General features: G+C 72.1%; 104 protein-coding genes, 1 pseudogene and 1 riboswitch (1 of these 106 cut by a window edge). Of the genes and pseudogenes, 50 read left to right on the forward strand and 55 right to left on the reverse strand.

The window, feature by feature from the left end:
- Positions 1-141: 141 nt before the first annotated feature.
- Positions 142-1,029 (reverse strand): annotated as a pseudogene (dapA, locus tag ACGFR9_RS32690) (4-hydroxy-tetrahydrodipicolinate synthase); the annotation flags it as partial.
- 133 nt (positions 1,030-1,162) lie between these two features.
- On the opposite strand from dapA, the gene ACGFR9_RS32695 reads away from it, so the two are divergent.
- Both ACGFR9_RS32695 and ACGFR9_RS32700 read left to right on the forward strand, forming a co-directional pair.
- Positions 1,163-1,579, forward strand: a complete 417-nt coding sequence (locus ACGFR9_RS32695; RefSeq protein ID WP_393215923.1) for a phage holin family protein — start codon at positions 1,163-1,165, stop codon at positions 1,577-1,579.
- Positions 1,576-1,923, forward strand: a complete 348-nt coding sequence (locus ACGFR9_RS32700) for a DUF3618 domain-containing protein (RefSeq protein ID WP_393215926.1) — start codon at positions 1,576-1,578, stop codon at positions 1,921-1,923. Before ACGFR9_RS32695 ends, ACGFR9_RS32700 begins: the two co-directional genes overlap by 4 nt.
- Before the next feature lie 126 nt (positions 1,924-2,049).
- Here the strand turns inward: ACGFR9_RS32700 and ACGFR9_RS32705 are convergent, their stop codons facing one another.
- A complete protein-coding gene (locus tag ACGFR9_RS32705) occupies positions 2,050-3,867 on the reverse strand; it encodes an endonuclease/exonuclease/phosphatase family protein (protein ID WP_393215929.1) in 1,818 nt (605 codons plus the stop codon).
- A 184-nt stretch (positions 3,868-4,051) separates the two neighbouring features.
- Here ACGFR9_RS32705 and ACGFR9_RS32710 point away from each other — a divergent pair, with 184 nt between their 5' ends.
- The 4 genes from ACGFR9_RS32710 (at position 4,052) to ACGFR9_RS32725 (ending at position 9,783) form a co-directional block, all read left to right on the forward strand.
- The gene (locus ACGFR9_RS32710; protein WP_393215932.1) at positions 4,052-5,488 is read left to right on the forward strand and encodes a hypothetical protein; all 1,437 of its coding nucleotides are present in this window, start codon (positions 4,052-4,054) and stop codon (positions 5,486-5,488) included.
- Positions 5,489-5,616: 128 nt separating this feature from the next.
- Positions 5,617-7,062, forward strand: a complete 1,446-nt coding sequence (locus ACGFR9_RS32715) for an alkaline phosphatase PhoX (protein ID WP_393215935.1) — start codon at positions 5,617-5,619, stop codon at positions 7,060-7,062.
- A gap of 481 nt (positions 7,063-7,543) precedes the next feature.
- On the forward strand, positions 7,544-9,127 hold the full coding sequence (locus ACGFR9_RS32720; RefSeq protein ID WP_393215938.1) for a TROVE domain-containing protein: 1,584 nt from the start codon (positions 7,544-7,546) through the stop codon (positions 9,125-9,127).
- 80 nt (positions 9,128-9,207) lie between these two features.
- Positions 9,208-9,783 carry a TetR/AcrR family transcriptional regulator gene (locus ACGFR9_RS32725; RefSeq protein ID WP_393215941.1) on the forward strand — a complete coding sequence of 192 codons (576 nt, stop codon included), beginning with the start codon at positions 9,208-9,210 and terminating at the stop codon, positions 9,781-9,783.
- A 36-nt stretch (positions 9,784-9,819) separates the two neighbouring features.
- On the opposite strand, the gene ACGFR9_RS32730 is transcribed toward ACGFR9_RS32725, so the two are convergent.
- The 7 genes from ACGFR9_RS32730 to ACGFR9_RS32760 form a co-directional block, all read right to left on the reverse strand.
- Positions 9,820-10,980, reverse strand: coding sequence for a TerD family protein (locus tag ACGFR9_RS32730; RefSeq protein WP_393216239.1), 1,161 nt, complete (start codon positions 10,978-10,980; stop codon positions 9,820-9,822).
- A 178-nt stretch (positions 10,981-11,158) separates the two neighbouring features.
- Positions 11,159-12,148 (reverse strand): zinc-dependent alcohol dehydrogenase family protein, encoded by a 990-nt coding sequence (locus tag ACGFR9_RS32735; protein WP_393215943.1) that lies wholly within the window; start codon positions 12,146-12,148, stop codon positions 11,159-11,161.
- Positions 12,145-13,020 carry a carbohydrate ABC transporter permease gene (locus ACGFR9_RS32740; protein WP_030224514.1) on the reverse strand — a complete coding sequence of 292 codons (876 nt, stop codon included), beginning with the start codon at positions 13,018-13,020 and terminating at the stop codon, positions 12,145-12,147. Before ACGFR9_RS32740 ends, ACGFR9_RS32735 begins: the two co-directional genes overlap by 4 nt.
- Entirely contained in the window at positions 13,020-13,964 is a 945-nt protein-coding gene (locus ACGFR9_RS32745; protein WP_393215946.1) for a carbohydrate ABC transporter permease, read from the reverse strand. Before ACGFR9_RS32745 ends, ACGFR9_RS32740 begins: the two co-directional genes overlap by 1 nt.
- Positions 13,961-15,328: an ABC transporter substrate-binding protein gene (locus ACGFR9_RS32750; RefSeq protein ID WP_393215949.1), complete on the reverse strand. Its 1,368-nt coding sequence runs from the start codon at positions 15,326-15,328 to the stop codon at positions 13,961-13,963. The genes ACGFR9_RS32745 and ACGFR9_RS32750 overlap by 4 nt, the downstream gene beginning before the upstream one ends.
- A gap of 115 nt (positions 15,329-15,443) precedes the next feature.
- Positions 15,444-16,226: a DeoR/GlpR family DNA-binding transcription regulator gene (locus tag ACGFR9_RS32755; RefSeq protein ID WP_030224508.1), complete on the reverse strand. Its 783-nt coding sequence runs from the start codon at positions 16,224-16,226 to the stop codon at positions 15,444-15,446.
- Between the two features lie 314 nt (positions 16,227-16,540).
- A complete protein-coding gene (locus tag ACGFR9_RS32760; protein ID WP_393215952.1) occupies positions 16,541-17,350 on the reverse strand; it encodes an NAD-dependent epimerase/dehydratase family protein in 810 nt (269 codons plus the stop codon).
- Between the two features lie 223 nt (positions 17,351-17,573).
- On the opposite strand from ACGFR9_RS32760, the gene ACGFR9_RS32765 reads away from it, so the two are divergent.
- The gene (locus ACGFR9_RS32765) at positions 17,574-18,533 is read left to right on the forward strand and encodes a 5-dehydro-4-deoxyglucarate dehydratase (RefSeq protein ID WP_393215955.1); all 960 of its coding nucleotides are present in this window, start codon (positions 17,574-17,576) and stop codon (positions 18,531-18,533) included.
- Complete coding sequence (locus ACGFR9_RS32770) at positions 18,530-19,693, forward strand: hypothetical protein (RefSeq protein ID WP_393215958.1); 1,164 nt, start codon at positions 18,530-18,532, stop codon at positions 19,691-19,693. The genes ACGFR9_RS32765 and ACGFR9_RS32770 overlap by 4 nt, the downstream gene beginning before the upstream one ends.
- A 135-nt stretch (positions 19,694-19,828) precedes the next feature.
- On the opposite strand, the gene ACGFR9_RS32775 is transcribed toward ACGFR9_RS32770, so the two are convergent.
- Positions 19,829-21,016 carry an MFS transporter gene (locus ACGFR9_RS32775; RefSeq protein ID WP_393215961.1) on the reverse strand — a complete coding sequence of 396 codons (1,188 nt, stop codon included), beginning with the start codon at positions 21,014-21,016 and terminating at the stop codon, positions 19,829-19,831.
- A gap of 123 nt (positions 21,017-21,139) precedes the next feature.
- On the opposite strand from ACGFR9_RS32775, the gene ACGFR9_RS32780 reads away from it, so the two are divergent.
- From ACGFR9_RS32780 to ACGFR9_RS32845, 14 genes are all read left to right on the forward strand, one after another.
- A complete protein-coding gene (locus ACGFR9_RS32780; protein ID WP_393215964.1) occupies positions 21,140-21,733 on the forward strand; it encodes a TIGR03086 family metal-binding protein in 594 nt (197 codons plus the stop codon).
- Between the two features lie 406 nt (positions 21,734-22,139).
- Positions 22,140-22,829 carry a GntR family transcriptional regulator gene (locus tag ACGFR9_RS32785; RefSeq protein ID WP_311646576.1) on the forward strand — a complete coding sequence of 230 codons (690 nt, stop codon included), beginning with the start codon at positions 22,140-22,142 and terminating at the stop codon, positions 22,827-22,829.
- On the forward strand, positions 22,826-23,734 hold the full coding sequence (locus ACGFR9_RS32790) for a dihydrodipicolinate synthase family protein (protein WP_393215967.1): 909 nt from the start codon (positions 22,826-22,828) through the stop codon (positions 23,732-23,734). Before ACGFR9_RS32785 ends, ACGFR9_RS32790 begins: the two co-directional genes overlap by 4 nt.
- A complete protein-coding gene (gene araD, locus ACGFR9_RS32795; protein WP_393215970.1) occupies positions 23,731-25,461 on the forward strand; it encodes an L-arabinonate dehydratase in 1,731 nt (576 codons plus the stop codon). The genes ACGFR9_RS32790 and araD overlap by 4 nt, the downstream gene beginning before the upstream one ends.
- Before the next feature lie 95 nt (positions 25,462-25,556).
- Positions 25,557-26,489, forward strand: a complete 933-nt coding sequence (locus ACGFR9_RS32800) for a carbohydrate ABC transporter permease (protein ID WP_393215973.1) — start codon at positions 25,557-25,559, stop codon at positions 26,487-26,489.
- Complete coding sequence (locus tag ACGFR9_RS32805) at positions 26,486-27,382, forward strand: carbohydrate ABC transporter permease (RefSeq protein ID WP_393215976.1); 897 nt, start codon at positions 26,486-26,488, stop codon at positions 27,380-27,382. Before ACGFR9_RS32800 ends, ACGFR9_RS32805 begins: the two co-directional genes overlap by 4 nt.
- Positions 27,379-28,545: a Gfo/Idh/MocA family protein gene (locus ACGFR9_RS32810; protein WP_393215979.1), complete on the forward strand. Its 1,167-nt coding sequence runs from the start codon at positions 27,379-27,381 to the stop codon at positions 28,543-28,545. Before ACGFR9_RS32805 ends, ACGFR9_RS32810 begins: the two co-directional genes overlap by 4 nt.
- A complete protein-coding gene (locus tag ACGFR9_RS32815) occupies positions 28,542-29,387 on the forward strand; it encodes a PmoA family protein (protein ID WP_393215982.1) in 846 nt (281 codons plus the stop codon). The genes ACGFR9_RS32810 and ACGFR9_RS32815 overlap by 4 nt, the downstream gene beginning before the upstream one ends.
- Entirely contained in the window at positions 29,384-30,946 is a 1,563-nt protein-coding gene (locus tag ACGFR9_RS32820) for a family 43 glycosylhydrolase (protein ID WP_393215985.1), read from the forward strand. Before ACGFR9_RS32815 ends, ACGFR9_RS32820 begins: the two co-directional genes overlap by 4 nt.
- Positions 30,947-31,015: 69 nt before the next feature.
- Positions 31,016-32,374 carry an ABC transporter substrate-binding protein gene (locus ACGFR9_RS32825; protein WP_393215988.1) on the forward strand — a complete coding sequence of 453 codons (1,359 nt, stop codon included), beginning with the start codon at positions 31,016-31,018 and terminating at the stop codon, positions 32,372-32,374.
- Between the two features lie 124 nt (positions 32,375-32,498).
- Positions 32,499-33,290 (forward strand): rhamnogalacturonan acetylesterase, encoded by a 792-nt coding sequence (locus tag ACGFR9_RS32830; protein ID WP_393215991.1) that lies wholly within the window; start codon positions 32,499-32,501, stop codon positions 33,288-33,290.
- Between the two features lie 33 nt (positions 33,291-33,323).
- The gene (locus ACGFR9_RS32835; RefSeq protein WP_393215994.1) at positions 33,324-34,658 is read left to right on the forward strand and encodes a polysaccharide lyase family 1 protein; all 1,335 of its coding nucleotides are present in this window, start codon (positions 33,324-33,326) and stop codon (positions 34,656-34,658) included.
- Positions 34,659-34,740: 82 nt separating this feature from the next.
- Positions 34,741-35,865, forward strand: a complete 1,125-nt coding sequence (locus tag ACGFR9_RS32840) for a pectinesterase family protein (RefSeq protein WP_393215997.1) — start codon at positions 34,741-34,743, stop codon at positions 35,863-35,865.
- On the forward strand, positions 35,849-36,928 hold the full coding sequence (locus ACGFR9_RS32845; protein WP_393216000.1) for a dienelactone hydrolase family protein: 1,080 nt from the start codon (positions 35,849-35,851) through the stop codon (positions 36,926-36,928). The genes ACGFR9_RS32840 and ACGFR9_RS32845 overlap by 17 nt, the downstream gene beginning before the upstream one ends.
- Here ACGFR9_RS32845 and ACGFR9_RS32850 read toward each other — a convergent pair.
- From ACGFR9_RS32850 to ACGFR9_RS32860, 3 genes are all read right to left on the reverse strand, one after another.
- Entirely contained in the window at positions 36,906-37,238 is a 333-nt protein-coding gene (locus ACGFR9_RS32850; RefSeq protein WP_393216003.1) for a pectate lyase, read from the reverse strand. The genes ACGFR9_RS32845 and ACGFR9_RS32850 overlap by 23 nt on opposite strands.
- An 87-nt stretch (positions 37,239-37,325) precedes the next feature.
- Complete coding sequence (locus ACGFR9_RS32855) at positions 37,326-38,174, reverse strand: hypothetical protein (RefSeq protein ID WP_393216006.1); 849 nt, start codon at positions 38,172-38,174, stop codon at positions 37,326-37,328.
- Complete coding sequence (locus ACGFR9_RS32860) at positions 38,171-38,776, reverse strand: SigE family RNA polymerase sigma factor (RefSeq protein ID WP_393216008.1); 606 nt, start codon at positions 38,774-38,776, stop codon at positions 38,171-38,173. The genes ACGFR9_RS32855 and ACGFR9_RS32860 overlap by 4 nt, the downstream gene beginning before the upstream one ends.
- Before the next feature lie 271 nt (positions 38,777-39,047).
- On the opposite strand from ACGFR9_RS32860, the gene ACGFR9_RS32865 reads away from it, so the two are divergent.
- Positions 39,048-40,499, forward strand: a complete 1,452-nt coding sequence (locus tag ACGFR9_RS32865) for an NCS2 family permease (protein ID WP_393216010.1) — start codon at positions 39,048-39,050, stop codon at positions 40,497-40,499.
- A 104-nt stretch (positions 40,500-40,603) separates the two neighbouring features.
- Here the strand turns inward: ACGFR9_RS32865 and ACGFR9_RS32870 are convergent, their stop codons facing one another.
- Positions 40,604-41,077: a GNAT family N-acetyltransferase gene (locus ACGFR9_RS32870; RefSeq protein WP_393216013.1), complete on the reverse strand. Its 474-nt coding sequence runs from the start codon at positions 41,075-41,077 to the stop codon at positions 40,604-40,606.
- A 3-nt stretch (positions 41,078-41,080) separates the two neighbouring features.
- Complete coding sequence (locus tag ACGFR9_RS32875) at positions 41,081-41,854, reverse strand: IclR family transcriptional regulator (protein WP_393216016.1); 774 nt, start codon at positions 41,852-41,854, stop codon at positions 41,081-41,083.
- Positions 41,855-41,996: 142 nt separating this feature from the next.
- On the opposite strand from ACGFR9_RS32875, the gene ACGFR9_RS32880 reads away from it, so the two are divergent.
- On the forward strand, positions 41,997-43,526 hold the full coding sequence (locus ACGFR9_RS32880; RefSeq protein WP_393216019.1) for an aldehyde dehydrogenase (NADP(+)): 1,530 nt from the start codon (positions 41,997-41,999) through the stop codon (positions 43,524-43,526).
- A 3-nt stretch (positions 43,527-43,529) separates the two neighbouring features.
- On the opposite strand, the gene ACGFR9_RS32885 is transcribed toward ACGFR9_RS32880, so the two are convergent.
- Both ACGFR9_RS32885 and ACGFR9_RS32890 read right to left on the reverse strand, forming a co-directional pair.
- Positions 43,530-44,192 carry a response regulator gene (locus tag ACGFR9_RS32885; RefSeq protein ID WP_393216022.1) on the reverse strand — a complete coding sequence of 221 codons (663 nt, stop codon included), beginning with the start codon at positions 44,190-44,192 and terminating at the stop codon, positions 43,530-43,532.
- A gap of 90 nt (positions 44,193-44,282) precedes the next feature.
- A complete protein-coding gene (locus ACGFR9_RS32890; protein ID WP_393216025.1) occupies positions 44,283-46,007 on the reverse strand; it encodes a sensor histidine kinase in 1,725 nt (574 codons plus the stop codon).
- A 220-nt stretch (positions 46,008-46,227) separates the two neighbouring features.
- Here ACGFR9_RS32890 and ACGFR9_RS32895 point away from each other — a divergent pair, with 220 nt between their 5' ends.
- The 4 genes from ACGFR9_RS32895 to ACGFR9_RS32910 all read left to right on the forward strand — a co-directional run bounded on the left by ACGFR9_RS32895 (position 46,228) and on the right by ACGFR9_RS32910 (position 49,422).
- Positions 46,228-46,824 (forward strand): hypothetical protein, encoded by a 597-nt coding sequence (locus ACGFR9_RS32895; protein ID WP_393216028.1) that lies wholly within the window; start codon positions 46,228-46,230, stop codon positions 46,822-46,824.
- A 47-nt stretch (positions 46,825-46,871) separates the two neighbouring features.
- A complete protein-coding gene (locus ACGFR9_RS32900) occupies positions 46,872-47,480 on the forward strand; it encodes a DUF1349 domain-containing protein (RefSeq protein ID WP_393216031.1) in 609 nt (202 codons plus the stop codon).
- An 82-nt stretch (positions 47,481-47,562) separates the two neighbouring features.
- Positions 47,563-48,273 carry a DsbA family oxidoreductase gene (locus tag ACGFR9_RS32905; RefSeq protein ID WP_393216034.1) on the forward strand — a complete coding sequence of 237 codons (711 nt, stop codon included), beginning with the start codon at positions 47,563-47,565 and terminating at the stop codon, positions 48,271-48,273.
- Positions 48,274-48,369: 96 nt separating this feature from the next.
- Positions 48,370-49,422: an aminotransferase class V-fold PLP-dependent enzyme gene (locus ACGFR9_RS32910; protein ID WP_393216037.1), complete on the forward strand. Its 1,053-nt coding sequence runs from the start codon at positions 48,370-48,372 to the stop codon at positions 49,420-49,422.
- Positions 49,423-49,497: 75 nt separating this feature from the next.
- Here ACGFR9_RS32910 and thpD read toward each other — a convergent pair whose 3' ends face one another.
- From thpD to ACGFR9_RS32935, 5 genes are all read right to left on the reverse strand, one after another.
- Positions 49,498-50,397 carry an ectoine hydroxylase gene (gene thpD, locus ACGFR9_RS32915; protein WP_393216242.1) on the reverse strand — a complete coding sequence of 300 codons (900 nt, stop codon included), beginning with the start codon at positions 50,395-50,397 and terminating at the stop codon, positions 49,498-49,500.
- A 3-nt stretch (positions 50,398-50,400) separates the two neighbouring features.
- Positions 50,401-50,799, reverse strand: coding sequence for an ectoine synthase (locus ACGFR9_RS32920; RefSeq protein WP_030224423.1), 399 nt, complete (start codon positions 50,797-50,799; stop codon positions 50,401-50,403).
- A gap of 35 nt (positions 50,800-50,834) precedes the next feature.
- Positions 50,835-52,106 carry a diaminobutyrate--2-oxoglutarate transaminase gene (gene ectB / locus ACGFR9_RS32925; RefSeq protein ID WP_311646600.1) on the reverse strand — a complete coding sequence of 424 codons (1,272 nt, stop codon included), beginning with the start codon at positions 52,104-52,106 and terminating at the stop codon, positions 50,835-50,837.
- 77 nt (positions 52,107-52,183) lie between these two features.
- Complete coding sequence (ectA, locus tag ACGFR9_RS32930) at positions 52,184-52,690, reverse strand: diaminobutyrate acetyltransferase (protein ID WP_393216041.1); 507 nt, start codon at positions 52,688-52,690, stop codon at positions 52,184-52,186.
- A gap of 378 nt (positions 52,691-53,068) precedes the next feature.
- The gene (locus tag ACGFR9_RS32935) at positions 53,069-54,169 is read right to left on the reverse strand and encodes a pyridoxal-phosphate-dependent aminotransferase family protein (RefSeq protein WP_393216044.1); all 1,101 of its coding nucleotides are present in this window, start codon (positions 54,167-54,169) and stop codon (positions 53,069-53,071) included.
- Between the two features lie 186 nt (positions 54,170-54,355).
- Here ACGFR9_RS32935 and ACGFR9_RS32940 point away from each other — a divergent pair, with 186 nt between their 5' ends.
- The 5 genes from ACGFR9_RS32940 (at position 54,356) to ACGFR9_RS32960 (ending at position 58,971) form a co-directional block, all read left to right on the forward strand.
- A complete protein-coding gene (locus tag ACGFR9_RS32940; RefSeq protein ID WP_393216047.1) occupies positions 54,356-55,207 on the forward strand; it encodes a transporter substrate-binding domain-containing protein in 852 nt (283 codons plus the stop codon).
- A 4-nt stretch (positions 55,208-55,211) separates the two neighbouring features.
- Positions 55,212-56,048 (forward strand): amino acid ABC transporter permease, encoded by an 837-nt coding sequence (locus tag ACGFR9_RS32945; protein ID WP_393216050.1) that lies wholly within the window; start codon positions 55,212-55,214, stop codon positions 56,046-56,048.
- The gene (locus ACGFR9_RS32950; protein ID WP_393216053.1) at positions 56,045-56,842 is read left to right on the forward strand and encodes an amino acid ABC transporter ATP-binding protein; all 798 of its coding nucleotides are present in this window, start codon (positions 56,045-56,047) and stop codon (positions 56,840-56,842) included. Before ACGFR9_RS32945 ends, ACGFR9_RS32950 begins: the two co-directional genes overlap by 4 nt.
- Before the next feature lie 21 nt (positions 56,843-56,863).
- Positions 56,864-57,955, forward strand: a complete 1,092-nt coding sequence (locus ACGFR9_RS32955; RefSeq protein ID WP_393216056.1) for an amidohydrolase family protein — start codon at positions 56,864-56,866, stop codon at positions 57,953-57,955.
- A 146-nt stretch (positions 57,956-58,101) separates the two neighbouring features.
- Complete coding sequence (locus ACGFR9_RS32960) at positions 58,102-58,971, forward strand: SCO1860 family LAETG-anchored protein (RefSeq protein WP_393216059.1); 870 nt, start codon at positions 58,102-58,104, stop codon at positions 58,969-58,971.
- Positions 58,972-58,993: 22 nt separating this feature from the next.
- Here ACGFR9_RS32960 and cobC read toward each other — a convergent pair whose 3' ends face one another.
- From cobC to cobM, 6 genes are all read right to left on the reverse strand, one after another.
- Positions 58,994-60,061, reverse strand: coding sequence for an Rv2231c family pyridoxal phosphate-dependent protein CobC (cobC, locus tag ACGFR9_RS32965; protein ID WP_393216062.1), 1,068 nt, complete (start codon positions 60,059-60,061; stop codon positions 58,994-58,996).
- The gene (locus ACGFR9_RS32970) at positions 60,051-60,956 is read right to left on the reverse strand and encodes a sirohydrochlorin chelatase (RefSeq protein WP_393216065.1); all 906 of its coding nucleotides are present in this window, start codon (positions 60,954-60,956) and stop codon (positions 60,051-60,053) included. Before ACGFR9_RS32970 ends, cobC begins: the two co-directional genes overlap by 11 nt.
- Complete coding sequence (locus tag ACGFR9_RS32975; RefSeq protein ID WP_393216068.1) at positions 60,953-61,540, reverse strand: precorrin-8X methylmutase; 588 nt, start codon at positions 61,538-61,540, stop codon at positions 60,953-60,955. The genes ACGFR9_RS32970 and ACGFR9_RS32975 overlap by 4 nt, the downstream gene beginning before the upstream one ends.
- Positions 61,537-63,219: a precorrin-3B C(17)-methyltransferase gene (gene cobJ / locus ACGFR9_RS32980; RefSeq protein ID WP_393216071.1), complete on the reverse strand. Its 1,683-nt coding sequence runs from the start codon at positions 63,217-63,219 to the stop codon at positions 61,537-61,539. The genes ACGFR9_RS32975 and cobJ overlap by 4 nt, the downstream gene beginning before the upstream one ends.
- Positions 63,220-63,331: 112 nt before the next feature.
- On the reverse strand, positions 63,332-64,564 hold the full coding sequence (cbiE, locus tag ACGFR9_RS32985; RefSeq protein WP_393216074.1) for a precorrin-6y C5,15-methyltransferase (decarboxylating) subunit CbiE: 1,233 nt from the start codon (positions 64,562-64,564) through the stop codon (positions 63,332-63,334).
- On the reverse strand, positions 64,561-65,379 hold the full coding sequence (gene cobM / locus ACGFR9_RS32990; protein ID WP_393216077.1) for a precorrin-4 C(11)-methyltransferase: 819 nt from the start codon (positions 65,377-65,379) through the stop codon (positions 64,561-64,563). The genes cbiE and cobM overlap by 4 nt, the downstream gene beginning before the upstream one ends.
- 97 nt (positions 65,380-65,476) lie before the next feature.
- On the opposite strand from cobM, the gene ACGFR9_RS32995 reads away from it, so the two are divergent.
- Positions 65,477-66,208 (forward strand): ZIP family metal transporter, encoded by a 732-nt coding sequence (locus ACGFR9_RS32995; RefSeq protein WP_393216080.1) that lies wholly within the window; start codon positions 65,477-65,479, stop codon positions 66,206-66,208.
- A gap of 17 nt (positions 66,209-66,225) precedes the next feature.
- Here ACGFR9_RS32995 and cobI read toward each other — a convergent pair whose 3' ends face one another.
- From cobI to ACGFR9_RS33040, 9 genes are all read right to left on the reverse strand, one after another.
- Positions 66,226-66,957, reverse strand: a complete 732-nt coding sequence (gene cobI / locus ACGFR9_RS33000; protein ID WP_393216083.1) for a precorrin-2 C(20)-methyltransferase — start codon at positions 66,955-66,957, stop codon at positions 66,226-66,228.
- The gene (locus ACGFR9_RS33005) at positions 66,954-68,414 is read right to left on the reverse strand and encodes a cobyrinate a,c-diamide synthase (RefSeq protein ID WP_393216086.1); all 1,461 of its coding nucleotides are present in this window, start codon (positions 68,412-68,414) and stop codon (positions 66,954-66,956) included. Before ACGFR9_RS33005 ends, cobI begins: the two co-directional genes overlap by 4 nt.
- The gene (gene cobO / locus ACGFR9_RS33010) at positions 68,408-69,007 is read right to left on the reverse strand and encodes a cob(I)yrinic acid a,c-diamide adenosyltransferase (RefSeq protein ID WP_393216089.1); all 600 of its coding nucleotides are present in this window, start codon (positions 69,005-69,007) and stop codon (positions 68,408-68,410) included. The genes ACGFR9_RS33005 and cobO overlap by 7 nt, the downstream gene beginning before the upstream one ends.
- Positions 69,007-70,998, reverse strand: a complete 1,992-nt coding sequence (locus ACGFR9_RS33015; RefSeq protein WP_393216092.1) for a putative cobaltochelatase — start codon at positions 70,996-70,998, stop codon at positions 69,007-69,009. Before ACGFR9_RS33015 ends, cobO begins: the two co-directional genes overlap by 1 nt.
- A 169-nt stretch (positions 70,999-71,167) precedes the next feature.
- Entirely contained in the window at positions 71,168-74,821 is a 3,654-nt protein-coding gene (cobN, locus tag ACGFR9_RS33020) for a cobaltochelatase subunit CobN (RefSeq protein ID WP_393216095.1), read from the reverse strand.
- Entirely contained in the window at positions 74,818-76,353 is a 1,536-nt protein-coding gene (locus ACGFR9_RS33025; RefSeq protein WP_393216098.1) for a cobyric acid synthase, read from the reverse strand. Before ACGFR9_RS33025 ends, cobN begins: the two co-directional genes overlap by 4 nt.
- A complete protein-coding gene (locus tag ACGFR9_RS33030; RefSeq protein WP_393216101.1) occupies positions 76,350-77,291 on the reverse strand; it encodes a cobalamin biosynthesis protein in 942 nt (313 codons plus the stop codon). Before ACGFR9_RS33030 ends, ACGFR9_RS33025 begins: the two co-directional genes overlap by 4 nt.
- 120 nt (positions 77,292-77,411) lie before the next feature.
- Positions 77,412-77,552: riboswitch (cobalamin riboswitch) on the reverse strand.
- 197 nt (positions 77,553-77,749) lie between these two features.
- Positions 77,750-77,971: a hypothetical protein gene (locus tag ACGFR9_RS33035; RefSeq protein WP_030224368.1), complete on the reverse strand. Its 222-nt coding sequence runs from the start codon at positions 77,969-77,971 to the stop codon at positions 77,750-77,752.
- 40 nt (positions 77,972-78,011) lie between these two features.
- A complete protein-coding gene (locus ACGFR9_RS33040) occupies positions 78,012-79,265 on the reverse strand; it encodes an inorganic phosphate transporter (RefSeq protein ID WP_030224366.1) in 1,254 nt (417 codons plus the stop codon).
- Between the two features lie 147 nt (positions 79,266-79,412).
- Between ACGFR9_RS33040 and ACGFR9_RS33045 the strand changes: the two genes are divergently transcribed.
- The 3 genes from ACGFR9_RS33045 (at position 79,413) to ACGFR9_RS33055 (ending at position 83,129) form a co-directional block, all read left to right on the forward strand.
- Entirely contained in the window at positions 79,413-80,117 is a 705-nt protein-coding gene (locus ACGFR9_RS33045; RefSeq protein WP_393216104.1) for a class II aldolase/adducin family protein, read from the forward strand.
- A gap of 143 nt (positions 80,118-80,260) precedes the next feature.
- Positions 80,261-81,388 (forward strand): alpha/beta hydrolase, encoded by a 1,128-nt coding sequence (locus ACGFR9_RS33050; RefSeq protein ID WP_393216107.1) that lies wholly within the window; start codon positions 80,261-80,263, stop codon positions 81,386-81,388.
- 319 nt (positions 81,389-81,707) lie between these two features.
- Positions 81,708-83,129: a hypothetical protein gene (locus ACGFR9_RS33055; protein ID WP_393216110.1), complete on the forward strand. Its 1,422-nt coding sequence runs from the start codon at positions 81,708-81,710 to the stop codon at positions 83,127-83,129.
- A 19-nt stretch (positions 83,130-83,148) separates the two neighbouring features.
- Here the strand turns inward: ACGFR9_RS33055 and ACGFR9_RS33060 are convergent, their stop codons facing one another.
- Positions 83,149-83,568 carry a VOC family protein gene (locus tag ACGFR9_RS33060; protein WP_030224358.1) on the reverse strand — a complete coding sequence of 140 codons (420 nt, stop codon included), beginning with the start codon at positions 83,566-83,568 and terminating at the stop codon, positions 83,149-83,151.
- Between the two features lie 226 nt (positions 83,569-83,794).
- On the opposite strand from ACGFR9_RS33060, the gene ACGFR9_RS33065 reads away from it, so the two are divergent.
- From ACGFR9_RS33065 to ACGFR9_RS33075, 3 genes are all read left to right on the forward strand, one after another.
- Positions 83,795-85,393, forward strand: coding sequence for an ABC-F family ATP-binding cassette domain-containing protein (locus tag ACGFR9_RS33065; protein WP_393216113.1), 1,599 nt, complete (start codon positions 83,795-83,797; stop codon positions 85,391-85,393).
- 355 nt (positions 85,394-85,748) lie between these two features.
- Positions 85,749-85,970 carry a helix-turn-helix domain-containing protein gene (locus ACGFR9_RS33070; protein WP_393216116.1) on the forward strand — a complete coding sequence of 74 codons (222 nt, stop codon included), beginning with the start codon at positions 85,749-85,751 and terminating at the stop codon, positions 85,968-85,970.
- Between the two features lie 106 nt (positions 85,971-86,076).
- The gene (locus tag ACGFR9_RS33075) at positions 86,077-86,880 is read left to right on the forward strand and encodes an enoyl-CoA hydratase/isomerase family protein (protein ID WP_393216119.1); all 804 of its coding nucleotides are present in this window, start codon (positions 86,077-86,079) and stop codon (positions 86,878-86,880) included.
- Between the two features lie 404 nt (positions 86,881-87,284).
- On the opposite strand, the gene ACGFR9_RS33080 is transcribed toward ACGFR9_RS33075, so the two are convergent.
- Entirely contained in the window at positions 87,285-88,010 is a 726-nt protein-coding gene (locus ACGFR9_RS33080; protein WP_393216122.1) for a nucleopolyhedrovirus P10 family protein, read from the reverse strand.
- Between the two features lie 95 nt (positions 88,011-88,105).
- Here ACGFR9_RS33080 and ACGFR9_RS33085 point away from each other — a divergent pair, with 95 nt between their 5' ends.
- From ACGFR9_RS33085 to amaP, 5 genes are read left to right on the forward strand one after another with little or no spacing between them, the layout of a single operon-like run.
- Entirely contained in the window at positions 88,106-88,591 is a 486-nt protein-coding gene (locus ACGFR9_RS33085) for an Asp23/Gls24 family envelope stress response protein (protein ID WP_393216245.1), read from the forward strand.
- Positions 88,592-88,616: 25 nt separating this feature from the next.
- Positions 88,617-88,802 carry a hypothetical protein gene (locus tag ACGFR9_RS33090; protein WP_030224344.1) on the forward strand — a complete coding sequence of 62 codons (186 nt, stop codon included), beginning with the start codon at positions 88,617-88,619 and terminating at the stop codon, positions 88,800-88,802.
- Complete coding sequence (locus ACGFR9_RS33095; RefSeq protein ID WP_393216125.1) at positions 88,799-89,164, forward strand: hypothetical protein; 366 nt, start codon at positions 88,799-88,801, stop codon at positions 89,162-89,164. The genes ACGFR9_RS33090 and ACGFR9_RS33095 overlap by 4 nt, the downstream gene beginning before the upstream one ends.
- Entirely contained in the window at positions 89,161-89,715 is a 555-nt protein-coding gene (locus tag ACGFR9_RS33100; protein ID WP_393216128.1) for a DUF6286 domain-containing protein, read from the forward strand. The genes ACGFR9_RS33095 and ACGFR9_RS33100 overlap by 4 nt, the downstream gene beginning before the upstream one ends.
- Before the next feature lie 2 nt (positions 89,716-89,717).
- The gene (gene amaP / locus ACGFR9_RS33105; RefSeq protein WP_393216131.1) at positions 89,718-90,296 is read left to right on the forward strand and encodes an alkaline shock response membrane anchor protein AmaP; all 579 of its coding nucleotides are present in this window, start codon (positions 89,718-89,720) and stop codon (positions 90,294-90,296) included.
- A gap of 254 nt (positions 90,297-90,550) precedes the next feature.
- Here amaP and ACGFR9_RS33110 read toward each other — a convergent pair whose 3' ends face one another.
- The 6 genes from ACGFR9_RS33110 to ACGFR9_RS33135 all read right to left on the reverse strand — a co-directional run bounded on the left by ACGFR9_RS33110 (position 90,551) and on the right by ACGFR9_RS33135 (position 96,603).
- Positions 90,551-91,306 (reverse strand): SDR family oxidoreductase, encoded by a 756-nt coding sequence (locus ACGFR9_RS33110; RefSeq protein WP_393216134.1) that lies wholly within the window; start codon positions 91,304-91,306, stop codon positions 90,551-90,553.
- Between the two features lie 4 nt (positions 91,307-91,310).
- Entirely contained in the window at positions 91,311-93,092 is a 1,782-nt protein-coding gene (locus ACGFR9_RS33115) for a glycoside hydrolase family 15 protein (RefSeq protein WP_393216137.1), read from the reverse strand.
- Positions 93,093-93,125: 33 nt separating this feature from the next.
- Positions 93,126-93,488, reverse strand: a complete 363-nt coding sequence (locus ACGFR9_RS33120; protein ID WP_393216140.1) for a hypothetical protein — start codon at positions 93,486-93,488, stop codon at positions 93,126-93,128.
- Positions 93,485-94,063, reverse strand: a complete 579-nt coding sequence (locus ACGFR9_RS33125) for a sigma-70 family RNA polymerase sigma factor (protein ID WP_393216143.1) — start codon at positions 94,061-94,063, stop codon at positions 93,485-93,487. Before ACGFR9_RS33125 ends, ACGFR9_RS33120 begins: the two co-directional genes overlap by 4 nt.
- The gene (locus ACGFR9_RS33130; protein ID WP_393216146.1) at positions 94,060-95,622 is read right to left on the reverse strand and encodes a sodium:solute symporter; all 1,563 of its coding nucleotides are present in this window, start codon (positions 95,620-95,622) and stop codon (positions 94,060-94,062) included. The genes ACGFR9_RS33125 and ACGFR9_RS33130 overlap by 4 nt, the downstream gene beginning before the upstream one ends.
- 147 nt (positions 95,623-95,769) lie before the next feature.
- The gene (locus ACGFR9_RS33135) at positions 95,770-96,603 is read right to left on the reverse strand and encodes an SURF1 family protein (RefSeq protein ID WP_393216149.1); all 834 of its coding nucleotides are present in this window, start codon (positions 96,601-96,603) and stop codon (positions 95,770-95,772) included.
- A 292-nt stretch (positions 96,604-96,895) separates the two neighbouring features.
- Between ACGFR9_RS33135 and ACGFR9_RS33140 the strand changes: the two genes are divergently transcribed.
- Entirely contained in the window at positions 96,896-97,144 is a 249-nt protein-coding gene (locus ACGFR9_RS33140; RefSeq protein ID WP_311648475.1) for a hypothetical protein, read from the forward strand.
- Between the two features lie 70 nt (positions 97,145-97,214).
- Here the strand turns inward: ACGFR9_RS33140 and ACGFR9_RS33145 are convergent, their stop codons facing one another.
- The 5 genes from ACGFR9_RS33145 to ACGFR9_RS33165 all read right to left on the reverse strand — a co-directional run bounded on the left by ACGFR9_RS33145 (position 97,215) and on the right by ACGFR9_RS33165 (position 104,038).
- Positions 97,215-98,189: a DEDDh family exonuclease gene (locus tag ACGFR9_RS33145; RefSeq protein ID WP_393216152.1), complete on the reverse strand. Its 975-nt coding sequence runs from the start codon at positions 98,187-98,189 to the stop codon at positions 97,215-97,217.
- 106 nt (positions 98,190-98,295) lie between these two features.
- A complete protein-coding gene (locus ACGFR9_RS33150; protein WP_393216155.1) occupies positions 98,296-99,267 on the reverse strand; it encodes a CopD family protein in 972 nt (323 codons plus the stop codon).
- 191 nt (positions 99,268-99,458) lie between these two features.
- Entirely contained in the window at positions 99,459-100,838 is a 1,380-nt protein-coding gene (locus tag ACGFR9_RS33155) for a CoA transferase (RefSeq protein ID WP_393216158.1), read from the reverse strand.
- 76 nt (positions 100,839-100,914) lie between these two features.
- Positions 100,915-102,447, reverse strand: coding sequence for a S8 family serine peptidase (locus ACGFR9_RS33160; protein WP_393216161.1), 1,533 nt, complete (start codon positions 102,445-102,447; stop codon positions 100,915-100,917).
- 61 nt (positions 102,448-102,508) lie between these two features.
- Positions 102,509-104,038, reverse strand: a complete 1,530-nt coding sequence (locus ACGFR9_RS33165) for a S8 family serine peptidase (protein WP_393216164.1) — start codon at positions 104,036-104,038, stop codon at positions 102,509-102,511.
- Positions 104,039-104,307: 269 nt separating this feature from the next.
- Between ACGFR9_RS33165 and ACGFR9_RS33170 the strand changes: the two genes are divergently transcribed.
- The 3 genes from ACGFR9_RS33170 to moaA all read left to right on the forward strand — a co-directional run bounded on the left by ACGFR9_RS33170 (position 104,308) and on the right by moaA (position 107,572).
- Entirely contained in the window at positions 104,308-104,664 is a 357-nt protein-coding gene (locus ACGFR9_RS33170; protein ID WP_393216166.1) for a DUF485 domain-containing protein, read from the forward strand.
- Positions 104,661-106,289 carry a cation acetate symporter gene (locus ACGFR9_RS33175; protein WP_393216169.1) on the forward strand — a complete coding sequence of 543 codons (1,629 nt, stop codon included), beginning with the start codon at positions 104,661-104,663 and terminating at the stop codon, positions 106,287-106,289. The genes ACGFR9_RS33170 and ACGFR9_RS33175 overlap by 4 nt, the downstream gene beginning before the upstream one ends.
- A 293-nt stretch (positions 106,290-106,582) precedes the next feature.
- Complete coding sequence (moaA, locus tag ACGFR9_RS33180) at positions 106,583-107,572, forward strand: GTP 3',8-cyclase MoaA (RefSeq protein ID WP_311648462.1); 990 nt, start codon at positions 106,583-106,585, stop codon at positions 107,570-107,572.
- A gap of 98 nt (positions 107,573-107,670) precedes the next feature.
- Here the strand turns inward: moaA and ACGFR9_RS33185 are convergent, their stop codons facing one another.
- Positions 107,671-107,895, reverse strand: a complete 225-nt coding sequence (locus ACGFR9_RS33185) for a hypothetical protein (protein WP_393216172.1) — start codon at positions 107,893-107,895, stop codon at positions 107,671-107,673.
- Between the two features lie 222 nt (positions 107,896-108,117).
- Positions 108,118-108,516 carry a DUF3099 domain-containing protein gene (locus ACGFR9_RS33190; RefSeq protein WP_393216248.1) on the reverse strand — a complete coding sequence of 133 codons (399 nt, stop codon included), beginning with the start codon at positions 108,514-108,516 and terminating at the stop codon, positions 108,118-108,120.
- 244 nt (positions 108,517-108,760) lie between these two features.
- Between ACGFR9_RS33190 and ACGFR9_RS33195 the strand changes: the two genes are divergently transcribed.
- A complete protein-coding gene (locus ACGFR9_RS33195) occupies positions 108,761-109,045 on the forward strand; it encodes a GlsB/YeaQ/YmgE family stress response membrane protein (RefSeq protein ID WP_030224275.1) in 285 nt (94 codons plus the stop codon).
- A gap of 78 nt (positions 109,046-109,123) precedes the next feature.
- On the opposite strand, the gene tyrS is transcribed toward ACGFR9_RS33195, so the two are convergent.
- The 3 genes from tyrS to ACGFR9_RS33210 form a co-directional block, all read right to left on the reverse strand.
- A complete protein-coding gene (gene tyrS / locus ACGFR9_RS33200) occupies positions 109,124-110,392 on the reverse strand; it encodes a tyrosine--tRNA ligase (RefSeq protein WP_393216175.1) in 1,269 nt (422 codons plus the stop codon).
- Positions 110,393-110,458: 66 nt separating this feature from the next.
- Positions 110,459-111,853 (reverse strand): metallopeptidase TldD-related protein, encoded by a 1,395-nt coding sequence (locus tag ACGFR9_RS33205; protein WP_393216178.1) that lies wholly within the window; start codon positions 111,851-111,853, stop codon positions 110,459-110,461.
- A gap of 82 nt (positions 111,854-111,935) precedes the next feature.
- Positions 111,936-113,458: the 3' portion of a TldD/PmbA family protein gene (locus ACGFR9_RS33210; RefSeq protein ID WP_393216181.1), read on the reverse strand. Its footprint extends 1 nt past the window's final position; the window shows 1,523 of its 1,524 coding nt (coding positions 2-1,524); its start codon straddles the right edge of the window (only 2 of its three bases are visible, at positions 113,457-113,458); its stop codon occupies positions 111,936-111,938.

Here is a 113,458-nt window from a genome sequence, read left to right on the forward strand (position 1 = left end):
CGCCCCCCCCGCCCCGCGTCTTTTGTAAACCCCCGGGGGGTGGGGGGGGGCGGGCGGGGGGGGGGGGGTGGGGGGGCGCGGGGGGGGGGGCGGCCCCCCCCCCCCCCGGGCCCGCCCCCCTTCCGTCTCCGGCCGAGCGGCTGTCAGGTTCCCGTACGCCGCCTCGAGTCCGGCGGTCGTCGCGCGGTCGGCCGGCTTCAGTGGCGGGCGCACCGGGCCCGCCGGGAGACCCAGCGTGGGGAGGAGCGCCTTCGCTGTGACCGTGCCGGGCAGGCCCTTCGCCATCATCGCCTCGATGAGGGGGGTCAGGCGGTGCTGGAGGCGGGTCGCCCTTCTCGTGTCACCCGCGTCGTAGGCGTCCAGGACCGCGCGGATGTGGGCCGGGGCCACGTTGGCGACCGTGCTGACGCAGCCGGCGGCGCCCACCGAGTAGAGGGCCAGGTTGTGTTCGTCGCAGCCCGCGTAGTACGCGAGGTCCGTCCGGGACATCAGTGTCTGCGCGGCCAGGAAGTCGTACGAGCAGTCCTTGACCGCCTTGACGCGGGGGTGGTCCGCGAGGCGGAGGATCGTCGCCGGTTCGATGCGGACTCCTGTACGGGACGGGATGTCGTACAGGACGAGGGGGAGGTCCGTCGCGTCGGCGACGGTGAGGAAGTGCGCCTCGATCGCGTCCTGCGGGGGGCGGCTGTAGTACGGGGCCACCGCGAGCAGGGCGTCCGCGCCCGACTTCTCCGCCTCCCGGGCGAGGTGCGTGGTGTGCGCGGTGTCGGGGGTGCCGATGCCGGCGACGATCGTGGCGCGCGTGCCGATCGCCTCGCGGACCGCCCGGATCAGGGACGACTTCTCCGCGTCGGTGGTGGTGGGGGACTCGCCCGTGGTTCCCGAGAGGACCAGGCCGTCGCAGCCTTCGGTGACCAGATGGTCGGCGAGACGCTGGGCGCCGTCGAGGTCGAGTGCGCCGGTGGGGGTGAACGGGGTGATCATCGCGCACAGGGTGCGGCCCAAGGGGGCGGAGGGCGGTGGGGTCATGCGGGTAGTGTCGGGCGGATGGTCGGCGTAGGTCTACTTAAATGTTCTGGCCTTTACCAGTAAGCGTTCCTGTATGGATAGCGCCCCTGAGGGAGGGGTACTCGGGGGGCCCGATCCCGAGAGGAGGCGCATCGTGACCGGAACCATCGAGCGACGGCCGGTACGTGACGAGCACAGTGTGGGTGAACTCGTCGGACAGGCCACCGAACAGATCTCGCGGCTGGCACGGCAGGAAGTGACGCTCGCCAAGGAGGAACTGGCGGAGAAGGGGCGCCGCGCGGGGCTCGGCGGCGGGATGCTGGGCGCGGCGGGGGCCTTCGGCTACGCCGGACTGCTCGCGATGGCCGCCACCGGTGTCGTTGCGCTGGATCTCGTACTGCCGCTGTGGGCGGCGGCGCTGATCGTCACCGGGGCGCTGTTCCTCATCGCCGGTGTGCTGGCGCTGGCGGGCCGGGGGCAGTTGCGCCGGGCCACGCCGCCCAAGCCCGAGCGGACCATGGGCAGCGTGAAGGCCGATGTCGAGGAGATCAAGGGAAGGGCGCACCGATGACGCACGACGTGAGGCGCGCGGGGTCCGGGGCCCATCTGGACGCCGCCGCGGAGGCCGAGGCCGCCGGGCGCGGAGCCAAGGGGCCGGACGAGCTGCGCCGGGAGATCGAGCGGACACGTCACGAACTCGGCGACACCGTGGAGGAGTTGGCCGGGAAGATGGACGTGAAGGCGCGTGCTCGGGCGCGGGCCGACGACCTCCGTGACCGGGCCGGGGCGATGACCGTGCAGATGCGGAGCAGTGCGGGGGCGGCGGGGGCGCGGTACCGGAAGCCGGTGCTCATCGGCTCCGCGGTGGTGGGGGTGGTGGTCGCCGGCGTGATGGTGCGGCGCCATCGGTGCTGATGCCCGCGGCGCGACTTCCGGTGCGGTGAGGGTGCGCGCGGCGCCCTCGGCTTCGGGGTGGGGCGGGGCCGGGGTGGGTACCCCGGCCCCGCCCCGGCCCCCACGTCACGGGCGGGTTGAGCTTCCCTACGGGCGGAAGCGGAGCACCTGCGGGTCGTGGTCGCTGACCTGGTCGTGGAACTCCGCGTTGATGTGCACGCTGTCGTAGCTGAAGCGGTGGCCCCGCCTGATCGACGGGCTGATCAGGATCTGGTCCAGGGCCTGGCTGTTGCCCTGGTACACGTACGAGTAACGCTCCGAGCGGGGGAGGGACTTGATCGCCGACCAGAGGGTGTTCCCGCCTTCGAGGAGTTCCGTGGTCCTGGAGAACTCGAAATCGTTGATGTCGCCCAGGGCCACCACGGCGGCGTTCTTCTGTGCCTCGAGGATCTTCGCCGTGAAGTCGTGTACCGCCTTCGCCTGGAGGTGACGCTGGGTCTCCGAGCTGCGGGACGGGGGCTGGTACTGCGATGTCAGGCCCTGGTCGCCGCCCTTGGAGGCGAAGTGGTTGGCGATGACGACCACCGTGCGGCCCCGGAAGGTGAACTCGCCGGCCAGGGGCTTGCGGCTGTCGGTGAAGGCCTCGGAGCCCGGGTCGATACGGCCGGGGGAGAGGGTCAGGGCCGCCCTGCCCCGGATCTTCGTGATGTCGGTGGGCGTGGTGGCGTCGCCGCCCGCGCGGTCGGTGAAGGAGACCCTCGCGGGGTTGAAGAGGAAGGCCTGGCGGATGTTGCCGCCCGGTTCGCCGCCGTCCTGCTTGTCGGCGGGGTCGATGGAGCGCCAGTCGTAGCGGGGTCCGCCCGCCGCCTCGATGGCGTCGATCAGCCCGGCCATCGTCCGATCGGCCGCGACCGTGCCGTCGTCCGTGGCGCCGTTGTTGTCCTGGATCTCCTCCAGGGACACGATGTCGGGGGACTTGAGGTTGTTCACGATCGCGGCGGCGTGGGCGGCGAAGGTGCCGTCGGAGGGGTCCAGGTTCTCGACGTTGTACGTCGCGATGGCCAGTTCGGCGGTGTGCTGGGTTCGCGTCGACTCACGGTGCAGGTTCCCGGGCCTCAGGGTGCCCAGTTCGCCGGCCACCAGGGTGTAGCCGCCGAACTGGTTGTAGTCCAGGGGGCCCGTGGTCCTTCCGGCGAGGGTGTCGCCGACGTTCGCGTCGGGGAAGTCGGCCGCCTGGCCCAGCGACTGGATCTGGAGGCGGCCGGTGTTCTGGGCGTCGTAGGAGCCGTAGACCGTGCCGCCGCGCTGGTTGCGGTGCTCGTGCGGCTTCACCGTGACCCAGAGTTCGGTGTACGGGTCGGTGGCGCCCACGACGCGGGTGTCCGCCACCTGTACGGTCATGCCCTCCAGGGACTCGTAGAGGTCCAGGGCGTACCTGTCGGGGCGCAGGGGGAGCGCGTTGACCGAGCCGTTCGGTTCGGCGGTGTAGGCGGCCGGGACCGAGCGTGCGTCGAGCCGGGTGGGGGCGGGGAGGGGGTTGCCGCTGGAGACGACCGTGAAGGTGGGGCGGGTGATCTCCGTCAGGGACTGGTTCCCGGAGGACGTGCCGCCGGGGACGTACTCCGAGACCGTGCCGGAGACCGTCACGGCGTCGCCCACCGCGACACCCTTCGGCGTGGAGCTCGTGAAGACGAAGACACCCTCGCTGGTGGCCGGGTCGGCGTCGGGGGCGGGATCCTGGATCCAGAAGCCGCGGGACGAGCCGTAGGCGCGGACACCGGTGACGATCCCGGTCACGTCGGTGACCTGCCGGCCCGCCAGCGGCGAGGTGCGGGTGCCGCCCTGGATGTCATGGACGCGCACCGTGTCGGCGTGCGCGGGAGTCGTGAGGACGACGGCGGACGCCGCGCAGCACACGGCGGCGACGGTGAGCGCGGCGAGGCGCGCGGACGACTTGCTCGGCAACGGAATTCCTCCGGGAATCGTGTGACCCGCCATTTCTACGCGCGTCAATCTCCAGCCGGGCCAGGCCACTTGTCAAGGTTTCGGCCATGTACGCACTCCGAGGAGGAGAGGAAGCGGGCGGCATGGGTGGAAATCCGTCTAGGCTGAGTTGTTGAGACGTGAGAGGTCCTAGGAGAAACAGCCGATGTCAGACAGCTCCATCCTGCCGCCCGCGCGGCTGCGTCCCGAGGCGGAGCTGGCGCGCGACGCCCTGTCCACCCCGCTGCTGTCCCGGGCCGCCCGGCTCGCCCGCTGGGCCGGGGCGGACACCCGGGTCGACGCCGGGGGCGGCCTCGTCGACGAGCAACTGCCCGCGGCCGCCGCCGAACTGGGGCTCACCGGGGACGACGCCGCGGCGGACGCCAGCGAGGCCTGGCGTGTCGCCGTGGACGCCGGGCTCGTCGAGGTGATCGACGAGGAGGAGGGGACGGTCACGGCGGGAGGCGCCCTCGCCGCGCTCACCGGGGGTGCGCCGCAGGACGTGCTCGAGGTGTGGCTCGCGGCTCTGGAGACCGTGCTCGCGGACGCGAGCGTGCCCGATCTGGGCGGGCTGGTCGACGCCCTCGCCGACGGCGAGGGCTCGGGGGAGGTCGACCTCGGCGCCCTGGACTGGGATCCCGACGCCGAGGCCGACTTCCTGGACGGGGTGCTCGGAAACCTGTACCTGCTGACCGTGGGGGACGAGACCGGGACCGCGGCGCCGGTGCCGCTGCCCGCGCTGGCCGCGTCCGTGATCGTGCCCGATGACATGGCCGAACCCACCAACGACGTCCTGGAGCAGGTCTCCGACGCCATGATGCGGCTGGACGACCAGTTCCGCATGCTGGAGCCGGCCGGGCTCGTCGCCTACACGCCCGTGGACGAGGCGCTGATGGCCGACGCCGGCGAGGAACCCGCCGCGCCGGTGGACGAGACCGACGTCTCCCGTTACGGCATGGTGCGGCTGACCCCCCTCGGGTTGTACGGGCTGCGCGCCCGGCTGCTGGAGGCCGGGTTCGGGGCACCGGCGGTGGGCGACCTGGTGGACAAGGGCGCGGACGCCCTCCTCGACGGCACCGCGGTCTTCCCGCCCGCCGCCGCCCACGCGGAGACCGTGCAGTGGCTGGAGCGGCGTGATCCGCTCGCCGCCGCCCGCGAGCTGCTGGCCGCGGCACGGGGCGTGGACGAGGGGGCGCCGCTGCGGCGGCTGCGCTGCCAGCAGGCGCTGTCGCTGGTCGGCGCCTCGGCGCAGCCCGCGCTGCGGGAGGTGCTCGACGACCCCGAGCTCGGCGGGCTGGCCCGGGTGTGGCTGGCCGAACACGGGGCCGCCGATGTGCCGGCGCCGTCCCAGAGCCTGATCTTCTGGCTGACCATCGACACGGTCGCCGCCCAGCTCGCCGCCGAGGGCAACTCCGAGGAACTGCGCTCCCTGGTGGAAGGGCTGGCACGGCAGCACAGCGGCTTCTTCGACACGGCCTGGCGCGTGGAGCACCCGGCCACCGCCGACGTACTGGAGGCCATGGGACGGCTGCACCCCGACAAGCGGATCGCCAAGGAGGCGCGGAAGGCCGCGTTCAAGGCCCGGTCGCAGCACGGGGGCTGAGCCCGCGCGGTTCACGGAAGCGAGAAGTCCCGTGACCGCCGGTGTTCAACCGGCGTTCAGGCAGGGGCGGGAGCGTGACGGGCGCACGGGTTCGTCACGCCCGCACGGCCCACGTCACAGGAGACAGCATGTCGCTCACCCGCAGGGACTTCACCAGGACGTCCGCGGTCGCCGGTGCCGGTGTCGCGCTGGCGGGCAGTGTGGCCGCCCTCGCCTCCGCACCCCACGCCCTCGCCACCACCGGCACCGCCGGCGCGGACGAGGAGACCGGGCGGCACGGCGGGGTCGGGTACGGGCCGCTCCTCGCCGATCCCGCCGGACTGCTGGCCCTGCCCGCCGGGTTCTCGTACCGTGTGCTCACCCGGAGCGGCAGAACCCGCCTGGAGTCGGGGGAGTTCACCCCGGCCGACCACGACGGCACCGCCGCCTTCCCCGGACCGCGGGGCAGCACCCTCCTGGTCAACAACCACGAGATCGACGGCCCCCGCGACGAGGTCGAGTTCCCGGTCCCGCTCGCCGAGGGCCTGGTGTACGACCCGGCCGCGCCCGGCGGCTGCACCGTCGTCGAGGTCCGCCCCGACGGCGGTGTCGCCGAATGGGTCGGCATCGCCGGCACCGCCCAGAACTGCGCCGGCGGCACCACCCCGTGGGGCACCTGGCTCACCTGCGAGGAGAACTCCGACCGGGCCGGCGAGAACGGCATGACCAAGGACCACGGCTATGTCTTCGAGGTCGACCCCGCCGACCGGCGCGCCAACCGCGACCCCAAGCCGCTGAAGTTCTTCGGCCGTTACGAGCACGAGGCCGTCGTCATCGACGCCGGGCGCGGCCACGCCTACCTCACCGAGGACGCCGACGAACCCAACGGCCTGTTCTACCGCTGGACCCCGCCCGAGGGCTTCCGCCACGGCCCCCGCGCCCTGCGCACCCTCGCCGGCGACGCCGGCCTCCTCCAGGCGCCCAAGTGCTACGACTCCGGCGGCCGTTACGTCGACGACCTCTCCCGCGCCACGAGAACGGGCACCGTGTACGGCGTCGACTGGGTGGACGTACCCGACCGCGACGCCCGGACCACCGACGTGCGCGAGCAGTTCGAGGACGGCGAGGTCACCCGCGCCCGCAAACTGGAGGGCATGTGGTGGGGCGACGGCGGGGCGTACATCGTCTCCTCCTACGCCCGTGAGGAGAGCCCCGTGCGGCACGACGGGCAGGTCTGGTTCTACGACCCCCGGCACCGCACCCTCACCCTCAAGGTGCTGCTCGGCGTCAACCGGGACCCGGCGAAGGACGGCGCCCTCGACGGCCCCGACAACATCACCGTCTCGCCGTACGGCGGCCTGATCATCGCCGAGGACGGGGAAGGCGTGCAGCATCTGTTCGGGGCCACCGACAGCGGACGCACCTATCCCCTCGCCCGGAACGAACTGAACATCGGCACCGAGGAGGAACCCGAGTTCAGCGAATTCACCGGCGTCACCTTCTCGCCCGACGGGAAGACCCTGTTTGCCAACATCCAGGAACCGGGCATCATGCTCGCCATCACCGGTCCCTGGAAGCGGCAGAAGCGCCGCTGATTAATTCGCTCGCCCGGTCGAGGGCCGCCCTCCTAGAGTGATGCACGTCCAGGTGCGAAGGCAGGACCTACTTCCACTCATTATGGGGCGGTCACGGGTTCGAGTCCCGTCGCCGGCACAACTTGCCGGTGTAGCTCAGGGGCTAGAGCACCACTGTCGGTTCCGCCGGCCTCGATCTCTGGACACCTACAACTTCATGCACCTCCCGGTGCGCGGGCGACGGCTCCTTCGTTGCGATCGAATCCAGGCCGCCGCCGAATTGATCTCGGGACGTGCGGCATTCGGTGGGTGCCCGGTGCGCAGGCAGCGGATACTTCTCGGATCGGGTTCACTGCGGGTTCGAATCCCGTCATCGGCTTCGGGCCGGTGTGGCGGAATGGGAAGACGCGCCTGACTTGTCTCCGCCGCCGACTCGTTTCTCGGGCACCCTCCTTTGTCGCGCCTCCCTCCACAACGGACAGGAATTCGGGGGAATTTCACCATGGCGCGATTCAACACCCGGGCCGCCAAGGCGCAGCCGGCGTCGCGAGTGACGTCGACCGGCCGTGTGCTGCGCACCTACGAGGGCGGCCGGGGCCGCGAGCGGGAGCCGCGCGGCGAACTCTTCCTGCTCGCCCTCTCCAATTTCGTGACGCAGCAGACCTATTACGAGACCGGCGACGACCGTGACGACCGGTTCGCGGCACTCGTGCGCGAACTCGCCGTGAGCGACCCGTCCTGGACGGCCGGGCTGCTGGGCTGGCTGCGTGGCGAGGGCAACCTGCGCACCGCGTCGATCGTGGGCGCCGCCGAGTACGTCAAGGCCCGTCTCGACGCCGGCGCGACCGACGGCCCGTCGAACCGTCAGGTCGTCGACTCCGTACTGCGCAGGCCCGACGAGCCCGGTGAACTCCTCGCCTACTGGACGGCCCGGTACGGGCGGAGCATCCCGAAGCCGGTCAAGCGCGGTGTCGCCGACGCCGTACGACGGCTGTACGGGGGCCGGTCCCTGCTGAAGTACGACACCGCGTCCAAGGGCTACCGCTTCGGCGACATCCTCAACCTGGTGCACGCGGCGCCCGACCCGGACAAGCCGTGGCAGGGCGAGCTGTTCCGGTACGCCCTCGACCGCCGGCACAACCCGGACACCGCGGTGCCGCCCGCCTCGAACCATGTCCTCACCGCGCACCGCGAGCTGATGGCGCTGCCCGTCGAGGAGCGGCGCGCGGTCGTCACCGCACCCGACGGGGCCGAGCGGCTCGCCGCCGCGGGCCTCACCTGGGAGGCGCTGGCGGGCTGGCTCCAGGGGCCGATGGACAAGGCGGCCTGGGAATCGGTGATCCCGTCCATGGGAACCATGGCTCTCGTCCGTAACCTGCGCAACTTCGACGAGGCCGGGGTCTCGGACGAGGCGGCGGCGCGGGTCGCCGCCCGGATCGCCGACCCCGCGGAGGTCGCGCGGTCGCGGCAGTTCCCCTTCCGGTTCCTCGCCGCGTACCGGCACGCGCCGTCGCTGCGCTGGTCGTACCCGCTGGAGCGGGCGCTCGGTCACTCGCTGGCCAACGTGCCCGCGCTGCCGGGCCGCACCCTGGTCCTCGTCGACCGGTCGGGCTCGATGTTCTACTCGCGGATGTCGGACCGCTCCGAACTCACCCGCGCGGACGCCGCGGCGGTCTTCGGTACGGCGCTGGCGCTGCGGGCCGACAAGGCGGACCTGGTCGAGTTCGGCTCGACCAGCAAGCCGGTGCCGTTCCGCCGGGGCGAGTCGGTGCTGAAGATCCTCGGCCGGTTCGGGGACCTCGGCGGCACCGACACCACCGAGGCGGTGCGCCGGCACTACGCACGGCACGACCGGGTGCTGATCGTCACCGACGAGCAGTACGCCTACAGCCGGCACGGCGACCCGACCGAGCAGGTCCCGGCCGATGTGCCGGTCTACACCTGGAACCTGGCCGGGTACCGGGCGGGTCAGGGCCCGTCGGGCACGGCGAACCGGCACACCTTCGGGGGGCTGTCGGACGCGGCCTTCCGGATGGTGCCGCTGCTGGAGGCCGGCCGGGACGCGGACTGGCCGTGGGCCGCGTGAGGGCCCGACCCGGTCTTGGGCCCTCCCCGTACCCCGCTCGGTAGGGTACGGGGAGGGGTCCCGGGTCCGAGGAGTGGCTGATGACGCAGGTCAGGTCCATGCGTGCGGACGCCCGCCGCAACCGTGAACTGCTGCTGCGGGCCGCGGTGGAGGCGTTCGCCGCGCACGGCGAGGGTGCCTCGCTCGACGACATCGCCAAGCGGGCGGGCGTCGGCTCCGGCACCCTCTACCGGCACTTCCCGACCCGCCAGGCGCTGCTGGAGGCCGCCTACGTCGACCGCATCGACTCGATCGCGGCGCGGGCCGGTGAACTGGCCGGCCGGCTGCCGCCGGGCGAGGCGCTGGTGGAGTGGCTGAACGAACTCGGCGCCGGGATGCTCCGGATCCGGGGACTGTGCGCGCTGCTGGGCTCCGCCGTCGGGGGCGGTGACACGGAGTGCTGCGACCCGCTGAAGAGCGCCATGTCCCGGCTGGTGGGGTCGGCGCGCGAGGCGGGGGTGCTGCGCCGGGACGTCGAGCCGGACGATGTACTGCGGCTGGCCCACGGCGTGGCGACGGCCGCCGGGCCGGCGGGCGGGGAGGCCGAGCAGATCCGGCGGATCCGCCGGTATCTGGAACTGCTGATGACCGGGCTGCGGGCCCCGGGCGCCCCCTGAGCGGGGACGCCCCGCGGCTCGCGGCAGCGGTCGCCGTCACAGCGCCTGGGCGGCCGGCTTCACCATCCCGCGTACCGTGCGCGACTTCACGAAGTCGCCCATCGCGGTCATCTCCCACTCGCCGGAGAACTGGCGGATCAGCTTCGCCATGATGACGCCCGTCTGGGCCTCGGCGCCGGTGAGGTCGAAGCGGACCAGCTCCTCGCCCGTCGTGGCGTCCAGCAGACGGCAGTACGCCTTGGCGACCTCGGTGAACTTCTGGCCGGAGAACGAGTTGACCGTGAACACCAGGCCGGTGACGTCCGTCGGGAGCCGGCCCAGGTCGACGGTGATCACCTCGTCGTCCCCGCCGCCCTCACCGGTGAGGTTGTCGCCGGAGTGACGGATCGCGCCGTTCACGATCTGCAGCTTGCCGAAGTAGCAGCTGTCGATGTGGTTGCGCTGCGGGCCGTAGGCGATGACCGAGGCGTCCAGGTCGATGTCCTTGCCGCGGTAGGCCGGCTCCCAGCCGAGGCCCATCTTGACCTGGGACAGCAGGGGCTGGCCGCCCTTGATCAGGGAGACGGTCTGGTTCTTCTGGAGGCTGACGCGGCCCTTGTCGAGGTTGATCTTCCCCGTGCCGGGGGCGGGGGCGGGGGCCGCGGGGGGTGTGGCCGGCATCGGGGGTGCCTGCGGGGCGGCCGCCGGCTGGGCGGGAGCCGCCGGCTGGGCGGGGGCCGCCGGTTCCTCGACCGTGACGCCGAAGTCGGTGGCGATGCCGGCCAGGCCGTTGGCGTATCCCTGGCCGACGGCCCGGGCCTTCCAGGCGCCGTTGCGCAGATAGACCTCGACGATCACCAGCGCCGTCTCGGTGCCGAGGCGCGGGGGAGTGAAGGTGGCCAGGACCGAGTTGTCGTCCGTGTTGCGGATGGTGGCGGTGGGTTCGATGCCCTGGAAGGACTGGCCGGCGGCGTCGGGGCTGGCGGTGACGACGATCTTCTCGATGCCGGGGGGTACGGCCGTGGTGTCGACCGTGATGCCGTCGGGACGGTAGGTCACGCCGGGGCCGCTCGGCTGGTTGTAGAAGATGAAGTCGGCGTCGGAGCGGACCTTGCCGTCGGCGGTGAGGAGGAGGCCCGAAACGTCGAGGCGCACGGGGGCGGCGACGTCCACCGCGATGTGGGCGGTGGGGAGAGGGATGTTCGAGCCGGGGGTCATAGCGGTCATGCCGGGTGAACGAGCGAGGTTGTTTTACCGTTCCCTTACCTGTGCCCCGATCGGGTCAGAGGTTTCGTGCTCGCCCCCGCCGCCCCTTCCCGTCCCGAACCTGGGGCTCCGCCCCAGACCCCGCTCCTCAAACGCCGGAGGGGCTGAGTCAGCCCCTCCGGCGTTACCCCTACGGCACCACCACGATCTTCCGGCCCACGCCCGACGCGAACTGGTCCAGGGCCGCGGGGTACTGGTCCAGCGGGACCCGGTCGCTGATGAAGACGTCCGGGTCCAGCACACCCCCGGCGAACAGCTCCGCCGCCCGCTCATAGCTGTGCAGCACGGCCATGGACCCCGTGATCGTGATCTCCTGGTTGTAGATCCGGTACGGATCGATCTGCACACGTGTCGCATAGTCGGCGACACCGAACTGCAGGAACGTTCCCGCCTTGGCCACCCGCTCCAGCCCGTCCTGGATCGCCGCCGCGTTCCCCGTCGCGTCGATGACGAGGTCCCAGCCCTGCGGACGGTCGAGCTCGTCCGGGGTCGCCGCCGACCCGGAGACCCCCAGCGACCGCGCCGTCTCCAGCCGCGCCGGGTTCAGGTCCACCATGTCGACGCTCGCCGCGCCCGTCCGCTTGGCCAGCTCCAGCATCATCAGGCCCATGGTCCCGGACCCGTAGATCAGGACGTGGGCGCCGAGGCGCGACTGGAGCACGTCGTAGCCGCGCACCGCGCAGGAGAGGGGCTCGATCAGCGCCGCGTCCTGGGTGCGGACATGCTCGGGGAGCTTCACGCAGTTCGCCACGGGCGCCACCGCGTACTGGGCGGCGCCGCCCGCCGTGGTGACGCCGATCGCGGCCCAGCGCTCGCACATGTTGTTGTGGCCGACGCGGCAGTAGCGGCACTCGTGGCAGTACAGGGAGGGGTCCACCGCCACCTGATCGCCGAGCGACACCTCGGTGACCTGGGAGCCGATCCCGACGACCTCGCCGGCGAACTCGTGCCCGGGCACGATCGGCAGCTTGGGCGCGAACTCGCCCTGGAGGATGTGCAGATCCGTGCCGCACAGCCCGCACGCGGCGACCTCGACGACGACGTCGCGCGGCCCTGGCGTCGGGTCCGGGACCTCGGTGACGACGGCCTTGCCCACGGACTCGATGACGGCGGCCTTCATTTCACGGCTCCCAACGACAGGCCCTGGACGAGTTTGTCCTGGGCGGCGAACCCCGCGGCGAGCACCGGCAGGGAGATGACGAGCGACGCGGCGCACACCTTGGCCAGGAAGAGGCCCTGGCTGGTGATGAAGCCGGTCAGGAAGACGGGGGCGGTCTCGGCCACCACACCCGTCAGGACCCGGGCGAACAGCAGTTCGTTCCAGCTGAAGATGAAGCAGATCAGGGCGGTCGCCGCGATGCCGGGCAGGGCGATGGGGGCGACGACGCGGCCGAGGACGGTGGGCAGTTTCGCCCCGTCGATCTGGGCCGCCTCGATGATCGCGACCGGCACCTCCGCGAGGAAGGACTGCATCATCCAGACCGCGATCGGCAGATTCATCGCCGTATAGAGGATGACGAGCGCCCAGATGTTGTCGAGCAGGCCCGTGTTCTTGGCGAACAGGTAGATGGGGAGCAGGCCGGCCACCAGCGGCAGCATCTTGGTGGACAGGAAGAAGAAGAGGACGTCGGTCCACTTCTTCACCGGCCGGATGGACAGGGCGTACGCGGCGGGCACGGCCAGGAGCAGGGTCAGCAGCGTGGAGACCACCGAGGCGGTCATGGAGTTGATCATCGCGGGCCAGGGGCTGGCGCCGCCGGTCAGGCCGAAGAACTCCCGGTAGCTGTCCAGTGTCAGCGGGGCGGTCACCGAGGGCGGGTTGGTCGCCGCGTCGGCCTCGGAGTGGAAGGACGTGAGGACCATCCACAACAGGGGTGCCACGAAGGCGAGTCCGGCCAGCCAGGCCAGGATGCCCAGGGCGCTCGCCCGGAGCCTGCCCGGCCGTCCCGGCCGGGTGGACACGGTCTTTGTGGCGGTGGCGACGGTGGTCATCAGCGGGACACCTCCTCGCGGAACAGCGACGACACGACGCGCAGCGCGAAGGTCGCCAGGATGATCGACCCGATGACGACGATGACGCCCGCCGCGGAGGCGAGACCGTTCTCGTGCGCCTGGTAGAAGGTCTGGTAGATCGTGTAGGGCAGGTTGGCGGTGCCCAGGCCTCCGGAGGTGATGGTGAACACCGCGTCGAAGTTCTGCACGATGTAGATCGAGCCGAGCAGGACGCCCAGTTCGAGGTAGCGGCGCAGATGCGGCAGCGTGATGTGGACGAACACCTGCCAGTCGCTCGCGCCGTCCATCCGGGCGGCCTCGATCAGCTGGGAGTCCCGGCTCTGCAGTCCGGCGAGCAGGATCAGCATCATGAACGGCGTCCACTGCCAGACCAGCGAGGCCTCCACCGCCATCAGCGGCATCTCGGAGATCCAGTCCGGCTGTGCGGCACCTTCGCCGCCGATCGCGTTCAGGATGCCGTTGAACAGGCCGTACTCCGGGTTGAAGAGCACGTGCTTCCACAGCAGCGCGGCGGCCACCGGGACCAGCAGGAACGGCGCGATGAGCATGGTGCGCACCGCCGCCCGGCCGCGGAAGCGGCGGTCGAGGAGCAGCGCGAGCAGCAGCCCGAGGAGCAGGCTCACCAGCACCACGGTGACCGTGAGAAGGATGGTCGTCCAGATCGACTTCCGCAGGGCGGGGTCGCTCAGCACATCGCCGTAGTTGGAGAATCCGGCGAACTGGCGGTCGTCCGGGTAGAGCGCGTTCCAGTCGAAGAACGAGATCACCAGGGTGGCCACGAAGGGCAGCTGCGTCACGACGATCATGAAGATCAGCGCGGGCAGCAGGGGCGCCCGGGTGGCCCAGGCGCGGATACGGTTCGGCGGCGGGGCCGCCGCTCCCCCAGGAGCGGCGGCGACCCGGTCGGTCTTCGTCAGCGTCATGACGCCTCGTACTTCTCGGCGACGGCCTCGGCGAGCTTCTGGGCCTTGGCCAGCGCGTCCTCCACCGACTGGCGGCCGGCGATGGCGGAGCTGATCTCCTGGGAGAACTTGGTACCGAGGTCGGTGAACTCGGGGATGCCGACGAACTGGATGCCGGGCGCGGGCCGGGGCTGCACGCCCGGGTCCTCCGGCTTGGCGCTCGCGATGGCGTCACGGGTGACGTCGGCGAAGGCGCCGGCCTGCTCGCGGTACTCCGGGATGTCGTAGGTCGAGGCGCGCTTGCCGGCCGGCACGTTCGACCAGCCGATCTTCTCGCCGACGAGCTTCTCGTACTCCTTGCCGGACGCCCACGAGATGAACTTCCAGGCGTCCTCGGCGTTGTCGGACGACTTCTGGATGCCCCACGCCCAGGTGTAGAGCCAGCCGGAGCTGTCGGTCTTCTCGACCGGCGCGGGCACGTAGCCGATCTTGCCCTTGACCGGGGAGCCCTCGGCCTCCAGCGAGCCGGCGCCGGCCGTGGCGTCGTACCACATGGCGGTCTTGCCCTGGGTCATGTTGTTGAGGCACTCGGCGTAGCCGGACTGGGCGGCGCCGGCCTCGCCGTGCTCACGGACCAGGTCGACGTAGAACTTCGTGGCCTCCTTGAACTCCTTGGAGTCCAGGCGGGCGGTCCAGTCCTCGTCGAACCAGGTGCCGCCGAAGGTGTTGACGACCGTGGTGAGCGGGGCCGTCACCTCGCCCCAGCCGGGCAGGCCGCGCAGGCAGATGCCCTTCATTCCGGCGCCTGAGCCGTCCACCTTCGCGGCCAGGTCGGCGACCTGGGTCCAGGTGGGCTTCTCGGGCATCTTCAGCCCCTCCTTCTCCAGGACGTCCTTGCGGAACATCAGGAAGGAGGACTCGCCGTAGAAGGGCTCGCCGTAGAGCTTGCCGTCCTCGGCGGTGAGCGCCTCGGTCATCGGGGGCAGGATGTCGTCCTGGTCGAAGGCCTTGTCGCCCTTGACGTAGGAGTCCAGGGAGTGGAGCCAGCCGTTCTTGGCGTAGATCGGGATCTCGTAGTTGCTGAGGGTCGCGATGTCGTACTGACCCGCCTGGTTCGCGAAGTCCTGGCTGATCTTGTCTCTGACGTCGTTCTCCGGCAGCACCGTGAAGTTCACCTTGATGCCGGTGTCCTTGGTGAAGTTGTCCGCGGTGAGCTTCTGCAGCTCGACCATCTGCGGGTTGTTCACCATGAGGACGTTGATCGAGCGGCCGTCCGACGATCCGGACCCGCCGGCGCCGGAGCACGCGGCGAGCGGGGTGATCAGCGCCGCCGAGGCGGCCACGGCGTAGAGGCTGCGGGATATGCGTCGACTCTCGGTTCGCATGCGGTACTCCTGGTCGTATCTGAACAAAACGGGAGCTGTGGGGTCGTACGGGCTCACCCGGGGAGGTGTGCCCGGTGGTTCGGGGACGTGCTGGTGCGGCGGGGCGGCTCGGCCGTCAGACGCGGATGACCTGCGGGCCGAGCAGGGAGTGGCGGTGTGCCTCGGCGGCGGGGAGGAGGTTGCTGGTGACGATCGCCTCGAGCGCGCCGACCTCGGCGAAGCGGCAGAAGCTGACCGCGCCGAACTTGGTGTGCACCCCGGCGAAGATCGAGCGCCGGGCCGAGCGGATGGCCTGTGCCTTGACCTCGCTGACGGCGGGGTCGGGGGTGGTCAGGCCGTGTTCACGGGAGATGCCGTTGGCGCCGATGTACGCCAGGTCGACGACGAATCCGGCGAGCATCCTGGTGGTCCAGTGGTCGACGGTGGCCAGGGTGCCGGAGCGGACCCGGCCGCCGAGGAGCAGGACGGAGACGTTCTCGGTCTCGGCGAGGGCGCCGGCGGTGGGCAGGGACGCGGTGACCACGGTCAGCGGCCGGTCCCGGGGCAGGGCCTCGGCGATGAGCTGCGGGGTGAAGCCCTCGTCGACGAAGACCGTCTCGGCGTCGCCGAGGAGTTCGGCGGCGGCCGCCGCGATCCTGCGCTTCTCGGGTACGTGGCTGGTGGCGCGGAAGGCGAGGGTCGTCTCGAATCCGGCGCTCTCCACCGGGCAGGCGCCGCCGTGGGTGCGGCGGAGCAGGCCGTGGTCCTCCAGTACCCGAAGGTCCCGCCGTACGGTCTCCCGGGCGACGCCCAGATCGGTGGCGAGGGCGGTGACCTCGACGGAGCCGGTGGCCCGTGCCAGGCGAACGATCTCGCGCTGGCGTTCCTCGGCGCTCTGCGCCGCTCTGGTCGTCGTCATCGGCGACACCCGCTTCCGTACGTTCTTCCGCGCCTCGATCGCCTCCGTCCGGTGCTACGGACGTGCCCGTTCGGGCTCGGTGGCGTCCATGGGGCAAGTTGTACAGCGGTCCCCGCAGCCTGAACAGGCCTGTTACTGATCCGATGCTGCCCGGTTGTGCCCGTTTGATTCGCCGCGTGCCCGTCTTCGACCTGCATGCCCGTGCGCGGCCACGTGGGTTCGGGCATTGCCGATGCCCGAATGCGGGAGCGGACGGGCCCGTTCGGTGCCCGTCCGCTCCTGTGAGGGTCGTGTTTCCGCCGTGGTGGCCGGTCTCAGTACGGCCAGATCGGCGGGTCGGTGAGGAAGGGGCCGCCCAGGCTGGAGTGGGCCGGATTGTCCGGATCCAGCTCGCCCTGCTCGGCGATCAGCTTCTCGGCGTACTGCTCGGAGTCGTCCTGCGGCTCGTAGCCGAGCGCCCGCGCGGAGGTGAGGTCCAGCCACTGGCGGGTGTTCCGGGAGGAGCCGTTGACGACGGTGTGCCCGACGTTCTCGGCGGTGAGGGCCGCGTGGAAGAGGCGGGCGCCGTCCGCCGGGCTCATCCAGATCGACAGCATGCGCACGCTGGTCGGCTCGGGGAAGCAGGAGCCGATGCGCACGGAGACGGTCTCGATCCCGTGTTTCTCCCAGTAGAGCTGGGCGAGGTCCTCGCCGAAGCACTTGGACAGGCCGTAGTAGGTGTCCGGGCGGCGCGGCGTCCCGGCCGGGATGAGCGGGTCGCCGTCCCGCGGGCGGGGGGTGTAGCCGACGGCGTGGTTGGAGGAGGCGAAGACGATACGGCGGACCCCCTCCTCGCGGGCGGCCTCGTACAGGTTGTACGTGCCCTCGATATTGGCCCTGAGGATCTTCTCGAACGAGGACTCCAGGGAGATGCCCGCGAGATGGACGATCGCGTCGACGCCGCGGACCGCCTCGCGCAGGGCGTCCCTGTCGGCGAGATCGGCGACGACCGTGTCCGGTTCGCCGTCGATCGGGCGCATGTCGAGCAGGCGCAGCTCATGGCCGTGTGCCGGGAGCAGTCCCCGCATCAGGGTGCCGAGGCCGCCGGCGGCGCCGGTGAGCAGAACGGTGCGGGGAGCGGGCATCCTCGGGTCTCCTTGCATCGCCGGCCGCGACACCGTACATATGTGCGCACGGCATTCATATTCTTGGACACGCTAAGGAGGCGGGGCGCGGCGCGTCAAGTATTCCGCGACTTCCTGGGGAAGGGAAGAATCCGCTGGTGTGTGACGGAGAGGGGTGCTTGACCGGGGTCCTCGGGGCGTCTTAGCGTGAACATGTTCAGGAATATGGACGTGAATCAGGAATATGGACCCGGGAGAGCTTGTGACGCCAGCCCCTCTCACCACCCGACTCGGTGTCCCCAGCGGGCCGCTGTTCTTCCCGGTCACCGCCTACGGACCCGACGGCACCCTCGACCTCGACACCTACCGGCTCCATGTACGGCGCGGGGTGGAGACCGGGGCCGCCGCCGTGTTCGCCTGCTGCGGCACCGGTGAGTTCCACGCGCTGACGCCCGAGGAGTTCGAGCTGTGCGTGGGCGCCGCGGTCGAGGCCGCCGGCGGTCGTGTCCCGGTCGTCGCGGGCGCCGGCTACGGCACCGCGCTCGCGGTCCGCTACGCCCGCCTCGCCGAGCGTGCGGGCGCCGACGGGCTGCTCGCGATGCCGCCGTATCTGGTGCGGGCCGCGCAGGAGGGGCTGTTGCGGCACTACCGGCAGCTGGCCGCCGCGACGTCCCTGCCGGTCGTCGTCTACCAGCGCGACAACGCCGTCTTCACCCCGGCGACCGTCGTCGAACTGGCCCGCACGGAGGGGATCATCGGCCTCAAGGACGGCCTCGGTGACCTCGACCTGATGCAGCGGATCGTCAGCACCGTACGCGCCGAAGGGCCCGCGGACTTCCTGTACTTCAACGGGCTGCCCACCGCCGAACTGACCCAGCCCGCGTACGGCGCCCTCGGTATCACCCTCTACTCGTCGGCGGCGTTCTGCTTCGCGCCCGAGATCGCGCTCGCTTGTCACAAGGCGTTCCGTACCGGCGACACGGTCACCGTGAACCGGCTGGTCGACGGCTTCTACCGGCCGTTCGTCGAACTGCGCGCCAAGGGGAGCGGTTACGCCGTCTCCCTGGTCAAGGCGGGGGTGCGCCTGCGCGGCCTCGACGTGGGAGAGGTGCGGCCGCCACTGCACGAACCGGCCGGGGATCATGTGAAGCAGCTCGCTCAGCTGATCGAGCGGGGACACGCGCTGCTCGAGGAGGGCAAGTGAAGGCGTCGGCGTTCGTCTATCCCTGGGATGTCAACGGGGATCCGGAGGCGGCCGGGCGGATCGCCGGGCTGGGGGTGGGGCAGGTGACGCTGGCGTCGGCGTATCACTCGACGCGGGCGCTGACTCCTCGGCATCCCCGGCATCGGGTGGTGACCGCGGAGCACGCGGCGGTGCTGTACCCGCCGGGGGAGCGGTGGGCGGGGCGCGTCCCGCGGCCCTACGCGGCCGGCGACTGGGCGCCCGGCGACGCCTTCGGTGCGGCCGCCGCCGCGCTCGCGGACGCGGGTCTCGAGGTGCACACGTGGGTGGTGCTCGCGCACAACTCCCGGCTGGGGGCGGAGCATCCGGACACCTCGGTGGTCAACGCCTACGGTGACCGTTATCCGTGGGCGCCGTGTATCGCGCAGGCCGGTACGCGTGCGTATCTGGTCGATCTCGCCGCCGAGGCGGCGGTGCGGCCCGGCGCGCGCGGTACCGAACTGGAGTCCCTCGGCTGGTACGGACTGGCCCATCTGCACGCCCACGACAAGACCGCGGGGGTGGGGCTGGGGGATGCCGGCCAGTACCTGATGTCCCTGTGCTTCTGTCCCGCCTGCCGTGACGGCTACGGGGCCCGGGGACTGGACGGTGATGAGCTCGCCGCCTCCGTACGCACCGCACTGGAACCGGTGTGGCGGGGGGCGCCCTCCGACGGGGGGTGGGCGGGGGTTTCGACACTCCTCGGTGAGGCCACGGCGAACGCCACGCGTGCGTGGCGGGACGATACGGCCCGGACGTTGCAGGAGGCGGCGGTCGGGGCTGTACGCCGGGCCGCTCCCGAAGGCTTTCAGGTGCTGCTGCACGCGGATCCGGTGTCCTATCACTGCGGGGCCAACGCGGGTGTGGATCCCGCGCACATCCTGGGTGTCGCCGATGGCGTGGTCGTACCGTGCACGGGGGGTGCCGGTCTGCTGAGTCCGTTCGCCCGGGAGGCCCGCGGGGGCGCTGTCCTCGCCGCCAACTTCACCGTGGTCTCCGGCATGGGTGGCAGCCCTGCGGGCTTGGCGGCGGACGTGGTGGAGGCGCGGCGCCTCGGGGCGACGGAACTGCGGCTGTATCACGCGGGGTTGGCCGCGGATGCGGATCTGGAGGCGGTGCGGGGGGTGTTGGCGGGGCTCTGAGCCGCCGGTGCGGGCCGGGGCCGGGGCGTGTTTGCGCAGCCCGGTGCTCGCGGGGTGCCGTCGCGCCCACCCGTGCCGCCCCAGCGGCACGATTGCCCGCGGGAACGGGGGGTGGGTGTTCGCGGTTGGGGTGTGTCAGGCCGGGGTGGGGTTTCGGGGGGTGAGGAGGGGTGTGGCCGTCGCTGCGAGGGCGCAGGCGACGGCGGCCAGGAGCAGGCGGTGGTCGGTGTGGTCGGCCAGGGCCGCCGCTGTGGCCAGGCCCAGGACGTTTGGGGTGTAGATCAGGGTGTTGGCGGTGGCCGTGGCTCTGCCCAGGAGGGTGGGCGGGGTTTCGCGTTGGAGTGCCGTCAGGGCGGCGATCAGTACCGCCGGCAGGGCCGCGCCCACGGCCGCGCTGCAGACCCATGCCAGGGGTTCGTTGGGGATCGCGCGCAGTCCCACCGCCGCGGCCAGCAGGGCGATGCCGTACGCCGCGAAGCGCCGTTCGCCCAGGCGCCGCAGGGCCGGGCCGGAGAGCAGGCCGACGAGTACCGAACCCGCGCCCTGGACGGCGTACAGCACGCCGGCGTACGCCGGGGAGTGGCCGAGGGCCTCGACCACGGCGTAGATCAGCGCCCCGTTCAGGCCCGCGCACAGCATCGTGGCGCCGGCCGCCAGTACCAGCGGGCGCAGGACCGGATGCGCCCACAGATGGCGGGCGCCCTCGGCCGTACCCCCGCCGGGCGCGCGTACCGGCCGGTCCTCCCGTACCCGCAGCGACGCGTACACGACCGTGGCGAGCAGGAAGGTGACCGAGTCCAGTACGGCGACGCCCGCCCCGCCGTACGCCGCGTACAGGCCCGCGCCCGCCAGCGGGGCCAGCAGTTTCATGCCCTCGTTGGCGGTCATCCGCAGTCCGTTGAAGTCGCCGAGCAGGGAGCGGTCCACGGCGGTGGCGATCAGCGCCGACTCGGCCGCGTCATGGACGACGCCCGTCGCGCCGTACACGAACAGCACCGCGTACAGCAGCCACAGCCCCCGCGGGGAATCGACGACGCACAGGGCGGGCAGGAGCGCCGCCATCAGCAGGCTCGCGGCGATCAGCAGCGGCCGGCGGCGGAACCGGTCGGCCAGGGTGCCGAGGAGCGGGCCGGCCAGGGTGGGCGCCCACATCGCCAGCATGCACAGGGCCGCGAGACCGTCCGAGCCGGTGAGGTCCTTGACCCACACCCCCGAGGCCAGCCACAGCGCGGAGGTGCCGAAGCCGGAGATCACCACGCCGGTGAGGTAGAGGCGGGCGTTGCGGTCGCGCAGTACGCGGGCCGGCGTCCATGTCGTCGTCATGACGGGTCATCGTGGATCTAAGGCACCCGCCGGGGGATCGGGCAGGTGCCTCAGACCGGCGATGAGTTTCGCCGCCGGGCCCGGTCCACCTCTCAGGAACACCGTGCGATGAGGAGCACTCCGATGACCGACACCACGCTCGACCTAGGACCGCAGACCCGGATCGTGGCCCGTCTCGCCGAGGGCGTCACCGACGGGCAGCTGGCGGACGGGACACCCTGTCCGCAGTACGCGGTACGCAACATGCTGGGCCACCTTCTCGGGCTGGCCGTCGCCTTCCGGGACGCCGGCCGCAAGAGCCTGGGGGCCACCACCGACACCAGCCCGGAGGCCGCCCTGCCGGACATCGGGCCGGGCTGGCGGGAGCAACTGCCCAAGGTGCTCGACGAGCTCGCGGAGGTCTGGCGGGACCCGGAGGCATGGACCGGCATGACCCGCGCGGGCGGTCTGGATCTGCCGGGCGGGGTCGCCGGTGCCGTCACCGCCGACGAGCTGGTGATCCACGGCTGGGACCTGGCCCGCGCGACAGGGCAGCCGTACGAGCCGGACCCGGCCGCGCTCCAGGCGGCGCACGACTTCCTGCTGGCCGCAGCCGCGGAGTCCGACGGAGGCGGCGGCATCTTCGGCCCCGTCGTTCCCGTACCGCCCACCGCCTCCCTCCTCGACCGGACGATCGGCCTCAGCGGCCGCGACCCGGACTGGACGGGTCACGCCTGACCGCGGAGGTTCAGGACGTTCGCCGAGTTGCGATGGCGCACGGCCCGGCCCGGCCGGTCCCCCGTCCCGGTCCCCGCCCGTCCAGGAGGCGGCGGACCGTGTGCACACCCCGACGGGCCGTGCGCGTCACCACCCCCGCCCGGCCGCGCGCCCGGCCGTTCCCCACCACACGCACGGCGCGGGACATCGCGAAAGCGAACCCGGGCCACCCCGCCCGGCGCTCGTCTCCCGGCCTCCGGCCGCCCGCCGCGGCCGCGCACGCTCCCCGTCGGGCAACTCCAAGTTCCTTTGTCAGAAGCATTGACGAACACTCTCGGTCACTCCTACGGTCATCCGCGTCGTACTTCGTACGTCATATATGAGACGCAATACGCGAGATCAGATACGCGAGATCCGAGAGGCGCGCATGACCTCTGTGCCCACGCCGATCCCCTCCCGCACGCAGTACGTGCTGGAGGAGATCAAACGCCGCATCCTCACCGGCCGGTTCACACCGGGCCAGGCCCTGGTCGAGACCGACCTCGCCGCACAGTTCGGGGTGTCCAAGACCCCGGTGCGCGAGGCGCTCAAGACCCTGGCCGGGACCGGACTGGTCGTGATGAGCCAGTACAAGGGCGTCACGGTGCGCATGGTCGACGCGGACATGGCGCGCGAGGTCTACGACGTGCGGCTGCTCCTCGAACCCGAGGCGCTGAAGCGCGCCGTGCGGCGCGGTGCCTCCCTGGACGCCGCGCGAGACGCGCTGACGCGGGCCGACCAGGCCGGCGACACCGCCGAACGCTCGCTCGCCAACCGGGAGTTCCACCGCGCCCTCTACGTGCCCTGCGGCAACCCGCTGCTCGGCCGGATGCTCGACGAGGTCCGCGACCAGGCGGCGCTCGTCTCGGCCGTCGCCTGGGCCACCGACCCCTCCTGGGACCGGGAGGCCAGCGAGCACCGCGAGATCCTGCGGCTCGCCCTCGACGGCGACGCCGACGGCGCGGCGCGCGCCCTGCACTCGCACATCGCGTCGTTCGTACGACGGGCCTTCCCCGAAGCGGAGTTCGACGGGGAATTCGTGGCCCCGGAAGCCCAGAAAGAGGACGGTCAGGCATGACAACGACGTTCGAGACCCAGCGGGCGGCCCTGGCCGACGTGGTGGCGATCCCGGTGACCCCGTTCGCCGAGGACGGCTCCCTCGATTCAGGCACCTACCGGGCTTTGCTGCGTCGTCTCCTCGACGGTGGCATCACGACCCTCACCCCCAACGGCAACACCGGCGAGTTCTACGCCCTGACCCCCGACGAGCGCCGGCTGGTCACCGAGCTGACCGTGGAGGAGGCCGGGGACCGCGCGGTGATCCTGGTCGGGGTGGGCCACGACGTGCCCACCGCCGTCGCCTCCGCGCGGCACGCCCGTGAACTCGGCGCGCAGATGGTGATGGTGCACCAGCCCGTCCACCCCTACGTCGCCCAGAGCGGCTGGGTCGACTACCACCGCGCCATCGCCGAGGCCGTGCCCGAACTGGGCGTCGTCCCCTACCTCCGCAACCCCCAGCTGACCGGCGCCCGGCTCGCCGAACTCGCCGACGCCTGCCCCAACGTCATCGGCGTGAAGTACGCCGTGCCGGACGCGTCGAAGTTCGCCGCCTTCGCCCGCGACGCGGGACTCGAACGGTTCGTATGGGTGGCGGGGCTCGCGGAGCCGTACGCGCCCTCCTACTTCTCGGCCGGCGCCACCGGCTTCACCTCCGGCCTGGTCAACGTCGCCCCGTCCGTCTCGCTGAACATGATCGAGGCGCTGCGCTCCGGCGACTACCCGGCCGCGATGAAGGTGTGGGAGCAGATCCGCCGCTTCGAGGAACTGCGCGCCGCAGGCGGCTCCGCCGACAACGTCACCGTCGTCAAGGAGGCCCTCGCCTCCCTCGGCCTGTGCCGCCGCGAGGTCCGCCCGCCGAGCAGACTGCTGCCGGAGAGCGAGCGCGCCGAGGTCGCCGCCATCGCCGCGGGGTGGTCGATATGAACGCCAGGAAGCCCCCGGAGCAGCTGCGCAGCCACCAGTGGTACGGCACCGACGGCCTGCGCTCCTTCAGTCACCGCGCCCGCACCCGCCAGCTCGGCTACCTCCCCGAGGAGCACCTGGGCAAGCCGGTCATCGCGATCCTCAACACCTGGTCCGACATCAACCCCTGCCACGTCCATCTGCGCGACCGCGCGCAGGCCGTCAAACGGGGCGTGTGGCAGGCGGGTGGCTTCCCGCTCGAGTTCCCGGTCTCCACCCTCAGCGAGACCTTCCAGAAGCCGACCCCCATGCTCTACCGCAACCTCCTCGCCCTGGAGACGGAGGAGCTGCTGCGGTCGTACCCGGTCGACGGCGCCGTGCTGATGGGCGGCTGCGACAAGTCCACGCCCGCCCTGCTGATGGGCGCCGCCAGCGCCGACCTGCCCGCCGTGTTCGTGCCCGCCGGGCCCATGCTGCCCGGACACTGGCGAGGCGAGGTCCTGGGCTCCGGCACCGACATGTGGAAGTACTGGGACGACAAGCGGGCCGGCCTCATCGGCGACTGCGACATGCTGGAACTGGAGAACGGCCTGGCCCGCTCGCCCGGCCACTGCATGACCATGGGGACGGCGTCCACGCTGACCGCCGCCGCCGAGGCCCTCGGCGTCACCGTCCCGGGCGCCTCCAGCATCCCGGCCGTCGACTCCGGACACGACCGGATGGCCGCCCGGGCGGGCCTGACGATCGTCGACCTGGTCCACAAGGACCGCAAACTCGGCGACATCCTCACCGCGGAGGCATTCCAGGACGCCGTCACGACGGTCCTGGGGCTCGGCGGCTCCACCAACGCCGTCATCCATCTGATCGCCATGGCCGGCCGCGCGGGCGTCAAGCTCACCCTCGACGACTTCGACCGCGTCGCCCGCACCGTCCCGGTGCTCGCGAACGTGCGGCCCGGCGGACAGACGTACCTGATGGAGGACTTCCACTTCGCGGGCGGACTGCCCGGGTTCCTCTCCCGGATCCCGGACCTGCTCCACCTGGACCGTCCCACCGTCTCCCACGACACCCTGCGCGAGCAGATCGCCGGCGCGCAGGTGCACGACGACGACGTCATCCGCACCCGGGACAACCCGGTGGCGGACGAGGGCGGGGTCGCCGTACTGCGTGGCAACCTCTGCCCGGACGGCGCCGTCATCAAGCACATCGCCGCCGAACCGCATCTGCTCAAGCACACCGGCCGAGCCGTCGTCTTCGACGACTACAAGCAGATGCAGCGCACCATCAACGACCCGGCGCTGGACATCACCGCCGACAGCGTGCTGGTTCTGCGGAACGCCGGACCCAAGGGCGGCCCCGGCATGCCCGAGTACGGGATGCTGCCCCTGCCCGACCACCTGCTCAAGCAGGGCATACGGGACATGGTGCGGATCTCCGACGCCCGGATGAGCGGGACGAGTTACGGCACGTGCGTCCTGCACATCGCCCCCGAGTCGTACGTCGGCGGCCCGCTCGCCCTCGTCCGCACCGGGGACTCGATCACCCTGGACGTCGAGAACCGCCTGCTCCGACTCGACGTCGACGACGCGGAGTTGGAGCGCCGCCGGGCGGACTGGACACCGCCGCCCGTGCGTTACGAGCGCGGCTACGGCGCGCTCTACAACGAGCAGATCACGCAGGCCGACACCGGCTGCGACTTCGAGTTCCTCGCCCGACCGGGCACGGTCCAGGACCCGTACGCCGGCTGACCGGCCGCAGGTCCGGCCCTCGCACACCTATGAAGAAAGCGCTTCACCCGCACACGCACCACACAGCACGACGTACCGAGAAACGGAGAACAGTCATGGCCCATGCCGCAGCCGTGGCGAAACCGCCCAGGCCACCCCGGCGGCGCCGTGCCTCCGCCACGCCCCGCAGGCTTCCCTATCTGCTGATCGCGCCGGCCGCCCTGCTCATGCTGGGCTTCATCGCCTACCCGGTCCTCAGCGTCTTCTACTACAGCCTGCAGAACTACAACCCCACCAAGCCCTGGCGCAACGGCTTCGCGGGCTTCGACAACTTCACCCACATCTTCACCGAGGACCCGCTGTTCTGGGACACCCTCGTCTTCAGCGCCAAGTGGGTCTTCGTCGAGGTCGGACTGCAACTGCTGTTCGGCCTGGCGCTCGCCCTCATCGTCAACCAGACCTTCGTCGGCCGCGCCCTCGGCCGCGCCATGGTCTTCTCACCGTGGGCCGTCTCCGGCGTGCTGACCTCCGCGATCTGGGTGCTGCTCTACAACTCCCAGACGGGCATCACCCGTTACCTCGCCGACATGGGCATCGGCGACTACGGCGTCAGCTGGCTGTCGGACACCTCCACCGTGTTCCCGGCGGCCGTCGTCGCCGATCTGTGGCGCGGAGTCCCCTTCTTCGCGATCCTCATACTCGCCGACCTCCAGTCCGTCTCGAAGGACCTCTACGAGGCCGCCGAGGTCGACGGGGCCAGCCGCATCAAGCAGTTCCTGCACATCACGCTGCCGCATCTGAAGGACGCCATCATCCTGTCCACGCTGCTGCGCGCCGTGTGGGAGTTCAACAACGTCGACCTGCTCTACACCCTGACCGGCGGCGGACCCGCGGGCGAGACCACCACACTCCCGCTGTACATCGCCAACACCTCGGTCGACGCCCACAACTTCGGCTACGCGTCGGCACTGACCACGGTCGCGTTCGTCATCCTGCTCTTCTGCTCGATGGTCTATCTGCGGCTGAGCAAGTTCGGAGGCGAGAAGTGATCACCAAGGAGGCCACCGTGGCCGCCCCCGCCCCCGCGCGCACCGCCCCCGCGCCACCCCGGCCGAACAAGAAGCGCCGGGCCTGGGACGAGGCACCCCGCTGGCAGATCTATCTGCCGCTCGGCATCTACCTCGTCTTCACCCTCATCCCCTTCTACTGGATCCTGCTCTTCGCGCTCCGCCCGGCCGGCTCCACCTCGCTCGTGCCCTGGCCGATGACCACCGTCCACTTCGAGAAGGTGTGGACGGACCGGTCCTTCGGCGTCTTCTTCCAGAACAGCGTGCTCGTCGGCGTCGCCACCCTGGTCATGACGACCCTGGTCGCCCTGGCCGGCGGCTACGCCCTCGCCCGGTTCGACTTCAAGATCAAGCGGGCGTTCATGCTGGCCCTGCTCTGCTCCCAGTTCGTGCCCGGCGCGCTGCTGCTCGTCCCGCTGTTCGAGATCTTCGCCGAACTGCAGATGATCAACTCCCTCGGCAGTGTCATCCTCGCCGAGACGGTCTTCCAGCTCCCCCTGTCGATCATTCTGATCAGCAACTTCATCAAGAACGTGCCGTACTCCCTGGAGGAGGCCGCCTGGGTCGACGGCTGCAACCGGTTCAAGGCGTTCCGGGTGGTCGTCCTGCCCCTGCTGCGGCCCGGTCTGATCGCCGTCGGCTCCTTCGCCTTCGTCCACTCCTGGAACCACTTCCTGTTCGCCCTGATGTTCCTCAACAACCAGGAGAAGCAGACCATCCCGGTCGGCCTCAACACCCTGATGAGCGCGGACAGCGTCGACCTCGGCGCGCTCGCCGCGGGCGGCATCATCGCGGCGGTCCCCGTCGTGCTCGTCTTCGCCTTCATCCAGAAGTGGCTGATCACCGGCTTCAGCGCGGGGGCGGTGAAGGGATGACAGCCGGTACGCCCGTTCCCGTAGTCCTCGCCGGCGCCCGCGGCCACGGCCGCTGGCACGTGGCGAACATCCGCCGCCTCCAGGATCAGGGGCTCGTACGGCTCGCCGGCATCTGCGAGCTCACCCCGCTCACCGAGGACGAGTTCGGCGGTGAACTCCCCGAGCAGTCAGCCGACTTCGGCGCGCTCCTGGAGTCCACCGGTGCCCGGATCGCGGTCATCTGCACCCCGATCCCGACCCACACCGACCTCGCCCTCGCGGCGGCCGGACGAGGCGTGCACATCCTGCTGGAGAAGCCGCCGGCGCCGTCGTACGCCGAGTACCGGCGGATGGCCGACGGGGTCGCCGCGGCCGGGGTCGCCTGCCAGGTCGGCTTCCAGTCGCTCGGCTCGCACGCCGTGCCCGCCATCCGCGCCATGGTCGAGGAGGGCGCCGTCGGCCGGGTGGTCGGCATCGGCGGAGCCGGCGCCTGGGTGCGGCCCGAGGAGTACTTCCGCCGGGCCCCCTGGGCGGGCCGGCGCCGGCTGAACGGCGTCGACGTGGTCGACGGCGCGCTCACCAACCCGCTCGCCCACGCCGTCGCCACCGCCCTCGCGCTCGGCGACAGCACCCGCGCCGAGGACGTCGCCGGCATCGAGACCGAACTGCTGCGCGCCAACGACATCGAGTCCGACGACACCTCCTGCGTACGGATCACCACCGCACGCGGCGGCTCCGTCACCGTCGCCGCGACCCTGTGCGCGGAGCGGGCCGACGAGCCGTACGTGCTGGTGCACGGCACCACCGGACGCATCACCTTCTGGTACAAGCAGGACCGCGTCCTGCTCCAGCGCGCCGACCACGGCCCCGAGGAGACCCGGTTCGACCGTACCGACCTGCTGGAGAACCTCGTCGCCCACCTCACCGACGGCACCCCGCTGCTGGTCCCCCCGGACGAGACGGGCGCCTTCATGCAGGTCGTCGAGGCGATCCGCACGGCACCCGACCCGGCACCGCTCCCCGACGGCGCCTGGCGGCACGTCCCCGGTGAGAACCGCCGGGTCGTGCCCGGCGTCGACGGACTCGTCGCGGCCGCCGCCGACACCCTGTCCCTCTACTCCGAGCTGGGCGCCTCCTGGGCCCTGCCCGCCCACCACCTGCCGAAAGAGGTGAGCACCCGATGACCGGCAACGACTCCGTGGTGCTGCGCGTCGCCGGCCGGCCCGTCGGCCGGTACGTCACCCGGCCCGAACTGCAGGCCCGGCTCTCCCCACGGCCCTATCTGCACCCCGTCACCACCCTGGCCGGCACGGCGGTCACCGAACTCAGCCCCGCCGACCACACCCACCACCTCGGCGTCGGTGTCGCCGTTCCCGACGTCGAGGGGTTCAACTTCTGGGGCGGACGCACCTACGTCCGGGGCCGGGGCCCGACCGAACTGGACAACCACGGCTCCCAGCGGCACGCCGCCTACCAGCTGCGCGACCCCGACGGCTTCGTCGAGGAACTGCGCTGGGTGGCCGCGCCCGGCGAGCTGCTGCGCGAACGCCGTACGGTCGGCGCCACCGGACTCACCGACACGGCCTGGGCGCTGGACTTCACCTTCTCCCTCACCAACGTCACCAGTGCGCCGCTCTCCCTCGGCAGCCCCGCCACCAACGGCCGCCCCGGAGCCGCCTACGGGGGCTTCTTCTGGCGGGCCCGCAAGGAGGAGACGGCACCGGACGTCCTCACCGCCGCCGCCGAGGGCGAGAGCGAGGTCCACGGCCGGACGGCCGACTGGATCGCCCTCATCGGCTCCACCTGGACCCTCGTCCTCGCCGGGGCCACCGCACAGACGCGCCAGGACCCCTGGTTCGTGCGCACCGCCGCATACCCGGGCGTCGGCTCCTCCCTCGCCCCTACGGACCGGCTGCCCGTCCCGCCCGGCGAGACCGTGGTCCGCCGGATCGTCACCGTCGTCGCCGACGGCCGGCTCGACCGCACCGAGGCCGCCGCCCTGGTCCGCAAGGCGGTGAGCCCGTGACCGCCGCGCAGACCGACACCACCTACCGCAACCCGGTCCTGGACGCCGACTGGTCCGACCCGGACGTGATCCGCGTCGGCGACGACTTCTACCTCACCGCCTCCAGCTTCGGCCGCGCCCCCGGACTGCCGCTGCTGCACTCCCGCGACCTGGTCAACTGGACCCTCGTCGGCCACGCCCTCGAACGCCTCGGACCCGAGAGCGAGTTCACCACCCCCCGGCACGACTGCGGCGTCTGGGCACCCGCCCTGCGCCACCACGACGACCGTTTCTGGATCTTCTGGGGCGACCCCGACCAGGGCATCTTCCAGGTCAACGCCCCCGAGATCCGCGGCCCTTGGAACAGCCCGCTGCTGGTCAAGGCCGGCAAGGGCCTGATCGACCCGTGCCCCCTGTGGGACGACGAGACGGGCGAGGCGTACCTGGTGCACGCCTGGGCCAGGTCACGCTCCGGCGTCAAGAACCGGCTCACCGGCCACCGGATGCACCCCCACGGCACCGAACTCCTCGACGAGGGCAAGGTGATCGTCGACGGTGACCGCATCCCCGGCTGGTTCACCCTGGAAGGGCCCAAGCTCTACCGGCACGACGGCTGGTTCTGGATCCTCGCCCCCGCCGGGGGAGTGGAGACCGGCTGGCAGGGCGCCCTCCGCTCCCGCGCCTTCTTCGGACCGTACGAGGAGAAGGTGGTCCTGGAGCAGAAGGACACCGACGTCAACGGCCCCCACCAGGGCGGCTGGGTGCGCACCCCGTCCGGCGAGGACTGGTTCCTGCACTTCCAGCAGCGCGGTGCGTACGGCCGTGTCGTCCACCTCCAGCCCATGAGCTGGAGCCCCGACGGCTGGCCGGTGCTCGGGGACGACGGTGCCCCCGTCGCCGTACACCGCCGGCCGGACCTGCCCCCGCAGCCGCCCGCCGCGCCCGCCACCGACGACGACTTCCCCGGCGGACGCCACGGCCGCCAGTGGACCTGGACCGCCAACCCCAAGGAGGGCTGGGCCACCCAGCACTCCGCCGACGGGCTGCGGCTGACCTGTGTCCGCTCCGCCGACGCGCACGACCTGCGCCGGCTGCCCCACGTCCTCACCCAGCGGCTGCCCGCCACCCCGTGCACCGTCGAGGTGGAACTGCGGCTCGACAGCGGGGAACCCGGGGCACGCGCCGGGCTCGCCGTCCTCGGCGACGCCTACCGCTGGATCGGACTCCAGCGCGGCGCCGACGGTGCCGTACACCTGGTGCACCGGTTCGCCGAGACGGTCGCCATGGGGGCACCTCCCACGCCTTCGGGGCAGTGGGGGAAGGAACGCGACGCCGACCACCCACGGCCCGCCCCCGACGGCACCGCCCTGCTGCGGATCGAGATCGGCGCCGGGGCGCGCTGCCGTTTCCTTGCCGACACCGGGGACGGCTTCCGCCCCACCGGCCAGGTCTTCGCGGCCACCCCCTGGCGCTGGGTCGGGGCCCTGCTCGGCCTGGCCGCCGTGGCACCGACCGGTCAGGGACACGCCGGCACCGCCACGTTCACCCGGTTCCGGATCAGTACCCCCGCGCGGGGCTGAGCGGCGCCGGCCACGCCAGACCCCCCACAACTTCATAGTCCGTTGGATCCAGAAGAAGAGAGCCGACCAATGAAGATCAGCAATCTCAGAAACAGCACAAGGCGCCGTGCATCGGCCGCCGTCGCCCTGGGGGCCGTGCTCGCCCTGACCGCCACCGCCTGCGGCGACGACGGCAGCGGCGGGGGCGGCGACGAGGGCGCCGAGGGCAGCGGCAAGGGCAAGATCGTCTTCTGGGACAACAACGGCGGTGTCCGCACCGAGATCTGGAAGGAGGTCATCGCGGACTTCGAGAAGGCGAACCCGGACATCGACGTCCAGTACGTCGGTATCGCCTCCACCGAGTACCAGTCCAAGGTCGACACCGCCATCCAGGGCGGCGGCCTCCCGGACGTCGGCGGCATCTCCGCCTCGATGCTCGCGGGATTCGCCGCCCAGGACGCGCTCGAGACGCTGGACTTCCGGCTGGCCAAGTCCCCGTTGAACGGCAAGCTCAACAAGGACATGATCGAGTCGATGCGCGCCGCGGGCGGCGGCGACGACAAGCTGTACTCGATCCCCACCTCCGCGAACAACGGCGTGCTGTACTACCGCACCGACCTGTTCGAGAAGGCGGGCCTGGAGGAGCCGACCACCTGGGACCTGTTCTACAAGGCCGCCGAGAAGCTGACGAACAAGGGCAAGAACGAGTTCGGCTACACCATCCGCGGCGGCGCCGGCTCCATCGCCCAGGCCCTGGACGCGGCGTACGGCCAGTCCGGCATCACCTCGTTCTGGGACTCCTCCGGCAAGAAGACCACGGTCAACGACCCGAAGAACGTCAAGGCCCTGGAGAAGTACGCGGCCCTGTTCAAGAAGGTCACTCCCGCGGCCGACCTGAACAACGACTTCACCAAGATGGTCGCGCAGTGGGACTCCGGCACCATCGGCATGCTGAACCACAACCTCGGTTCGTACCAGGACCACGTCAAGGCGCTCACCACCGACAAGTTCCGGGGCATCCCGCAGCCGATCGGTCCCGGCGGCAAGCGCGTCCAGGTGTCCAACCCGGTCGACGGCGTCGGTATGTTCAAGAGCTCCAAGAACAAGGAAGCCGCCTGGAAGTTCATCGAGTTCGCCACGTCGGCGGAGTCCAGCTCGAAGTTCAACGAGTCGGCCGGTCAGGTACCGGCGCACGCGGACGCGGCGAAGGACGACTGGATCAGCAAGGCGGAGCCGACGAAGCTGGCGGCGGACGCGTTGAGTGACGGTTCCACCAGTATCGTGCAGCTGCCCTACTATCTGCCGGACTGGAACACGATCTCCAAGGCCGACAATGAGCCGAATTTCCAGAAGGTGCTTCTGGGGGACATGAGTTCCAAGGAATTCCTGGATGGGATGGCCGAGCAGTTGAACGAGGCTCAGGCCGAGTGGCAGGAACAGAAGGGCTGACCTGCGGTCCCTTTTCGCCGGGGGCGGCCTGTGGTTTTCGGGCTGCGGGCCGTTCCTGGCTGGTCGCGCAGTTCCCCGCGCCCCTTTGGGGCGCTCCCCGCCTCCGCTGTCGAAAGGCACCGCTGTGTCCATCTCGCGTAGACAGGTTGCCGTCGTCGGGATCGGCGTTCCTCTTGCCCTTGCTGTGGGCGGGACCGCTCAGGCCGGTTCGCGGCGTCAGCGCGCTCTCTTCATCGCCGGGGATTCCACCGCCGCCCGGAAATACGCCGATGCCGCGCCCGAGACCGGGTGGGGGATGGCGTTGCCCTTTCTGCTCCACCGGCATCTCACCGTCTCCAATCATGCCGTGAACGGGCGGAGTTCCAAGAGTTTTGTCGATGAGGGGCTGCTCGAGGGGATCTTCTCCTCCATTCGGCCCGGCGATCTCCTCCTCGTGCAGTTCGCGCACAACGACGAGAAGAGTGCCGATCCCACCCGCTACACCGAGCCCTGGTCGACGTATCAGGAGTATCTGCGGATGTACGTCGACGGGGCGCGGGCCCGTGGAGCGCGGCCCGTGCTGGCGACCGCCGTGGAGCGGCGGCGGTTCGACGCCGACGGGCGGGCCCTGCCGAGCCACGGGGAGTACCCGGCGGCGATGCGGGCGCTGGCCGCCGAGGAACGGGTCGCGCTGCTCGACGTGCAGGCGCTGTCGCTGGCCCTGTGGCAGGAGCTCGGGGCCGAGGAGACCAAGAAGTACTTCAACTGGACGGCGACCGAGCAGGACAACACGCACTTCAACCCGCCGGGCGCGATCGCCGTCGCGCGGCTGGTGGCCCGGGAGCTGCTGCGCACCCGGGTGCTCGGCCCGCGCGATGTGCGGCCGGACGCCGGGATCCCGGAGTCGTGGATCACCTGGCCGGAGCCCGTCGCGTAACACCCCCTGGACCATGAGAAGGAGAGCCGCACCATGAGCACATCGAGATGGCATGGGCATGCCACGGTGAGAGCCGCCTCGCTGGCCGGCTGCACCGCCCTGGTACTGGCCCTGACCGGGACCGGCGCCCAGGCGCACTCGCCGTCGCACCACCACCGTGACGCCTCCCGGCAGACCCTGGGCGCCCACGACGGCTGGGGTTCCTACGGCACCGGCACCACCGGAGGCGCCGGCGCCGACCGCGCGCATGTGTACACCGTGCGCACCTGGGCCCAGTTCAAGGCGGCCCTCGCGGCCGGCGGGGACGCGCCGAAGATCATCGAGGTGAAGGGGACCATCGACGCCGTCTCCGAGGGCTGCGACGCGTTCGCCGCGCCCGGCTACGACTTCGACGACTACCTGGAGAGGTACGCGCCGGAGACCTGGGGCCTGGAGCAGGACCTCGCCGCGGAGCCCGACGACAGCCCGGAGGGCCTGCGCAGGGCCTCCGCCGCCGCCCAGGACACGGCCATCAAGGCGAACGTCCCCTCCAACACCACGATCATCGGGGTCGGCCGCGACGCAGGCATCAGGGGTGCCAGCCTGCAGATCAAGAACGTGGACAACGTCATCGTCCGCAACCTCACCCTCGAGAGCCCCCTCGACTGCTTCCCGCAGTGGGACCCGACCGACGGCGACCAGGGCAACTGGAACTCCGAGTACGACACCGCCGTCGTCTACGGCTCCACCCATGTCTGGCTGGACCACAACACCTTCACCGACGGCGAGCACCCCGACAGCGAGGCCCCCACCCACTTCGGGATGCTGTACCAGCAGCACGACGGCGAGCTGGACATCGTCCGGGGCGCCAACTACGTCACCGCGTCCTGGAACGTCTTCACCGAGCACGACAAGACGATCCTCATCGGCAACAGCGACAGCGAGTCCACCGCCGTCGGCGACCGGGGCAAGCTGAAGGCCACCTTCCACCACAACCTGTTCGACGGCCTGGTGGAGCGCGCGCCGCGCGTCCGCTTCGGACAGGTCGACGTGTACAACAACCACTTCGTGGCGAAGGCCGGCTACGCCTACAGCCTCGGCATCGGCAAGGAGTCCCAACTCGTCGCCGAACACAACGCGTTCACGCTCGCCAGGGGCGTCAGCCCGGCGACGATCCTCAAGAAGTGGAGCGAGGCGCCGCTCACCGCCGCCCACAACGTGGTCAACGGCAAGCGGACCGACCTGATCGCCGTGCACAACGCGGAGATCCCCGCCGAGACCCTCCGGTCCGGCGCGGGCTGGACGCCCACCCTGCGGACGGCCGTCCACCCGGCCCGGGCGATCCCGTTCCTGGTCGAGCACGGCGCGGGCGCCGGCCGTATCCGCTGACCCTCCCCGACGGCCGGCCGGTGCGGACCGCCCCCACTGCGGCCCGCGCCGGCCGGCCTCCATCACCCAAGGAGCACCCGCGATGCCCTCGCCCCTGTCCCGAAGGAACGTCCTCCTCGCCGGCGCCACGGCCGGCACCGCGCTCGCCCTCGCCGCCGCCCCGGCCCACGCCGGCCACCAGCGGCCCCGCGGCCCCTTCGGCCGGTACGGCTCACCGTCCGCCCGCCTCACCCCCGGCACCCTGTACGTCCACCCGCGCGGCGCCGGTGACTTCACCTCCGTCCAGGCCGCCGTCACCGCCGCGACCGGCACCGGACGCACCCTCGTCATCGCCCCCGGCACCTACCGCGGGACGGTCTCCGTCGACGCCGACCGCACCGGTATGACCTGGCTCGGCGCCTCCGAGGACCCCCGCGACGTGGTGATCGTCCACGACAACGCGGCCGGCACCCCCAAGCCCGACGGCTCCGGCACCCACGGCACCTCCGGCTCCGCCACCACCACCCTGCGCCCCGACGGCTTCACCGCCCGCTGGATCACCTTCGCCAACGACTGGCTGCGCACCGACCTCCCCGGCACCAGCGGAACCCAGGCCGTCGCCCTCAAGGTCCAGGGCGACCGCAGCGCCTTCACCCACTGCCGCTTCCTCGGCCACCAGGACACCCTGTACGCCGACACACTCTCCCTGAACACCTTCGCCCGCCAGTACTTCGCCCACTGCTACGCCGAAGGCGACGTCGACTTCGTCTTCGGCCGGGCCACCGCCGTCTTCGAGCACTGCCACTTCCGCACCCTGATCCGCCCCGACCTCGCGCAGGCGCCGTACGGTTTCGTCTTCGCGCCCTCCACGGCCGGCCCCAACCCGCGCGGCTACCTCGTCACCCGGAGCAGGATCAGCAGCGAGGCCCCCGACGGCTACTACAAGCTGGCCCGCCCCTGGGTGCCCAGCTCCGACGTCACCGCCCGCCCCATGCTCACCGTGCGCGAGACCCGGCTCGGCGCCGGCCTCGACGCGGTCGCGCCCTACACCAACATGGCGAGCGGCTACCCGTGGCAGGACCAGCGGTTCGCCGAGTACCGCAACACCGGCCCCGGCGCGGCGATCACCGTGCCCGAGAACCGGCCGCAGCTCACCCGCGCCCAGGCGGCGACGCAGACGCGCGAGGCGTACCTCGGGGACTGGCGGCCGTATGACCGGCACCGCTGACCTGCCCGGCTACCTCACGGCGCTCAAGGACGAGCTGGCCTTCCCGCTCGCCTGGGGCACCTCGCCGGTCCGGGACTTCGACCAGTGGCGGCGCACCGCCCGCGCCGTGGTCGAGGAGCACCTCATCGTCGGCCGGCAGGACGGGACACCGTACGACCCCGAGTTCACCGCCCGTTCGGACGGCGACGGATACACGCGGGAGCTGGTCACCCTCTCCCTCACCCGCCACGGACGGGTGCGCGGCGCCCTGCTCACCCCGCACGGCACCGGCCCGTTCCCGGCGGTCCTGCTGCTGCACGACCACGGGTCCCGGTTCGACATCGGCAAGGAGAAGAACGTCCGGCCCTGGTACGACGACGCCCGGCTCGCCTCCGCCGAGGAGTGGGCCGGCCGGTACTTCGGCGGACGCTTCACCGGCGACGAACTGGCCCGCCGCGGGTACGTGGTGTTCTGCGCCGACGCCCTCGGCTGGGGCGAACGCGGCCCGCTGGCCTACGAACAGCAGCAGGCGCTGGCCAGCAACCTCTACCACCTCGGCTCCTCCCTCGCGGGACTGCACGCCCGCGAGGACCAGCGCGCCGCCGCCTTCCTGGCCGGGCTCGGCCGCGTGGACGCCCGGCGGATCACCGCGCTCGGCTTCTCCATGGGCGGCTACCGCGCCTGGCAGGCCGCCGCGCTCAGCGACGACGTCACCGCCGCGGCCAGCGTGTGCTGGATGACCGGCCTCAGGGAGATGATGGTGCCGGGCAACAACACCCTGCGCGGCCAGTCCGCGTTCCACATGCTCCACCCGGGGCTCTCCCGGCACCTCGACATCCCCGATGTGGCGGGCATCGCCGCGCCGAAGCCGATGCTGTTCTTCCACGGCGGGCGCGACGCCCTGTTCCCCGCCGACGGGGTGCGGGCCGCGTACGACAGGCTGCGGGCCGTCTGGCGTGCGTGCGGTGCCGAGGAACGGCTGCGGCTGAGGACGTGGCCGGAGCGCGGCCACGCCTTCGACGCCGAGATGCAGGACGAGGCCTACGCCTGGCTGGAGTCGGTCACCGCCACCGCACCGGGCTGACCGACTCGCCGTCCGCCAGCTCGAGGACCGGGTCCCGGCCCCCGTCCTGGCCGTCGCCGCCCAGGTCGCCGGTGCCGTAGAACTTCTTCATGCCGCCGTCGTACGTGCCGGAGACCGGGACGGTCTCGGACACCGTCCTGCTGCCGGTGTCGGAGGGCCAGGAGGAGGTGGCGGCGCCCGCCGTGGAGGGCATCGGCGTGGTGACGATCGCGGCGCCGGTGAGGCCGAGCGCGGAGAGGCCGGCGGTCGTGGCCCGCCGCTTGGCGCTCCCGCACCGGTGGGAGACGCGCTGTCCGGGTCGTGCGGTCATGCGCAGCGTTCCCCGCGTGGTGAGGGTCTTCGCGTCTTTCGGTCGCCGCCGCCGCAAGAAGGGTTGCCGTCCCCGACGATCTATTCTCTACGCGTCCCCGTCGCCCCGCGCCGCGAAGTCGCCGCCGACCGAGAAGTCCCCCGAGCCGGTGACCGCCGTAGCCTCGTAGGTGTCGTTCCGGGCGTCCCGGCCGCCGCGTTCGTGGTCGTACTGACCGGCGAAGACCCACTCGCCGGGCTCGACCGCACGGCCCTCCTCGAGGGTCCAGGTGTAGACGAGGAAGCCGTCCCGCTCATCCACCGTGAGGTCGAAGTCGCCCTCGGGCAGCGAGCGCCAGGCGCCCGTGGAGGTCACCCCGCCGGTCTGCGCGATCCGCAGTTCCACGGTGAGCGCGGTCAGACGGGCGCTCGTCCTCACGGTGACGTTGCTCTGCGCCCAGAACTCGTTGCTGTGCGGGTCCACCGAGCCGTCCGACCACAGCGGCCCGTCCTCGATCCCGGCCGGTGGCCGGGCGGGCCGGTCGGGCGGACTCGGCGTCCCCGACGGCGGTATGACGGAGTTCCGGGGCGTGTCCGGGGTGTCCGGCGGCGCGGACGGCACCGGCGGCGGCCCGGGTGCCCGGCTCGTCGTCTCCGGGGACGGCGTGGACGTCGGCGAGACCGCCACCTGCCGCCGCGGCGAGGGCTCCTCGCTCTTCACCGCGGACGCGACCGCGTACCCGGCCACCGCCAGCACCCCGGCCACCGCGGCCGTGGCGCCCGCCACCCGGACCCAGCCGAACAGCGGCGGACGCGTGGCCCGGTGCTCCGGGCGGGCCGGTCCGGCCATGCCGCGTTCCACCCGGGCCAGCATGCGCTCCCGGTCGGGCTCGTGCGCCCCGGCCGCCCCGTGCAGCCGGGCGCGCAGCTCCTCGTCCACGTCCCGCCGCGTCGTCACCGGTTTCCTCCCGTGGCCCCGCCGGGACGTCTCCGCCCACCGTCGGCCGTCTCCTCGCGCGTGGCCGCCGCCACCGCCGCGTGCACCCGGTGCGGTACCTCCCGTGTGCCCAGCAGCCGCTGCAGTTCGGTCATCCCCTTCGAGGTCTGGCTCTTCACCGTACCCACCGAGATCCCCAGGGCCAGCGCGGTGTCCTTCTCCGACAGATCGAAGGCGTGCCGCAGCACCACACACGCCCGCTTGCGGAACGGCAGCCGGCGCAGCGCCTCCCGCACATCCACCACGCCCGGCACGTCCGGGTTCTCGGCGCGTTCCTCGCGCGGCGACCAGAACAGCGCGATCCGCCGCCGCTCCCGTACCGCGCTGCGGATCCGGGTACGGGCCAGATTGGCCACCACACCCCGGGCGTACGCGGCCGGACGGTCCGCCGCGCGCACCCGGTCCCAGCGGTGCCACAGCGCGAGCAGCGCGTCCGCCGCCAGATCGTCGGCGATGTCCGGCTCACCCGTCAGCAGATGGGCCAGCCGGGACAGTTCGGCGTAGTGGCGTTCGAAGAACGCGTGGAACTCCGCGGAGGCGGCGTCGTCGGCGACGGTGCCCACGGGCGACCTCCCCTCGCGGCCTCGGGCGCCCGGGGGCACCGGTGACGGTGTCGGTGTGTGTCATGTAGACGACATATGCATGTCCGGAGCCGACCGGCGCGAGTTCCGGAGCGTAGCAGTGATCATTCACAGGGCCGTGCGGTGGGTCGAACAGCGTCTGGCCAGTCGGCAGGTGAATCCGTAACACGAACCACACCTGAACGAGGTTCGGCGCGGGCACAATCCAGCCAGCATCCGCCAGACCAACTCACCGGAATCGAGGAGCAGTCGTATGTCCGAGGCGCAGAAGACGGCCGGCCGACGGGACGCCGGGCCACCCGCGGCGAACAGCCTCGACCGGTACTTCCGGATATCCGAGCGGGGGTCGACCCTCGGCCGGGAGATACGCGGCGGCTTCGCCACGTTCTTCACCATGGCGTACATCCTTGTCCTGAATCCCCTCGTCCTCGGCAGCGCCAAGGACAGGTTCGGCGCGCAGCTCGACGCCGTCCAGCTCACCACCGCCACCGCCCTGGTGGCCGCCGTGATGACGGTCATCATGGGCGTCGCCGGCAATCTGCCGCTCGCGCTCGCCGCCGGACTCGGCCTGAACGCCGTCGTCGCCTTCCAGATCGCCCCGTTGATGAGCTGGGACGACGCGATGGGACTGATCGTCCTCGAGGGCCTGCTCCTGTGCGTGCTGGTGCTGACCGGGCTGCGCGAGGCCGTCATGCACGCCATCCCGCGGCCGCTCAAACAGGCGATCAGCGTCGGCATCGGCCTGTTCATCGCCTTCATCGGCTTCGTCGACGCCGGATTCGTCACCCGCATCCCGGACGCGGCCGGCACCACCGTGCCCGTCCAGCTCGGCGGCACCGGCACCCTCTCCGGCTGGCCGATGCTGGTGTTCTGCCTCGGCGTGCTGCTCACCGTGGCGCTGCTCGCCCGCAAGGTACGCGGTGCCATCCTCATCAGCATCGTCGCCATGACCCTGGTGGCGCTCGTCGTCGACGCCGTCGCCGACGTCCCCAGCTGGGGACTGACCACACCCGAGTGGCCCGACCGGATCGTCGACACCCCCGACTTCGGACTCCTCGGCGACTTCAGCCTGTTCGGAGCCTTCGGGCAGGTGAGCGCGGTCACCGTGATCCTGCTGGTGTTCACCCTGCTGCTGTCCGACTTCTTCGACACCATGGGCACCGTCGTCGGCGTCAGCGCCGAGGCCGGGCTGCTCGACGAACAGGGCAAGGTGCCGCACCTCGGCCGGGTGCTGTTCATCGACAGCGCCGCGGCCGTCGCGGGCGGCGCCGCCTCCGCGTCCTCGGCGACCTCGTACATCGAGTCGGCGGCCGGTGTCGGCGAGGGCGCCCGTACCGGCTTCGCCAACCTGGTCACCGGCGGACTCTTCGGCCTGGCCCTCTTCCTGACCCCGCTGCTCACCATCGTCCCGCTGCAGGCGGCCGCGCCCGCCCTCGTCGCGGTCGGCTTCCTGATGATGACCCAGGTCAAGCACATCGAGTGGGACCGCTACGAGATCGCCATCCCGGCGTTCCTGACCATCGCCGTGATGCCGTTCACGTACTCCATCACCAACGGCATCGGCGCCGGCTTCCTCGCCTACGTCGTCATCAAGACGGTCCTCGGCCGGGCGAAGGAGGTCCACTGGCTGCTGTGGGGCGCGTCGGCGCTGTTCCTGGTGTACTTCGCGATCGACCCGATCGAGCAGCTGCTCGGCGTCAAGTAGCCGCGCGCGCACGGTGGAAGGGCCGCCCCCGGGGGGAGGGGGGCGGCCCGACCGTGAAGACGGTCACGCGGCCCGCGGGGTTCATCGGCCGGCCGCGCCGGCAGTCAGTGGTCCAGTGTGAGGACGAGTTCGCCGATCTTCTCGCCCCGTGCGGGCGCGTAGCCCGAATCGCGTCCGGAGACCTCGAAACCGCACCGCTCCAGCACCCGCCGCGACGCCACGTTGTCCGCGGCCACCCGCGCGTGCACCGGGCGCTCGGGGACCTCCGCCAGCAGGCCGCGCAGCGCGGCCGTGGCGATGCCCCTGCCCCAGTAGGCGCGGTCCACCCAGTACGTCACCTCGCGCTCGCCCGGCTCCCCGTACACCGACACATGGCCCAGCACGTCGCCGTCGACCAGGACCGTGCGGACGACGATCTCCGGCGCGCTGCGGATCTTCGCCCAGTGGGCGTCGAAGCGGTCCCGGTCGGCCGGGTCCTCGGGGGTGAAGGCCGCCATGTGCAGCGACTCCGGGTCGTTCGACTGCCGGTAGAACACCGGCAGATCGCTGTCGTGCACCGGGCGCAGGGCGATGTCCACGGGTCAGAGCCTCCGAGTGGCGAGGGTCAGTCGGTCACGTGCGTCGAACAGGGCGTCCTTGACCATCTGCTCGTGCGCGGGCGTCAGCCGCGCCACCGGCACCGAGCAGCTGATCGCGTCCCGCGAGGGGGTGCGGTAGGGGATCGCCACACCGAAGCAGCGCAGCCCCAGCGTGTTCTCCTCACGGTCCACCGCGAAGCCCTGCTCCCGCACCAGGTGCAGCTCCTCGATGAGCTTCTCCCGGTCCGTGATGGTGTGCTCGGTCAGCGCGGGCAGCGTCTCCGGGAGCATCTTGCGCACCTGCTCGTCCGGGTACGTGCTGAGCAGCGCCTTGCCGAGGGACGTCGAGTGCGCGGGCAGCCGGCGGCCGACGCGGGTGAACGGCCGCAGGTAGTGCTGCGACTGGCGGGTGGCGAGATAGACCACGTTGGTGCCGTCGAGCCGGGCGAGGTGGATCGTCTCCGTGGTGTCGTCCGAGAGCCGGTCCAGCGTGGGACGGGCCGCCGTGACGACCTCGTCGCCGTCGATGTACGACGTGCCCACCAGCAGCGCCCGCACGCCGATGCCGTACCGCGTGCCCGTGGCGTCCGTCTCCACCCAGCCGAGGTCCACCAGCGTGCGCAGCAGCATGTAGAGGCTCGACTTCGGGTAGCCGACGGCCTCCTGCACCGCGGCCAGGGAGTGCATGCCGGGGCGCCCGGCGAAGTATTCGAGCAGTTCAACGGTCCGCACCGCGGACTTGACCTGCGCCCCGCCGCCCGTCTCGCCAGCCGACATCGCCCTTGACCCCTTCGTTCGCCTGGAAATAGTCTCCGAAGTGCATTCATCAACAGAGACAGCGTTCAGTATATCGAACACCCCTGTTGGATGACGTACATACTGCGGCATTGCATGCGGCAATCAAGTGGAGGTACCCGCGGTGGCAGCAGCACCAGTCTGGAGTGTCGACCCCCGAACCGGGAAGCAGCGTGAACAGGTTGCGGTGGAGGCCACAGCCCAGGAGGTCGACGCCGCCGTCCGCGCCGCGCACGACGCGCGCGGCGCGCTGACGGACCGCACCGTCCGCGCGGCCTTCCTGCGCACGGCCGCCGACGAGCTCGAGGCCGCCAAGGACCAGCTCGTCGAGGCCGCCGACGCCGAGACCGCGCTCGGCCCCGTCCGGCTCACCGGCGAACTCGCCCGCACCTGCTACCAGCTGCGCGCCTTCGCCGGCATCGTCGACGAGGGCGCCTTCCTCGACGTCGTCGTCAACCACCCCGACGACACCGCGACCCCGCCCATCCCGGACCTGCGCCGCTACAAGCTGCCGCTGGGCGTCGTCGCCGTCTACTCGGCGTCCAACTTCCCCTTCGCCTTCTCCGTGGCCGGCGGCGACACCGCCAGCGCGCTCGCGGCCGGCTGCCCGGTCGTCGTCAAGGCCCACCCCGACCACCCCGGACTGTCCGAGCTGGTCGCCAAGGTGCTGCGCCGGGCCGCCGCCCGCCACGACCTCCCCGAGGGCGTGCTCGGCCTGGTGCACGGCTTCGAGGCCGGTATCGAGCTGATCAAGCACCCGCAGGTCGCCGCGGCCGGCTTCACCGGATCCATCCGCGGCGGCCGCGCCCTGTTCGACGCGGCCGCCGCCCGGCCGGTCCCGATCCCCTTCCACGGCGAACTGGGCTCGCTGAACCCGGTCGTCGTCACCGAGGCCGCAGCCGCCGAGCGCGGCGAGGCGATCGGCGCCGGACTCGCCGGTTCGATGACGCTGGGCGTCGGCCAGTTCTGCGTCAAGCCCGGCCTGGTCCTCGCCCCGGCCGGCGCGGCCGGTGACACGCTCGTCAAGTCCCTCACGGACGCCGTCAGCAACACCGACGCGGGCGTGCTGCTCGACCACCGTATGCGTGACAACTTCGTCGCCGGGGTCGCCGAGCGCACCGGGCTGCCCGACGTGGAGTCCCCGGTGACGCCGGGAGCGGGCGGCGAGCACACCGTCAGCGCGGGCTTCCTCACCGTTCCGGCGAGCCGGCTGGCCCAGGAGGGCGAGCACGACCTGCTGCTCGAGGAGTGCTTCGGGCCGGTCACCGTCGTGGCCCGCTACGAGGACGAGGCCGAGGTGCGGGGGGTGCTGTCGCGGCTGCCGGGCAACCTCACGGCGACGGTCCAGCTGTCCGCCGGCGAGGCCGCGGGGGAGGGGCGCGGGGCGGAGCTGGTGCGGGAGCTCACGCCGCTGGCGGGGCGTGTGCTGGTGAACGGATGGCCTACCGGGGTCGCCGTCGCGGCGGCTCAGCATCACGGGGGGCCCTACCCGGCGACCACCTCGACGTCCACGTCGGTGGGCGGGACGGCCATCGAGCGGTGGATGCGGCCGGTCGCTTATCAGGCTGTGCCCGAAGCCCTGTTGCCGGAGGAGCTGCGGGACTCCAACCCGCTGGGGCTGCCCCGGAGGTTCAACGGCCGACTGGAGCGCTGAGGCTCACCCCGCGCTCGGCTCCAGGCCCGCGTCGCGGGCCAGGAGCGCCGCCTGCACCCGGTTGTCGCAGTCGAGCTTGGTCAGGATACGGCTGACGTACGTCTTCACCGTGGCCTCGCTCATGTGCAGGCGGGCGCCGGCGTCCGCGTTGGAGAGGCCCTCGCCGAGCAGGGCCAGTACCTCGCGTTCGCGTCCGGTCAGCCCGGCCAGCCGGCGGCGTGCCTCCTCGCCGCGCACGGTGGCGGCCGGGGAGGTGAGGGTGTCCACCACGTGCCGGGTGGCGGCCGGGGACAGATAGGCGTTGCCGGCCGCCGCCGCGCGGACCGCGTGGATCAGCTCCTGCGGCGCCGAGTCCTTCAGCAGGAAGCCCGCGCTGCCGTGCCCGAGCGCCCGCAGGACGTTGTCGCGTTCCCCGAACGTCGTCAGGATCAGCACGCGCACCCCCGGCGCGGCGCGGCCCATCTCGGCCAGCGCGGTCAGCCCGTCCATCACGGGCATCTGGATGTCCAGCAGGGCCACGTCGACCGCGGTGCTCCGGGCGGTCTCCACCGCCTCCCGGCCGTCCCGCGCCTCGGCGACGACATCGATGTCGTCGGCCGAGGTGAGGATCATCCTGATGCCGGCCCTGATGAGCGGCTCGTCATCGGCGACGAGGACCCGGATCACACGGCCTCCTGCGCGGTGTCGGTAGGACAAGCGGATGGTGGAGCCCGCCCATCATGCCCGATCCGGTCGCGGGTGCGGCCACGGACCGTGTCATATCTCGTGCTTGTAGGACTCCTTGGAGGACAGCTTCCCGTCGCGGAAGCAGAACCGGTAGACGATGTCCTCCTCGTCGTCCACGAAGTGCTCGCAGACGGCGTCCTCGGGCAGCGGCGGGCCGTCCTTCTCCACGCCATCGGTGATCAGCGAGCCGCCTTCCGGGAACTTCTTCCGGAGGTCCGCCTCGGCGTCGCCGACCTGGGCCGACTCGTACACGCTCGCCGGGATGACGCCCTTCTCCACCTCGTCCAGCATCTCCGACACCCCCCACACCAGGAGGGCGCCGAGGCCCACGACGAGGACCCCGGCGGTGAGGGCGCATCCCAGGACGACGTTCTTCTTGCTGCTCATGATGGCGGCGAACTCCTTCTGCGGATCGGTGCGTCCGATGACGTCACCACCGTCGCCCGCGGAGCCCCCGCCGCTCTGCCCCCGGAAGTCGTCGTCCACGGAGACGAAAGTCGCGTCGTCCGGACGGGACCGCCGCTCGCCGTCGCCGTCGCCGTACGGCAGTACACCGGCGAGCCGGAACCCCCCGTCGGGGGCGGGGCCGGTGTGCACCATGCCGCCGACCAGCCGGGCCCGCTCCCGCAGACCCGTCAGCCCCTGGCCGCCGCTGATCGCGGGCGGACCGGCCGGCACCCCGGCCGGCACCGGACCGTTGGCCACCTCGACCACCAGGCTGTCCGGTTCGTAGCGCAGCGCCACGGTGATCGGGGCGCCCGGCGCGTGCTTGTGCGCGTTGGTCAGGCCCTCCTGGGCGATGCGGTACACCGCGCGGTCGGCGGCGGGTGCGAGGGCCCGTTCGGTGCCGGACCGGTGCAGCTCCACCGCCGCGCCCGCGGCCCGCGACGACGCGACCAGCCTGTCGACGGCGGCCGCCGCGCGGTCCGTCGCGGGCTCGGCGTCCGGCGGGCCGGGCACGGACGTCTCCACGTCGTCCCGCAGGATGCCCACGGCCTCGCGCAGCTCCCGCATCGCCGACCTGGAGGCCTCCCGGAGGATGCCCACCCCCTCCCGCTGACGGCCGTTCAGCTGCGGGTCCACCTCCAGCGCCCCGGTGTGCACGGCGATCAGGGCGAGCTGGTGGCCGAGGCTGTCGTGCATGTCCTGGGCGATGCGCTGCCGTTCCAGCAGCCGGGCCTGCCGCGCCACCATCGCCTGTTCGCGCACCAGTTGGGCGTTGTGCCGGCGCAGGGCGTCGAGCAGGGCGCGGCGCTGGGCGCGGTACCGGGAGGCGAGTCCCGGTACGACCGCCATCACCAGGAACGGGCTCCCGAGCAGCACGACCGTCACCAGCGGCGACATCCAGAGCCCTTCGTCGGCCGCGACGGTGAGGGTGAGGACGAGGTAGAGCGCGAGCCCCGCCGCGTACGCGGCCAGCGCGCGCGCCGGACGCTCGATGCGGCTGCCCGCCGACCAACTGGCGTAGATCAGCAGCGCGAACGTACCGACGATCGTTCCGGCCAGGGCCGACGAGACCATCAGCACCGTCGCCGGCAGGGCGCGGCGGGCCAGGGACAGTCCGGCGACGACCCCGGCCAGGGCACCGCCCCGCACCACGGATCCGGTCTCCGTCGTGTAGAGGAGGCCCGCGATCCCGGAGAGCGTCACGGCGAGTACGGCCTCCCCGACGATCCGCTTGCGGGGCCAGGGGGAGGCGGCGGCGAGCCGGCGACGGAGCGGCAGGCCGGTGCGGGGTGTTTCGGCTACGTCCACGCGCAGACGATAGGGGTCCGCCCCCGGCCGCCCGCATCCCCCCTTCGGCGCGGCCCCGGACGACGAAAGTGGACTTCCGGCCGTCAAGGGGCCTGTCATCTTTGGTCGTTGCCGGTGACGACTTACGGAGACTGCTCGGAGGCGGGGCGCACGGTGACGATGGCTCCGCCGGACGCGCACGGGCGACGGCGTGGGAACCGACGGCTTCGGGAGCGGAACAGTGGACAGTACGGGACAGTGGACCGGCGGACGTTTCACCGTCCGGCGGGAGACCGCCCTCAAGGCCGGCCGGCACACCGTGAGCGCGTCACTGCCGGACGGTTCCGACGGCGGGGTCCTGGCCTTCGCCGAGCTGAAGCGGTCCTCGCTCGGGGAGACGACGACCTTCTACGCCGACGCGTCCCGGACACGGGTCCTGTTCACCGTGGAGGAACGCGGCCGCCGCGGCGCCGGCGGCGGTCATGACGTGTGGGACGTGGAGGGCGACCTCATCGGCGGGTTCGAGGAGAAGGCCGTCGCCTCCCTGCGGCGCCCGACGTGGGTTCTGGACCAGCCGGGCTCGCCCGAGGCCGTCGGGCGGGAGCGCAACCGGTTCGTGGCCGTGCTCCGCCGCGTCCGGGCCTTCCTGCCGCTGGACCTGGTGCCGTTCCTGTGGCCGTACCACTTCGACTTCGAGACGGACGGCAGGCCGGTGATGACGGTCGGCAAGGAGTTCGGGCGGCGCGACCGCTCTGTGGTGGACATGACCGCGCCCGGTCTGGATCCGCGCCTCGCCATCGCCCAGGCCGTGGCCCTGGACACGCTCCAGGACCGCTGAGCGGGGCCGCCCCACCGTCGCCGGGTCCGGCCTGGAAGAATCCCGGCATGGACCTGAAGATCCCCGAACTGCCCTTCCCCTTGCGCACCTACGGCCCCGACGGGCACTGGTCCCATGAGGACGGCGTCCTCACCGGGTGGGCCGGGGCCCGGCAGGATCGGTTCGTGCCGCCCACCGGGGAGGGGCTGGAGCCCGCCACCGACGCTCCCCGGCTGTTGGGCGCGCCCGAGGGGGACTTCCAGCTGATCGCGCGGGTCACCGTCGGGTTCGCCGGGGCCTTCGACGCCGGGGTGCTCTACGTCCATGTGGGCGAGCGGGCCTGGGCCAAGCTCTGCCTGGAGTACTCGCCGGACGTGCCCACCGTCTGCACCGTGGTCACCCGCGGGCACTCCGACGACGCCAACTCCTTCACCGTCGACGGCAGTTCCGTATGGCTCCGGATGAGCCGCACCGGACGTGCCTTCGCCTTCCACGCCTCCCGCGACGGCGAGCGCTGGACCTTCGTACGGCTCTTCACCCTCGGTGAGGAGAAGGAGACCGGTGCCGCCCTGGTCGGCTTCATGACCCAGTCGCCGATGGGGGAGGGCTGTGTCGTGACGTACGACCACATCGAGTACCGGCCCCACTGGCCGAGTGATCTGCGCGACGGCAGCTGAGGGAATGCGCGCGGCTCGTTGAACGTTCACGCAGTCGCCGGAGAGAGTCTCCGTACCCGCACGATCTGGAGTGCCGATCACGATGCGCGTCGACATCTGGTCCGATATCGCTTGCCCCTGGTGCTATGTCGGTAAAGCCCGCTTCGAGAAGGCGCTGGCCGCGTTCCCGCACCGTGAGCAGGTCGAGGTGGTGCACCGCTCCTTCGAGCTGGACCCGGGCCGCGCCAAGGGCGACATCCAGCCAGTGATCTCGATGCTCACCAAGAAGTACGGCATGAGCGAGGCGCAGGCCGAGGCCGGCGAGGACAACCTGGGCACCCAGGCCGCCGGCGAGGGTCTGCCCTACCGCACCCGGGGCCGCGACCACGGCAGCACCTTCGACATGCACCGGCTGCTGCACCTCGCCCGCGAGCAGGGCTGCCAGGTGGAGCTGCTCGACCTGCTGTACCGGGCGAACTTCGCCGAGGAACGGTCCGTCTTCGACGACGACGACCGGCTCACCGAGCTCGCCGTCGCCGCAGGTCTGGACGCCGGCGCCGTGCGCGAGGTGCTGGCCGACCCGAAGGCGTACGCCGACGAGGTCCGCGCCGACGAGCGGGAGGCCGCCGAGCTCGGCGCGAACGGCGTGCCGTTCTTCGTCCTCGACCGCAAGTACGGCGTCTCCGGCGCCCAGCCCGCCGAGGTGTTCACCCAGGCGCTGACCCAGGCCTGGGGCGAGCGCCCGCCGCTGCGGATGGTCGACGGCGACGCGGAGGTATGCGGCCCGGACGGATGCGCGGTGCCGCAGAAGTAGAACGCGCAGGTCAGCGCGTACTCATAAGGGTTCCTTCTCGGTATCGCGCAGAATCCGGCAATGGACGGGGAGGTCCCGGGGCCACAGAGTGGTCCCATGGAGACCTTCGAGCATCTCGTCCGTGCCGAGTTCACCCCGAAGAACACCTATCTGAACACCGCGAGCAACGCCCTTCTGCCCGCCCGTACCGTGACCGCGCTCCAGGACGCCGTACGGCTGCGCGCGGAGGGCCGTGCGCTGGATCCGCTGCACGCCGACGTAGAGACCGCCCGTGCCGCGTACGCCCGGCTGGCCGGCGTCCCGGCCGAGCGGGTGGCGGCCGGGGCCACGGTCGCCCTGTACACCTCGCTGGTCGCCGCCGCACTGCCGCCGGGCGCCGAAGTCCTCACCGTCGAGGGCGACTTCGCCTCGGTGATGAACCCCTTTCACGCCCGCGGCGACCTCAAGGTGCGGGCGGTGCCGCTGGAGCGGCTCGCCGACTCCGTCCGGCCCGGCACGGCGCTCGTCGCGGTGAGTGCCGTACAGTCCGCCGACGGCCGGATCGCCGACCTCGCCGCGCTGCGCGAGGCGGCCCGCGGCCACGGCGCCCGCACCTACGTCGACCTCTCGCAGGCGGTGGGCTGGCTCCCGGTGGAGGCCGACGCGTACGACTACAGCGTCACCATCACCCACAAGTGGCTGCTCGGCACGCACGGCGCGGCCTTCCTCGTCGTACCGGAGGACTTCGGGGACCTGACACCGGTGCAGGCGAGCTGGGTCGCGGCGGAGAACCCCTGGGACAGCTGCTACGGCCCCGTCGCCGAACTCGCCCACTCGGCACAGCGGTTCGACTCCAGCCCGGCCCTGTTCGAGTACGCGGCGCTGCGGGCCTCCCTCGAACTCGTCGAGGAACTCGGCGTGGACGCGGTCCGCGCCCACGACCTGGCCCTCGCCGACCGCTTCCGCGCCGGGCTCGCGACCCTGGGCCACGCGCCGCTGCCCGCACCCGGCTCACCGATCGTGTCCGTGCCCGGACTCGGCGGACTCCAGCGGGAGTTGGCGCGGGCGGGTGTCTCGGTGTCCGCCCGCGCGGGCAATCTGCGGGCGTCCTTCCACGTCTACAACACGGCCGCCGACGTGGACCGCCTGCTGGACGTACTGTCCCGCTGACCACGCACACGGCAGCGGGCCGGTGCCTCCTTGTCCCACACGAGGAGGCCCGGCCCGCGGTCTGTGACGACGCCGCTACTTCACGGGCGTGAAGTCCCGGGCGCCGATGAACTCCGGTCGCCGGATCGGCGCCGCGAACGGCTCGACCGCCGCGTTCTCGACGCTGTTGAAGACGATGAACACATTGCTGCGCGGGAACGGCGTGATGTTGTCCCCGGAGCCGTGCATGGCGTTGCAGTCGAACCACGTCGCCGAGCCGGCCTTGCCGGTGAACAGCTTGATGCCGTACTCCGACGCCATCCTCGTCAGCGCCTCGTCGGACGGCGTCCCCGCGTCCTGCATCTGCAGGGACTTCTTGTAGTTGTCCTTCGGCGTGGCCCCCGCGCATCCGAGGAACGTCTTGTGCGACCCCGGCATGATCATGAGACCGCCGTTGGTGTCGTAGTTCTCGGTGAGCGCGATCGAGACCGAGATCGTGCGCATGTTCGGCAGACCGTCCTCGGCGTGCCAGGTCTCGAAGTCCGAGTGCCAGTAGAAACCGCGGGCGCCGAAGCCCGGCTTGACGTTGATCCGCGACTGGTGGACATAGACGTCCGAGCCGAGGATCTGCCGGGCGCGCCCGACCACCCGCTCGTCGCGCACCAGCCTCGCGAACACCTCGCTGATCCGGTGGACCTCGAAGACCGACCGGATCTCCTTGGACTGCGGCTCGACGATCGACCGTTCGTCCGCGCGGATCGCCGGGTCCGTGGTCAGCCGCTCCAGCTCGCGCTGGTACTCGCCCACCTCGTCCGCCCCGATGAGCTGGTCGATGGCGAGGAAGCCGTCGCGCTCCAGAGCCTGGAGGTCACCGGACGGGACGGGACCGGGCGTGTCCGGGGAGCCCCAGACGACCGGGTCCTGCCGGGGAGTCGCCACCTCGGTGGCGCCGCGGGTGGGATAGAGATCGGTGACGTTCGTGGTCGTGGTCACGATGACTCACACCTCCTCGGTGAGCAGCGGATAGACGCCGTTCTCGTCGTGGTCCTCCCGTCCGGTCACGGGCGGGTTGAACACGCAGATGCAGTGGAAGTCCTCCTTGACCTTGAGCGTGTGCCGCTCATGGCCGTTCAGGAGGTACATGGTGCCGGGCGTGATGTGGTACGTCTGCCCGGTCTCGCGGTCGGTCAGCTCGGCGTCGCCCTTGGTGCAGACGACGGCCTCGATGTGGTTCGCGTACCACATGTTCGTCTCGGTACCCGCGTACAGGATCGTCTCGTGCACGGAGAAGCCGACCTTCTCCTTGGCGAGGACGATGCGCTTGCTCTCCCAGGTGCCGGACGCCGATTTCACGTGCCGGTCGGTGCCTTCGAGCTCCTTGAACGAACGGACGATCACGGTGTTGCGATGCCTCCTCGGCTCGGTTACGGGTTTCAGGCGGTTTCCCGGACGGCGCGGGCGAGGGTGGTGAGACCCTCGTCCAGCTCGTCCGGGGTGATGGTCAGGGCCGGCAGCAGCTTGACGACCTCGCTCTCGGGACCGGACGTCTCGATCAGCAGCCCCAGCTCGAAGGCCCGCTTGGCGATACGGCCCGCGCGCTCCTTGTCGTGGAACTCCATGCCCCACACCAGGCCGCGGCCGCGGTACTCCTTGACGTCGGCGAGGTTCTCCTCGGTGATGGCGATCAGCGCCTGCTCTACCTGCTCGCCGCGCGAACGGGTCTGCTTCTCCATCGCCGAGCCGTCGGCCCAGTACGCCTCCAGCGTCGCGGTGGCGGTGACGAAGGCCGGGTTGTTGCCGCGGAAGGTGCCGTTGTGCTCGCCCGGCTCCCAGACGTCCAGCTCGGGCTTGAACAGGGTCAGTGCCATGGGCAGCCCGTAGCCGCTGATCGACTTGGAGACGGTGACGATGTCCGGCGTGATGCCGGCCTCCTCGAAGGAGAAGAAGGCGCCGGTACGGCCGCAGCCCATCTGGATGTCGTCGACGATCAGCAGCATGTCCTGGCGTTCGCACAGCTCGGCCAGGGCGCGCAGCCACTCGGGCCGGGCGACGTTGATGCCGCCCTCGCCCTGCACCGTCTCGACGATCACGGCGGCGGGCTTGTTGAGTCCGGACCCCTGGTCCTCGAGCAGCCGCTCGAACCAGAGGAAGTCCGGGACCTGGCCGTCGAAGTAGTTGTCGAACGGCATCGGTGTGCCGTGCACCAGCGGGATGCCGGCGCCGGCCCGCTTGAACGCGTTGCCGGTGACGGCGAGCGAGCCCAGCGACATGCCGTGGAAGGCGTTGGTGAACGACACGATCGCCTCGCGCCCCTTCACCTTCCGCGCCAGCTTCAACGCGGACTCCACGGCGTTGGTGCCGGTCGGGCCCGGGAACATGACCTTGTACGGCAGGTCGCGCGGGCGCAGGATCCAGTTCTGGAAGGACTCCAGGAAGGCGCGTTTGGCCGTCGTCGACATGTCGAGGCCGTGGGTGACGCCGTCCCGCTCCAGGTAGTCGATGAGCGCGCGTTTCAGCACGGGGTTGTTGTGCCCGTAGTTGAGTGAGCCCGCTCCGGCGAAGAAGTCGAGGTACTCGTGGCCGTCCTCGTCGTACATGCGGCTGCCGTGCGCACGGTCGAAGACGGCGGGCCAGCCGCGGCAGTAGCTGCGTACCTCGGACTCGAGGGTCTCGAAGACACTGAGGTCGGGCTGGGTGATGGTCACGACGAATCGCTCCTCGGTGGCGTGGGAGGTCAGAGGAAGTCGGAGGAAGTCGGGAAGGTCGGGGGCGGGCCGCGCGGTCAGCGCGTGAGCGGCCCGATGCGGTACAGCACCTCGGGCTCGTGCGGTCCGTCGGGGAACTGGCCGGCGTCGAACAGCACCTCGCGCTCCAGCAGGGCGCCGTGACGCTCCGCGAACGCGGTGAACAGACGCTCGGACGCGGTGTTGCCGGGGGCGATGGTGGTCTCCACGGTGTCCACCGCGTGCTCCTCCGCGGTCCTGGCGGCGAGTCCGTCGAGCATCGCGGCGGCGAGACCGCGGCCGCGGTGCGACGCGTCGACCGCGACCTGCCAGACGAGCAGGGTGCGGGGGCTGTCGGGCCGCAGATATCCGCTGACGAACCCGACCGGTTCCCCGCGTTCGTCGCGGGCCACGGCCGAGGTGGCGGCGAAGTCGCGGCACCACAGCAGATAGCTGTACGACGAGTTCAGGTCGAGGACCTTCGAGTCCCTTGCTATCCGCCACAGCACGGCTCCGTCCGCCACGGTGGGGCGGTCGATTTGCAGGTCTGCTTGTGCGGCAGTCATGCGAATTGAACTTACCGAGGTAAATTCAAAATTGCATCGTCTGTCGGGGTTACGTGCGGGCTTGATCTGTGTTATCGCGCGGGCGGGTGGGTCCGCGCGGAAACTCGGCGAGATGCCCTGTTTGTCACGGTGTATAAGCCGTAAAACGGGCGCGATGTGGAACCGGTCACAAGTGTGTAACTCACGTGACGGCGTCCGGAATGCTCGCGAGATCGGGTCGTTTAGGTCCGGGGAAACCGGGCAGAAGAAGACGGGAAGCTGCTCGGAAAGCTAATCGTGAAATAGGTCTGGTAATGCCTGGGGAGGGATTTCGATAATCCCGGGGAATTCATGGGCCGGCCATGTCGTGGATACGCCCCCGCCGGGGCGAAGAAGGGATCAGACCCAGGCCGTGTCCGCGGCTCGCAGGGCGGCCTCCACGTCCACGCCCAGCCCCTGCTCGCCGAGCGCCGCCCCCAGCGCCGCCAGACTCGCCCGCACCGCCCCCGGAGCCGCCTCGGAGCCATAGTGGTTGACCCGGATCATCTCCTTGGCGAGAGCACCCCCACCCGCGGCCAGCGGAAGCGCCGGATCGGCGGCCAGCGCGCGGGCCACCAACTCCGCCGCCACCGTGCCGGACGGCACCCGCAGAGTCGTGGCGACCGGCGCCGCATCCGCCGCGTCACGCACATACGGCTCCAGGCCCCCGCCCAGTGCGACCGCCCCCGCCCGCGTAGCAGCCGCGGCGGCCGCGTGCCGCGCCATCACCGCGTCGAGCCCCACCGCCGAGATCCGCTCCACACACGCCTGAAGCGCCAGCATCTCCAACTGCGCCGGAGCGTGGAGCAGCACCTTTCGCCCGCCGTCGATCCAGCGCTCCTTCCAGTCCAGCAGCGACAGATACGACCGCCGCGGCGCCAGCGGGTTCGCCGCCATCCGCGCCCACGCCCGCTCGCTCACCGACACCGCCGACACCCCGGCCGGACCGCCCATCGCCTTCTGCGCCCCGATCACGCACAGGTCCACACCCCACGCGTCCGGCAGCACCGGTTCCGCCCCGATCGACGCCACCGCGTCCAGATAGAACAGCGCCCCGTGCGCCCGCACCACCTCGCCGATCTCCGCGACCGGGTTGGTGTTCCCGGTCGCCGCCTCCGCGTGGACCAGCGACACGAAGTCGATCTCCGGATGCTCGGCGAACGCCTCCCGGATCTGCCCGGCCGTCACCGCCGTACGGAACGGAACCGCCAGATCGATCACGGTGGCACCGCAGTCCCGCAGCCAGTCGCCGAAGGTCTGTCCGTAGGGGCCGGTGATGACGTTCAGCGCGGTCGTGCCGGGGCCCGCCGTCGCGCGGATCGCGCCCTCCAGCGGCAGCAGCGCCTCACCCTGCATGATCACGACGTCCTGCTCCGTACGCAGCAGCCGTGCCACCCCGTCCTCGATCGAGGCGAAGTGCGCGGCGCTCAGCGGGGACAGATCGAGAAAGGGATGGGTCACGGCGGTGCTCTCTTCACTTCGCGGCGGTGCGGGTACGTACGACGTGATCGAGGGTAGACCTTCGCCCGTGACGCGGTCCGACCGCAGGTTTCTCAGGCCGGACCGCTCCGCGACCATCGGATTGGTTTGAGAGCCTCAAACCTCTCCTTATAATCGGAACGCAAAGTTCCCTGACAGGAGGCTCCCGTGACAACGCTCCTCGGCCGCCGGACCCGTGTTCTGGCCGCCACCACCGCGACGGCCGGGCTGGTCCTCCTGACCGCCTGCACCTCCAGCGACGACGGAGGCAGCGGCTCCAAGACCGCCGCCGGCGGAGTCGAGCTCGTCAAGGCGGGACAGCTCACCACCTGCACCCACCTTCCGTACCCGCCGTTCCAGTCGGAGATCGACGGCAAGGTGCAGGGCTTCGACGTCGCGCTCATCGACCTGGTCGCCGACGAACTGGACGTGAAGCAGGAGATCCTCGACACCCCGTTCGAGAACTTCAAGACCGGCGCCTTCCTCAACTCCGGCGAGTGCGACCTGGCCGCGGCCGGTATGACCATCACCGACGAGCGGAAGAAGAACGTCGACTTCTCCGACCCCTACTTCAACGCCACCCAGGCCGTCCTCGTCGCGAAGGGCAGCGGCGTCGGCTCCCTTGCCGACGTGAAGTCGAAGAACGTCAAGCTCGGCGCGCAGGCGCAGACCACCGGCGAGGACTACGTCAAGGGCCAGGGCTTCGACCCGGTCTCCTTCGAGTCCTCCGACGCCGTTCTCAACGGACTGCGCACCGGCCAGGTCAAGGCCGTCGTCATCGACTACCCGGTCGTCCAGGGCTGGCTGAAGGACAAGGCCAACGCCGACGCCTTCGAGGTCGCCGAGCAGATCGACACCGGCGAGGAGTACGGCTTCACGGTGAAGAAGGGCAACACCAAGCTGCGCGAGGCCGTCGACAAGGCCCTCGCGGACGCCAAGGCCGACGGCACGTACAAGGAGCTCTACGAGAAGTGGATCGGCCCGTACGACGAGTCCGCCGCCTCGCCGGCCGCGTCCTGATCCCATGGCCGACACGGAGAAGCTCGACCTCCAGCCGAAGAAGAAGGGCCTGACCCGGCGGCAGAAGCGCGGTCTGTCGCGCGGCGTCCAGTACGTCGTCTTCGTCGGGGCCGTGATCGCCTTCGCGGTCGCGGCCGACTGGGGCAGGCTGAAGAACCAGTTCGCGCAGGCCGACATCGCCGAGCGGATGTTCCCGGACGTCATCACGCTGGCGCTGAAGAACACCGTGCTCTACACGGTCACCGGCTTCGCCGTCGGGCTCGCCCTCGGCATGCTGATCGCTCTGATGCGGCTGTCGTCGGTCGGCCCCTACCGCTGGCTGGCCGGTGTCTACATCGAGATCTTCCGCGGCCTGCCGGCCCTGCTGATCTTCATCTTCATCGGCGTCGCCGTGCCCCTCGCCTTCCCCGGCACGGAGATCGTCGGCGGTACCTACGGCAAGGTCGCCCTCGCGCTCGGCCTGGTGGCGGCCGCCTACATGGCGGAGACGATCCGGGCCGGCATCCAGGCCGTACCGAAGGGACAGATGGAGGCGGCCCGTTCGCTGGGCTTCTCGCCCGCCCGCGCCATGGTCTCCATCATCATCCCGCAGGCGTTCCGCATCATCCTCCCCCCGCTCACCAACGAACTCGTCCTGCTCTTCAAGGACTCCTCGCTGGTGCTGTTCCTCGGCGTCACCCTGGAGGAGCGCGAACTGTCCAAGTACGGCCGTGACCTGGCCAGCCAGACCGCCAACTCCACGCCCATCCTGGTGGCCGGCCTGTGCTACCTGCTGATCACCATTCCGCTCGGCCTCGTCGTGCGCCGGATGGAGGCCAAGGCCCAGGAGGCCGTGAAATGAGCCCGAGCCGATCCGAGATCCACGTCAGCGGACTGCACAAGTCCTTCGGCGACAACCATGTGCTGCGCGGCATCGACCTGGAGATCGGCCAGGGCGAGGTCGTCTGCGTCATCGGCCCCTCCGGCTCCGGCAAGTCGACCCTGCTGCGGTGCGTGAACCTGCTGGAGGAACCCACGAAGGGGCAGGTGTACGTCGGCGGTACGGAACTCACCGACCCGGACGTCGACATCGACGCCGTACGCCGCCGTATCGGCATGGTCTTCCAGCAGTTCAACCTGTTCCCGCACCTCACCGTGACCGAGAACCTCACCCTGCCGCAGCGCAGGGTGCTGCGCCGGGGCAAGTCCGAGGCGGCGAAGGTGGCCGCCGAGAACCTCCGGCGCGTGGGCCTCGCCGAGAAGGCGGACGCCTACCCGTCCTCCCTCTCCGGCGGCCAGCAGCAGCGCGTCGCCATCGCCCGCGCGCTGGCCATGGGCCCCGAGGTGATGCTGTTCGACGAGCCGACCTCGGCGCTCGACCCCGAACTGGTCGGTGACGTCCTGGCCGTCATGCGCATGCTGGCCGACGAGGGCATGACGATGATGGTCGTCACCCACGAGATGACGTTCGCCCGCGAGGTCGCCGACCGGGTCGTCTTCATGGACGGCGGGGTCGTCGTCGAGGACGGCACCCCCGCACAGGTCATCGGCGACCCCCGCCACGACCGCACCCGCCACTTCCTCTCCCGCCTCCTCGACCCCGCCATGGCGAACGTGGAGGAGGAGACCTCGGACCAGGTGGGCAGGTCCGAGTAGCGGGTCATTAGGGTGCCGGGTATGAGCGAACGCGCGGTGCTGCACGTGAAGGGGCGGATTCTCGTCGGCCCGGACGAGGTCCGCGACGAACTGTGGGTGGTCGACGGCCGGATCGCCTACGACCGTCCCGCCGGCGCCCGCGACATCCGTACCGTCGACGGCTGGGCGCTGCCCGGTCTGGTCGACGCCCACTGCCATGTGGGCCTCGACCGGCACGGCGCCGTCCCCGAGGACGTCGCCGAGAAGCAGGCGCTCGCCGACCGGGAGGCCGGCGCCCTGCTGCTGCGTGACGCCGGCTCGCCCTCCGACACCCGCTGGATCGACTCCCGCGACGACCTCCCGAAGATCATCCGGGCGGGCCGGCACATCGCCCGCACCCGCCGCTACATCCGCGGCTACGCCTGGGAGGTCGAGCCCGACGACCTCGTCGCGTACGTCGCCCAGGAGGCCCGGCGCGGCGACGGCTGGGTGAAACTGGTGGGCGACTGGATCGACCGCGATCTGGGCGATCTGTCGGCCTGCTGGCCGCGCGGCGCCGTGCAGGCCGCGATCGCCGAGGCGCACCGGCTGGGCGCCCGCGTCACCGCGCACTGCTTCGCCGAGGACTCGCTGCGGGACCTGGTGGAGGCCGGCATCGACTGCGTCGAGCACGCCACGGGTCTCACCGACGACACCATCCCGCTGTTCGCCGAACGGGGCGTCGCGATCGTCCCCACCCTCGTCAACATCGCCACCTTCCCCGCCCTCGCCGACGGCGGTGAGTCCAGGTTCCCGCGCTGGTCGGCCCATATGCGCCGGCTCCACGAACGCCGCTACGACACCGTGCGCTCCGCCTACGACGCCGGCATCCCCGTCTTCGTCGGCACGGACGCCGGGGGGACGCTTCCGCACGGCCTGGCGGGCGAGGAGGTGGCCGAACTGGCCAAGGCCGGCATCCCGGCCGTCGAGGCGCTGGCCGCCGGTACCTGGGCCGCCAGGAAGTGGCTCGGCCGCCCGGGCCTGGAGGAGGGGGCCCCGGCCGACCTGGTGGTCTACGGCTCCGACCCGCGCGCGGACCTCCGCGTACTCGCCGATCCGCGCCGGGTGGTACTGAACGGGCGCGTGGTCGGGTGACGGCGGGGAACAGCCGTACCTCCTGATTCGAACGCATCCGCGATATCGACTCGAAGGAGTGAAGAGCCGGCGGATCGCTGACGGTTCGTCGTACATACGGACATTCTTTGCGGGTCCCAGTCATGTCCCATGGGGGTCCCACCACCGTGAACTCCAACTTCCGTACGCCCGCACGCTGTTGGTCCGCCGTCGCCGCGGCCGCCGTCCTCGCCGCCCTGTCCGGCACGGGCTCCACCGCCGCCCATGCCACCGAGGGCGACCCCGGCAGCGCGAGCGCCGCCGTCCTGCGTACCGGGCTGGACGTGTCCCTGCTCAACAGAACCGTCCACGCGCCGCTCACCGTCTCCCTCGACGACGTCTCCGCCCCGCAGAGCGCACGCGAGACGGCGCTGACCGCCACCCTCGACGGCGTCGACGGCGGCAGGCCGTTCAGCGTGCTGCGGGCGGAGGCGGCCGGCGCGGCCTCGACGGTGCGGGACGGGCGGGCGGAGGCGTCCGCCCACCTGGCCGCCGCCCGGCTCCATGTCCCGGGGCTGCCGTTGCTGTCGGTCGTCGAGCTCGAGACCGTGAGCTCGAAGGCGGTGTGCGAGGCGGGGGAGACGCCGAAAGCCTCGGTGACGCTGCCGGCGTCGGTGACGGTGCTGGGGAAGCGGGTGCGGCTGACGTCCGGGGGGCCGACGGATGTCGAGGTGCCGGGGGTGGGGTCCGTCCGGCTGAACCTGTCCGGGACGAGGACGACGTCGGGGTCGGCCGCGGCGACGGCGCTGCGTCTTGACGTGTCCGTCAATCCGTTGAAGCTGAACGTCGCCGAGGTCGAGGGCACGCTCACCCTCGCCGAGGCGCGGTGCGAGACGCCTGCCGCCGTTCCGGCGGTTCAGCCGCAGGGGGCGCGGAAGGAGGCGGACCTGGCGGAGACCGGGGGGTCGTCGACGACGCCGTATGTGGCGGCCGGGGCGGTCGCCCTCCTGGCGGCGGGCGGCGGAGCGGTGGCGCTGGCGCGGCGGCGGGTGGGGTAGGGGATCTCTTTCGCGGGCGAGATCACACTCTGCCCAGCGCACGGCCCAGCGCCTCCAGAAAACTCCCCACCGTCCCCCGATCCCGTACCGCGACCCGCAACCACTCCTCACCCAGCCCCGGAAACGTGTCCCCACGCCGCACCGCGTAACCGAGCGCCCGCAACCGCCCCCGCACCACCCCCGCCCCCGGCAACCGGACCAGGACGAAGGGCCCGTCGGCGGGTTCCACGACCCGCAGCCCGTGCCCGGCGAAGTCCCTCAGCCCCGCGACCAGATACGAACGGTCCGCAGCGATACGCCGCGCCGCGTCGGCCGCCTCCGAAACCCCCCGCGCCCCCACACACGCCTCCGCCGCCACCAGCGCCGGCGTCGACACCGCCCACAACGGCTGCGCCCGCTCCAGCAGCGACACGGTCTCCGGCGCCGCCAGCACGTACCCGATCCGCAGCCCCGCCAGCCCCCACGTCTTCGTGAGACTCCGCAGCACCACGAGCCCCGGCACATCCGTCCGCCCCGCCAGCGCCTCGCGCTCGCCCGGCACCGCGTCCATGAACGCCTCGTCCACCACCAGCGTCCGCCCCGGCCGGGCGATCCCGGCGACCGTACCGGCCGGATGCAGTACCGACGTCGGATTCGTCGGGTTCCCGATCACCACCAGATCCGCGTCCGGCGGCACCGCCGACGGGTCCAGCCGGAAACCGTCCGCCTCCCGCAGCAGCACCCGGTCCACCGTGTGCCCGGCGTCCCGCAGCGCCGCCTCCGGCTCCGTGAACTGCGGGTGCACCACCACCGGCCGGCGCACCTTCAGCGCCCGCGCCAGCAGCACGAACGCCTCTGCCGCACCGGCCGTCAGCAGCACCCGCTCCACCGGCAGCCCGTGCCGCGCCGCCACCGCCGCCCGCGCCGCCCGCCCGTCCGGGTAGGCGGCGAGCCCGGACAGCGACCCGGCGATGTGCTCCCGCAGCCACTCGGGAGGCGTGTCCGCGCGGACGTTCACCGCGAGGTCGACCAGCGCGGACCCGTCGTCGCGCACCTCCGCGTCCCCGTGATGCCGCAGATCGTGCCCGCCGCCCCCGGACTCAGTGTGCATGGGAGTGCGCGTGGCCGTGCCCGTGATGATGGTGACCGTCGTCGTCGGGGTGGAAGTGCGGCTGCTGCGCCAGCCCCACCTTGTCCTCGAACCCCGGCAGCGCGATCCGGTACACGCATGTGTCGCAGTTCATCCGGAGATCACCCCGCACGGCCTCCTCGTACCGCTCCCACACCAGATCCAGCAGCTCCGGCTCCGGGCCGATGACGTCCGCCGACCGCACCTCGGTCTCCGGATGAGCCGCCGCCCACTCCTCCGTCTGCCGCCGCACCCGGTCCGGCAGGATCCCGGTGAACAGGAAGTACGGCAGCACCACGACCCGGCGCGCACCCAGCCGCGCGCACCGCTCCAGCCCGGCCGGCACGTCCGGCGCGGCCAGCGACACGAACGCCGTCTCCACGCCCGCGTAGCCGCGCCCCTCCCACAGCAGCCGGGCCGCCTTGAACACCTCGGCGTTGGCGTCCGGGTCCGTCGACCCGCGCCCCACCAGGAGCACCGTCACCCCGGCCGGATCCCAGGACGGGTCGACCGCCTGGGCCAGCCGCCGCTCCAGCACGCTCAGCAGGGCGGGGTGCGGGCCCAGCGGACGGCCGTACGTGTACGTGATCCCGGGGTGGCGTTCCTTCTCGCGGGCCAGCGCCGCCGGGATGTCGCCCTTGGCGTGACCGGCGGACACCAGCATCAGCGGTACGGCGGCGAACCGTCGTGCCCCCCGCTCCACCAGTTCGGCGACGGCCTCACCCAGGGGCGGCGGGGACAGCTCGATGAACCCTCCGGCGACGGGCAGTCCGGGATGGCGGCGCCCCAGCTCCCGCACGAAGTCACGGAACGCCTCCGCTCCGGCGTCGTCACGGGTGCCATGGCCGGCGATGAGCAGCGCGGGCGGGGTGGTCACAGGTTCTCCTCGGGTGACATCGGGTGGTACAGCAGGGCGTTGAGCGCGGCGGCCGCGACCGCCGACCCGCCCTTCTCGGACACGTTGCTGACGGCGGGCAGTCCGCTCTCCCGCAACGCGGCCTTGGACTCGGCCGCGCCGACGAAACCGACGGGCAGCCCGATGACGAGCGCGGGGGAGGCGTCCAGGGTCAGCAGCTCCTCCAGGGCGGTCGGCGCACAGCCGATCACCCACAGGGCGCCGGGCCCGGCCTCCTCGTACGCCAGCCGCACGGCGTGCGCCGAACGGGTCAGGCCGTCACCGGCGACGGCGTCCCTCAGCCGGCACACGGTGGGCCGGCGGGTGATCCCGGCCGCGACCATCTCCACGTCCACCACGACCGGCGCACCGGCGTGCAGCGCGGCGTGCGCCTTCGTCAACTCGCCCTCGTCCATGACGAGGTCCGACGCGTACTCCAGGTCGGCGGCGGAGTGGATGACCCGCTCCACGACCGCCCGGGTCAGCGGCGGGAAGCGCGAGGTGTCGAGGCGGGCCCGCAGCCGCCGGAAGGACTCCCGCTCGATGGGGTGCACCACACGGTTCACCGGGTCTCCTCCTGCCAGCGGTAGCCGCGCGGGGTGACCATGCGCCCCGCGATCTCACGGGTCGCCGTGTTGCCCACGGTCACGACCGTCATCATGTCGACCGTCGCCGGGTCCAGCCCGGCCAGCGTGGTCAGCCGGCTCGACTCGTCCGCGCGGGACGCGTTGCGCACCACCCCGAGCGGCGTGGCCGGCTCCCGGTGCTCCGCGAGGATCGCGAGGGCCTTCGGCAACTGCCAGTCACGGCCCCGGCTGCGCGGGTTGTAGAACGTCACCACGATGTCCGCCTCGGCCGCCGCCCGTACCCGCCGCTCGATCACCTCCCACGGCGTGTGCAGGTCGGACAGGCTGATCGACACATGGTCGTGGCCCAGCGGCGCCCCCAGGATCGCCCCGGCCGCCAGCGCCGCCGTCACCCCCGGCACCCCGACCACGTCGATGTCGTCGGACGCCTCCGCGAGCGCCGGGGACGCCATCGCGTACACCCCGGCGTCCCCGCTGCCGATGAGCGCGACCGCCTGCCCACGCCGGGCCTCGGCGACGGCGGTGCGCGCCCGCTCCTCCTCGGCGCCGAGACCGGACTCCAGCACACGCGTGCCGGGCCGCAGCAGATCGCGGATCTGGTCGACGTACTGGTCGAGCCCCACCAGCACCGAGGCGCGCCGCAGTTCGTCCCTCGCGCGCGGGGTGAGCAGGTCCCGGGCACCGGGCCCCAGTCCGACCACCGCGAGCCGCCCGCGCCCCGGCCGCCGTACGACCGCACAGGTCGCCATCGCGGGCCGCGCCGCCGACTTCCGCTTGGGCACGAGCAGTTCGCCCCCGCCCACCAACGCCGCGGCTTCCGCGACCGACGGGGTGCCGACGGCGGCGAGCGGCGCGGCGGACGGGTTGGGCACGTCGACCCGCGCCAACTCCTCGGCGGAGTACGTCACCAGCGGTACGCCCAGCCGCCGCGCCGCCTCCACGATGCCGGGCTCCCCGGCCTTGGCGTCCACGGTGGCGAGTTCGGCGACCGACGCCGCCGACAGTCCGGCCTCGCGCAGGGCGCCCTCGACCAGAGCGAGCACCTCGTCCGCCGGGGCGCCCTTCGAGGCGCCGACACCGACGACGAGGGCCGGCGGCCGGAGCACCGCCTCCCGCTCGCCGGGATCGACCAGCCGGTCCGTGACCCGGATCGTGTACGCGCCCTCGTCCGCCACCGGCAACGGCGGCAGCGGCCAGGCCACTTCGGCGCGCAACGCGACCGCCTCGCCGTCCAGCAGCGCCCGCGACACGGCGGCGACGTTCCCCTCCACCGGCAGTCCGAGGGTGTCCAGACCCGGCAGGCCGGCCGCGTCGGTCGCCGTCGTCACCACCGGCTCGGCGCCCAGCACCTCGCCCACCGCGCGGGCCAGCTCGTTCGCCCCGCCGCCGTGCCCGCCGACCAGCGACACGGCGAACCGCCCGCCCTCGTCGACGCAGACGACACCCGGATCGCCCGCCTTGTCACCGAGCAGCGGTGCCACCAGCCGCACCACGGCCCCCGTGGCGAGGAAACAGACAAGCTGACCGCACTCGGCGAACGCGGTCCGTACGGCGTCCGGCACGGGACCCTCGTACACGCGCGTACGACCCGGCCACGCGGCGGCCAGCCGGTCCCGCGCGACCGCGCCCGCCGCGGTGGCGGAGATGAGGCCGATCACTGGGCGACTCCTTCGATACGGCGGCGGGGCCGGACGCCCCGCGGCGGAGAAACGGGTTGGGCGACCGTGAGCCGCGCGGCTCGCGGCCGCGCGCGGTCGTGGGGGAGGCCGGTCACCGGGCGGCTCCCTCCGTGTGTGCCGGGAGCCGGACGCCCCACAGCAGGAAGACGGGATTGGTGGCCGCCAGCCGGGTCACGTCCCCGGGCAGCGGTGCGAGGCGTGACGACTGCAGCAGCACGCCGTCGGTGGTGAGGCCCGCGGCGGTGAGCGCCTCGCGCACGGCCGGTACCCGGTCGAGGGCGGCGACGGCGACCACCACGGTCCGCCGGGCCCGCCGCGCGCACGCCGTGACGACGGCGGGCAGCTCCCGCCCGCCACCGCCGACGAACACGGCGTCCGGATCGTCCAGCCCGGACAGCACCCCCGGCGCCGCCCCCTGCACCACCCGTACGTCCACACCGTGCGCGGCCGCGTTGGCGCGCACCCGGGCCACCCCGTCCGGCGTCTTCTCCACGGCGACGACCGCCGCCCCCAGCCGCGCGCACTCCACGGCCACCGACCCCGACCCCGCGCCCACGTCCCACACCAGCTCACCGGGGCGCGGCCCCAGCCGGGCCAGGGCCAGCGCCCGCACCTCGAACTTCGTGATCATCGAGTCGCGGTGCTCGAACTCCGCCTCGTCCAGCGCCCACCCCGCGGGCCGGACGACGCCGCCCGCGACGGTCCCCACCGGCCCGAGCGCCCGCGCCTCGTCCAGGCACAGCACCACACTCACCGCCGCCCCCCAGTCCCGTGCGGCGGCCTCGGCGGGCGTCACCCGCTCCACCCGCTCCCCGGCGGACCCGAGCGCGGAGGCGACGACCAGCACCCGCGCGGTGTCCCGCAACGCGGCTCCCAGCTCGGCCGGACCGGCCCCCGGCCCCGTCAGCACGGCGACCTTCGGCCGGGACAGGCACAGATTCACCGCCGTACGCGGATCGCGCCCGTGCGCGCTGACCACCACGGCGTCGTCCCACGGCAGCCCGACCCGCGCGAACGCGGCGGCCACGGAGGACACACCGGGCCGCACATCGAGCCGCTCCGCACCGAACCGCTCGGCCAGCGCACGCACGATCCCGAAGAACCCCGGGTCCCCGGACGCCAGCACCACGACCGGCCGCTCCTCGGCGACGTACTTCTCCACGGTGTCGAGCGCCGGCGCCAGTGGCCCCAGCACGACCCGCTCGGCCCCCGGCGGCAGCCGCACGGCGTCCAGATGCCGCCGCCCGCCGACCACCAGCTCCGCCCCCGCCGCCACCTCGGGGCCGGCCGGGGCGCCGGTCCCCATCCCGACCACGGTGATCATGTGCTCGCCCCCCGCGAACGCAACGCCCGGCGCGCCTCCGGATCGGCCTTGCGGAAACCGTGGAAGTGACCCGGGTGGTACAGATGCGAGCGGGTGCCGTGCGCGTCGAGCGCCGGACCGACCAGGAACAGCGTGTGCTTCCACAGCTTGTGCTCCTTGACCGTCTCCTCCAGCGTCCCGATCGTGCACTTCACGACCAGCTCCTCCGGCCAGGTCACCTGGTGGGCGACGACGACCGGCGTGGACGTCGGATAGCCGCCCTCCAGCAGCTCCCGCACCAGCTGACCGCTGCGCGCGGCCGACAGGAAGATCGCCATGGTGGTGCCGTGCCGCGCGAACTCCCGGACCTCCTCACCGGGCGGCATCGGCGTCTTGCCGCCCCCGAGCCGGGTCAGCACGACCGACTGCGCCACCTCCGGAATGGTCAGCTCCCGCCGCGCGAGCGCCGCGACGGCGGAGAACGACGACACCCCGGGCACGATCTCGGTCGCGATACCGAGCTCCGCACACCGGTCGACCTGCTCCTGCGTCCCGCCCCACAGCGCGGGGTCACCCGAATGGATCCGTGCGACCCTCAGCCCCTCCGCGCGGGCCCGCCCGTACACGGCGACGACGTCCTCCAGGGACATCGTCGCCGAGTCGAGGATCTCGGCGCCCTCACGCGCGTGCCGCAGGACCTCCTCCTGCACCAGGCTGGCGGCCCAGATCACGACATCGGCCTCGGCGATCGCGCGCGCGGCACGGAACGTCAGCAGATCGGCGGCGCCGGGACCGGCCCCGACGAAGGTCACCTTGCCGGTGGGGGCGTCGGCCATGGAAGTGGTCCTCTCCAACGAGTCACGGGATCAAGAAGTGGGGGGTGAGCGGCTGTCACGCGTGCGCGACCGGCCGCCGATCGGATACGAAGAACACATGGCGGTCCTCGTCGCGCTCGGCGCGTTCCTGATGACGCTGGCCGGCGGCTGGTCGGCGCACCGCGTGACCGACCGCCGTCATCTGGTGCTGGGCCTGGCCGGCGGACTGATGCTCGGCGTCGTCGGCCTCGAACTCCTCCCGGAGTCCCTGGAGACGGCCGGCACCGAGGTCTACGGCGTGCCCGCGGCCCTGCTGCTCTTCGTCGCCGGTTTCCTCCTCGCCCACCTGGTGGAACGCCTGCTGGCCCACCGACAGGCCGCCCACGGCGCCGAGGAGAGCAACGGCCGCACCCTCGAGGTGGGCCTCACCGCGGCCGCCGCGATGGTCGGCCACAGCGCCATGGACGGCGTCGCCATCGGCGCCGCCTTCCAGGTGGACGACGGTATGGGCGCCGCCGTCGCGGTCGCCGTCATCGCCCACGACTTCGCGGACGGCTTCAACACGTACACACTCACCCACGCGTACGGAAACGCCCGCCGCCGCGCACTCATGATGCTGTTCGCGGACGCGGCGGCACCGGTCGCCGGCGCGGCGTCGACCCTGTTCTTCACCATCCCGGGGCCGCTGCTCGGCGGCTACCTCGGCCTGTTCGGCGGCGCCCTGCTCTACCTCGCCGCGGCCGAGATCCTCCCCGAGGCCCACCACGAACATCCCGCCCGCTCCACCCTGCTGTGCACGATCGCGGGCGCGCTGTTCATCTGGCTCGTGGTGGGCACCGCGCACGGCTGACCTCCCGGCGGCCCGGCTCACAGTTTCCCGCCCCGTCCGCCGTCCCGCCGCGGCGGCGCGATGAGCGTCGACAGATACGGCAGCGGCTCCCCGTCCAGCTCGTCGGCCGGCCGCACCGACTCCTCCGGCAGCCCCAGCGCCGACCCCCACACCGCGTCCCCGATCCGCCCGGTCTCCCGCAGCGCCTCGGCGACCTCACCGGCCTGCCGCCCGAACTTGTACGCCACGACCGTCCCCGGCCCGGCCAGCGCGTCCTTCAGCACGGCCGCCCCGGCCGTCACCGGCACCAGCGTCAGCGGCTCCGTCCCCTCCGTCAGCACCGCCCCGGAACGCGCCGCGAGATCCTGCATGGCGGTGATCCCCGGAACGGTCTCGACGACGAGATCGGGCACCGAAACGGCGACGGTCTGCGCGAGATAGGTGAACGTCGAGTACACATTGGGATCCCCGATGGTCGCGAAGGCGACGGCCCCGTGCTCCCGCAACAGCCCGGCGACCCGCTCACCGGCGGCATCCCAGGCCGCCTCGCGCCGCGCCCGTTCGGTCCGCTCGTTCAGCGCGAACACCACCCGGACGACCTTCTCGGCGGGCACGTAGTGCAGCACGGTCGCCTCGGCGCGCCCGCGCTCGAGGGTGTCCATGACGGGTACGACGACGACATTGGCGGCCCGCAGCGCGTTGACCCCCTTCACGGTCACCAGCTCCGGATCCCCGGGCCCGACCCCGACCCCGATCAGCCTGCTGCTCATGACGTCCGGCACCTCTCCACGAACCGACGGGCTACACCGGGCTCGGACGCCCAGTGCGTGTGCAGATAGCTCGCGTGCACACCGCGCTCCACAAATCCCTCGACCCGCCGCTTCGGCGTCCGCATCCCCCAGGCGGGAGCGGCCCCGGCGCCGGGCTCGACCACGGTCCGGTGGAACTCGTGCCCCCGCATCCGGGTACCGGCCCCGGCCAGCGCGCTGTCACTCACGGCCACGGCGTCCCGGTACCCCAGCGTCAACCGCTCCGACATCCGGGCGGAGGCATCCAGCACCCCGCACATGGGCAGCCCGTCGAGTTCCCGGCACAGGTACAGCAACCCGGCGCACTCGGCCGCGACGGGAGCACCGCTCAGCGCCAGCTCGGCGACGGCCTTCCGCAACGACCCGTTGGCGGACAGCTCGGAGGCGTACACCTCGGGAAACCCGCCCCCGATGACCAGCCCGGCGGTCCCCTCGGGCAGCTCCTCGTCCCGCAGGGGATCGAAGGTGACGACCTCGGCCCCGGCGGCGGAGAGCAACTCGGCATGCTCGGCGTAGGAGAACGTGAACGCGCTCCCGCCCGCAACGGCAACCCTCACAGCCCGGCCGGAATCTCCCAGCCCGTCCGGCGTTTGAGGACGAGGCCCGTCCAGGGCCGAACGGGGGTCCGGGGGCAGAGCCCCCGGGGTCGGGAAGGGAAGGGGCGGCGGGGGCGAGGAAACCAAAGCCTCACCCGCACCCCACGCCGCACCCGCCAAGGGCCCCGCACTCCGCGCCAGCGCGACCAACGCCGACACATCACACCCGGCGGCCACCTGCGCGGCCATCGCCGAAACGGCCTCGACCGCGGCGTCCCGCCGCTCAGCCACAGGCACCAGTCCCAAGTGCCGCGACGGCGTCTCCACCCCCGCGGCCCGCCGCAGAACCCCCATCACGGGAACCCCGACGGAGTCCAACGCCTCCCGCAACAACCCCTCATGCCGATCCGAGGCAACCTTGTTCAGGATCACCCCCCCGACCCGCACCTCCGGATCCCAGCTCACGAACCCGTGCACCAACGCCGCCACCGACCGGGACTGCGACGACGCGTCGACGACCAGCACCACCGGCGCCCGCAACAACTTCGCCACCTGCGCGGTGGACGCCAACTCCCCTTCCCCCGCAGCCCCGTCGTACAGCCCCATCACCCCCTCGACGACGGCGACGTCACACCCCCGCGCCCCGTGCGCGAACAACGGCGCGACCAACTCAGGACCGCACAGATACGCGTCGAGGTTCCGCCCCACCCGCCCGGTGGCCAGCGAGTGATACCCGGGATCGATGTAGTCGGGCCCCACCTTGTGCGGAGACACGGCGAACCCCCGCGCGGACAGCGCGGCCATCAACCCCGTGGCGACGGTGGTCTTGCCGCTCCCCGACGAGGGCGCGGCGATCACCAACCGTGGGACGGAGCTCACCACTCGATGCCCCTCTGCCCCTTCTGCCCGGCATCCATGGGGTGTCTCACCTTGGACATGTCGGTCACGAGGTCGGCGACCTCGACCAACTTCTCCGGCGCGTTCCGCCCCGTGATCACCACATGCTGGGTCCCCGGCCGCCCCCGCAGCACGGACACCACCTCGTCGGTGTCCACCCACCCCCAGTGCATCGGATAGGCGAACTCGTCCAGCACGTACAGCTTGTACGTCTCGGCGGCGAGGTCCCGCTTGACCTGCTCCCAGCCCTCGCGGGCCTTCTCCTCGTTGTCCATCTGCGAGTCCCGCTGGACCCACGACCAGCCCTCGCCCATCTTGTGCCAGTCGACGGTCCCGCCCTCACCGGAGGCACCGAGCACCCGCAGCGCGTTCTCCTCACCGACCTTCCACTTCGCCGACTTGACGAACTGGAACACCCCGATCGGCCACCCCTGGTTCCAGGCCCGCAGGGCGAGCCCGAAAGCAGCGGTCGACTTCCCCTTCCCGACGCCCGTGTGCACGACGACCAGCGGACGGTTACGCCGCTGCCGGGTCGTCAGCCCGTCGTCCGGTACGACACTCGGCTGTCCCTTCGGCATTACGCGGCCCTCCTCTGTACGTCCTTCACCAGCCCGGCGATGCTGTCCGCCCGCAGCTCGTCCAGCGTCACCGCCGTACCACCCAGCTCACCGGCCAACCGCCCGGCGAGCCCCAGCCGCACCGGCCCCGACTCGCAGTCCACGACCACCGACGCGATCCCCTCGGCCGCGAACAGCCGCGCCGCCCGCGAGGCCAGCGCGACCGGCTCAGGACCGCCGGTGGCCCGCCCGTCGGTCACCACGACGACCAGCGCCCGCCGCGCCGGGTCCCGCAACCGCTCCACCCGCAGCACGTCGTGCGCCTTGAGCAGCCCCGCCGCCAGCGGCGTACGCCCACCCGTGGGCAGCGACTCCAGCCGCGCGGCGGCCGCGTCCACCGACGACGTGGGCGGCAGCGCCACCTCGGCCGCCGACCCCCGGAAGGTCACCAGCCCCACCTTGTCCCGCCGCTGATAGGCGTCGAGCAACAGCGACACCACGGCGCCTTTCACGGCGCCCATCCGCTGCCGCGCGGCCATGGACCCGGAGGCGTCCACGACGAACAGCACGAGATTGGACTCACGTCCCTCACGCCGCGCCTGCCGCAGATCGTCCCGCCGCACCACCAGCCCCGGCCCGGACCGCCCCCGCGCCCGCTGATGCGGCGCCGCAGCCTGGACAGTGGCCGCCAGGTGCAGCTTGGTCAGCGCGCCCTGCGGCCGTCGCGCCCCGGTGGTCCGCCCGTGCTCGGTCCGCGCCCGCGACCGCCGTCCGGCAGCGCCCGCTCCGATGCCGGGCACGCTCAGCACCTTCGTCCGGAACGGCTCGGCGGCACCCACGGGGGAGCGCTCACCGGAGCCGGCCCCCGAGGGCTGCCCCGCCTCCCCGGCCTCCGCCGGCACCTCCGCGTCACCACCGCCCTCCGGGCTCTCCGGACCCTCCGCGGGAGGCTGCCCGCCACCCCCGTCGGGCCCGTCCGGATCGGTGTCGGGATCGTCGTCGCCCCCGAACTCCTCCAGCGTCTCGTCGAGCTTGTCCTCGTCGAGACCCGGCGCGTCGAAGGGATTCCGCCTCCGCCGGTGGGGGAGGGCCAGCAGCGCCGCCTGCCGCACATCCTCGGCCAGCACGTCCGTCCGCCCGGCCCAGGCGGCCAGCGCGGTCGCCGTACGCGCCATCACGATGTCGGCCCGCATGCCGTCCACCTCGAACGCCGCGCAGGTCGCCGCGATCTGCCGCAGCGCCCCGTCTCCGAGCCGCACCGACGGCAACAACTTCCGCGCCGCCACGATCCGCGCCCTTACGGCGGCCTCCTCGTCGGCCCACCGCGCGGCGAAGGCTGCGGGGTCGTCGTCGTACGCGAGCCGCCGCCGTACGACCTCGACCCGCTGGTCGGGCTCGCGCGAGGCGGCGACCTCGACGGTGAGGCCGAACCGGTCGAGGAGCTGCGGCCGCAGCTCGCCCTCCTCGGGGTTCATGGTCCCGACGAGCAGGAACCGCGCCGCGTGCCGTACGGAGACACCCTCGCGCTCGACGTACGAGGCACCCATCGCCGCCGCGTCCAGCAGCAGGTCGACCAGGTGGTCATGGAGGAGATTGACCTCGTCGACGTACAGGATCCCCCGGTGCGCGTCGGCCAGCAGCCCCGGCTCGAACGCCTTCACGCCCTCCGCCAGCGCCCGTTCGATGTCGAGCGCGCCGACCAGCCGGTCCTCGGAGGCGCCGACGGGCAGTTCGACCATGCGGGCGGGCCGCGAGGCACCGCCGCCGCTCTCGTGCGGCCCGTCCGGGCAGCCGGGGTCCGGGGCCGAGGGGTCACAGGAGAACCGGCAGCCGGGCACCACGGCGACCTCCGGCAGCAGCGCCGAAAGGGCGCGTACCGCGGTCGACTTGGCCGTGCCCTTCTCACCGCGCACCAGTACCCCGCCGACCGCCGGGGAGACGGCGTTCAGCAGCAGCGCGAGCCGCAGGTCGTCCTGGCCGACGACGGCCGTGAACGGAAAGGGGACACTCACGCCGGGATCACTCCTTCGAGTGGCTGGTGCGATGGAAGAGCGCCGTAAGCAGGACTAGCTGACACGCTGTGGGTGTGCTCCCCGCCGACGCGGGGGTGGTCCGAACGTCGACACTCGGGAACACGACCTTGTCGACTGCTCCCCGCCGACGCGGGGCTACCGGGGAGAGTCATCCCTCTCCCTCCAGATCTCCCTCAAGATCGAGGTAGGTCTGCCGGAGCCGGTCCAGGGTCTCCTGGTCCGGCTCCGTCCAGAGGCCTCGGTCCGCCGCTTCCAACAAGCGTTCGGTGATGCCCCTCAAGGCCCATGGATTGGACTTCTTCATGAAGTCCTGGTTCTCCGCTGAGAACACGTACTCCGCCGCAAGACGTTCGTACATCCAGTCGTCCACGACACCGGCCGTGGCGTCGTAACCGAAGAGGTAGTCGACGGTCGCCGCCATCTCGAAGGCTCCCTTGTAGCCATGCCTGCGCATGGCCGACATCCACCGCGGATTTACGACGCGGGCGCGGAAGACCCTGTGTGTCTCCTCGCCCAGCGTTCGTGTTTTCACCTGATCAGGAGTGGCGGAGTCACCGACGTAGGCTTCGGGTGAGGTGCCCGTCAGATGCCGCACCATCGCGACCATGCCGCCGTGGTACTGGAAGTAGTCGTCCGCATCCGCGATGTCATGCTCACGCGTGTCGACATTTTTCGCCGCCACCGCGATCCGCCGGAACGCCGTCTCCATGTCGCCGCGTGCCGCCCGCCCGTCGAGCCCGCGCCCGTAGGCGTAGCCGCCCCAGACCGCGTACACCTCGGCGAGGTCCGCGTCGGAGCGCCAGTTGCGGGCGTCGATCAGCGGCAGCAGCCCGGCCCCGTACGCCCCCGGCTTCGAGCCGAAGATGCGGGCCGTGGCCCGGCGCCGGTCGCCGTGCTCGGCGGTGTCCTCGTCGGCATGGGCGCGGACGTAGTTCCGCGAGGCCGGCTCGTCCAGCTCCGCCACCGCCCGCACCGCGTCGTCGATCAGCCCCACCACATGCGGGAACGCGTCCCGGAAGAAACCGGAGATGCGGACCGTGACGTCGATGCGCGGCCGGCCCAGCTCCTCGAGCCCGACCACCTCGACCCCGGTCACCCGGCGCGACGCGTCGTCCCATACCGGGCGGCAGCCCAGCAGCGCCAGGATCTCGGCGATGTCGTCGCCCTGGGTGCGCATCGCCGACGTACCCCACACCGTGAGGCCCACGGACCGCGGATACTCGCCCGTGTCCTGCAGATACCGTTGCACCAGCGAGTCGGCGAGCGACTGCCCGACCTCCCAGCTCAGCCGCGACGGGATCGCCTTGGGGTCGACGGAGTAGAAGTTCCGCCCGGTCGGGAGCACGTTGACCAGCCCGCGTGTGGGCGACCCCGAAGGACCGGCCGGGACGTAACCCCCGTCCAGCGCACGCAGGATGTGCCCGATCTCGTCCGTCGTACGGGCCAGCCGGGGTACGACCTCGTCGCACGCGAACCGCAACACGGCCACCGCGTCGCGCAGTTCGGTGCCCAGCACGTCCCGCACCAGCGAGGGGACCGTGCCGGCCGCCCAGCCGCGCTCCTCCATGCCCTCCGCGAACCGCCGGCACAGCTGCTCCAGCAGGTCGATCGCGTCGGAGGCCGACCGCGCGGGACCGTCCACCAGATCCGTCAGCTCCGCCGGCACCTTCAGCGGGGCGCCCGGCTCGGCCAGCAACTCCTTCTCCACCAGCCCGAAGTGCTCGGCCAGCGCCGCCCGCAGACCCGGCAGGGCGTTCGCCTGCCCGCCCCACACCTGTGAGGCGCGCAGCACCGCCAGCACCAGGTTCACACGCGGTTCGCCGACCGGGCCGCCGCCGAGGACGTGCAGGCCGTCGCGGATCTGCACGTCCTTGATCTCGCACAGATAGCCGTCGATGTGCATGACGAACGAGTCGAAGTCGTCGTCGTCCGGCTGGTCGTCCACATGCAGGTCGTGGTGGAGTTCGGCCGCCTTCACCAGCGTCCAGATCTGCGCCCGCACCGCCGGCGCCTTCTCCGGGTCCAGGTCGGAGACCAGCGCGTACTCGTCGAGCAGCTGCTCCAGCTTCGCCAGATCGCCGTACGTGTCGGCCCGCGCCATCGGCGGCACCAGATGGTCGACCACGGTCGCGTGTCCGCGCCGCTTGGCCTGCGTGCCCTCGCCGGGGTCGTTGACGATGAACGGGTAGATCAGCGGCAGGTCGCCCAGCACCGCGTCCGGCGCGCACCCGGCGCTCAGCCCGAGGCCCTTGCCCGGCAGCCACTCCATCGTGCCGTGCTTGCCCATGTGCACGATCGCGTCGGCGCCGAAACTGCTGTCCAGCCAGCGGTAGGCCGCCATGTAGTGGTGGGAGGGCGGCATGTCGGGGTCGTGGTAGATCGCGATCGGGTTCTCCCCGAAGCCGCGCGGCGGCTGGATCATCACGACGACGTTCCCGAACCGCAGCGACGCCAGCACGATGTCGTCCCCGTCGACGTACAGCGAGCCCGGCGGTTCGCCCCACGCCTCCCGCATGCCGTCCCGCAGCTGTGGGTCCAGCTGCTCGAACCACGCCCGGTAGTCCGCCAGCGGCACCCGCGCGGGCGCGGCGGCCAGCTGCTCCTCGGTCAGCCATTCCACGTCGTGTCCGCCGGCCGCGATCAGCCGGTGGATCAACTCGTCGCCCTCGGACGGGTATCCGCCGACGGCGTAACCCGCGTCCCGGAGCGCGTCCAGCACCCGTACCGCCGAGGCGGGGGTGTCCAGGCCCACCGCGTTGCCGACCCGCGAGTGCTTCGTCGGGTAGGCGGTGAAGACGATCGCGATCTTCTTCTCCGCGTTCGGCGTGTGCCCCAGCCGGGCGTGGCGTACGGCGATCCCGGCCACCCGCGCCGCCCGCTCGGGGTCGGCGACGTACACCGGGACGTCGTCGGGGCCCTGCTCCTTGAAGGAGAACGGAACGGTGACGATCCGGCCGTCGAACTCGGGGATGGCGACCTGCATCGCCGCGTCCATGGGGGACAGGGCGGCGTCGGACGCCTCCCACGCGGCACGCGAGGACGTGAGGCACAACCCTTGCAGCACCGGCACGTTCAGGTCGGCGAGCGCGCCGATGTCCCAGGCCTCCTCGTCGCCGCCCGCCGATGCCTGCGAGGCGTGTGTGCCGCCGGCAGCGAGCACGGTGGCGACGAGGGTGTCGGTCCTCGACAGCAGGGCGTACAGCCCGGGATCGGCGCCGCGCAGCGAACCGCAGTACACGGGGAGGGCGTTGGCGCCCCGCGCCTCGATGGCGTCGCACAGGGTGTCGATGAAGGCGGTGTTGCCGCTCAGTTCGTGCGCGCGGTAGAAGAGCACGCCGACCGTCGGGCGGCCGTCCACCGCCTCCCGGGTGCCGTGGACGCCGAACTCCGGCATCCCGCGCGGCGGTTCGAAGCCCTCGCCGGTCAGCAGCACGGTGTCCGACAGGAACCGGGCCAGCTCGGTGAGGTTCTCGGGGCCGCCCTCGACGAGGTACCGCAGCGCCTCGGCCACCACACCGGCCGGCACCGTCGACTCGGCCATCAGCTCAGCGTCCGGCACGGTCTCCCCGCCGAGCAGCACCGTCGGGACACCGGACGCCTTCAGCGCCGCGAGCCCTTCCTCCCAGGCACGCCTGCCGCCCAGCAGCCGTACGACGGCCAGGTCCGCCCCGTCCAGCAGCGCGGGCAGTTCGGCCGCCACGTCCACGCGGGTCGGGTTGCCGATCCGGTAGGAGACGCCGGTGGCGGCTCGGGCCGCCAGCAGGTCCGTGTCGGCGGTCGACAACAACAACACAGTGCTCATGCGGGCGCTCCCGGTGGAATGAAAGGCAGTCCTTGTGGCACGCCGGACTCGATGAGCCGCCACAGCGCGTCCGTGTCCGCGTGCTGTTCGATCAGGTCGCCGAGCCGGTCGAGCTGCTCCTCGCGCAGCGTGGCGAACGAGGTGTCGGGGGCGGGCACGAAGCGGCGGCCCGCCGCCCGCGCGACCTCGCGCAGGAAGGCCCGCCGGAAACCGTCCGACTCCAGCGAGCCGTGCCAGTGCGTGCCCCAGGTCCGGCCGACCCGGCAGCCGTCCAGACTGTGTCCGTGGTCATCGGAGATGAACGCCTCCCCGCCGAGGACCTCGGCGACGCCGTGATGGATCTCGTACCCCTCGACGGGCTCCCCGAGGGCTTCCCCGACGGGCCGGGTGAGCGTCTTCTCGCGGGCGAACCGGACCCGCACGGGCAGGACGCCGAGCCCGTCCACGTGTCCCGCGCGGCTCTCGACGTCGTCCTCGATGTGCTCCCCGAGGAGCTGGAAGCCGCCGCAGATCCCGAGCACCGGGCGCCCCTCGGCCGCCCGTCGCCGCAGCGCGTCCGCCAGCCCGCGCTCCCGGAGCCACTCCAGCGCCCGTACGGTGCCGCGCGTGCCCGGCACCACCACGAGGTCGGCGTCGGCCAGCTCCTCGGGCCGGTCCACGAACCGCACCACGACACCGGGTTCGGCGGCGAGGGCGTCCACGTCGGTGAAGTTCGACATCAGCGGCAGCGCGCACACCGCGACCCGCAGCACGTCCTCGCCCACCGGCGCGGCGACCACGGACTCCCGCACGGCGCCCCGCAGGGACACCCTCAGTCCGTCCTCCTCGTCGATGCCCAGCCCGTGCCGGAACGGCAGCACGCCGTACGTCCGCCGCCCGGTGAGGCCGTGCAGCATGTCCAGGCCCGGTTCCAGCAGCGACACATCGCCCCGGAACTTGTTCACCAGGAACCCGGCGACCAGGTCCTGGTCCTCGCGCGACAGCAGGGCGACGGTGCCGAAGAAGGACGCGAAGACGCCGCCCCGGTCGATGTCGCCGACCACCAGGACCGGCAGCCGGGCGCCCCGGGCGATCCCCATGTTCACGATGTCGGTGCGCCGCAGATTGATCTCGGCCGGGCTGCCGGCCCCCTCACAGATCACCGCGTCATACGTGCCCCGCAACTGCTCCAGACAGTCCAGCACCGTGCCCAGCAGCCGCTGTTGGCGTCCGCCGTGGTAGCCGCGGGCGCTCATCTCGCCGACCGCCCTGCCCAGCAGCACCACCTGGCTCGACTGCTCGCCGCCCGGCTTGAGCAGCACCGGGTTCATCAGCGCCGTCGGCTCGACGCGGCAGGCCTGGGCCTGCATGGCCTGCGCCCGGCCGATCTCGGCGCCCTCCCGGGTGACGAACGAGTTCAGCGACATGTTCTGCGCCTTGAACGGCGCGACCTTGACGCCCTGCCGCACCAGCCACCGGCAGATCCCGGCGGTCACCACGCTCTTGCCGGCGTCCGAGGTGGTCCCGGCGACCAGCAGCCCCCCACCGCTCACGCTGCACGTCCCTTCATCAGGCTCCGCACGGCGGCACCGGCCCCGAGCGCGAGCCAGCCGATCCGCCGCGAGAGCCGTACCGCCCGGTCGATGTCGGCCACGGCCACGGCACGCCCGCCGCCGTTCAGGACGGGCCGGTGCTCGACCCGTCCGCCGTAGGAGAGGGTCCCGCCGAGCCGTACGCCCAGGGCGCCCGCGAAGGAGGCCTCCACGGGCCCGGCGTTGGGGCTCGGATGCTTCGCCGCGTCCGCGCGCCACGCCCGTACGGCTCCGCGCGGATCGGGTCCGGTGAGCGCGGCCAGTACGGCGGTCAGCCGTGCCCCCGGCCAGCCGGCCACGTCGTCGAGACGGGCGGAGGCCCAGCCGTAGCGGCGGTGGCGGGGAGACTTGTGGCCGACCATCGCGTCCAGCGTGTTGACGGCCCGGAACCCGAGCAGGCCCGGCACCCCGGCGACGGCACCCCACACCAGCGCGCCCACGACGGCGTCGGAGGTGTTCTCGGCGACGGACTCGACCACCGCGCGGGCGATCCCGTCGGCGTCCAGGGACTGCGGGTCCCGGCCGCACAGATGCGGCAGCCGTGTCCGGGCCGCCTCGACGTCCCCCGCCTCCAGCGCCTGTGCGACGGCGCGGGCCTCACGGGCCAGCGAGGTGCCGCCGACGACGGCCCAGGTGGCGACACCGGTCAGGACGGTGGAGGCGGCGGGGGAGGAGCGTACGAGACGGGCGGCGAGGCCCCCCAGCGCGACGGTCCCGCCGACGCACACGGCGGTGTGCACGGCGCCCCGGCCCCGGTCGTCCCGCCACAGCACCCGCTCGACGGCGGCCGCGGCCCGCCCGAAAGCGGCGACCGGATGCCCCCGGCGGGGATCGCCGAGCAGCAGGTCGCCGAGAAGGCCGGCGGCGGCGCCGTACGCGAACACGCGATCGGCACCCATGGGTTCAGCCGGTGACGGGTCCGGAAGGGGTGGCCCCGAAGCGGGGTGGGGTGTCGCTGGTCGACCTCGGCAGGCAGCCGCGCATGGCGATATGTCCTCACTCAGGGTGTCCACGCCCTGGTTCGACGAGACCGGCGGTGAGAGTTCCTGGCTCCCGGGGTGTGCACCCCGGTGACAGTGGCGGGACCGCGCCGGAATCGCACCGGCTTCCTCTTCTGCCGCCGTAATGGCTGAGGCAGTCCACCACGGCCCTCGAAGAGCCGTCAACTTGCCGTTGACCTGCGAGGCTGAAGTGTGCTGAGGCCCACAGAGGGGTTCCGGAGGGTGATTCGCGGGAAGGGGCGCGCACACGTGAGCGGACGGTGCGGGTGCCGAAGCTCCCGCACCGCCCGCTCGTACGCGTGGGGACCGCGGTCAGGCCGCGGTCGGTGCGCTGTCCGTGTGCTGTGAGGCCGGTGTCAGGCCATGATCAGGTAGATGCCGTAGCCCACCGCCGCCACGCACGCCGCGAAGCAGGCGTAGGCGCCGGTGACCGCCAGGGCCGCGGACCGGCCCTGCGCGGCGGCCCGCTCCTGGCGGGACAGGCCGTTGATGCCGAGGGTGAACAGGGCCACCAGGGCCACGGTGACCACGAGGCTGACGCCGAAGACGGAACCGAGGGCCGCCCAGTCGATCTTCATGGTGCTCTTCTTCCTTCGTACCGGGTCTCGCGGGGCGCGGTCAGACGGTGGTCGCGGCCGGCGGGGCCGCCGGGTCGGCGGGGACCGGCGCGGGGATGGTGGCCGACAGGTCGTCGGTCACGGTGCCCGTGGGGGGCGGGGTGACCGCGGCCATCGCGGTGGTCACCACACCGGCGGGCTCCTCGTCGGCCGCCTCGGTGCCGTTGACATTGGTGTGGTCGACGATCTCGCGGCGGGAGATCTTCCAGATGGCGGCGCTGGAGGCGACCAGGAAGACGGCCACGACGGCGGTGCCCCAGTCGCCGGCCCGGCAGACCCATTCGGCGAGCGCCGCGACGAGGGCCGCCGCGGGCAGCGTCAGCCCCCAGGCGATGAACATCCGGGTGGCCGTCGACCAGCGGACGACACCGCCCTTGCGGCCCAGGCCCGCACCCATCACGGAACCGGAAACGGAATGCGTGGTGGAGAGCGAGAAACCGAGGTGCGAGGAGGCCAGGATGACCGTCGCGGCACTGGTCTGGGCGGCGAAGCCCTGCTGCGGCTGGAGGTCGGTCAGGCCCTTGCCCATGGTGCGGATGATGCGCCAGCCGCCGAGGTAGGTGCCGAGCGCGATGGCGAGGCCCGCGGAGAGGATGACCCACAACGGCGGGTCGGAGTCGGGGGAGACGGCGCCGCCGGCGACCAGGGCGAGGGTGATGATGCCCATCGTCTTCTGGGCGTCGTTGGTGCCGTGGGCCAGGGAGACCAGGCCGGCGGAGGCGATCTGGCCGGCGCGGTAGCCCTTCTCGGAGGCCTTGCCGTCGGCGTTCCGGCCCAGACGGTAGGTGAGCCGGGTGGCGAACATCGCCGCGACGCCGGCCACCAGCGGGGCGGCGACGGCCGGGAGCAGGACCTTGGTGACGAGGACGTCGCCGTGGACCGCGCCGAAGCCGGCCGAGGCGACCGCGGCGCCGATCAGGCCGCCCATGAGGGCGTGCGAGGAGCTGGACGGCAGGCCGACCAGCCAGGTCAGGAGGTTCCAGAGGATCGCGCCCACCAACGCGGCGAAGATGACCTCGGGACGGATGCCGGCCTCGTCGACGAGGCCCTTGGAGATCGTGTTGGCGACCTCCACCGAGAGAAATGCGCCGACAAGGTTCAGCACGGCGGACATGGCCACCGCGACCTTGGGCTTGAGCGCACCGGTCGAAATGGTCGTTGCCATCGCGTTCGCGGTGTCGTGGAAACCGTTCGTGAAATCGAACGCGAGTGCGGTTACCACCACAATCGCGAGGATCAGCGAGAAGCTTTCCATTTACCCAGGCAATCGTTCGAGGTCATTGGCTGGACGAACGTAGGTAACCAGGGTGAACGGAAGATGAACTGGAATGGGCATCGTGGTGACCGTAAGAGGGGGCGGGTGCTCCGCCGGACGGGGGAGACCGCCTGGGAGGATCACGGCATGACGGAGCAGCGGGCGAGCGGGCGGGAAACAGGGGGCGGACGAGTGCGCGAGGAGGAGGCGGACGCCTGGGCGGAACTCGTCGGCACCGCGCGCCGGACCGTCACCGACGGTCTCGTCGTCGGCACGTCCGGCAACGTCTCCGTACGGGTCGGCGACGTCGTCCTCGTCACACCGTCGGGCGTGCCGTACGACCGGCTGACGCCGGACGACGTGACGGGTGTCGACCTCACCGGCCGGCAGGTCCTCGGCACGCTCGTCCCCACCAGCGAGCTGCCCATGCACCTGGCCGTCTACCGTACGACCGGCGCGCGCGCCGTGGTGCACACGCACGCCGTGCACGCCACGGCCGTCTCCACGCTCGTCGACGAACTGCCACTGATCCACTACATGGCCGCGGCCCTGGGCGGCCCCGTGCGGGTCGCCCCCTACGCCACGTACGGCACCGCCGAACTGGCCGAGAACATGCTCCGCGCCCTCGACGGCCGCACCGCCTGCCTCCTCCGGAACCACGGCACGATCACCCACGCCCCCACCCTCACCCAGGCCTACGGCCACACGGCCCAACTGGAATGGATGTGCCGCCTCTGGCTGACAGCCTCCTCGGTCCCGGGCCTGACCCCGCACCTGCTGACCCCGGACCAGGTGACCGAGGTCGGCGAACGCCTGCGGAGTTACGGCCAATCAAGCCCGTCCGGCGTTTGAGGGCGGGGCCCGGAGGGCCGAATAGGGGGTCCGGGGCGCAGCCCCGGGGACGGGACGGGAAGGGGCGGCGGGGGCGAAATCCCGGATCCCCCGGCCGCACGCCCCACTGGCCGGGTACCCGTTCCCCCATGACACTGAAGAACGTGCGCACTGCCAGAGCGACGGCCGCTGCCGTCACCGCCGTGATAGGCGCCGGCGCCGCCGCCGTGGCCGCCGGCCGCCTCGCCAGCGACGCCGCCCTCAGAACACCCTCGGACGGCCCCCTCCCCGGCGACCCCAGGCTCACCGTCCACGCCACCGCCGCAGGCCGCATCGCCCTCACCCGCGACCTCGCCGCCCTCCGCCCCGGCCGCCACGGCCTGACCGGCGACGACTTCCACGCGGTCGTGGGCCCCGTACTGGCCGGCCCCCCGGACTCCGCGGACACCGTCGTACGCCGCCTCGAACACGTCACCCGCGGCACCCCGGAACCCGGCGACCGCGCCTGGCTCACCCCGAACCTGTACGTCGGCGACCCGGGCAGCGCCCTCGGCCTGGACCACACCGCCCTCGACCTCCCGGGCGAACTCGGCCCGCTGCCCGCATGGTTCGTGCCGGGCGCCCGCGACACCTGGGTGATCGCCGTCCACGGCCTCGGCACCACGCGGGAACACACCATGAACGTCATGGAGTTCCTGCACCGCCACCGCTTCCCGGTGCTCGCGCCCGCCTACCGGGGCGACCCCGGCGCACCGCGCTCCCCGGACGGTCTCCACCACCTGGGCGAGACCGAATGGCGCGATCTCGACGCGGCGCTCCACCACGCCGTGGACGCCGGCGCCCGGCAGGTCGTCCTGTACGGCTGGTCCACCGGCGCGACCATGGCGCTGCGCGCCGCCGCCCGCTCCGAGGTCCGCGCCCGCGTCGCCGGCCTCGTCCTGGACTCCCCGGTGCTCAACTGGGAGGCGACCCTGCGCGCCCTCGCCTCGGCCCGGCACACCCCCGGCGTGCTGCTGCCGCTCGCGGTCCGCGCCGCCCAGGGACGCACGGGCCTGTACGGCGACCGCAGGCCCGGCGCCGTCCATCTGGACCGGATCTCGGTACCCACCCAGATCTTCCACGGCCCCGACGACCGGGTGGCACCCTGGAGGTTCTCCCGGCGCCTCGCCGCCGGCCATCCCCACACCATCACCCTGCACACCGTCAGGGGCGCCCCGCACGCCGCGATGTGGAACGCCGACCCGCACGCCTACGAGGAGGCACTGCGGCGCTTCCTCACCCCCCTGATGTGACCGCGGCGAGCACGGGCCGGGCAGCCGGTGCGGAGGATTCCGTTTGGCGCCGTGCCACTGGCCCAAATCCCTCCCTCCGACGGCATCCGGGACCGGGGCGCACCCTGCCCGGTGGGCCCCGTCGGCATTCCGTTTGGGTTTTCGGACCGTCACCCGCGAGACTGCACCCGTGACGTCCCGTATCCCGCGCGACTCCAGGCTTCGAATCGTCCGCCCCCGACCCCTGGCCGCCGCCCCCACAGCGATCAACCAGCGGCGCTCACGCCGCCCCGCGCCCCGACCTCCGGAGGGCACGCCGGCACCGGCGGAGCTGGCCAGAATGGCGCGCTCCGGACTGGCGGCCGCGGCCCGCGTCGCCCGCTGGGCCGACACCGCCCTCGGCCCCGGCGGGGACAGCGCCACCGCCGACGGCAAGGCCACCCTCTCCGACGCGACCGCCGAACGTGCGGCACTCGCTCTGGGCCTGACCCCCGCTCAGGTCCGCGCCGACTGGGACACCGCCCGCCTGGCCGGTCTCATCGAGGTGCACGGCGACAGCGCCCGGCCGGGCTGGCGGCTGCGCGCCTGGAACCGCGACGACAGCGCCGTGCTGCGCGGCTGGGTCGCCCTCTGCGACGCGTGGTCGCTGGCCTACCCGGAACCCGAGGAGTACGAGGCCGCGGCCGTCGCCGAGGTCGTCACGGCCATGCCGCAGGTCCTCTCCTTCCTCCAGCTCTCGGCCGGCCCGGTCCCCGTACCCCAGCTCCTCGACCTCCTCGGGCAGCGCGTCACCGAACTCCGCACGGAACGCTGCGAAGTCGACTACACCCCGCACCCCGAAGCACCCGGCCCCGGCGCAGGGCACCCCGCGGCACCCGAAGCCGGTGCGCCGCGGCAGCGCGCCGCCGCGCCCGGCAACGGCACCGCGACCCCGGCTTCGCAGTCCGAGGCGGCCGGGCCCGAGGTGTCCGAATCGGAGGCAGGGCTCCGACCCGACGTGCCGGTTCAGCGGGCCCGGCCCGCCGAACCGCCGGTCACCGACGCCCCGCTCGACGCGCTGCTCGACTGGGCCCTGCGCGCCCTCGCCTCCGTGGGGGCCCTCACCTACGGCGACGGACAGGCCACGCTCACCCCGCTCGGCAGCTGGGCGGTGTGGGTCAAGCTGGAGCAGATCTGCGTCGCCGCGCAGAGCCCGGCCGGGAACATCGAGCAGGGCGCCGAGGACATGCTGCGCGGCTGCGGCCGGCTCCGCCCCAACGCGGCCCGCGCCGAATACCGCGCCTGGCTCGCCGCACGGCCCGTCGGCAGCGCCGTCACGGAGCTGATCGGCGCCGCCCGCGGCGAGGACGCCCTGCTGCGCGGGCTCGCCTTCGAGGCCCTGCGCGTCGTCGGAGCCCCCGCCGAACCCGAGGTCCGTGCCGTGCTCGACGAGCCGACGCTACGGCCGTACGCCCTCCTGTGGCTCGCGGAACACGACGGCGCCGACCCCGAGGACGCCCACGGGATCCTCACCCGCGAGGAGGCCACCTGGCTGTGGGTGGACACCGCGGCCGCCGTCGCCGACCACGGTGAGGCCCCGCTGCTGGTCCGCCACCTGGAGTCCGCGGTCCAGCCGACCGTCCCCGCGCTGCTCACCGAGGTACGCGCCGTCGGTCACCCGCGCACCGTGCAGGTCCTGGTCGCCCTCGCCGCCGCCCACCCCGACCCGGCCCTGGCCAAGGCGGTCCGCCGGGCCGCCTTCCAGGTGCACACCGGCGGCTGACCGGGGCCCGGCGCCCGCTTCAGGCCCCCGTCTCCGTCTCCGGGGCGTAGGTGCCGAAGCTCCAGACGTTGCCCTCGAGGTCGCGGGCCATGTAGTCCCGCGACCCGTAGTCCTGGTCCGTCGGGGGCATCAGGATCTCCGCCCCCTGCTCCACCGCCCGCCGGTGGTGTGCGTCGGCGTCGTCCACGACCACGTACACCCCGGCGGGGCCCGCACCCCTCATCGCCGCGTCGAACGCCCCGCCGCGGCCCTTGGTGCCCAGCATCACCACACCGTCGCCGTGCACCAGCTCGGCGTGCATCACCGTGCCGTCCTCGCCCTCGTACACCGACCGCTCCATGAAGCCGAACGCCTCCGTGAGCTGCCGGATCGCCCCCTTCGCGTCCGCGTACAACAACGTCGGGACGACGCTCGGACGTCCGCCGGCCGTACCTGCCATGGCGATCACTTCCCTGTGTCTCGCACACACCGATTGTCCGGATGTGGCCCAGTGTGGCACCGGCCACCGACAACCGCCGGGCGCTCCCGTACGGGGCCCATAGGCAGAAAAAAGCGCTTGCACGGCCCCGTTAGAATGGCTCCCATGGCCATTCTCCTCGCGCATTAGACGGCGGGAACGTCCTCAGCCGCCCACCGCCACCCCATACCTGCCCAGGAGTCTGTCCGTGATCTCCGCCTCCGGCATCGAGCTGCGCGCCGGTGCCCGTGTCCTCATCGAGAGCGCCACCTTCCGCATCGCCAAGGGCGACCGCATCGGCCTCGTCGGCCGTAACGGCGCAGGCAAGACCACCCTCACCAAGGTCCTCGCCGGCCAGGGCATCCCCGCCGGCGGCACCGTCACCCGCTCCGGCGAGGTCGGCTACCTGCCCCAGGACCCCCGCACCGGCGACCTCGACGTGCTCGCCCGCGACCGCATCCTCTCCGCGCGCGGTCTCGACCTGCTGCTCCGCAAGATGCGCGAGAACGAGCAGCGGATCGCCAATGGCCAGGGCGCCACGCGCGAGAAGGCGCTCAAGCAGTACGAGCGTCAGGAGACCGAGTTCCTCACCAAGGGCGGCTACGCCGCCGAGGCCGAGGCCGCCACCATCGCCGCCGCGCTGAACCTGCCCGACCGGGTGCTCGGCCAGCCCCTGCACACCCTCTCCGGCGGTCAGCGCCGTCGCGTCGAGCTCGCCCGCATCCTGTTCTCCGACGCCGACACCCTGCTCCTCGACGAGCCGACGAACCACCTCGACGCCGACTCGATCGTCTGGCTGCGCGACTACCTCAAGACCTACCGCGGCGGCTTCATCGTGATCTCCCACGACGTCGACCTGGTCGAGACGGTCGTCAACAAGGTGTTCTACCTGGACGCCAACCGCGCCCAGATCGACGTCTACAACATGGGCTGGAAGCTCTACCAGCAGCAGCGCGAGGCCGACGAGAAGCGCCGCAAGCGCGAGCGGCAGAACGCCGAGAAGAAGGCGTCCGCGCTGCACTCGCAGGCCGACAAGATGCGTGCCAAGGCCACCAAGACCGTCGCCGCGCAGAACATGGCCCGCAGGGCGGACAAGCTGCTGGCCGGCCTGGAGGCCGAGCGGAAGTCCGACAAGGTCGCCAAGCTGCGCTTCCCCGAGCCGTCCCCGTGCGGCAAGACCCCGCTCATGGCGGAGGGGCTGTCGAAGTCCTACGGCTCCCTGGAGATCTTCACCGACGTCGACCTGGCCATCGACAAGGGCTCCCGAGTCGTCATCCTCGGCCTCAACGGCGCGGGCAAGACCACCCTGCTCCGCCTCCTCGGCGGCGCGGAGAAACCCGACACCGGCCAGGTCATCGAGGGCCACGGCCTCAAGCTCGGCTACTACGCGCAGGAGCACGAGACCCTCGACCCGGAGCGCACGGTCCTGGAGAACATGCGCTCCGCCGCCCCCGACCTGGACCTCGTCGACGTCCGCAAGACGCTCGGCTCGTTCCTGTTCTCCGGCGACGACGTGGACAAGCCCGCCGGTGTCCTCTCCGGCGGCGAGAAGACGCGGCTGGCGCTGGCGACCCTCGTGGTCTCCTCCGCCAACGTGCTGCTCCTCGACGAGCCCACCAACAACCTCGACCCGGCCAGCCGCGAGGAGATCCTCGGCGCGCTGCGCACGTACAAGGGCGCCGTCGTCCTCGTCACCCACGACGAGGGCGCCGTCGAGGCGCTCCAGCCGGAGCGGATCATCCTGCTGCCGGACGGCGTCGAGGACCTGTGGGGCGCCGACTACGCGGACCTGGTGGCCCTCGCCTGAGGGACGTCGGCGTGGGTTGATCGAAGGCGTGATCCACTGCGTATGGATCATTCGGCCCATCGGTGATCCATCATTCGTGTGAGATCTCCTCATCCCGAGGTGTGTCCTACACGGAAAGAGCGGCCGAGCTCCCGGCGAACCGGGGCTCGGCCGTCGCGCGTCTGTGACCAGGCACTTCACGGAAGAACCCGATCGGAGGTACCGCGCGCGCACCTCGGAATCTCTCATTCCGTATGTGGGGACGCGCTCCCGTCGTCACAACCTTGTCTCATCGACCTTGCCGAATGGGTGGCCATGAGGGCCGGGAGGGGTGATCATGAGGAGACCAGAGCGCACTTCCCATGAGGAGGCACGGGTGGCCGAGACTCTGAAGAAGGGCAGCCGGGTGACCGGCGCCGCGCGCGACAAGCTCGCGGCAGACCTGAAGAAGAAGTACGACGCCGGTGCGAGCATCCGGGCCTTGGCCGAGGAGACCGGCCGCTCGTATGGCTTTGTGCACCGCATGCTCAGCGAGTCGGGCGTCACGCTGCGAGGGCGTGGCGGGGCGACGCGGGGCAAGAAGGCCCCTTCGACCTGACCCCGGGCGCGCCACTGTTCCGATGGTGGCCACCCGGTCGGCCGGATGACCGACCGGGTGGTTACTGTGCAGTCACTTGACTGACCGCACCCATCGGAGGCGCCCCATGGCTTTGTCCGCCCAGGACCTCGGTCCGGTACTCGACAAGGACGGCGTACGGCTCACCGTCGACGACGCGATCGCCACGGTGACGCTGACCAACCCGGCCAAGCGCAACGCGCAGAGCCCCGCTCTGTGGCGGGCGCTGACCGAGGCGGGTCGGCTGCTGCCCGGCTCCGTCCGGGTCGTGGTGCTGCGCGGGGAGGGCAAGTCCTTCTCCGCCGGACTCGACCGGCAGATGTTCACGCCCGAGGGAATCGAGGGCGAGCCCTCGTTCATCGACCTGGCGCGCCGCGACGACGCCGCGCTGGACGCGACCATCGCCGCATACCAGGAGGCGTTCACCTGGTGGCGGCGCAGCGACATCGTGTCCATCGCGGCCGTCCAGGGGCATGCCATCGGGGCGGGCTTCCAACTGGCCCTCGCCTGTGACCTGCGCGTCGTCGCGGACGACGTGCAGTTCGCGATGCGTGAGACCAGCCTGGGCCTCGTCCCCGACCTGGCCGGCACCCACCCTCTGGTCGCCCTCGTCGGTTACGCCCGCGCCCTGGAGATCTGCGCGACCGGCCGCTTCGTCACGGCGGAGGAGTCGGTGGCGACCGGCCTGGCCAACGTGGCGGTCCCGGCCTCGGATCTGGACGCGGCGACGCAGGATCTGGCGGCGGCCCTCCTTTCGGCCCCCCGCGACGCGGTGATCGAGACCAAGGCCCTGCTTCGGTCCGCGACCACTCAGCCCTACGACACCCAGCGAGCCGCCGAACGAGCCGCCCAGTCCCGCCGCCTGCGAGACCTGGCCAACCTCGACGACTGACCCCGCCACGGCCCCCTGCCGCGCGGCCGCGTGCGGCCGAGCCGCGTAGCCGGCCGCGGTCGGCCGCGCCGCCGCAGCCCGCGCCGCTGCGGGCGGCTCTGCCGCGTAGCTGCGGGCAGTCGTGCCGCTGGGGCGGCACGGGTGGGCGCAGCGGCACCCCCTCCAGCGGGGCGAGCGCTTACTCACCCCCGTCCAGCAGCCACCCGGGGTGACGGCTGAGCGGGGGGAGTCGCGCGGCCCGGCACTGGCGGGGTGCCGTCGCGCCCACCCGTGCCGCCCTGCGGCACGCCTGCCCGCGGAGGGGCGTGTAGTGCGGCACGCCTGCCCGCGGACGGGCGGAGTGTGGGGTGTGGCGCGCCTGCGTGCGGAACGTGCTCCCTGGAAGCGGTCACCCCTGGCCACGTTCAGTCGATCGTCGTGACCAGTACGGCCACCGTCGCCCCGCCGGCGACCACGGACGCCACCACCCCCCGAACCTCCCGCGCCACATCCAGCGGCCGCGCCCCCGCCCCCACCGCAAGATCCACCCGCACATGGCGCCGAGGCAACGCGGCGGCACCGCCCTCTCCCGACTCCTCGGTGATATGAACCGCGCGCCCCAACACCCCCGTCAGCCGGCTCACCCCCGACACCCCCAGCACCGCCGCCCCCACCCGCCCCACCTCGGACTCACCGGAGACCACCGGCCCACCGGCCGACTCACGCACCCCCGGCTCCACAACCGGCTCCGCGTCCAGCAACTCCGTCACCCGCAGATCCACCTCCACGACAGCCAGCCCCACCCCCTCCACCGCCGCTTCCCCCAGCACCTCCCGCAGCACCGACGAGGTCTCCGGCAACGGCCGCCCCCCGGTCGCCGCGAACTCGACGACCAGCCGCAACGCCCCCACCCCCAACGCCCCCACCGGCGGCGGCACGACCGGCTGTTCCCCCACCCCCTCCGGATCGACCAGCCCCACCCGCACACCATCCACCCGCACCCCCGGCACCCCCCGCGCAACCGCCCGCCGCAGCACCGCCCCCACCGCCCGCTCCGTGATCCACGCGCCGTCCCGCGCTCCACCCAGGGGCACGATCCTGCCGAGCCCCACCTGCTCCCGCACCACCCGGGTCCACCGATCCGCCGTCATGCCACCAGACTGCCGCATCTCGGGCGCGAGACCGGGCCACCGCGCATACGGTGGTTGAAGGAGGATGACCGAAGGGACGTACGGCGATGACCGATATGACAGAGGGCGGCTCGGTACGGGCCCCCGACCCGGAGAAGAACCTCTCGGACACCGGCCCCCGCAAGGGCCAGGGAGCCCGGCGCGGCGGCGGCGATGCCGCGACCCGTGGCCGTACCACCATCGCCGACGGCGTCGTGGAGAAGATCGCCGGACTGGCCGCACGGGACGTGCTCGGCGTACACACCATGGGCAGCGGCCTGTCCCGCACCTTCGGCGCCGTACGGGACAGGGTGCCAGGCGGCTCGAAGTCCGCGACGCGCGGCGTGAAGGCCGAGGTCGGCGAGGTGCAGACCGCGCTCGACCTGGAGATCGTCGTCGACTACGGCGTCTCCATCGCCGACGTCGCCAGGGACGTACGGGAGAACGTCATCGCGGCGGTCGAGCGGATGACCGGACTCGAGGTGGTCGAGGTCAATATCGCGGTGAGCGATGTGAAGCTGCCCGAGGAGGAGGACGAGGAACCGGAGACCCGCCTTCAGTGAGTCTCGGTGAGCGGAGGAGCGCACCATGAACATGGCCGTCGTCGGCATGATCGCCGGTATGGCGTTGGGCTTCGCCGGATACTTCGGCGGATTCGGGGCATTTCTGCTGGTGGCGGCGTTGGGTGCCGTCGGTTTCGTCGCCGGGCGGTTCCTCGAGGGGGACCTGGAGCTCGGCGACTTCTTCCGGCGCCGTGACGAACGGCGGCGGTGACGGCATTGGGCACGATCGCGGAGCCCCGCCGGGGACCGGACGCCGTCGCGCCGGGCGAGCGCGGGGCGACCAGGATCGCCGACCGGGTGATCGCGAAGATCGCCTCGCAGGCGGCCCGCGAGGCGGCCGGCCCCCTCCCGCCGGACGCCGCGCCACCGCACGCGACCGTGATCGTCAGCCAGGAGGCGGCCCGGGTCCGGGTGCACATCGAACTGGACTACCCCGGCGACATCGGCGGCCGCTGCGCGCGGGTGCGGCGCCGGGTGGTCGACCGGGTACGCGATCTGGCGGGCATGCATGTGCCGGAGGTCGTCGTCCTGGTGGAACGGCTGCATATGGCGGCGGCCCGGGGGAGGACATGATGAGCGAACCCCGGCGCTTCTGGTCCTCGCGCGCGGTCCCCGCGGGCCTGGTCGCCCTGCTGATCCTGCTGATCGCGGGCGCCTTCCTGTACGACGTCGTCGCCGTACGGGCCCACCGTACGGGACTGAGCTGGCGCCGGGACCTGGCGCGGCAGCTCGGCGAACGGCCCCTGGACGACCCCTGGGTACTGACCGGAGCCGGAGTCGCCGCCGCGCTCGGACTCTGGCTGCTGCTGATCGCGATGACACCCGGCCTGCGCGCCCTGCTGCCGATGCGCCCCACCGACCCCGACGTCCGGGCGGGACTGCACCGGGACGCCGCCGCGACGGTGCTGCGCGACCGGGCCCTGGACGTGGCCGGTGTGCGGTCGGTTCGGGTCAGGATGAAACGCGCCCGCGTGCATGTCGACGCGGTGTCGCACTTTCGTGAACTCGACGACGTACGGGCCGACTTGACCGGGGTGCTCGACGACGCGGTGAAGGGGCTGGGTCTGACCCGGCCGCCCTCGCTGTCGCTGCGCGTACGGCGGCCCGGCCGGAAGGGGCGGTAGAGGTGCTCAGAGCCGTCAACCGGGTGCTGCTCGGAATCGTGGGGCTGGTGCTGGTCGCCCTCGGCGGGTCGATGCTGGCGATCGGACTGGGGGCGCCGGCGCCGTCCTGGTGGCTGCACGACGGACGCGACGACGTGCTGTTGAACGAGGCCGAGCGGACCCGGTGGCGGGACGAGGGCTGGTGGTGGCCGGTGGTCATCGCGGTGCTCGCCGTCCTGGTCCTGCTCTCCTTGTGGTGGCTGGTCGCGGTACTGCGTCGGCGACGGCTCACGGAGGTGGTGATCGACACGGGCGACGACGAGGAGGCGTCACTGCGCGGCCGTGCGCTGGAACAGGCCCTGGCCGAGGAGGCAGGTCAGCTGGACGGGGTGGAACAGGCCCATGTCGTTCTGACGGGCCGCCGAGGCACCCCGAGAGCCCGCATCCTCCTGCTCCTCCACCCCCGCGTCGACCCGTCGACAGCCCTGACCACCCTCACCGAGGGCCCCCTGACCCACGCCCGAACCTCCGCGGGCCTCCCCGCCCTCCCCACGGAAACCCACCTGAAAACCCAAAAACACCCCCCAGAACGAGTCACCTAACCCGACTGCCGCCCGTCCGCGGGCAGTCGTGCCTCCCCCAGTGCCTTAAGGGCCTGGGAGGTACCCCCAGGGCGGCACGGGTGGGCGCGACGGCACCTCGCCGGCGCCGGGCTGCGCGACTCCCCCCGCTCAGCCACCACACCGGGGCGCGGCCCGACTCCGCCGCACGGGTGGGCGCGACGGCACCCCGCCGGCGCCGGGCCGCGCGACTCCCCCCGCTCAGCCACCACACCGGTACAGCCCCCGCACCCCCGTCAGAACCCGTGCCGCACGCCCCCGTCCACCGGCACCATCACCCCCGTCAGATAGGACCCCGCCGGCGACAGCAAAAACGCCGCCGCCCGCCCGAATTCCCCCGGCGTCCCATACCGCCGCAACGGAATCCGTGACTCCGCAGCCCGCCGAGTAGCCTCCGGATCCGCCGACAACGCGTCCAGCTCCCGCACCCGGTCCGTGTCGATCCGCCCCGGCAGCAGCCCCACCACGCGAATCCCCCGCGGCCCCAACTCGTCCGCCAGCGACTTCGCGAACCCGGCCAGCCCCGGCCGCAGGCCGTTGGAGATCGTCAACCCCGGAATCGGCTCATGCACCGACCCCGACAGCACGAACCCGATCACCCCGCCCTCACCCAGCTCCGCCGCGGCCGCCCGCGCCATCCGCACCGCACCGAGGAACACCGACTCGAACGCCGTCTGCCACTGCTCGTCCGTCGTGTCGGCCACGAACCCCGGCGGCGGCCCGCCCACGCTCACGAGAATGCCGTCGAAACGCCCGAACCGCTCCCGCGCGGTCGCGATCAGCCGTGCCGGCGCCCCGGGGTCCGCGTTGTCGACGGCCACCCCCACCACGTCCGGCCCCAGCGCGGCGGCCGCCTCCGCGACGGACTCCTCCTCCCGCCCGGTGATCACCACCTTCGCGCCGTCCGCGACGAGCTCCCGCGCGGAGGCGTTGCCCAGCCCCCGGGTCGCCCCGGTGACGACGTACACCCGGTCCTTCAGTCCAAGATCCATGGCCCTATCCTGCCTTCTCGTCCCCGAACAGGGCGAGAGCGGTGTTCACCAGCCCGATGTGGCTGAACGCCTGCGGAAAGTTCCCCAGCAGCCGCCCGTCCACCGGGTCGTACTCCTCCGCGAGCAGCCCCACGTCGTTGGCGAGCCCCAGCAGCCGCTCGAACAGCGCGCGCGCCTCCTCCGTCCTCCCGGTCATGTGCAGGGCGTCCGCCAGCCAGAACGAGCACACCAGGAACGTGCCCTCCCCGCCGGGCAGCCCGTCGACCGCCGTCGCCTCCGGTGTGTACCGGCGCAGGAACCCGTTCTGCCCCAGCTCCGCACGGACCGCGTCGATGGTGCCCAGCACCCGCGGATCTTCGGGCGGCAGAAACCCCACCCGGGGGATCAGCAGCAGCGCCGCGTCGAGTTCGCGCGAGCCGTACGATTGCGTGAACGTGTTCCGCGCGGGGTCGTACCCCTTCTCGCACACCTCCCGGTGCACCTCGTCACGCAACTCCCGCCAGCCGTCCAGGTCCCCGTCCAGCCCCGGGTTCTCCTCCAGCGTGCGCACCGCACGGTCGGCGGCCACCCACACCATCACCTTGGAGTGCACGAAGTGGCGCCGGCCGCCGCGCACCTCCCACAGCCCCTCGTCCGGCTGCCGCCACGCCGTACGCAGGAAGTCCATCAGCACCGACTGCAGCGCCCACACGTCCGGCCGCGCCGACAGCCCCGAACTCCGCGCCAGCGAGAGGGAGTCCATGACCTCGCCGTACACATCCAGCTGAAGCTGGTTCACGGCCTCGTTGCCGGTCCGTACGGGTGTGGCGCCGCCGAAACCGGACAGCCACGACAGTTCGAACTCGGGCAGCCGCCGCTCGCCCGCCAGCCCGTACATGATCTGCAGGTCCGCCGGATCGCCCGCCACCGCACGGAGCAGCCAGTCGCGCCAGGCCTCCGCCTCGTCCTGGTACCCGGCGGCCAGCAGCGTGTTCAGGGTCAGGGTGGAATCGCGCAGCCAGCAGAAGCGGTAGTCCCAGTTGCGCACCCCGCCCGGCTCCTCCGGCAGCGAGGTGGTGGGCGCGGCGACGATCCCGCCGGTGGGACGGTAGGTGAGTGCCTTGAGCGTGATCAGCGACCGGACGACGGCGTCCCGGTGCGGGCCCTCGTAACGGCACTGTCCGGCCCACGCGCGCCAGTCCGTGACGCTGTGCCGCAGCGAGGAGTACGGGTCGACCAGCGGGGGCCGCGGCTCGTGGGAGGGGTGCCAGGTGAGCACGAACGCGACCTGCTCGCCCTCGCGTACCGTGAACTCCGAGACGGTGCTCTGGTTCTCGCCCCAGGTCTCCACGTCCGGGACGCTGCGCAGCCACGCCGAGTCCGGCCCGGCCACCGCCACCCGGTGGCCGTCCTCCTTGCGCACCCACGGCACCACGGAGCCGTAGTCGAAGCGCAGCCGCAGCGTGCTGCGCACCCTCACCTCACCCCGTACGCCCTGCACGATCCGCACCACGTCCGGCGCGCGGTGGCGTTGCGGCATCAGGTCGGTGACGCGTACGGCGCCCTCGGGGGTCTCCCACTCGGTGTCCAGGACCAGGGTGTCCTCGCGGTAGGCGCGGCTGACGCAGCGTTCCGCGCCGTCAGGGGCGATCCGCCAGTGCCCGTTGTCCTCGTCCCCGAGCAGCCGGGCGAAGCAGGCCGCCGAGTCGAAGCGGGGCAGGCAGAGCCAGTCGACCGAGCCGTCCGCGCCCACCAGGGCAGCGGTCTGTTCGTCGCCGATGAGCGCGTAGTCCTCGATACGGTGCACGGGGTGCGGGTTCCCGGCAGTCGGGGGCCGCAATCAGGGGTGGAGCCGGGGGAGTGACGGACCGTCGGCCGCCGCGGCACCGTTGCCGGAGAAGATGACACCGGGGTCCGAGGGGGCCTGGTTGAGCACCCACAGGCCGATCAGTGTGGCCAGCGCGAAGACGACGGCGACGAGCACGGCGAGGACGAGCCGCCGCCGGCGTTCCCGGCGCAGCCACTCCCCGCGTGCGGTGCGATAGGCGTCCGGGTCGGGCAGCACCCCGCCGGCCAGCGCCTCCAGCGCGTCGCGCAGTTCCCGTTCGGTGCGGTCCGCGCCCGGCGGACGCGGCGGGGCCGGATCGTGGCCGGTGCGGTCCGGTCCGCTGCCACGCGACGGAGTCGCATCTCGATGCGTCATCGCCGGGCCTCCATCGCCTGGGTCAGCGCGGCGATGCCGCGTGAGGTGTGCGTCTTCACGGAACCACGGGTGATGCCCATCGCGGCGGCGATCTCGCTCTCCTTCAGGCCGAGCCAGTGCCGCAGCACCAGCGCCTCGCGCTGCCGGGCCGGAAGGTGCTGGAGCGCGTCGATCAGCACCCGCTGGTCGTCACGGAGCAGCGCGGTGTTCTCGGCGGACGCCACGGTCTCGTCCGACGGGCCGGGCGGCTGCTCCCGACGGGCCGCCAGACGCGTCCGTACGCGGCTCAGATCACAGACCGTGGAGCGCAGGAACGCCTCCGCCGCGACCACGTCCCTCAGCCGCCGCCATCTGCGGTAGATCTGGTAGTACGCCTCCGCCACCACGTTCTCCGGATCGTCCGCGCCGAGCAGCACGGCGAGCCGCAGCATCGACGAGTAGTGCAGCTCGAAGAGGCGGGCGACACCGGCCTCCCGCTCCAGGCCGGCCGGGTCGAGCGGCTGGGCCGCGACCGGTGGCGGTGAGGGCGCCGGGGCCGGGGACAGGGTGGCCCGAGGATGCTCCTGGCGTCTCACGGGTTGTTCGCTCCCGTCTGTGGACGCCGTCCCACCGGCAGGCGGGACGGCAGGTCGGTGGCGTCGGCGCCGCGCGGCACACCGAGCCGGGCGAGGACGGCGGTGCCGGCCATCGCGACGATCAGATTGAGCAGCAGGGCGGCGACACCGGCGTAGATCTCCAGTGATCCGTCGCCGGTGCCGAGCGGAACGATCGAGGAGAACCCCTCCCGCACCACCAGAAACGTTCCGGCGGCCATGCCCACGGCCCACCCGGCGAGCAGCGCCCGCGGATGCAGCCACCGGGTGTACAGCCCCACCGCCACGGCCGGGAAGATCTGCAGGATCCACACCCCGCCCAGCAGCTGGAGGTTGATGGCGTCCTGGTCGCGCAGCCCGAACACGAACGCCACCGCCCCGACCTTCGCGGTCAGTGACACCGCCTTGGCGACCCGGACCTGCCGTTTCGGAGTGGCCGTCGGATGCACGTACTCGACGTACACGTTCCGTACGAAACTCGTCGCCGCCGCGATCGACATCACCGCCGCCGGCACCAGCGCGCCCACCACGATCGAACCGAACACCAGCCCGGCGAGCGGGCCCGGCATCAGCCGGTCGACGAGCATCGGCACGGCCGCCTCGGCGGTGCCCGCCGGCGCCCGCACCCCGGCCGCCAGGGCCGCGATGCCGAGGAACCCGAACAGCGCGAGCAGCGCCGTCCACGCGGGCAGGCCGGCGGACACCTTGCGCAGAGTGCGCGTCCCGTCGGCGGCGAACCCGGCGGTGAGCACATGCGGATACATCAGCAGGGCCAGCGCGGAGCCGAGCGCCAGCGTGGCGTACGCCGGCTGCTGGCCCGGCGTCAGCAGCAGCGGGGAGTGCGCCGTGTCCGTGCCGCCGAGCGCGCGGGCCGCCCCGTCGAAGACCGCGCCCGGTCCGCCGAAATGCCGCAGCACCAGCCAGCACACGGCGGTGAGCGAGACGAACACCGCCACCGCCTTCAGCGCCGAGATCACCGTGGGCGCCCGCAGCCCGTGCCGGTAGGTGGCCACCGCGAGCCCCGCGAACACCGCCACCATCACCAGGTCGCCCGTCGCCCCGTGGGGATACAGCCCGCCCGCGGTGAGCACCGCGCGGATGCCCAGCAGTTGCAGCGCCAGATACGGCATCGTCGCCAGGATCCCGGTCAGCGCGACCACCAGCGCCAGCGGCGGCGACCCGTACCGGCCGCGCACGAAGTCGGCGACGGTGATGTAGCCGTGCCGCCGCGCGACACTCCACAACCGGCTGAGCAGCACGAACGCCAGCGGGCAGACGATCACCGTGTACGGCACCGCGAAGAAGGCGGGCGCGCCGTTGCCGTACGCCAGACCCGGTACGGCGGTGAAGGTGTACGCCGTGTAGACCGTCCCGCCGAGCAGCAGCCAGGTCCAGCCGGGGCCGAGGCTCCGGTCGGCCAGTGCCCAGCCCTCCAGCGACGGCAGCCGGTCGCTCGGCCGCAGCCGCCGCGCGGTGACGGCGAGCAGCGACGCCCCGCCGATCACGGCGAGGAACGTCGCGGTCATGCCGCCACCGGCCATGCGTCACGTCCTTCGCTGTGCTGTGTCCCGGGGAGCGTCGGGGACGACCGCCGACCGGCTGGGGGCACCCGTCCGGCACGCCGCGTCACTCTCGCACAGACCTCCGTGAACCGGGAGAGGAGCGCAGGTCACAGCACGGACCGGTCATTACCGGCTACGGGGAGTGTCCCCGAGGGCGGCCGACCGCACCGCCGCCGGTTCACTCTTCTCGGCGTCCGCCTTCTCCGCGGCCGCGCGGGTCCGCTCCCTGGACTCGCGGCGCACCAGCACGAACCAGCCGACCGGCACGGCCGCCGCGAACAGCCACCACTGGATGGCGTACGCGTAGTTCAGCGCCGCGTTCTCCTTGCCGGGGTTCCCGAGCCGCTGCGGGGTGCCGTCCTTCGGTTCGGGGGCCGTCTGCGCCACATAGCCGCCGAGCACCCGGGCGCCGAGCCGCTCCGCCTCCCGCTCGCTGTCGACCAGCATGATCTGCCGGTCCGGCAGACCCTCCAGATCCTTGATGCCGCTCGCCTCGGTCGTCTCGTCGGGCATCAGCCGGCCCGTGACCGTGACCTCGCCGCGCGGTGGCGCGGGAACCTCCGGGAACGCGGTCTGGCTCGGCCCGTCCGCGGGGATCCAGCCCCGGTTGACCAGCAGGACCTGCCCGCCGTCGAGGACGAACGGGGTCAGGATGTGGAAGCCGATCTCGTCGTCGCCGTTGGTGCGGCGGCGGACGACGACCTCGTCATCGGTGTCGAAGTGCCCCTTGGCGGTCACGGTCCGGTACCGCTCGGCACGCGTCACGGCCTCTCCCGGGGCGGCCAGCCGCTCCACGGGCACCGGATCGGCGGCCAGAGCGTCGGCCACCAGCTGGTTCCGGGCGGCGCGCTCGTCGTGGCGGTCCATCTGCCAGATGCCCAGCCTGATCATCGTAGGGATGAGAAGCAGGGCGACCAAGGTGATGATCACCCATTGCCGGGACAACAGAAAGCGGTACACCCCACGACCGTACAACTCGGCCAGGGGGTGCATTGAGCCGGGTACGTCCCCGAGACGAAGGACCCGGCCGCCCTGCCCTCGTCGTCCCGGGTGGCACCTGACCGCCCGGCTCCACGCCGACCCCGCGCGGGCGACGGCCTTCCCCGCCCGGATCCCGACAGCCGGCCGCCGTTGCGGGCAGCACCCAGGACGCCGCATCCGGACAGGACGCCTACGCCGACCAGGTGCCGTGTCTCGCCGATGTGGAGCAGTCGGCTTGCGGGCGCTTTCCCGGCGGCCGACCATGCCGCTTATGACACGTTGTGAAGTGTGCGGCAACGACTACGCGCTGGCGTTCACCGTAGAGACCCGGGACGGTGCCCGCCACGTCTTCGATTCGTTCGCCTGCGCGATCCATCGCATGGCCCCCATCTGCGAGCACTGCCGGGTGCAGATCATCGGCCAGGGCGTCGAGGCCGACGGACACTGGTTCTGCGGCGCCCACTGCGCTCGTGCGGAGGGCAAGGTGGGCATTGTCGACAAGGTCGGATCACTGGCGTAGAAGGCGGCGGCCTGTTCCGTGAGGAAGGGGCCGCCTCTCCTTCCTCACCGCCGGTCACCCGTCCGTACGGTCAGGCCTTCGCCGCCGGTTCCACGTTTCCGAGGAGCTGGCCGAACGCGGCCTCGTCGACCACCGGGGTGCCGTACTGCCGGGCCTTGAGCACCTTGGACGTGCCCGAGTCCGGGTCGTTGGTGACGAGGAGGCTGGTGAGCCGGGACAGGCTGCCGGCGACATGCAGGCCCGCCTCCGTCGCGCGGTCCTCCAGCAGGTCCCGCTCGGTCGAGGTGTCACCGGAGAACGCCACCCGCATGCCCTGCTTGAGCCGCCTGCCCGGTTCGAACCGCCCCGGATTGGGATAGGGGCACGCGGGCCGCTTGCGGGACGGTCGCCAACTCGTCGGCCGGTAGCCGCCCTGCTGCCCGATGCGGGGCCGGTCCGTCCACTCGGTCAGCGGCAGGCACTCGTGCAGCGGCAGCCGTACGCCTCCCGCCGCCGCGGCCCGCAGACTGGGCCGGAACGCCTCCGCGAGCACCCGCGCGTCGTCCAGCGCGTGGTGCGCACGCTGCTGGACGACACCGTAGTGCGCGGCGAGCGACTCCAGCTTGTGGTTGGGCAGCGGAAGCTTCAGCTCCTTGGAGAGGGCGATGGTGCACAGCCGCTGCTTCACCGGCGCCTCGCCGCGCGCGCGGGCGTACTCCCGGGCGATCATCTGCCAGTCGAAGACCGCGTTGTGCGCCACCAGCACCCGGCCCTCCAGCCGGGACGCGAACTCCGCGGCGACGTCCTGGAAGAGGGGCGCCCCCTCCAGCACGTCACTCGTCAGACCGTGTATCCACACGGGGCCCGGGTCCCGCTCCGGATTGACCACCGTGTACCAGTGGTCCTCGACCTCGCCGCGCGCGTCCAGCCGGTAGACGGCCGCGGAGATGATGCGGTCGTCCCGGGCCAGCCCCGTGGTCTCCACGTCGACGACCGCGTATCCCCGCGGATAGGCGGCCGGCCACGCGGTGGGGGAGGACACTGCGGTCGTGAGGTCATCGAGCATGGTTCACGAGGATACGGCCCCCCGCCGACACCCCGGTCCGTCAGGTCCCCCGTGCGGCCCGGACGTTGAGATGCCGGGAATGTCCGTACGCATCCCGAAGACCCGTTCACCAGCGGATCGGCACCGGAAGCGCCGTCAGCAGCCCCGACACCGCGACCACCGCACCCAGCGCGTACACCTCCGCCCGCGCGGGGACGCAGGCGGTCAGCGGGTCCTCCGCGCGGGCCAGCCGGACCCGCGCCCACAGGGCGAGCACGGCGACACCGGCCATCAGGATCACCTTGGCCAGCAGGACCCGCCCGTACGCCGTGTCCGTGAGCTGTTCCAGGACCGTCTCCGGCGGCATCCGGCGCAGTGAACTCCACACGCCCGTCGCGGTGATGGCGACGAGCAGCACGGCCGCCGCGCGCGCGTAGCGCCCCAGCAGTACGGCGCCCGCCTCCGCCCGCCTCCACAGCCGCAGGGTGCGCAGCACGTGCACCAGACCGCCCACCCAGACCGATGCGCAGACCAGGTGCACCAGGGTCAGTCCGGAGCCGGTCAGCGGGCCGTACTCGGTCGTCGGATGCGCGCGCAACGCCTCCGCGACCATCACGGCGGCCAGCGGCCACACCTGCGTACCGGGCCGGCCGGAGGCCGCGCACAGGGCGGCCGCGAGGAAGGCGTTGACCTCCAGGAGCGCAAGCTTCCCGTCCCGGGAGTCGTACAACCCGCCGACGTCGATGTCACCGAGCCCGCCGGGCACCAGATTCCCGGTGGCCACCACGGACGCAAGCCCCAGAGCGGCGACGAACCCGACCGAGTTCGCCACGACGGCCCAACTCCGCGGCGCGGCAGGGGGAGCACCCGGCACGCCACGCACCAGCCGCCGCACGAACAGTTCACCGACGGGCACGGCCAGCACCGCGAACACCACCGTCCGCAGCAGCCCGATCCCCCCGCTGCCGGGCACATCGGCTTCCCCGGTCCCCCGCAACGCGGCCTCCGGCCCCCACACGGGTATCAGCGCCCCGAGAGCGACCAACACGAGCACGGCGACACCCCGCCGCTCCCCACCCACCTCAACTCCGGATCTCACGCCACCAACCGTATCCGCGCCCCCACCCCCACCAACCGCGGGCAGCGGCGCGCCTACCCGCGGGCCCCCCGCAACTGCGGGCAGTCGTGCCTCCCCCAGTGCCTTAAGGGCCTGGGAGGTACCCCCAGGGCGGCACGGGTGGGCGCGGCGGCACCCCGCGGACGCCGGGCCGCGCGCCCCCCGCCCCCAGCTCAGACCCACCGCGCCGAATCCGCACCCCAACGCCCCGGCGCCCGCCCCCAGTCACGCGGCCCACCCTCGAACACCACCGGCGACAACGCGTACCGCAACCGCCCCAGCGGACTGTCCCGCTCCGCGAGCCACCGCCCGACGGGCACGTCACCAGGAACGCCGACGTCTCCAGACCCCGCCAGCAGCCACCCCGCCGTCCGCGCCAAAGCGACCCGCACCACCCTGCTCCCCCCGACCGACACCTGCTCACCCACCGCCCGCAACACCCCCGCGGCCAGCAAGTACCCCGACCCATGGTCAAGCGCCTGCGCCGGCAGCACCCCGGGCCGCGCCGACGAAGAGGCCGAACCCGACCCCCCTTCGACCACGGCGATCCCCGTACCCACCTGCACCAGACTGTCGAACCCCCGCCGCCCGCCCCACGGCCCGTCCGCCCCCCACGCCGACAACTGCGCCACCACCACCCCCGGCCGCCGAGCGGCCAACGCCTGCGCGGACAGCCCGAACCGCTCCAGCGCCCCCGGCCGATACCCCGTCACCACCACATCCGCAGCAGCCAGCAGCTCCTCGAACCCGTTCCGCCCACCCGCCTCCAGATCCAGCAACGCGGACCGCTTCCCGAACCCCGTGTCCGCGTGCTGGTCCACAAGCTCCGGCAGCCCCGGCGCGTCCAGGCGCAACACATCCGCCCCCAGCAGCGCGAGCGTGCGTGTGGCGACCGGCCCCGCGATCACCCGCGTGAGATCCAGCACCCGCAGCCCCGCAGCGGGCAACAGCGGATCCCGGCCCACCGGAGCGAGCACCCGCGCGGGCGCCGAATCCAGCCGCGCGCGCTCCACCAGGGGCCGCGAGGCCACCGCCACGCCCTGCGGATGCGCCGCCCACTCCGAGGGTGTCCGCAACGCCACGGCCAGCCCCCCGGCCTCGTACACCGCCTCCTCGACCTCATGCGCACAAGCCCGGGCGAGTAGCGCCGCCACCGCGTCCGGATCGTCCGGCGCCCCCAGCGCGGCGAGCAGCCGGGCCCGGTGGTGCGGATAGTTCGCGTGCGTCCGCACCCACCCGTCGGCGGTGCGCCAGAACCGGGACAGCGGCGCGAAGTTCTCCGGCGCCCGCCCGTCCACCAGCAGATGCCGTTCGCTGACGAACGCCGTGGCCACCGCCCCGTCGTCCACCCGCACCGCCGGCACCTCGCCCCCGCCCGTCCGCAGCGCCGCCAGTTCGGCGGCGGCCAGCGCGCACGCGCCCACACAGGCGCGCGCCAGCCCCCGTACCGGAAGCCGGGCATCCAGCACACCGGGCCGTTCGACGGCCGACACACGTGACAGAAGGGCGGGATCGCCGCCCAGAGCGGACCATACGGACGCGAGATCGGTCATGCCCGCACTATGCCGCCCCAGCCGGAGCGCAAACGAAAGGGGCCGGGCATGACAGCCCGGCCCCTCCCACGGAGAACTACCGCGTCACCGCGTCCAGCGCGTCCGCGGTACCCCAGCCGTAGAACCCGTTGCGGTTCTTCGGCCCCTCGCACACCGCGTCGACCTTGCCGTCACCGTTGATGTCGTACGGGTCCGTGCACGCGGTCGCGTCGGCCTCCGCGTACAGCAGCGCCTTCACCAGCGCCGGCGAGGCGTGCGGATGCGTCGACTTGATGAGCGCGGCGACGCCCGCGACGTGCGGGGACGCCATCGACGTACCCGCCATGTAGCCCCACGACCCGCCGGGCAGCGTGCCCAGGATCAGACCGCTGGTGGCGGGCGGTGCCGGCGTCTGGTAGGCCGTCGAGTCGCCGCCGGGCGCGGCGATGTCGATGAAGCCCCGGCCGTAGTTGGAGAACGACGACTTCAGACCCTTCGCGCCGGTCGCCGCGACCGTGACGACACCGGGCAGCTGGGTCGGGATGTCGAAGCACTCGTCGGGGTCGATCACCCGGTCCGACGGGGTGCCGTCGTTGGGGGAGACCGGGTCGGTGATCTCGTCGGCGGCGAGGTCGTAGTTCTCGTTGCCCGCCGCGGCCACGTTCACCGCGCCCTTGCGCTCCGCGTACTTCGACGCCCGGGTGACGGCCTCGACGAGCGCCTTCTGGTCCGGGTCGTCCGAGCAGTTGAAGTACCAGGGGTCGGTGTAATAGCTGTTGTTGGTGACGTCGACCCCGTGCTCGGCCGCCCACACGAAGCCGCACACCACGGCCTCGGTGTAGAAGTAGCCGTCCGGGTTGGACACCTTGATGCCCGACACCTTCACGCCCGGCGCGACACCGGTCATACCGACGCCGTTCTTCGCGGCGGCGATCTCACCGGCGACATGCGTCCCGTGCGGGCTCTCCTGCGCGCCCGGCCGCCAGGCGCCGTCGCTGGTGTCCGGCTTGCCCGACACACAGTTGACCGACGCGGCCCGGTCGAAGTTGGGCGCGATGTCCGGGTGGGTGTCGTCGACTCCGGTGTCGATGACGGCGACGGTCACCTTGGAGCTGCCCAGCGACTTCTCGTGCGCCTTGTCCGCCTTGATGGCGGGCAGGTCCCACTGCAGGCCCTGGAGCGGGTCCTGCCCCTCGGCCGCCGCGGACTGCGCGCGCGCGATCTCGGCGGCACTGAGCGCCTTCGGGGTGACCGTGTCCGCGGTGGCCGCCGACGGCAGCGGCGCGTTGCGGGTGGCACCGGCCGACTGCACCCCGCGCACCTTACGGATGGTCTTCGCGAAGTCGGCGTTCGAGGAGTGGACGACGATGACGCCGATCCTGTCGTACGACGTCACGACGGTGCCGCCGGCCCTGCCGATCGCCTTCCTCACATGCGCCGACGTGCCGGGTCCGCCCTTGACGTTGACCACGTAGCTGAGCGACGCCGCGTCGGTGGAGACCGAAGCCGCCTGCTCGGGGGCCGGGGCGGCCGAGGCGGCGGTGTTCGGCAGGAACGCCAGTGCCGTCGCCATGGCCATCCCGGCGGGGATGACGAGCGCGCGGCGGTGACGCGGGTGGGACGCTGTCATGAAGTCTCCAGTTCGTTCACGCGTACGGAGCGGGAGGAAGGGAAGTGCGGTGCCGCGCCGGTCACTTGACCGCGCGGAGCGCGTCGACGACGCCGAAGCCGTAGAAGCCGTTGACCCGGCTGCCGCCCTCGCAGGTCGCGTCCTGCACGCCGTCGCCGTCCTGGTCGTACGACTCGGGGCAGCCCGGGTTGTCCGCCTGGGCCTTCAGCAGCGCCTGCAACTGGGCGGGGGAGGCCCACGGGTGCTTGGACTTCAGCAGGGCGGCGACACCGGCGGCGTGCGGGGAGGCCATCGAGGTGCCCTGCAGCCAGGCGTACTCGCCGTTCGGCATGGTCGACAGGATGCGGCCGTCCTTCGACGGCGTGTCCGGCAGCTGGTAGCGGCGGTCGCCGCCCGGCGCCGCGACGTCGATGACACCCTTGCCGTACGTGGAGTAGTACGACTTGAGGTTCTGGACGCCCGTCGCGCTGACCGTGACGACACCGGGCAGCTGGGTCGGCACGTCGAAGCACTCGCTCGGGTCGATGGTGCGCGTCCCCGGCGTGGTGTCGTTCGGGCTGGAGTCGTCCACGATGGCGTCGGAGGCCAGGTCGTGGTTGGAGTTCCCGGCCGAGGCCAGGTGCAGCGTGCCCTTCCGCTGCGCGTACAGCTGGGCGCGGTTGACCGCGTCGACGATCGCCCTCTGGTCCGGGTCGTCCATGCAGTTGTAGAGCCACGGGTCGACGTAGTAGCTGTTGTTCGTGATCTCCACGCCGTGGTCGGCGGCGAACACGAACGCGCAGACGACGTTCTCCGGGTAGAACAGCCCGTTGTCCGGGTCGCTCACCTTGATGCCGGCCACCTTCACGCCGGGTGCCACACCGGCGACGCCGATTCCGTTGCGGGCCGCGGCGATCTCACCGGCCACATGGGTGCCGTGGTAGTCGTCGGCCGTGTACGGACGCCAGGCGCCCTCACTGGTGTCCGCCTTGCCACCGACGCAGTTGGCCGACTGGGCGGCGGAGAAGTTCGGGGCGAGGTCCGGGTGGGTGTCGTCGACGCCGGTGTCGATGACGGCGACGGTCACCTTGCGGCTGCCGTCGTTGATCTTCGCGGCCTTGTCGGCGCCGATCGCCCGCAGGTCCCACTGGTCGGCCTCGAGCGGCTCGCTGTCCGGCGTCTTCGCGGAGACGGCCCCGGTCCGCGCGGCCTCGGCGGCCGTGACGAAGTCGGCGGCGCCCTCGTCCGTCGTCCCGGCCGCGGTCAGCGGCGCGGTGCGGGTGGCGCCGGCGGACTGGACCCCGCGCACCTTACGGATGGTCTTCGCGAAGTCGGCGTTCGAGGAGTGGACGACGATCACGCCGATCCTGTCGTGCGTCACGACGACCTTGCCGCCGGCCGCGGCGATCGCCCGCTCGACCGACGCGATCGTGCGACGGTCCGCCCTGGTGTTGACGACATACGCCAGGGCGGGCGCGTCCGTCGCCTGCTCGGCCGACACCGTCCGCGGGGCCGCCGAGGCCGCCGCCGGCAGGAAGCCGAGCGAGGCGGTCAGCGACAGCACGACGGGCACGGCGAGAGCGAGCCGGCGTCTGGAACGCAGATGAGCCATGGGGTCTCCACATCATCCGGAAACGAAACCGCCCGAGGCACAAGGGTGGTGCTCGGGCAGGTACATGACGGGGTGGTGCAGGGTGAAGTTATCCCGCGCTCTCGCTGGCCAGCAATGTTTTGCCGGGAACGTCTTCGGAAATCGGCAGGGGAAAAGAATGGGCCGACCGGTTGAACCGGTCCTCGCGTGGCGCCGTGCCCTTGGGCAGGAAGCGCGAGGACACTCGCCTTTCGTCCCCGCCCGTACCAACCGCACCGCGAGGAGACTCCGTGGCCGCCGAAGCACCGCCCCCCTCGACAGAACAACACAAACTCCCCACTCCCGAGGAGTTCACCGAGGTGCAGGAGAGCGCGGAGTTCGGTGAACTGCGCCGCGCCCACCGTTCCTTCGCCTTCCCGCTGACGATCGCCTTCACGGCCTGGTACCTGCTGTACGTCCTGCTCTCCAACTACGCGGGCGACTTCATGGGCACCAAGCTGTTCGGCAACATCAACGTCGCCTTCGTCTTCGGCGTCCTGCAGTTCGTCACCACGTTCCTCATCGCGTGGTGGTACTCCCGGCACGCCGCCACCAAGCTCGACCCCAAGGCCGAGGCCATCAAGACCCGTATGGAGGGCGGCGCATGAGCCCCGCGATCACCCATGTCACGCTCGCGGCGAACGAGGCCAGCGAACACCGCACGCTGATCATCACCCTGTTCGCGCTGTTCGTCCTCGCCACCCTCGGCATCACCGTCTGGGCCGGACGGCAGACCAAGGACGCCGCCGACTTCTACGCGGGCGGACGGCAGTTCAGCGCCTTCCAGAACGGACTCGCGGTCTCCGGCGACTACATGTCGGCCGCGTCCTTCCTCGGCATCGCCGGCGCCATCGCCCTCTTCGGCTACGACGGCTTCCTGTACTCCATCGGCTTCCTGGTCGCCTGGCTGGTCGCCCTGCTGCTGGTCGCCGAACCGCTGCGGAACTCCGGCCGCTACACGATGGGCGACGTCCTCGCCTACCGCATGCGCCAGCGCCCCGTGCGCACCGCCGCCGGCACCTCCACCATCGTCGTGTCGATCTTCTACCTGCTGGCCCAGATGGCGGGCGCGGGCGTCCTCGTCTCACTGCTGCTCGGCATCACCTCCGACGCCGGCAAGATCCTCATCGTCGCCCTCGTCGGCGTCCTGATGATCGTGTACGTCTCCATCGGCGGCATGAAGGGCACCACCTGGGTCCAGATGGTCAAGGCCGTCCTGCTGATCGGCGGCACCATCCTGATCACCTTCCTGGTGCTGCTGAAGTTCAACTTCAACATCTCCGACCTGCTGGGCAGCGCCGCGGAGAACAGCGGCAAGGGCGACGCCTTCCTCGAGCCCGGCCTCCAGTACGGCGCCGACGGGACCACCAAGCTGGACTTCATCTCCCTCGGCATCGCCCTGGTGCTCGGCACCGCCGGCCTGCCGCACATCCTGATCCGCTTCTACACCGTGCCCAACGCCAAGGCCGCCCGTAAGTCCGTGAACTGGGCCATCGGCATCATCGGCGGCTTCTACCTGATGACCATCGCCCTCGGCTTCGGCGCGGCGGCACTGATCTCCCAGGACGAGATCATCGCGTCCAACCCGTCCGGCAACACGGCCGCCCCGCTGCTCGCCCTGCATCTGGGCGGTGTCGACTCCGCCTGGGGCGCGATCCTGCTGGCCACCATCTCGGCGGTCGCCTTCGCGACGATCCTCGCCGTGGTCGCGGGTCTCACCCTGGCCTCGTCGTCCTCCTTCGCGCACGACATCTACGCCAACGTCATCCGCAAGGGGCAGGCCACCGAGAAGGAGGAGATGCGGGCGGCCCGCTGGGCGACCGTCGCCATCGGCGTCGTCTCCATCGCGCTCGGCGCCCTCGCCCGGGACCTGAACGTGGCCGGTTTGGTCGCGCTGGCCTTCGCGGTCGCCGCCTCCGCCAACCTGCCCACCATCCTCTACAGCCTGTTCTGGAAGCGGTTCACCACCCAGGGCGCGCTGTGGTCGATCTACGGCGGTCTGATCGTCGCCGTCGGCCTGGTGCTGTTCTCGCCCGTCGTCTCCGGCGACCCCAAGGCGATGTTCCCGGACGTCGACTTCGCCTGGTTCCCGCTGAAGAACCCGGGCATCATCTCCATCCCGTTCGGCTTCGCGATGGGCTGGCTCGGCACCGTCCTGTCGAAGGAGGAGCCCGACGCCAAGAAGTTCGCGGAACTGGAGGTCCGCTCCCTGACCGGCACCGGCGCCCACTGACCCACACCCGCGCACGGCCGCGTCGTACGACTCTCTCCGGGTCGTACGACGCGGCCGTCCCGCATCCCGGGGCCTGGGCCCTGTCGTCACTCCCCGGCTGCCGCGCGAGGCCATGCACGCGCCTCCGCGGCCCCTGGGCGCGGGAGGTGACCCCACCCGCCGCACGGCCTGCCCCTCCGGGCGGACGAGGGAATACGACGAGAGGGCCAAGGCTCCCTGGGGGTTGTCGGTGGCGTCACGTAGGCTCGGAGGCAGCCGGGCACGAGTGATCCGCGTCGAGGGAGGGGGCCCACGTGCTCATCGACACCTACGGCCGAGTGGCCACTGATCTGAGGGTCTCGCTCACCGACCGCTGCAATCTGCGCTGTACCTACTGCATGCCCGAGGAAGGCCTGCAGTGGCTGGCCAAGCCCGACCTGCTCACCGACGACGAGATCGTCCGCCTCGTCGGCATCGCCGTCACCTCCCTCGGTATCGAGGAGGTCCGCTTCACCGGCGGTGAACCGCTGCTCCGCCCCGGGCTGGTCGGCATCGTCGAGCGGGTCGCCGCGCTGGAACCCCGCCCGCAGATGTCCCTCACCACCAACGGCATCGGCCTGCGGCGCACCGCGGCCGCCCTGAAGGCGGCGGGCCTGGACCGGGTCAACGTCTCGCTGGACACGCTCCGCCCGGACGTCTTCAAGACCCTCACCCGCCGCAACCGCCACCAGGACGTCCTCGACGGCCTGTACGCGGCCCGCGAGGCCGGACTGACCCCGGTGAAGGTCAACTCGGTCCTGATGCCGGGGCTCAACGACGACGAGGCGCCCGACCTCCTCGCCTGGGCCGTGGAGCACGACTACGAGCTGCGCTTCATCGAGCAGATGCCCCTGGACGCCCAGCACGGCTGGAAGCGCGACGGCATGATCACCGCCGGGGACATCCTGACGTCCCTGCGCACCCGCTTCGAACTGACCCCCGAGGGTGACGAGGCCCGCGGCTCCGCCCCGGCCGAGCGCTGGCTGGTCGACGGCGGCCCGCACCGCGTAGGCGTCATCGCCTCCGTCACCCGCCCGTTCTGCGCGGCCTGCGACCGCACCCGCCTGACGGCCGACGGCCAGATCCGCACCTGCCTCTTCGCCACCGAGGAGACCGACCTCCGCGCCGCCCTCCGCTCGGACGCCCCCGACGAGGAGATAGCCCGCATCTGGAAACTGGCGATGTGGGGCAAGAAGGCAGGAGCAGGCCTGGACGACCCGACCTTCGTCCAGCCGGACAGGCCCATGTCAGCAATCGGAGGCTAGGTGGTCCGACATCGTGGGGCCGACGGTCCGGCAGAGGCCGACGGCAACCCCCGGGGGCGCGGGGAACCGCGCGACCGGCCACGGCGGACCCGTGGCGCTCAAACCCCCCGCGCTTCCCACTCCTGCAGGGGAACGACGTCCTTCAAGAACCCCCGAACCCCCAGGAACTGGGACAGATGCTCCCGATGCTCCTCGCAGGCGATCCACGTCTTCCGCCGCTCAGGCGTATGAACCTTGGGGTTGTTCCACGCAAGCACCCACACGGCCGCGGCGCGGCACCCCTTCGCGGAACAGACAGGCGTCTCGGAATCAGAAAGCGTCACGCCAGTGACCCTAACCCGCCCCGAAATGGCGACGCCGAGCAGCCACGGGGGGAGCTGCCCGGCGTCGGTCCGTCGCTCCGACGGGGGATGCGGAGCGCGTACGAAGTATGTCACGGGTCACCCCGCCCCCGGCACCGGAACAACATGATTGATCTGAGGTTTTATTGAGCTTGGCGGGGAAGTGTCTTCCGCTTGAGGCCGCCGGCCCACACCCCCCGATCCTCACGCCCGTTCGGAACGCTCCGTTCCTGTGCCCCGCGCCGCCTGTGACGCGACATCTTCCGCATCGGATTCCGTCGAACCGTCATTCGTCCGCGGCGGCGTGATCATCGGCTTCATCGGCGCCGTCACGAACGTCGACGGCAGAGACGGCGCGTTCTCGCGCCCGGCGTTGGCGATCACCACCGCGATGTACGGCAGTACCGCCCCGAGCACCAGCGCCACGATCGCGACGTGCCTCTCCACGTTCCAGAGCGTCGCCGCGAGGATGACCGAGATCGTACGGACGGCCATCGAGATCACATACCGGCGCTGCCGCGCCCGCACATCGTCATGGAGACCCGCCCGGGCGCCGGTGATCCGGAACACCTGGACGCTGCCGCCGCCATGCTGCTTCCGCATCACATTCCACCATCCGCCCGCTCGGACCTTCCCCGTACCTGACCGGCCGGGGCGCCGTTCCGTGACACCGGTTCCGGACATGTCCACGTTACGCCGCACCCGGGTGCGCGACGAGAGCGGGTCACCCCGGCCGGGCGCCGCCCCGGCTGCGCCGTAGCGCGTACGGCATGCCCGACATGCGGCGTACGGCGTACCGGCCGACACTGTCCGTAATGCTCGCGTCAAGCCGTACGAGGAGGCAGCCATGGGCTGGTTGTGGGCGATCATCGTGGGATTCGTGCTCGGTCTGATCGCCAAGGCGGTGATCCCCGGCAAGCAGCACATCCCACTGTGGCTGGCCACCATCTGCGGCATGATCGGCGCCGTCGTGGGCAACGCCATCGCGCGGGGCTTCGGTATCGAGGAGACCCGGGGCATCGACTGGGGCCGGCACATCTTCCAGCTGGGCGCGGCCATCGTCGTCGTCCTGCTCGCGGAGATGCTGTACACCGCGATGAAGCGCAGGAAGCACGAGGGACAGCGGGTCTGACCCGCCGCCGTACGGTGACGGAGGGGCGGTCCCCGGCATGCGCCGGAAACCGCCCCCGGGTCCGTACGGGCCGTCGGCTCAGCCGGCCGTGACCTCCACCGCCGCCAGGTTCTTCTTGCCCCGGCGCAGCACCAGCCAGCGCCCGTGCAGCAGGTCCTCCTTCGCGGGGACGGCGTCCTCGGCGGTGACCTTGACGTTGTTCACGTAGGCGCCGCCCTCCTTCACCGTGCGCCGCGCGGCGGATTTGCTCGGCACCAGGCCGACCTCGGCGAGCAGGTCGACCACCGGACCCAGCTCGGTCACCGTGGCGTGCGGCAGCTCGGAGAGCGCCGCCGCCAGCGTGCGGTCGTCCAGCTCGCCCAGCTCGCCCTGCCCGAAGAGTGCCTTGGACGCGGCGATCACGGCGGCCGTCTGCCCGGCGCCGTGCACCAGCGTCGTCAGCTCCTCCGCCAGCGCGCGCTGCGCGGCCCGGGCCTGCGGGCGCTCCTCGGTCTGCCGCTCCAGCTCCTCCAGCTCCGCACGGGACCTGAAGGACAGGATCCGCAGGTAACCCGAGACGTCCCGGTCATCCGTGTTCAGCCAGAACTGGTAGAACGCGTACGGCGTCGTCATCTCCGGGTCGAGCCAGACGGCCCCGCCCTCGGTCTTGCCGAACTTGGTGCCGTCCGCCTTCGTCATCAGCGGCGTGGCGTAGGCGTGGGCCGTGGCGTCCGGCTCCAGCCGGTGCAGCAGGTCGAGACCCGCCGTGAGGTTGCCCCACTGGTCGCTGCCGCCCTGCTGCATCGTGCAGCCGTAGCGCCGGTACAGCTGGAGGAAGTCCATCGCCTGCAGCAGCTGGTAGCTGAACTCCGTGTAGCTGATGCCCTCGGAGGACTCGAGGCGCCGGGCGACGGAGTCCTTCGTCAGCATCTTGTTGACGCGGAAGTGCTTGCCGATGTCCCGCAGGAACTCGATCGCGGAGAGGTTCTGCGTCCAGTCGAGGTTGTTGACCATCGTGGCCGCGTTCTCGCCCTCGAAGGCCAGGAACGGCTCGATCTGGCCACGCAGCCGCCCGACCCAGCCCGCGACGGTCTCCGGCGGGTTCAGCGTGCGCTCCGCGGTCGGGCGGGGGTCGCCGATCTGGCCCGTGGCCCCGCCGACCAGCGCCAGCGGCCGGTGACCGGCCTGCTGGAGCCGGCGCAGGGTGAGCACCTGCACCAGATGCCCCACGTGCAGTGACGGCGCGGTCGGGTCGAAGCCGCAATAGAACGTGACGGGACCGTCCGCGAGCGCCTTGCGCAAAGCGTCCTCGTCGGTGGACTGGGCGAACAGCCCGCGCCACTTCAGCTCGTCGACGATGTCCGTCACGGTTCTCGTGTCTCCTCGATGATCTTCGGCCGGTCGGGTGACGGCCGGTTGCGAACGCCTACGAGGTTATACGCCCTGGCTGACAGAGCTCATATTGAAATCGGGGACGCGCAGCGCGGGCATCGCCGCCCTGGTGAACCAGTCGCCCCACTCCCTGGGCAGCGTCTTCTCCGTACGGCCCGCCTCCGCCGCGCGGCCGAGCAGGTCCACCGGCGACTCGTTGAACCGGAAGTTGTTCACCTCACCGGTCACCTCCCCGTTCTCCACCAGGTAGACGCCGTCCCGGGTCAGGCCCGTGAGCAGCAGCGTCGCCGGATCGACCTCGCGGATGTACCACAGGCAGGTCAGCAGCAGGCCACGACCGGTGGCCGCGACCATCTCCTCCAGCGAGCGGTCGTCACCCCCGTCGAGGATCAGATTGTCGATCGCGGGCGCCGTCGGCAGTCCGGTCAGCCCGGCACCGTGCCGGCTGGTGGTCAGGTGCGTCAGCTCACCCGCGCGGATCCAGTCCGTCGCCGTCAGCGGCAGCCCGTTGTCGAACACCGACTGGTCCCCGCCGGAGGAGTGCGCGAGCACGAACGGCGCCGACTCCAGGCCCGGCTCGCTTGGGTCGCTGCGCAGGGTCAGCGGCAGCTCGGACAGCCTCTCGCCGACCCGGGTGCCGCCGCCCGGCTTGGAGAACACCGTGCGGCCCTCCGCCGCGTCCCGCCCCGACGCCGACCACAGCTGGTAGATCAGCAGGTCCGCCACCGCCGTCGGCGGCAGCAGCGTCTCGTACCGGCCCGCGGGCAACTCGAGCCGCCGCTCGGCCCAGCCCAGACGTACGGCCAGCTCCGCGTCGAGCGCCGCCGGGTCCACGTCCTTGAAGTCCCGCGTGGAACGCCCCGCCCACGCCGAGCGCGTACGGTCCGGCGACTTGGCGTTCAGCTCCAGCGTGCCGTTCGGCTGGTCGTGCCGGAGCCGAAGCCCCGCCGACGTACCGAGGTAGCTGGAGACCATCTCGTGGCTGGCGAAGCCGTACAGCTCCCGGCCACCGGCCCGCGCGCGGGCGAACGCCTCACCCAGCGCCGGCGCGAAGTCGGCGAACACGGCCGACGACGTCTCGGCCGGCGCCTGCGTGAACTCCGGCGACGGGGCCACCCCCGTGACCAGCGGCTGCGCGTCCTCCGCGGGACCCGCACCCCGCGCGGCGGCCTCGGCGGCCCGCACCAGCGGCTCCAGCTCGTCCACGGTCACCGCGGACCGGGACACCACCCCGGACGCCGTGCCCCGCGCCCCGTCCACCGTCGCGATCACGGTGAGCGTGCGCCCGCGCGTGACACCGTTCGTGGTGAGCGCGTTGCCCGCCCAGCGCAGATTGGCGCTGGACTCCTCGTCGGCGATCACGACACACCCGTCGGCCCGCGACAGCTCGAGCGCACGCTCGACGATCTCGTACGGCTTGCTGCTACGCGCGCTCATCGCCCGGCCTCCTGCGTCGTATTGAGACTGTGCTTGCCCGGGGGGCGACCCCCGGACCCCCGGCCGGTTCCGGTGCTGAGGCTCATCGCCCGGCCTCCTGCGTCGTATTCAGGATGTTGACGCCCTTGAAGAGGGCCGACGGGCAGCCGTGCGAGACCGCGGCGACCTGTCCCGGCTGGGCCTTGCCGCAGTTGAAGGCGCCGCCCAGGACATACGTCTGCGGGCCGCCGACCGCCGCCATGGAACCCCAGAAGTCCGTGGTCGTGGCCTGGTAGGCGACGTCCCGCAGCTGCCCCGCCAGCCGCCCGTTCTCGATCCGGTAGAAGCGCTGCCCGGTGAACTGGAAGTTGTACCGCTGCATGTCGATCGACCACGACCGGTCCCCGACGACATAGATGCCCCGGTCCACGCCCCCGATCAGGTCCTCCGTCGACATCCCCGCCGGATCCGGCGCCAGCGACACATTCGCCATCCGCTGCACCGGCACATGGCCGGGGGAGTCCGCGAACGCGCATCCGTTGGACCGCTCGAACCCGGTCAGCCTCGCGATCCGCCGGTCCAGCTGGTAGCCGACCAGCGTGCCGTCCTTCACCAGGTCCCACGACTGTGCCTCGACGCCCTCGTCGTCGTAGCCCACCGTGGCCAGCCCGTGCTCGGCGGTGCGGTCACCGGTGACGTTCATCAGCTCGGAGCCGTACCTCAGCTTGCCCAGCCGGTCGAAGGTGGCGAACGACGTCCCCGCGTACGCCGCCTCGTAGCCCAGCGCACGGTCCAGCTCGGTGGCGTGCCCGATCGACTCGTGGATCGTCAGCCACAGGTTGGACGGGTCCACCACCAGGTCGTACAGCCCCGCCTCGACGCTCGGCGCCCGCATCTTCTCGGCGAGCAGCTCCGGGATCCGCGCCAGCTCGTCGTCCCAGTCCCAGCCGGTGCCCGTCAGATACTCCCAGCCCCGGCCGACGGGCGGCGCGATGGTGCGCATGGAGTCGAACTCACCGCTGGAGCCGTCGACCGACACGGCCGTGAACGCCGGGTGCAGCCGCACCCGCTGCTGGGTGGTCACGGTCCCGGCCGTATCGGCGTAGAACTTGTTCTCGTGCACGGTGAGCAGCGAGGCGTCGACATGGTCCACCCCGCTCGCCGTCAGCAGCCGCGCGCTCCACTCGGCCAGCAGCCCGGCCTTCTCCTCGTGGGGCACGGCGAACGGATCGATGTCGTACGACGACACCCAGGTCTTCTCGGAGTGCACCGGCTCACCGGCCAGCTCCACCCTCTCGTCCGACCCGGCCGCCCGGATCACCTGCGCGGACAGCTTCGCCATCGCCACGGCCTGCGAGGCGACCTTGGCGGCGGCGTCGAGGGTCAGGTCCACCCCGGACGCGAACCCCCAGGTCCCGCCGTGCACCACCCGCACCGCGTACCCGAGGTCGGTGGTGTCCGACGACCCGGCCGGCTTGGCGTCACGGAACCGCCAGGACGCACTGCGCACCCGCTCCAGACGGAAATCCGCGTGCTCGGCCCCGAGCGCCCGCGCGCGGGCCAGCGCGGCGTCGGCGAGGGGGCGCAGGGGGAGTGCCAGGAATGACTGATCGATGTCATGGGGCA

Origin of the sequence: Streptomyces sp. NPDC048584 (assembly GCF_043199595.1) — a bacterium.
GTDB classification, from domain to species: Bacteria; Actinomycetota; Actinomycetes; order Streptomycetales; family Streptomycetaceae; genus Streptomyces; species Streptomyces edwardsiae.

What these genes read in the sequence shown, in the direction of transcription:
- ACGFR9_RS32700 (WP_393215926.1), top strand. Translation starts at nt 1,576, where the DNA reads ATGACGCACGACGTGAGGCGCGCGGGGTCCGGGGCCCATCTGGACGCC.
- ACGFR9_RS32710 (WP_393215932.1), top strand. Translation starts at nt 4,052, where the DNA reads ATGTCAGACAGCTCCATCCTGCCGCCCGCGCGGCTGCGTCCCGAGGCG.
- ACGFR9_RS32715 (WP_393215935.1), top strand. Translation starts at nt 5,617, where the DNA reads ATGTCGCTCACCCGCAGGGACTTCACCAGGACGTCCGCGGTCGCCGGT.
- ACGFR9_RS32720 (WP_393215938.1), top strand. Translation starts at nt 7,544, where the DNA reads ATGGCGCGATTCAACACCCGGGCCGCCAAGGCGCAGCCGGCGTCGCGA.
- ACGFR9_RS32725 (WP_393215941.1), top strand. Translation starts at nt 9,208, where the DNA reads ATGACGCAGGTCAGGTCCATGCGTGCGGACGCCCGCCGCAACCGTGAA.
- ACGFR9_RS32730 (WP_393216239.1), bottom strand. Translation starts at nt 10,980, where the DNA reads ATGACCCCCGGCTCGAACATCCCTCTCCCCACCGCCCACATCGCGGTG.
- ACGFR9_RS32735 (WP_393215943.1), bottom strand. Translation starts at nt 12,148, where the DNA reads ATGAAGGCCGCCGTCATCGAGTCCGTGGGCAAGGCCGTCGTCACCGAG.
- ACGFR9_RS32740 (WP_030224514.1), bottom strand. Translation starts at nt 13,020, where the DNA reads ATGACCACCGTCGCCACCGCCACAAAGACCGTGTCCACCCGGCCGGGA.
- ACGFR9_RS32745 (WP_393215946.1), bottom strand. Translation starts at nt 13,964, where the DNA reads ATGACGCTGACGAAGACCGACCGGGTCGCCGCCGCTCCTGGGGGAGCG.
- ACGFR9_RS32750 (WP_393215949.1), bottom strand. Translation starts at nt 15,328, where the DNA reads ATGCGAACCGAGAGTCGACGCATATCCCGCAGCCTCTACGCCGTGGCC.
- ACGFR9_RS32755 (WP_030224508.1), bottom strand. Translation starts at nt 16,226, where the DNA reads ATGACGACGACCAGAGCGGCGCAGAGCGCCGAGGAACGCCAGCGCGAG.
- ACGFR9_RS32760 (WP_393215952.1), bottom strand. Translation starts at nt 17,350, where the DNA reads ATGCCCGCTCCCCGCACCGTTCTGCTCACCGGCGCCGCCGGCGGCCTC.
- ACGFR9_RS32765 (WP_393215955.1), top strand. Translation starts at nt 17,574, where the DNA reads ATGGACCCGGGAGAGCTTGTGACGCCAGCCCCTCTCACCACCCGACTC.
- ACGFR9_RS32775 (WP_393215961.1), bottom strand. Translation starts at nt 21,016, where the DNA reads ATGACGACGACATGGACGCCGGCCCGCGTACTGCGCGACCGCAACGCC.
- ACGFR9_RS32780 (WP_393215964.1), top strand. Translation starts at nt 21,140, where the DNA reads ATGACCGACACCACGCTCGACCTAGGACCGCAGACCCGGATCGTGGCC.
- ACGFR9_RS32785 (WP_311646576.1), top strand. Translation starts at nt 22,140, where the DNA reads ATGACCTCTGTGCCCACGCCGATCCCCTCCCGCACGCAGTACGTGCTG.
- ACGFR9_RS32790 (WP_393215967.1), top strand. Translation starts at nt 22,826, where the DNA reads ATGACAACGACGTTCGAGACCCAGCGGGCGGCCCTGGCCGACGTGGTG.
- araD (WP_393215970.1), top strand. Translation starts at nt 23,731, where the DNA reads ATGAACGCCAGGAAGCCCCCGGAGCAGCTGCGCAGCCACCAGTGGTAC.
- ACGFR9_RS32800 (WP_393215973.1), top strand. Translation starts at nt 25,557, where the DNA reads ATGGCCCATGCCGCAGCCGTGGCGAAACCGCCCAGGCCACCCCGGCGG.
- ACGFR9_RS32810 (WP_393215979.1), top strand. Translation starts at nt 27,379, where the DNA reads ATGACAGCCGGTACGCCCGTTCCCGTAGTCCTCGCCGGCGCCCGCGGC.
- ACGFR9_RS32815 (WP_393215982.1), top strand. Translation starts at nt 28,542, where the DNA reads ATGACCGGCAACGACTCCGTGGTGCTGCGCGTCGCCGGCCGGCCCGTC.
- ACGFR9_RS32825 (WP_393215988.1), top strand. Translation starts at nt 31,016, where the DNA reads ATGAAGATCAGCAATCTCAGAAACAGCACAAGGCGCCGTGCATCGGCC.
- ACGFR9_RS32835 (WP_393215994.1), top strand. Translation starts at nt 33,324, where the DNA reads ATGAGCACATCGAGATGGCATGGGCATGCCACGGTGAGAGCCGCCTCG.
- ACGFR9_RS32840 (WP_393215997.1), top strand. Translation starts at nt 34,741, where the DNA reads ATGCCCTCGCCCCTGTCCCGAAGGAACGTCCTCCTCGCCGGCGCCACG.
- ACGFR9_RS32845 (WP_393216000.1), top strand. Translation starts at nt 35,849, where the DNA reads ATGACCGGCACCGCTGACCTGCCCGGCTACCTCACGGCGCTCAAGGAC.
- ACGFR9_RS32850 (WP_393216003.1), bottom strand. Translation starts at nt 37,238, where the DNA reads ATGACCGCACGACCCGGACAGCGCGTCTCCCACCGGTGCGGGAGCGCC.
- ACGFR9_RS32865 (WP_393216010.1), top strand. Translation starts at nt 39,048, where the DNA reads ATGTCCGAGGCGCAGAAGACGGCCGGCCGACGGGACGCCGGGCCACCC.
- ACGFR9_RS32875 (WP_393216016.1), bottom strand. Translation starts at nt 41,854, where the DNA reads ATGTCGGCTGGCGAGACGGGCGGCGGGGCGCAGGTCAAGTCCGCGGTG.
- ACGFR9_RS32900 (WP_393216031.1), top strand. Translation starts at nt 46,872, where the DNA reads ATGGACCTGAAGATCCCCGAACTGCCCTTCCCCTTGCGCACCTACGGC.
- ACGFR9_RS32905 (WP_393216034.1), top strand. Translation starts at nt 47,563, where the DNA reads ATGCGCGTCGACATCTGGTCCGATATCGCTTGCCCCTGGTGCTATGTC.
- ACGFR9_RS32910 (WP_393216037.1), top strand. Translation starts at nt 48,370, where the DNA reads ATGGAGACCTTCGAGCATCTCGTCCGTGCCGAGTTCACCCCGAAGAAC.
- ectA (WP_393216041.1), bottom strand. Translation starts at nt 52,690, where the DNA reads ATGACTGCCGCACAAGCAGACCTGCAAATCGACCGCCCCACCGTGGCG.
- ACGFR9_RS32945 (WP_393216050.1), top strand. Translation starts at nt 55,212, where the DNA reads ATGGCCGACACGGAGAAGCTCGACCTCCAGCCGAAGAAGAAGGGCCTG.
- ACGFR9_RS32950 (WP_393216053.1), top strand. Translation starts at nt 56,045, where the DNA reads ATGAGCCCGAGCCGATCCGAGATCCACGTCAGCGGACTGCACAAGTCC.
- ACGFR9_RS32955 (WP_393216056.1), top strand. Translation starts at nt 56,864, where the DNA reads ATGAGCGAACGCGCGGTGCTGCACGTGAAGGGGCGGATTCTCGTCGGC.
- cobC (WP_393216062.1), bottom strand. Translation starts at nt 60,061, where the DNA reads ATGCACACTGAGTCCGGGGGCGGCGGGCACGATCTGCGGCATCACGGG.
- cbiE (WP_393216074.1), bottom strand. Translation starts at nt 64,564, where the DNA reads ATGATCACCGTGGTCGGGATGGGGACCGGCGCCCCGGCCGGCCCCGAG.
- cobM (WP_393216077.1), bottom strand. Translation starts at nt 65,379, where the DNA reads ATGGCCGACGCCCCCACCGGCAAGGTGACCTTCGTCGGGGCCGGTCCC.
- ACGFR9_RS32995 (WP_393216080.1), top strand. Translation starts at nt 65,477, where the DNA reads ATGGCGGTCCTCGTCGCGCTCGGCGCGTTCCTGATGACGCTGGCCGGC.
- cobI (WP_393216083.1), bottom strand. Translation starts at nt 66,957, where the DNA reads ATGAGCAGCAGGCTGATCGGGGTCGGGGTCGGGCCCGGGGATCCGGAG.
- cobO (WP_393216089.1), bottom strand. Translation starts at nt 69,007, where the DNA reads ATGCCGAAGGGACAGCCGAGTGTCGTACCGGACGACGGGCTGACGACC.
- cobN (WP_393216095.1), bottom strand. Translation starts at nt 74,821, where the DNA reads ATGAGCACTGTGTTGTTGTTGTCGACCGCCGACACGGACCTGCTGGCG.
- ACGFR9_RS33030 (WP_393216101.1), bottom strand. Translation starts at nt 77,291, where the DNA reads ATGGGTGCCGATCGCGTGTTCGCGTACGGCGCCGCCGCCGGCCTTCTC.
- ACGFR9_RS33035 (WP_030224368.1), bottom strand. Translation starts at nt 77,971, where the DNA reads ATGAAGATCGACTGGGCGGCCCTCGGTTCCGTCTTCGGCGTCAGCCTC.
- ACGFR9_RS33040 (WP_030224366.1), bottom strand. Translation starts at nt 79,265, where the DNA reads ATGGAAAGCTTCTCGCTGATCCTCGCGATTGTGGTGGTAACCGCACTC.
- ACGFR9_RS33045 (WP_393216104.1), top strand. Translation starts at nt 79,413, where the DNA reads ATGACGGAGCAGCGGGCGAGCGGGCGGGAAACAGGGGGCGGACGAGTG.
- ACGFR9_RS33055 (WP_393216110.1), top strand. Translation starts at nt 81,708, where the DNA reads ATGGCGCGCTCCGGACTGGCGGCCGCGGCCCGCGTCGCCCGCTGGGCC.
- ACGFR9_RS33060 (WP_030224358.1), bottom strand. Translation starts at nt 83,568, where the DNA reads ATGGCAGGTACGGCCGGCGGACGTCCGAGCGTCGTCCCGACGTTGTTG.
- ACGFR9_RS33075 (WP_393216119.1), top strand. Translation starts at nt 86,077, where the DNA reads ATGGCTTTGTCCGCCCAGGACCTCGGTCCGGTACTCGACAAGGACGGC.
- ACGFR9_RS33080 (WP_393216122.1), bottom strand. Translation starts at nt 88,010, where the DNA reads ATGACGGCGGATCGGTGGACCCGGGTGGTGCGGGAGCAGGTGGGGCTC.
- ACGFR9_RS33085 (WP_393216245.1), top strand. Translation starts at nt 88,106, where the DNA reads ATGACAGAGGGCGGCTCGGTACGGGCCCCCGACCCGGAGAAGAACCTC.
- ACGFR9_RS33090 (WP_030224344.1), top strand. Translation starts at nt 88,617, where the DNA reads ATGAACATGGCCGTCGTCGGCATGATCGCCGGTATGGCGTTGGGCTTC.
- ACGFR9_RS33100 (WP_393216128.1), top strand. Translation starts at nt 89,161, where the DNA reads ATGATGAGCGAACCCCGGCGCTTCTGGTCCTCGCGCGCGGTCCCCGCG.
- ACGFR9_RS33110 (WP_393216134.1), bottom strand. Translation starts at nt 91,306, where the DNA reads ATGGATCTTGGACTGAAGGACCGGGTGTACGTCGTCACCGGGGCGACC.
- ACGFR9_RS33120 (WP_393216140.1), bottom strand. Translation starts at nt 93,488, where the DNA reads ATGACGCATCGAGATGCGACTCCGTCGCGTGGCAGCGGACCGGACCGC.
- ACGFR9_RS33130 (WP_393216146.1), bottom strand. Translation starts at nt 95,622, where the DNA reads ATGGCCGGTGGCGGCATGACCGCGACGTTCCTCGCCGTGATCGGCGGG.
- ACGFR9_RS33140 (WP_311648475.1), top strand. Translation starts at nt 96,896, where the DNA reads ATGACACGTTGTGAAGTGTGCGGCAACGACTACGCGCTGGCGTTCACC.
- ACGFR9_RS33145 (WP_393216152.1), bottom strand. Translation starts at nt 98,189, where the DNA reads ATGCTCGATGACCTCACGACCGCAGTGTCCTCCCCCACCGCGTGGCCG.
- ACGFR9_RS33155 (WP_393216158.1), bottom strand. Translation starts at nt 100,838, where the DNA reads ATGACCGATCTCGCGTCCGTATGGTCCGCTCTGGGCGGCGATCCCGCC.
- ACGFR9_RS33160 (WP_393216161.1), bottom strand. Translation starts at nt 102,447, where the DNA reads ATGACAGCGTCCCACCCGCGTCACCGCCGCGCGCTCGTCATCCCCGCC.
- ACGFR9_RS33165 (WP_393216164.1), bottom strand. Translation starts at nt 104,038, where the DNA reads ATGGCTCATCTGCGTTCCAGACGCCGGCTCGCTCTCGCCGTGCCCGTC.
- ACGFR9_RS33175 (WP_393216169.1), top strand. Translation starts at nt 104,661, where the DNA reads ATGAGCCCCGCGATCACCCATGTCACGCTCGCGGCGAACGAGGCCAGC.
- ACGFR9_RS33190 (WP_393216248.1), bottom strand. Translation starts at nt 108,516, where the DNA reads ATGCGGAAGCAGCATGGCGGCGGCAGCGTCCAGGTGTTCCGGATCACC.
- ACGFR9_RS33195 (WP_030224275.1), top strand. Translation starts at nt 108,761, where the DNA reads ATGGGCTGGTTGTGGGCGATCATCGTGGGATTCGTGCTCGGTCTGATC.
- ACGFR9_RS33205 (WP_393216178.1), bottom strand. Translation starts at nt 111,853, where the DNA reads ATGAGCGCGCGTAGCAGCAAGCCGTACGAGATCGTCGAGCGTGCGCTC.